Origin of the sequence: Plantactinospora sp. KLBMP9567 (assembly GCF_033446045.1) — a bacterium.
Lineage (GTDB): Bacteria > Actinomycetota > Actinomycetes > Mycobacteriales > Micromonosporaceae > Plantactinospora.
Window position 1 is genome coordinate 1 of the sequence record NZ_JAWQRR010000038.1, and the last position, 113,923, is coordinate 113,923.

Genomic DNA, 113,923 nt, shown 5'->3' on the forward strand with positions numbered 1-113,923 from the left:
TCCCCATCGGGACCACGGTCGTACTGGTCTGCCCGTCCAACTCGTCGTCCTCGTCAGCCTGTGCCTCGGATTCCTCGACGGGCGGGGGCCGGTGCGCGGCGGCGGCCACCCGGGTCCGCGCCGCGACCCGGGCACTCGCCTTGTCCAGCACCGGGCCGGCCTGCGCCCGGGTGAGCAGCTCGTCGAGGACCCGGGCCACCGCGGTCTCGTTGGTATCGTCCCGGCCGGCCTGCGCCGCCAGCCGGCGGGCATGGCGCCAGGTGACGTACGACAACGTCACCAACACGGCGCAGGAAAAGCTCTTCTCGATCCATCTCGTACTGGCCGCCTTGCTCGCGGCACCGAACCCCGAGGGTAGAGTCCTGATACTCGACGAGCTTGCCGACTCCCTGGGCGCCGAACATCGGCGTGAAGTGCTCGATGCCATCGCAGAGGTCGCCCGTGAGCATCGGATAACGATCCTCGCGACCTGCCAGGATGGCATCATGGCCGAGGCGAGCCCGCACTGCGGACAAGTCCTCTATTTCCACTACCCATCCAAATCCGCGGCACTGAACCGGCCCACGAGAATGTTCGGAGTGGATCGGCTGGGCAGCCGGGTTGAGTTGACCGCAGAAGCTCTGCTGGAAGGCAGAGAGCTGATGTAAGTTGTTCCCGGCGGCGGCGAAGGTCAGGGTGATCGTCCGCTCGTAGGTCAGCCCGATCGCCCGGCCGAGGCCGTAGGAGCCGGCCCAGGCCGGGTTGGACCGTCAGGTGCGCCGTCAGCAGCCAGGGCAGGGCCCGTCTCACCGGGGTGAGCGGATCGACGGTGTTGCGTTCGGGTAGGTCAGCGATCACCGCGGTGGCCCGCTACCAGCGTGACGCAGCCGCCAGCGAGCAACTCCACAGTGCTGAAAACGCAGCATAGGACTCCCACCGCTGGTTGAGAGTCTTCACTCGATGGTCAGCTGCGGTAGTGGGGCTTGAACGAGCCGATCGAGGCTCGATCTGGATGTCGCCGCTTACCACCAATCGCCGCCGGTGCAGGCAGGGTGCCGGCGTGCGGGAAGCCCTCCAGTGGCCTGCCGAGCAACCACCGTCCAGCGATGTCAAGCCACAGGACGGCGTCGAGAGTGAGGCGCTGTAGCTGCCACGGGCTACTTCGAGGGCAGTTCGTACCGGCACTCGATGTACGCCTTTGCCTGCTCTCCGCCTGTCGGGAAGGCTGCCATTGAGGGGCGTCGAAGCTGTACCAGTGGTAGTGCACAACTCGTTGTGACCAAAGGACGCCCGGCCGTAGAAAATGCTGCAGTGTGCTTGACACGTCGGGTTGCCAAGGTGCATCTTACAAAGCAAGGCGAAGCGAGACACCACCTCCAAAATGGAGGTTTGCGTCTACAGGAGGCTTCGCGATGCTCGACACTCCAACCCGCGCGCTGTGGCTGGCCATCACGGTGCTGGCCGCCGCGATGATTGGCGCCGCTGCGGGGTTGACTTCTTGGGCGGGTAGCAAGAGTACCGAAGAGGCGATCCTTGTCGGCGGTGCTGCGTTCGCGGGGGCGCTCCTGTTGATCCTCACGGCAATCCGCTTCATTACTGACAGGGCCAGTTGAGGTCGGTAAACGCGCGCCTGGCCCATCCGCCGTGCTGGAACCGTTCTCTGATACTGGAACCTGATCCAGGGGTACCTCACACTCCTGGAGCCGTCGGTGAGTTCATAGGCGCTCGCAGCGGGCACGTTACTGGCAGCGCCTTGCACATCACGCGCCTTCGTCGGCGAAGCATGTGCGCGAATCGGGGCATTGCGCACCTATGTGTAACTGCGAATCTTGGGAGATGGGCTCTCGCGACGATCTCCGCCGCCGAGATGGTGCAACAGGCATGACGGTTGTTTGGTCAGCGGGGGCCGCCTGCCCGGCGATATCGGTTGTCAACGAGCACCCCGGAGGCGATGAGGGCAACACCGAACAACCCAGTAAGGCCGCGATCCAGGCGGCTGGCAGCTTGGCGGATCGAGCGGAATCCGGGCCCTAGCGCGCCGCCAACGAGGATCACGATGAGGAACAGAGGCCCGGCGGCGGCCCGCCGCACGGAAGAGCCGCCGGGTGATGATGTAGTCTTTCACGACTCCGTCGCACGTGCGGAGCCGGATCCGTGGTAGCGGACCGCCGTCGATCAGTGTGCCGACGATGGTGGCGGTTCCGAGCCTTCTGCCGTCGGTACGGGCAGGACGGGTACTCGGTTCCGGCCTACATGTTGTCCACGTGGTGGGAGCTAGGCGCCTTCTGGGCGACAGACGGTTAGCCGATGACGGGCAGCCGATCAACCGGTACACGTCGATGGGCGATCCCGGAACACTGCAACGATGCTTGGAGCGTTATTCATAACGCTTATCCCCATGTTCTGTAGATTTCGAGTCCGGTGACGGTGCGTAGCACTTCGGGGAATTCGGTGAGGCGTCCCCGCCAGCCGGTGTCGAGGATTTTCCAGTTGACCAGGTGAGCGATCGCGCGTTCGACGGCGGCTCGGAGGCTGTTGATGGCGGTGTTGCAGGCGCGCTGGATGTCGGTCAGCTGCCGGCCGCGGGGTTTGCGGGTGCCGGTGATCGCGTCGGTGCCCAGGTAGCCGAGGTCGGCGATCATGCCGGGTCCGCCGGGTTGAAGGTGGGTGGCCCACCGGTCGGCGATGCCGGCCTCGTGTAGGGCCTTGCTGTCGTGGCGGGCGCCGGGGCAGGGCAGGCCAGTATCGACCAGCCGGCCGTCAAGGTCGGCCACGGCCTGCACGTTGAATCCGCTGGCGTGCCGTTTCCCCGAGTACATGCCCTCAACGCCGACGCGGTCACCGGTCGGGGCGAGGAACCCGTCGACGAGCACCGCCGAGCGCTTCGCTCGCGTCCGTATGTCACCGGCGAAGGCGGCGGTCGCCTCACACAGCAGCGGCCGCAACCGGCGCACGATCCGCGACACAGTGGACTGCGAGCAGCCGAACAGCTCGCCGGCTACCTTCTGAGACTCGTTGCGCCGCATCAGGAACAAGGTCAGCACCACCGCCCGGTACAGGCCCAGAATCCGATGCCGGCCCTTCACGGGCTGCCACACGCCGCCGAGCAGCGCGAACACTGCGTTCACCAGCTCGGCGACTTGATCGCCACGCAGTCCGGTCATAGCCTCGCACCGCGCCGGCCGTCCGGCGGTGATCTCGTTGTTCCACATAGTCCTCGCGATCTATCGCAAGTGCGGCTGTTGCGACGCATAGCGACACGTCACAGGTCGATCACTTTCGAAAGGTGGGAAGCCCTGCGGAGTAGCGGCGAACTTGCGACGAAATGTGTCGACGCCCCAACTCGGCCGAAGGAGTAAGATCCTTCACGGGTGATCCGCGCTCGTGCGCGTGGACCGTGCGAAGCTATGGAGCCAAAGAAATGGTGTCTTCCGTTCGTCAGGTGCGTGTCCGGGTCCGGCCATCGACCCGATCGACCGGCCGGCGATCCGGTGCCCAGCGGGCCTTCGCCGCCGGTCTGATCGCCGTCGTATTGCTGCTGACAGGTTGTCGACCCGATGGCCACGCCACGGCGCCGGAACCCACCGGTCCTGCACCGGAGCCGTCCGCGACCGGGGCGCTGTACGGGCGGGTGATCCGCCCTGACGGGCGGGCGGCGAGTCAGGCTACGGTCTCGCTGGCTCAGGTGACCAAAGGGGACCAATGGCGGACCGGCTTCGCGCTCGTCGCGAGCCTTGGCCTCTTGTGCCTGATCCCGTCATTCTGCGGCGGTCGAGAGGAAGCGGAGGTTTCCGTCGACGGCCAATACAGTTATCCGGCCAGCAAAATGAAGTCCAGCCCAGATTTGGTGATCAGTGCCGCTCAACCTGCCGCTCCCGGCCAGTCGATCGGACCCCGAACCGTGGTCACGGTGAAGCGGGGCGTTACGCCGCAGCGCCTTCCGGACCTCATACTCTGGGAGCCCGAGATCACGGTGACAGAGGCCGGTGTGGGCAGCGCCCGGGTGAGTTGGTCACCCCTGCCTGCCGCCGCGGCACATGGCGGGCGAGTGAGCTATGCGGTGGCCGTACGCGTGGTGGCGCAAGACTCCGGCAAACCGGAGTTGGTTTCGCGTCCGATTACAGGAACCAGTGCCCTCGTCGATACTCGGCCGTACGAGGATGCCTCGATCGAGGTCGTGGTGATGGCCGATGTGGCAACCTCGGTTGACACGCCGCAGGTGTCGTACGGATATCAGTCGGGTGGCCAGGGTCTGTTGTCGGCCGGACCGGCGCCGTCTCGCGGTCTGCCGTGTCTGGCTGACGACAAGCAGCGACGATTGAGGCCCGCCGTCACGCCCTGCCCGTTGACCGATGGCGACCTGGAACGACATGCCGCGGTTTGGCTGCCCGGCGGCTGCTCGGTGGAGGCTGACAACTGCACGGCCGAGTCACACCAGCGACTCTGCATCGATCTTGGTGCGCGCCGATCGATCAGCCTAGTGGTGTTCCGCACACCGTTCCTGCGCGACCGCGCGGTGGTGGAGTTCTCCCCGGACGGCAAGCGGTTTATCTCGGGCGGCCGGCCTGCTCACTCCGAACATGCCCGCACCGTTTATTCGCTGCCGTTGAAGTCGCCCGCCCAGGCGCGCATCGTCTGCGTGCGGGACCGGTTCAGCGGCAGCGTGCTCAGCGAGCTGTCCGCGTGGTGGTGAGCTGACGGAATGACCGACGTTATCGGTCGGCGGGCGGAGGGCGCCACGGTCGGCGGTCGACCCACCGAAGCGAGTGGAACGGCTGCCGGAGCGCCGCGGCGTACTGCAGCCGGCCTGCAGGGCGACCCGGTCGAAGTGATCTAACGCAGGGCGGCCGCCCTTACCTCGGCGACACACCAATCTGATCACACCAGCCCGGCACGGGTTTTGAATAGCGTTCCGGGTTTCTGCTGGTGGCCTGGGATCGGGTGCGGCATAACAAAGGGGCGCGTACTGCCGGGGTGGACGGGGAGACAGCCCGGCACATCGAGGCGGTGCGTGGAGTGGAAGGATTCCTCACCGAGCTACGCGAGGACCTGAAAGCTTGTGCCTTTCGACCACTGCCGGTGCGGCGGCGGGCGATACCCAAAGCGGGCGGCAAGGTCCGTTACCTGGGTATCGCAACGGTTCGTGACCGGGTTGTCCAGGCATCCCTGAAACTGGTGTTGGAGCCGGTGTTCGACGCGGACTTCCTCCCGTGTAGCTACGGGTTCCGCCCGAACCGCCGGGCACACGACGCGGTGGCAGAGGTGCATCACTTCACGTCCCGCTCGTATGAGTGGATCGTGGAGGGAGACATCAAAGCCTGCTTCGACGAGATCGCGCATCCAGCCCTGATGGAGCGGGTGCGTAAACGAGTCGGAGACAAGCGTGTCCTGGCTCTGGTGAAGGCGTTCCTGAAGGCGGGCATCCTCCTGGAGGACGGCACGTTGTCAGATACCAACGCCGGTACGCCACAAGGATCGATCCTGTCACCGTTGCTCAGCAACGTGGCCCTGTCAGTCCTGGACGAGCACATCGCCCAGGGCCCGGGAGGACCCGCAGCCACCCCATATCAACGGGCCAAGCGTCGCCGTCAAGGTCTACCCAACTACCGCCTTGTGCGGTACGCGGACGACTGGTGCCTGACCGTGTCCGGCACCAAGGAGGACGCTGAAGCGCTGCGGGAGGAGATCGCCGGGGTCTTGTCTACGATGGGCTTGCGCCTGTCACCGGAGAAGACCCTGGTCACTCACATCGACGAGGGCCTCGTTTTCCTCGGCTGGCGCATCCAGCGTCACCGTAAACGAGGCACCGGCAAGAGTTACGTCTACGTCTACCCCGCCAAGAAGTCGGTGGCCGCGGTGATGGCGAAGGTACAGACGATCTGCCGGGTGAACACGAACCTTGCGCTCGATGCCCTGCTGCACCCGCTCAACCGGATGTTGCGGGGCTGGGCCGGGTACTTCAAGTACGGATGCTCGAACGCGACCTTCAGCTATCTGCGTTCGTACCTGTGGAAACAGGTCGTCAGGTGACAGGAGCGCAAGCATCGGCGCACCCCCTGGAAGGAACTGCGTCGACGCTACGGCATCTGGCCCGCCGATGGTGACGTGGTGCTGTTCGACCCGGCCAGAGTGCGCGCGACGCGCTACTACTACCGGGGAGCCCGCATCCCAACACCATGGCCGAGCACGACATGAGGTAACCCACGATCCCTGCGGGGCTTGTGGAGAGCCCGGTGCGCTTAGCGGCGCACGCCGGGTTCGGGAGGCGGCATGAGGAAACGGACCAGCGGCAACGCCGGCGCCGCGCCTCATGCCGACCTCACTGGATGCGAGTGGAGGTGAGAGGACTCCACCGCCGGACTGTCGCAGCAGGACGGTGAGGCTGGGGGCAGCCGCTGCCGGGGAGCGCCGGTAGGGGTGGGAGCAGCCCTGACAACGCCGGGACGGGTCGGTACTGCCAGACGGTTCGGGTTCGGCAAGCGAGGCCGAAAGGTGCAACGCGAGTGAACCAGTGTCTGAAGCTCCGTAACGCTTGTGCCGGCTCGAATCTGGTGGATGTGGGCCGGGATGCTGTGCGCGGCCGTCGGGTAGCTGGATGGTCGACTCCGAAGCCGAGCGGACGTTGGGATCGTCGCTCAGGCGGTGTTCGCGACCGGCGAAGGGTTGAGCCTGGCAAAGCCTTCCTGCCGCTGATAGGGAAAGTACGGGTACGGCGCGGTGCGGGTGCTGGCAGTGTCGAGCCGGGCTGTCTGTTCGGGTGTGAGTGACCAGCCGACGGCGTCGATGTTCTGCCGCAGTTGTGTTTCGTTGCGGGCGCCGATGATGACGGTGGCTACCGTGGGTCGTCGTAGTAGCCAGTTGACCGCGATTTGTGGCACTGCTCGGCCGGTTTCGCGGGACAGGTCTTCGAGGACGTCTACGACGCGGAACAGGTGCTCGTCGTTGACCGGCGGGCCGTATGCGGCGGTGGCGTGCAGCCGGCTGGTAGAGGGTGGCGGTGTGTCGCGGCTGATCTTGCCGGTGAGTCGTCCCCAGCCGAGCGGGCTCCAGACCACGGCTCCAACGCCTTGGTCGAGGCCGAGGGGCAGCAGTTCCCACTCGTAGTCCCGGCCTACGAGGGAGTAGTAAACCTGGTGTGCCACGTACCGGCTGCGGTGGTCCCGGTCGGCTGCGGCGAGGGACTTCATGAGTTGCCAGCCGGCGAAGTTGGAGACGCCGAGATAGCGAATCTTCCCGTCCCGTACCAGGTCGTCCAGTGTCGCTACGACCTCTTCGACGGGTGTTGCGGCGTCGAAGGCATGTAGCTGAAACAGGTCGATGTAGTCGGTGCCGAGTCGACGCAGGGCCGCCTCGACCGATCGGATGAGCCGCGCGCGTGAGGTTCCCGCGTCGTTGGGTCCGTCGCCGGTCGGCAGGCCACTCTTGGTCGAGATCATGACCGCGTCGCGTCGGCCTTTGATCGCTTGTCCCAGCACCTCCTCGGACGCGCCGTCGGAGTACACGTCCGCTGTGTCGAACATGCTTATCCCGGCGTCCAGACAGATGTCCACGAGGCGTCTTGCCTCGCGGGCGTCCGTGTTGCCCCAGGCGCCAAAGAGCGGTCCGGAGCCGCCGAAGGTGCCGGCGCCGAAACTGAGGGCGGGCACAGTGAGTCCGGATGCCCCAAGTCGTCGATACTCCACGATGACAGCCTTCCATTAAGGGAACTACAGTTCCGTTAAGACGCCGGCTACGATAGCAGCCATCCGCAGTTAAGGGAACTGGAGACCCGTTATGGCCGTCGGTGCGATCCGACCCGGAGGGCGGACCGCCCGGGTCCGCGCCGCCGTGCTACGAGCTGCCGGTGACGCACTCGTCGAGCACGGCTTCGACCGTCTCGACCTCGCGGACGTGGCGCGCCGCGCCGAGGTGGGCAAGACAACGGTCTACCGCCGCTGGGGTACGGCCGCCGGCCTCGTCGCCGACCTGCTGACGGACATGGCGGAGCAGTCGCTGCCGCGAGCCGACACTGGATCGCTGACCGAGGACCTGCGTGCCAATGCCCGGCTCGTGCAGCGCACCCTGGTCGATCCGCGTCAGGGTGCACTGTTCCGGGCGGTCATCGTCGCCGCGACCTGCGACCCCCGTGCCGCCGAGGCTCTGCACCACTTCTACGCCGTCCGCATCGCCGAGTGGGCCCCCTGCGTGGAGCAGGCCGTGCGGCGGGCGGAGCTTCCCCCGGGCACGGACGCGGCCGAGGTCATCCGCGCCGTCTCGGCACCGCTCTACTACCGCCTGCTCGTCAGCGGAGACCCCATCGACGAGGCCACGGCAGACCGGGCTGCCGAAGCGGCAGCGGCAGCCGCCCACGCCGGCGTCTACACGCCCGCCAGCGGTCCCAACTGACGACACAGCCCAACCGCATCTGCCGCGACCCGCTGGGCGGATCGTGTCGGGCCGCTGGACACCGGGGTGGTGGTGCCGACGTGCGCACCTATGCTGGGTACGTGCGGCTGGCGCAGGTCAACATAGCCCGTATGCGGGCCGGACCGGATTCGCCGATCATGGCGGGGTTTATGGCGGTGGTCGATCCGGTGTACCGGATCGCTGAGGGTAGCCCCGGGTTCGTATGGCGACTGCGCGGCGCTGGCGGGCACATGCCAACTTGCCGCGAGGCGCACGAGTGGCTGATTGTCAACATCTCGGTCTGGGACTCCTACGAGGCTCTGCATCAGTTCGTCTACCGCAGCCGGCATGGCGGGCTGGGACGCCGGCGCGCCGAGTCGTTCTTGCCGACACCACAACCGAGCACCGCCCTGTGGTGGGTGGCGGATGACCATCGGCCGGGGCTGGACGAGTCCCGGGCGAAGCTGACAATCTTGCGCCGCGAAGGCCCGTCGCCGCGCGCGTTCTCGCGCCGCCGTCGATTCGAACTCGACGGCACACCGAGCCGCCGGCGTTGACGGCCGGGCACGCCGGCGACCGGCGCAGGTGTCGCAGGACAGCAAATCCATCCGCCGACCGTCGCGCCACGCCAGCTGGAGACGTCACGCTCCGTGGGTTGCCTCCGGCGGCGGCCGACGTCCGGAACTGCCGACGAGAGTGCACTCGGTCTTTCGTCTCTCCGCGGCATCGTGGCCCTGGGACGTTGCGCGGCTGCCGGGCCAGGAGCGGCGCGGGTGACACGGCAAGCAACCATGCAAGGGTGACCGACGCCGTATCGTCCTCCCTGGCTGACGCCGTATCGTCTTCCTCGACTGCTGTGATCGATCTCATCGATGGATACATGCATCGGGTGCTGAAGGGCAGAGAAGATCCGGTGGGGGTCGTCGAGGAGCTGAAGTGTGCGCTGGTCGACCTGCTCCTCACGGACGACGTGGTGAATGTTGCCGCGCTGTACAGCATCTACGCAGACTTGTCGGACATCGTCGACGGCTACCCGTTCCACTACGACGACGGCACCGAAATGATCGCCCAACGGGAGATTCGCGACGCCGCCTGGGAATGGTTGAGTATTGCGCGCAATGCCGACGGGATGAAGACCTACGTCGACCGCTGGGCTGCGAGAATCGCGGCCTTACCGACGACCGACGGGGGACGGCCGTTCCGCGGCGACTCCGGTCGCCTGGAAGGCGAATAGCACCTGGCAACTGCGACCCCGGTCCAGTCTCGCCGCGCGGCCGGAATCGCATCCGCATCTGCCGCCGAGCCGGCTCGCGAGGGTGTGTTTGTCTGCGCACGCTGTACCGTCACGCCGCGCAACCGGCTACCGATCGGATTCGTACGATGGCAGTGGCATGCCTCTTGCGGCGGTTGCCGCCGGCTACGGTGCCGGCAGCGGGTCGACACCGTGACCCCAATCCCTTCGACGGAGGGCTCTGCGAACATGTCGCAAACCGACGCCATCGGCAACGAGTTGCGGTCGATGCGGGCCGGCATCGAACGCGCCAGGTCGACCGCATCCGCTACCGGGCGGGAAGCCGAACAGGTGGCAACGAGGGCTGCCGCTGCGGGATTCAGTGGAATCGTCGCCGGCATGTCCCAGGTGCGGGAGGCGATCAGGAACATCCAGGCTGGCCTGGGCAGCGTCGACGGGGCCGTCAATGACGCTTCCAACTCTCTCGTGGTGGTACCCAAGGAGGCCTCGCCGGCGGAGGTGATCGAGGCACTGAACCGCGCGGCGGACAGGGTGGGTACCGCGCACGACGGAGTCGGTTCGTCACTCAGCAAGGTTGACGAGACCCGTGCTCTCGTCGCCAGGGTCCTGCAGGGTGGCGATCCCGGGCCGCTGCTCTCCATGCTTGGAACCATCAAGGAGATTCTCTTGCTGGTGGCGCAGCATGGCGGTGCGGTCAAACACTCGCTCGCCTCGGCCGTGACCGACGCTCGCCGGACGGGCAACTCGGGAAACTGACCAGGGCTGGCGGCGCCTTGCCGGCAACGGGGGTCCCTACTGGGCCAGCAGCCCGGGTAGCCGAGGGGCGGTCCTCGGTCCGTCAGAAATATGTATCCGGCAGGTGCCGGCGAGGCACCGGTCCGGAGGCACAGATGACGAGCATGCAGCGGGATGTTCAGCCGGCCGAGCCGGGTACGACGTCCTGCGCGCCGGCTGCGGGCCAACACCTCTGGACCTCGATTGGCCCGTCGGTACCGGCCCAGGTCGGCGAGGGTCGCCGGCGCCAACGGACTTGCCTAACCGGGGTCTCCACCAGGCAGAATGAGTTGTGATCATCCAGCCGGTCAGTTGGTAGTCGAGGTGAGCCTCCGACCCGAGCAGCGGGAACTTCTCCAGCAACTGTTGCAGGAGGAGCTTCGCGCCGCCTGGCGGGCGGCGGTGGCGGAGGGCGCGACGCCTGAGGCACTCGCCCAATTGGTCGACGAGCGTTGCCGGGCTGTCGGGTTGTCACCGAGCGTCGACGACGATCGCCCGGACCGAGGCGACGATCCGGGTGACGGCCCGGGGGTCGGCGAGCAGCGCTGAAACCCGCTCGTCGAGGGCAGGCCCGCTTCCTGGCATCCGATCCAGTTCGTCGCCGCCGGTACCCGAGCCGAACACGGTGCCGATGACCCGCACCACCGTCTCGGTCAGGTCGCCGCCGCCGGACAGTCCCAAGGCAAGGGCGTCCACTGCGGCGGACGCGAGGCGGGCCAACCGGGCTTCGTCGACCTCGTGCTCAGCGACGGAGAGCAACGGGCGAGAGACGCCCGCTCCATCGCCGGCCGAGGGTGCCACCGGCGCGGTCTTGCGCCCGAGGGGTCGCTCGACGTAATCCAGGTACCGCTTCGGGCGGCGTCGCATGGCAGCCAGTACGACCTCGACCTCTCGGGCCACCGCCTCCGGGTCACTCCCGGTCCAGTCCCCGGTGACCGCCGCCCGGCGTCGGGCCCAGCTCTCCAGCGGCCAGACACCGGCCCCGGCGGTGGCGGGCACGCCGACCCAATTGAGGATCTCGAGCGCGACCTGCGTCAGCCAGGCGTCGCGGCCGAGTTCTGCGGCGAGCCATTCAGGTACGCGCGGGCGCTGCAGCGCGCCCCGCTGTCCCCGCCTCCTCCGGTGGCCGTCGATGGTGACCGCGGTCACCCGCCCACTCATCCATCCCTCGATGTTGCGGATCGGCGTCTTTGCGTTGACCAGGAGGTCGCTGACGACCGCTTCGACGTCGTCGTGGAAGCCGTCGAGGCACTCGTCGGCGAGCCGGAGGACGTCGATCGAGCAGGTCCAGTGACCACGCCGCCGTTCCACGGGGCGGGTAACCCGGTTGAAAACCACGGGCCAGGCGAGGGCATACGCCGTACCGGCCAGTCGTGCGTACTCGTCCGGCGGGGCGCCAGCGGCCTCGGCGGCGAGGATCCCACGGCGAGCCAGGTCGCGCAGGACCGACTCGCCGACCGGACCGGGATCGGAGGCCCTCGCTGCCGCCCCGGGCCGATCGGCCCGCGCCCCGCCGCGGTCCGCAGCGGGGTCGAGCGGGCCCCGGAGGTTCGCGAAGGTCGACGGAAGCTGAGCTGCGCTGGTCACTGTTCCCCTTCCCACGGTTCCCGCGACAGTTCCTCGCCGCCGGTCGAAGCAGGCGGAGTTCGGGCCGTACGACATGTGGAGACGCCAACCCGGAAGGAGTATCGCGGCGCGGAATGACGGCTGGCGAGGGTCCGCAGCGGCTTTCTGGCCGAATTGTTGCTCACAGTGCCGGGCCGGTAACCCAACCAACCGGGTCAGCTCGGCCGCGGTTCCGGTTCGGCCGTACCCGGTCGCCGTTCCCACGACCCGCTCGCCCCGACCGGCGATCCGGGGCGCCCTTCCGGCTTAGGCCGTTCGGGGGTCATCCGCCTTTTGTCGGAACGGGTGAGCGGCGGCAACGTCGCCACCACCAGCCCAGCCGGTGGAGTTGGGGGACCACGCCGGTGCCTACCGGTCGGCATGAGGAAGCGGTGTCCGGCACGCCGGATCACCGCCCGGAATGGATGAAGGCTCCCCACTCGACGGTGCCTGCGGGGCCGACCTTGACCAGGGCGTCACGCAGCGCCGGCGGCATTTCCGCCGGCACCTCGCGGTGTTCCGACAGCATCCACAGCTGCGCCTCGCGCAGCGCGTCCGCCGGTCTCCGGCCCTGTACCCGGAGGAAGTGGTGGAACATGAACATCAAGACCGAGGTGGCCGCATCCGGCACGCTCCACTGGGCGGCGACAACCGTACGAACGTTGTTGGCCAGCAGCGTCGTGCTGATGCTGAACGCCTCGTCATCGCCTCGCCCACATACGCCACTACTGCACGCGGCCGGTACGGCCAGGGCGACCGGTCGCCCCGCCGACGAGCGTACGAGTTCTTCCGCCGCCAGCCGCTCACCGTTCGCCAGGAGCAGGTACGACGTAGCAGCCGTGCCAGTACCCGGCCCGACCATGCCATGGCACGCCAGGTGCATCATCGTTCCCGCGCCGGCATCACCCAACCAGTCGAGCAGGTCGGTACGGGTTCCAGGGCCGTCCGCACCGGACCGGCCGTCCGGCAAACGCCCGACATAACAGGCCAGCGGGGCGGGCGAGCCTGCACCGGTTCCTCGGCAGCCTTTCCGCCAGTGACTACGTGGCAATCTATACCTTCAACTCCACGGCGACGCCCCGATACCTCGGCCCCGCCGGATCGCCTGACCGGATGCTCGCCAAGGTGCCGCGCGCTCCCGAGGGCGGCAGCACCGACATCGGTGCGGCGATCGAGCGGGCGGTCGGCGAGTTGGAGCGCCCCGGCGCGGCCGACATCGCATCGATCGTGCTGCTCACCGATGCCGAGCACACTCCGGCGTCCGGATCGGACTACCCGAGGTCGACCGGGCCTCGTTGGCAGGTCCTCGCCGACCGGGCTCGCCGACTGCCGGCGAAGTCGGTCAGCGGCTACGCGCTACCGCTGCGGGACGGTGCGACCGGAGCCGGGCTGCTCAGGTCTGTCATCCGGCAGACCGAGACGCTGGACCCGTCGACGGTGGCTCAACTCGGCGCGTACCTCGGTCGTAGCAAGGCGGCCGCCCGGCTCGAGAAGGCCAGGATCGCCCTGGCCGGCGACATCGGCAAAGGCGTGACGGTGAACTGGGACATGCCGGCCCGGGGCGGATCTCAGCACGGCCGACGTACCCGTACGGCTCACCCTTCGCGCCGAGACAAGCCGGACGCCGCTGACGGTTACCGGACTGCGGGCGGCCGGATTCGACGGTGGGCCGACCCTCGTCGGAGACCTGCCCGACCGCGTCGAGCTCAAGCCCGGCGAGACCCTGTCGTTTTCACTCCGGCTGCCCTGGCACCGTGCGGCGTGGGTCATCCCGTTCCACGACTCCGTCACGGTGACCGACCGGCCCACGGTCACCGGGGTGGTGTCCTCGCCCTGGGCGTCGGCGCTCGCCCCGGACATCGCCCTCGCCACCCCCGGCGCTCTGCCGGCCGGTGGCCCCGCAGTCGTCACCACCTCGCGGGTCGGCACCTGGCGGGCCCAGGTTGGCGTCACGGTGGTCGCCCTCCTGCTGCTCGGTTTCGTCATCGTCATGACCTACCTGCGGCGCCGGGCCGTCCAGTCCGGAACGCTCGTGGCGGTGTCGCCGATCACCGGCGAGGAGTCGGCCGCGTTCCGGCTGCGCGGCCGTACGACGCGGGTGGCCGGCCAACACCTGCCGGGCGAGGGGCTGATCGTGGCCCGCCGGGTCCCACGAGGGTTCGACAACGCGGACGGGGTGGAGTACCGCATCAGGTACCGACAGCTGGACCGCACCCACACGAACAGCCTGCCCGCCCGTGGCACGGTGCTGATCGGCGGTGTCGCCTTCGAGCACCGGCCGGACTGACCGGGGACGCCGATCCTGCCGCTGTCCGGGACCGTCAACCGTCGATGGGGAGCTTCCCGGGACAGGACTCCCAGGAAGGTTCCCCATTGGAGTGGAGTAGGGACTAATCGGCGGCGGGGACGGACGATTCGACGGCCGGGCAACTGGCGCCGCGGGCCGGGTCGTCGCCGGTCGGGCCGGGCCTGGTCATAGCGAAACCGCGCACATGCCAATAGAAGCGAGCAGGGCGCTCACGACGAATCGCTGATAGACCGGCCGGCCGGGTGGAACGGCGGGCCGGGGCACCCGGGCGGCAGGGGTCCGGGTCAGGCGGGCCCGGCGAATGCGTCGACCCCGGTCAGCTCGGCCGACAGCGCCCACAGCCGCGCCGCCCCGTCCGGGTCCGTCGCCTGGTCGACGACGGCGCAGTCCTCGCAGTACCGGCCGCCCAGCCCGGCGAGCCGGGGCGAGGCGGCCGCCCAGACCTGGGTCGCCGCTCCCTGCTGCGGGGTCTTGAACTCGGCGTTCACCAGGTTGCCGTCCGCGTCCACCCACCCGGCGGCCACCATCTCGTCCCGGCTGAGGTGCCGCTGGAGCGGGGTGAGGATGTAACCGGGGTGCACCGAGAACGCCCGCACCCCCACCGCCCGGCCGAGTACGTCGAGCCGCTCGGCGAACAGCACGTTCGCCCGCTTCGCCTGGGCGTACGCCTGCCACTTGTCGTACCCCTGCGAGAAGTGCGGATCGGACCAGCGGATCGCCGCCGCGTGCTGGGCGCGGGAGGTGAGCACCACGACCCGGGCTCCCCCGCCCCGCCTGATCGCCGGCCACAGGAGGTTGACCAGCGCGTAGTGCCCGAGGTGGTTGACGCCGAACTGCGCCTCCCAGCCCGGGCCGACCCGGGTCTGCGGGCACGCCATGACGCCGGCGTTGTTCATCATGATGTCGATGCCCCTGCCCGAGGCCAGGAACCGGTCCGCGAAGGCCCGTACGCTGTCCAGGTCGGCCAGGTCGAGTTCGTCCACCTCGACCCCGTCGATCCCGGTCAGCGCGGTGCGGGCCACCGCCGGTCGCCGGGCGGGTACGACCACCCGGGCGCCGGCCCGGGCGAGCGCCACTGTCGCCTCCCGGCCGAGTCCGGAGTATCCGCCGGTGACGAGCGCGAGCCGGCCGGAGAGATCGATTCCCCGCAACACCTCGTCGGCGGTACTCCACGCGCCGAAAACGCCCGGCTCTCCGGTGCCGGAGCCGGCTGTCCGGGGCACGTCGGATCCGGTACCCGAATTATCTGCTGTCACTGCCATGCGGGCGAAGCTAGGTGCTAGACCGCGCTCTAGGTCAACGCGCGTATGCTCCGGCCATGCTCGACACCCCGGCGGAATTCAGCATCGGGCAGGTGGCCGAACGCACCGGCCTGAGCGTGCACACCCTGCGGCTGTACGAACGGGAAGGGCTGCTGACCGGCCGGCTGCGCCGCAGCAGCGGGGGCCGTCGCGTCTACGGCGAGTGGGACGTGCAGTGGCTCGGCAACTGCACGAAGTTCCGGGCCTCCGGGATGCCGCTGGCCACGATCCGCCGACTCGCCGAACTGGTCGGCGAGGGTCCGGGCAACGAGGCCGAACGTCTCGAACTGCTCCGGGCGCACCGGCAGCGGGTGCTGGACCGGATCGCCGAACTCCACGACTGCCTCGACCTGATCAGCAGCAAGGTCACCGCCTACGAGGAAGCCGTCCGGCAGGGCACCGCGGACCGGCTCTGGAGCACCCCGTCGACCGGGCCCGGCACCGACCCTAACCCGGAGGCCGAGGAAGGCCGGTGACCAGGCCGCCCGGGCGGCGCCCGGCCAACCCGGTGACGGCAGTCAGCAGGCGGACCCGCCGGGCGTGACCAACCCCGTCTCGTACGCCAGCATCACCAACTGGGCACGGTCCCGGACACCGAGTTTGGTGATGATCCGGCTGACGTGGGTCTTCGCGGTCAGCGGGCTCATCCGCAATGCCCGGCCGATCTCGGCGTTGCTCAGCCCGCCCGCCACCAGTGCCAGCACCTCGCGTTCCCGGGCGGTCAGCCCGGCGAGCCGCTCCACCGAGCCCTGCGCCGGCCCGGGACGCCGGCCGAACTCCTCGATCACCCGCCGGGTCACGCCCGGGCTGAGCAGCGCGTCGCCGGCCGCGACGACCCGGACCGCGTGACACAGCTCCTCCCGGCTGACGGTCTTGGCCAGGAAGCCGCTCGCCCCGGCCAACAACGCCGCGAAGATGTACTCGTCGATCTCGTACGTGGTCAGCACGATGATCCGTACCCCGGCGGTGGCCGGATCGGTGGTGATCCGTTCGGTGGCCGTCAGGCCGTCCAGCCCCGGCATGCGGATGTCCAGCAGTGCGACGTCGGTCCGGACCTGCCGAACCAGCCGTAGCGCCTCCGCGCCGTCGGCCGCCTCCGCCACTACCTCGATGTCGCCGTCCAGCCCCAGCAGGCCACGCAGCCCGGCCCGGACGAGCGGCTGGTCGTCGGCGAGCAGCACCCGGATGGTCATCGGCCTCCCCCGCCCGGCTCGGTGCTCGCCTCCGCGACCCGGTCGCCGTCGACCGTCCGCCTCCGGTCGATCCCATCGGCTGGCACGGTCCCGCCAGCCACGTCGACCGTCTCCACCGCATCGCCCGACACGGGCCCACCCGCGCCGTCGACCGTCTCCACCGCATCGCCCGACACGGGCCGACCTGCGCCGTCGACCGTGCGGGGCAGCCAGGCGCCGACGGCGTACCCGCCGCCGGACAGCGGGCCGGCGTGCAGCGTTCCGCCGAGTCCGGTGGCCCGTTCCCGCATCCCGGTCAGGCCGTGGCCGCCGGCCGCCGGCCCGGAACCGCCGCCCGTGCCGTCATCGCGGACGTCGAGGCCGACGCCGTCCGGGGCGTACCGAAGGGTCAACGTGATCGACCGGGCGTGCGCGTGCCGCAGCACGTTGGTGACGGACTCCTGCGCGATCCGGTACAGGGTCAGCCCGACGGTGGGCGGCAGCGGCCGGGGCTCGCCCTCGAGGTCGAACCTCGTCCTCAGGCCGGCCTCGGCCGCCCGGTCGAGCAGCGTGCCGAGGTGCGTCTCGTCCGGCAGGGAGCACAGCTCCGGCCCGGTCGCGGCGCCGGGCTCGCGCAGCAGGCGTACCGCTCGGCTCAGCTCGTCGATCGCGTCCACGTTGACCTGCCGGGCGCCGTCCAGCAGCTCCCGTGCGGCGTCCGGGTCCCGCCCGACGAGCTCCCGGGCCAGGTTGAGCTGGATCCCCACCACCGCGACGGTGTGCGCGGTGACGTCGTGCAGTTCGCGGGCGATCCGGATCCGTTCGGCGAGGACCAGCCGGGCGGACTCCCGGGCCTGCTCCGCCTGCTCGGCGGCAAACCGGGCCTCGGCTTCCCTGGCGTACAGCTCGGCGGTGCGGAAGGCGGTGCCTGCCACCAGGGCCAGGGCCAGCATCGCGGCCTCGCGGAGCGCCCCGTCGAGCATCCGGAGCGGTTCGACGCCGGCGTTGCGCACCCAGCCGGTGGAGACCAGCAGGGTCGAGGCACCGACCGCCGCCGCGATCAGCGGCTGACCCGCCCGGGCGACCGTGTAGAGCGGGACCAGCAGCGGCCAGATCGGCGAGACGCTGGGAAAGTCGGTCAGGTTGTAGCCCATGATGGCGACCAGCGACAGCACCAGTACCAGCACCGGGTGCCGGCGCCGGAACAGCAGCAGGGTGCCGGTCACCACGCCGAGGGCGGCCGCGGCGACGGTGGAGTCCCGGCTCGACGGCTCGCCGGCCACCTCGGTCGCCACCGTGATGGCGACCGCGCTGACCAGTGCGAGTAGCACGTCCAACCGGCGCATCGGACCTCACTTCCCGTGCCCCGGATGCGCGCCGGCGAGGTCGGCCGGCACCCGGGGTTCGTCCCGGGCCGAGACGGCAATGAATTGTCCCATCATGCCGGCGTCCTCGTGGGCGAGCAGGTGGCAGTGGAACATGTACGGTGCCCGCACGTCCGAGTGCGCCAGGAACCGTACGGCGAGCCGGACCCGGCCGCCCGGCGGCACGTACACGGTGTCCTTCTCGCCTGCCAGGTGCGGTGCCGGCGGCCGCCCGTCCACGTCGAGCAGGTGGAACGCCGCGCCGTGCAGGTGGAAGTTGTGCGGGATCCCTCCGGTGTTGCCGATCTCCCAGGTCTCCACCGAGCCGGCCCGGACCACCCGGTCGATCCGGATCGGATCGTGCGCCCGCTCGTCGAACCGGAAGTCCCCCATCGTCATCCGGTACGGCTCGCCCCCGGTCGGCCCGGGCACCGGTGGCGCGGCGGCCAGCCGGGACGGCAACGCGGGCGACGGCCGCAGCACCGGCGCCGCGACGATCTTCACCAGGTCGAAGGTGTCGGCGCCGCCGGCCAGTCGCCGGATCAGCACGTTGCCGCCCATCGGTGCCGGGAAGCCACGCAGCAGCACCTGCTCGCCGGGCCGGAACCGCACGACGATCTCGGCGCGTTCGCCCGGCGAGAGCATCAGCCGGCGCAGCGGCAGCGGCGCGTCCCGCAGCCCCAGGTCGGTGGCCACCAGCGAGAACTCCCGGTCGTCGGCGAACCCGATGGAGAAGACCCGGGCGTTCGCGCCGTTCAGCAGCCGGAACCGGACCAGTTCGTCGCCGACCTCCAGGTGCGGGTCGTAGCCGCCGTTGACCAGGATCCGGTCGCCGAGCAGGCCGGTGACGGAGAACCCGCCGAACTCCAGGCCGGACTCGTCGAGCACGCCGTCGTCGTCCAGCTTGCGGTCCTGGAGGATCAGCGGGATGTCGTCCACGCCGTACCGGCGGGGCAGTGGCAGCGCGTCGGCCTCGTCGTCGTCGACCAGGAACAGGCCGGCCACCCCGCGATAGACGTGCGCCGCGGTGCGCCGGTGCAGGTGCGGGTGGTACCAGAGGGTCGCCGCCCGCTGCTCGACCGTCCAGTACGGCTGCCAGGTCCGGCCCGGCGCGATCGGCTGGTGCGGGCCGCCGTCCATCACCGCCGGCAGGTGCATGCCGTGCCAGTGCAGCGAGGTGGTCTCGGGCAGGTTGTTGGTCACGTCGACCGCCACCCGGTCACCGGGCCGGGCCCGCAGCGTCGGCCCGAGGATCGGCCCGTTCGCGCCCCAGGTGGTGGTGCTGGTCCCGGGGAGCAGTTCGGTGCGGCCCTGCCCGAGGGTGAGGCGGAACCGCTTGCGCCGGTCGGCGTCGACACTGGGCGACAGCAGCGGCGGGATGGGCAGCCGGTTGCGGAACGACAGGGTGCCGACGTTGCTCCGCCCGGACTCCGCCCAGAGGTAGCCGGCGAATCCGGCGGCCGGGGCGACGAGCAGGCCGGTGCCGGCGCCGAGCCAGCCGAGCAGCCTGCGCCGGGTGATCACCGCCGGCTCCGGGGCCGCAGGCTCCAGAGCACGAGTACGACCCCGATGACCATCACCCACCAGCCGAGCAGCGCCTCGGGCATCGGTACCAGACCGGGGTCGTCGAACCAGACGTGCGGCGGGACGAAGAACCAGCCGAGATTGAAGGTGAGCCCGACCAGGGCCACCACCAAGCCGACCCAGAGCAGACGTCGTTCAGCCATGCCCCGACGCTAGGTAGCCGGGGTACCGGCGGGCGTCTGCCGAGCGGAGTCGAAATCCGTACTCCACCCGGTGTACGACCCCGACCCGGCGTCGGGGACCGGGGTGCCGGCAGGGGCCCCGGTGTGGGCACCCCTGCCGACCCGGTCAGCCGACGGGAAGCTGGGCGACCCAGTCCTGCCAGGCCCGCTCGGCCCGGGACTGGTCCACGTCGGCGCCGAAGAGGTGATGGCCGAGGACCAGCACGCTGCCCCGGTCGGTGCCGGAGTGCAGGAACCGGTAGAGGGCGTCGTCGGTGCGTACCCCGAAACAGGTGGGCAGGCCGGTGAGGTCGACGACGCCCTCGACCGGCGGCAGGCCGTCGAGGGTGAGCCGGACCGGCGCGCCCTCGGTGATCTGGCCGGAGATGCCGAACGCCCCCGCCACGGCCGCCCAGACCTGGTCCGGCTCGCCGGCACCGGGCCGGAACGCGGCGACCGTGCTGCCGTGCCGGCCCGGGAAGTGCCGCACGTACGCGGCCAGGGTGCCCAGGTACATGTCCCAGCCGGCCTGCATCGCCTCGTACTCGCTCTCCCAGTTGTCGCCGAGCACGCCGCTCTGCACCAGGTGCAGCACCGTGCTGCCCTGGTCGCGCCCCTCGATCAGGTATTCGATCGCCATGAAGGTGCCGTCCGGGCCGGGCTCGGTGCCGTACCCGAACCGCTTGCCGGGTTCCCAGGCCGTCACCGTCGACTCCTCGGTCTGTCCGGCCATGGTGAAGGTGTTCCGCCCGCCCTCGCGGGGGTCCACCTCGGTGTGGCCCATGAACCATGAGTCGATGCCGGGGCCGGTGGCGATCGCCGCCCAGACCTGCTCCGGCGTCGCGGCCAGTTCGATCTCCTTGCGCAGCTCGAATTCGTGTCCCACGGTAGAACTCTCCAATTCGCTGACGTGCGTCCTAGTCCGTCGTGCCGGTGCGCTCCTGGTCCGGCGGGACGTGCGGGTGCAGCGCGACCACCACGCGGTGGTCACGGCCGCCGGGCGCGGACTCGTCGTGGTACCTGCCGACCAGCCTGCTGACCGCACCGGCCAGCTCCTCGGCGAACGCGGCCCGGTCGGCCGCCGATGCGAACCGCACCTGGGCGTCGATCGCGAACGTCGCGACCCGCCTGTCGGCCCGGTCCGCGCCGGTGATCAGCGCACCCACGTCCTGGACGAGCCGGGCGGCAACCGCCAGCAGCCACCGCGCCGACAGCCGGTCCGGGGACTGGCGCGGGTTCGGCCGCACGGCGGAGAGCGCCAAGGGAGAGATCACGTAGGACGCCGCGGTCGCCCGCATCACCCGTTCGGTGACGTTGCCCTTGCGGCGTTCCTCGACCAGCTCGATCAGCCCGTGCTGCTCGAGCGCCCGGAGGTGGTAGTTGACCTTCTGCCGGGCCAGGCCGACCCGGGCCGCGAGCATCGTGGCGGACGCCGGCTCGGCCAGCTCGGCCAGCAGGCGCGCCCGGATCGGGTCGAGCGACGCCTCGGCCGCCGCCGGATCCTCGATCACTGCGATGTCGAACATGCGGCAAGCCTGCCACCGACAACTCTTCTTGTCAAGAAAAACCGAGCTGTCGGCAGATGCCTCGCCGGACCGCCCGGAGGTAGGTCCACGCGAGCGCTACTCGTCGTGGCGCCAGCCGAGCAGCCGCTCCGCCTTTGTGCAGTCGAAGAACCCCTGGTTGCCGCGCAGCTCGCCGCGGACCGGCACCTCCGGGTAGTACTCGCGGCGCAGCTCCTCGCTGGGGATGCCGGAGGTGGTCTTCGGGGCGACCACGTAGCAGACCTGGTGGCCCGCGAAGTCGGCGGTGAGAGCCAGCAGGCAGGCCCGGGCCGCCGGCCGGGCCAGGGTGTACCCCCACAGGTCCCGCACGGCGAGGTCCGAGTCCCGCCACTCGGCCCGGCCGGCCGGCCGGGCCGGCGTCACCGCGTGCAGCCGCAGGCTGGCGATGCTCAGCTTCCCGTACCGGCGGGCGAAGCTGTCCGCCTGGACCTCGCCGAGCCACTTCGACAGGCTGTACGGGTCCTCGTTGTAGCTCGGGTGCCGCTCGTCCAGTGGGAAGTAGTCGAAGCGCGGCTTCCGGCTGTAACCGCCGCCGATGGCGTTGACGCTGGAGGCGAGGCACACCCGGGCGATTTCGAGTTCGGCGGCGGCCCGCAGCGCGTTGTAGCTGGCGGTGACGTTGTGGTTGTGCACCACGTGGTCGGGCTCGTCCCACGGCTTCGGATACGCCGCCAGGTGCACCAGCGCCTCGCAGCCGTCCAGCGCCCGGAGCAGTGCCGGATAGTCGGTCACGTCGGCCGGTCGGCGTACCGGCCCGGCCGGGCGGTCGGTGCCGGCAGCCGGGGCCGACGGCCGGTCGATCTCCACCACCGTGTGGCCCTCGGCCAGCGCGTGGCCGACCACCGACCGCCCGACCGTACCGGCGCCGCCGGTCACCGCAATGCGCATCCCGCCATTCTCCGCCGGAGTACGCCCCGAAGCAGGTCGGAGAAAAGTTGGCGCCGGCTGTCGTTCCCGGCCGGGGCCGTTCGTCGTCATGCTGTGCGGCAGTGCGCCGCGCGACGATCCGGAGGAAGCCGGCGACACCCGCAGCCGGACGCCGGCAGAAAAGACGGAGGAGATCGGCGTGAAGTACCTGTTCCTGATCTACGGCGACCCGACCCGGGACCCGACCGAGCCGGAGGCGATCCAGGCGGAGATCGACGCGTACTGGGGGTACGACAAACTGCTCGCCGACGCGGGCGCCCTGCTCGACAGCCAGGCGTTGCAGGGCACCGAGACCGCCACGACGGTGCAGGTCGGCGGGGACGGCGGGCACACCGCCACGGACGGGCCGTTCGCGGAGACCCGGGAGATTCTCGGCGGCTACTACCTGGTCGACCTGCCGGACCTGGACGCCGCCATCGGCTGGGCCGCCCGCTGCCCCGGCGCGCTGCGCGGCAAGATCGAGATTCGGCCCATCATGGAGTTCGAGCAGCCGTGAACGGGGGGCGGCGACCAGCCGGGACCCTGGCGAAGGTGACCGGGGGCGAATAGCCGTGTCCGGTGGTGAGCAGCCGACCGTCGACACCGTGGAGCGGGTGTTCCGGGAGGAGCACGGCCGGCTGCTCGCCAGTCTGGTCCGACACTTCGGCGACCTGGACCTGGCCGAGGAGGTCGCCTCGGACGCGATCGAGGCGGCCCTGCTGCACTGGCCGGTGCAGGGTGTACCGACCCGTCCGGCGGCCTGGCTGCTCACCACCGCCCGGCACCGGGCCGTCGACCGGCTCCGCCGGGACCGCGCCTACGCGGCCCGGCTGGCCGTACTCCAGGCCGAGGCCGTCCGGGACGAGCCTGCCGCGCCCGCCCCGAACGGCGACGGTGACCTGCCGGACGATCGGCTGCGGCTCTTCTTCACCTGCTGCCATCCCGCGCTACCCGCCGAGGCGCAGATCGCGTTGACCCTGCGCTGCCTGGCCGGGCTCAGCACGGCCGAGGTGGCCCGGACGTTCCTGGTGCCGGTAACGACGATGGCCCAGCGGATCGGCCGGGCGAAGAAGAAGATCCGGGCCGCCCGGATCCCGTTCCGGGTACCGGATGTCGCCGAGCTGCCGGCCCGGCTCCCCGGGGTACTCCGGGTGGTCTACCTGATCTTCACCGAGGGGTACGCGGCGAGCAGCGGTCCCCAGCTCGTCCGGGCCGACCTGGCGGACGAGGCGATCCGGCTGGCTCGGATCCTGCACCGGCTGCTGCCCCGGGAACCGGAGGTCACCGGGCTGCTCGCCCTGCTGCTCCTGGTCGACGCGCGCCGGGCCGCCCGGTGCACCGCCGGGGGCGACCTGGTCCTCCTCGACGAGCAGGACCGCACGCTTTGGGACCACGACCGGATCGCGGAGGGTCGTCGACTCGTGCCCGGGGCGCTGACCCGCCGCCCCGGGCCGTACGCGGTGCAGGCCGCGATCGCCGCGCTGCACGGCGAGGCACCAGACGTGGCCGGTACGGACTGGCCGCAGGTGGTCGCGCTCTACGACGTACTGGCCCGGGTGGCGCCGTCGCCGCTGGTGGAACTGAACCGGGCGGTGGCGGTCGCGCTGCGGGACGGTCCGGCCGCCGGGTTGTCGCTGCTCGACGCGCTCGACGCGGACGGGCGGCTGGCCGGCTACCACCTGCTGCCCGCCGCCCGGGCGGACCTGCTGCGTCGACTGGGTCGCACCGGGGAGGCCGCGACGGCGTACCGTCGGGCGCTGGAGCTGGTCGGCAACGAGCCGGAGCGGGCGTTCCTGCGGCGGCGGCTCGCGGAGGTCGCCGGCGAGGGCCTCGGGGACTCCGACCCGGAAAACTCCGACGAGCCGGACCGGCGGTGACGTAGGGTCGGACCTCCGCCGTCCCGCCGTCCGGAGTACCCATGCCGCTCGAACCGCTGCCGCTGCGCACGGACCGCCTCGTACTGCGGTTGTTCACCCCGGACGACGTGGACGAGATGTACGCCTACCAGGGGCTGCCGAGCGTGGCGCGCTACCTCTACCGGCCGCCGCGCGACCGGAAGCAGTGCGCCCGGGTCATCGCCCAGGTCGCCGACGCCACCCGGTGGGAACGGAAAGGCGACCGGATCGTCCTGGCGGTGTGCCGGCGCGGGTCACCGGGCATCGTCGGCGAGGTGGTCCTCACCCTCGACAATCCGGGTGCGGCGCAGGCCGAGATCGGCTGGATCCTGCATCCGGCACACGAGGGGCGGGGCTACGCCACCGAGGCGGCCCGGTGCCTGGCGGCGGTGGCCTTCGCGCGGCTGGGCGTACACCGGCTCTTCGCCCGGCTCGACACCGAGAACACCGGATCGGTCCGGGTCTGCGAGCGCCTGGGGATGCGCCGCGAGGCGCACCTGGTGGAGAACGACTTCTACGCGGGACGCTGGGGCAGCGAGTACGTCTACGCGGCGCTCGCCAACGAACTCCGGCGCTGACCCGCCCCCCCGGCCGGCCGGTGGGCCGCTGTCGCCACGGCCGGTCGGTGGGCCGCTGTCGCCACGGCTCCGGCCGGTCCGCGAGTACCGCCGCCATCCAGGCCGGTGAGAACAACACGATCCGGCACCATCCATCGCTATCGGCGAATACCACTCACTGCGGACGATGCCGGCGATGCACCCGTCTCGAAAAGTTTCGGTCGTCCGGTCCTCGACCAAATCCCACAAGGCGTCGCCCGGCCAGTCACTCTTGACCAGGGATTAGACCTGGATCTGGCGACCTTCGAAAGACCAGTGGAAGCTATCCATATCCTTACCTGCGCCAATGCGATTAGAGTGGGGCCGATTGAAGTTTCGGAATCTTTCCGTTAACCTCCTGAAATCGAGTCCCGTCGATACAGCGTAAGGTTGACCGCCCCCTGAACGGAGTCCCATGCCCGTGAGACGGGCTAGTGCCCCGCTGGCGCCGAGTGCCGTGGTCATCGCTCGCCGACCACCGCACGAGTCAGCACGCCGATCTCTGCGCCGGGCTCGCCGAGGTCGTCCGGGCACGGGCGCCCGGGGTCGCTCATCCCCACGACACCGTCCGTCGAGCCGGCACCGCAGCGGACGGGTGCGTCGGCGACACACCCACACCATCCCCTTCCGGACCCGAGAGGCAACAAGCCATGAGCGACAAGACCGTCCCTGACCCCAGACGCCTGATGGCGAGACCCGGCCCGCGCGCCGCACTGGTCTCACTCGCCGTCGGCGTCCTCGCCGCCGGTGCGGCCCTCACCTTCGCCGGCTCCGCCAACGCCGCGACGACGCTCGGCGCGTCGGCGGCGGAGCGGGGCGGCCGCTACTTCGGCGCGGCCGTGGCAGCGAACAAACTCAGCGACAGCACCTACAGCACGGTGCTGAACCGCGAGTTCAACCAGGCCACGCCCGAGAACGAAATGAAGATCGACGCAACCGAGCCGCAGCAGAACCAGTTCACCTTCACCAACGCGGACCGGATCGTCAACCACGCGATCAGCCGGGGCTGGAAGGTCCGGGGCCACACCCTGGCCTGGCACCAGCAGCAGCCCGGCTGGATGCAGAACATGTCCGGCAGCGCGCTGCGGCAGGCGATGCTGAACCACGTCACCCAGGTCGCCAGCTACTACGCCGGCAAGATCGACTCCTGGGACGTGGTGAACGAGGCGTTCGCCGACGGCAACGGCGGCGCCCGCCGCGACTCCAACCTCCAGCGCACCGGCAACGACTGGATCGAGGCCGCCTTCCGAGCCGCCCGGGCCGCGGACCCGAACGCCAAGCTCTGCTACAACGACTACAACACCGACAACTGGACCTGGGACAAGACCCAGGCGGTGTACCGGATGGTGCAGGACTTCAAGCAGCGCGGCGTACCGATCGACTGCGTCGGCCTCCAGTCGCACTTCAACAGCGGTTCGCCGTACCCGAGCAACTACCGCACCACGCTCTCCAGCTTCGCGGCGCTCGGCGTCGACGTCCAGATCACCGAGCTGGACATCGAGGGTTCCGGCACCACCCAGGCGAACACCTACCGCAACGTGGTGAACGACTGCCTCGCCGTCGCCCGGTGCACGGGCATCACCGTCTGGGGCGTGCGGGACTGCGACTCGTGGCGTAGCGGTGGCACCCCGCTGCTGTTCGACTGCAACGGCAACAAGAAGCCGGCGTACGACGCGACGCTCAGCGCGCTGAACAACGGCGTCACCCCGACCAACCCGCCCACGACCCCGCCGACCGGCAACCCGACCAACCCGCCGACGACCCCGCCGACGCAGGGACCGGGCGGCTGTTCCGCGACGGTGTCGCTGAACTCCTGGACCGGTGGCTTCGTGGCAACGGTACGGGTCACCGCCGGATCGTCGGGCACCAACGGCTGGTCGGTAGGGGTGAACCTGCCGTCCGGCGCGAGTGTCACCAACGCCTGGAACGCGAACCGAAGTGGCAGCAGCGGCGCGGTCACGTTCACCAACGTGAGCTACAACGGCCGGATAGCCGCCGGACAGTCGACCGAGTTCGGCTTCCAGGGGTCAGGCAGCGGCTCAGGAATGTCACCCACCTGTAGCGCCAGCTAACCGGCCCGGTACGACACCGCCGGTACGGAGGACCTCCCGGTGCTCCGTACCGGCGCGTCCGGCCGTCTCTCGTTCGGCTCCGCCCACGCGAGAGTTTCGTCGTTGTAACGGCGGAGATGTTGCAGTCGCCCCGGCCCGGATTGCCGTCCGGACCGGGGGCGCCGCTGCAACGGCGGCACCCCACCCTCCCGGAAAGGCTAACCGGAAGGGTGTCTCGGGTGCCGGCGGCGGCCCGTCGGGCCAGCACACCAGGCAGGTACACGGCTTCACGGACGGCACGCCGCCGTAGGCGACAATCACAGAGCCGGGGCAGCCATGCGGGCCGACGGTCACCGGCGGCCGGGCCGCGAGCCAGCACGGCATACAGACCGCCGAGGGGTCCACCATCAGGTCGGCGGTCATCCGATGTGCTCCAAGGCGGCCCGGATGTCGTCGATCGTCGCGTCATCCGGCAGCAGACCGGAGAGCAGAATCCGGACCACTACCCCGCGTCGCAGCACCTCAGCCGCCCAGATGTCGACCGGGCAGCCCCGCCGGGTGCAGTTCAGGCAACGGCCGCCCCGACCGTGCACCTGACGCACGGTCCGCGGTGGCGTACGCCAAGGCCGGGCTCCAGTCCCCAGCGATCCCGCCGCTCACCGGTCCGGCCCGTCCACTCGGCGCCAGCGACCGTCCTCCCGCCGGTAGTCGCGCACCCGTGCAACTGCTCGACCAGCCACGCTAGGACGTCGAGGACGAGGTCGACAAGCCGGAAAACGACGTTCACGGCAACCGCCGGTACTGCCGTCGCTGACCCGTCGTGATGATGGGCTGTCCGTCCCAACGGGTCTCAGTAGCCCAGGCAGCTCGGGCCCGTTCACGGACAGCCTGGCCGCGCTCGTCGTAGTAGGCACTGACCAGCCTCAAAACCCGTTCTCGGGCCGCCCGCTGCTCGGCCGCGTCGTCAAGTCGGGCGGCGGCCAAGATCTGCGGGGCGGCGCGGCGTTCCGCCCGCCGGCCATGCCACCGCGTCCACCACCTGAACAATCTGGGCCTCCCTCGTGCCCTGAGGGGTGACGGCCGGGCCCTCCCCGGCACCGACCGCCACACCCGCCTGGTGGGCGCCGCCCGGGGCTACTGGGGGCGGGCGGACGCGGCGCGCAACCGGACCGGAGAGTGCTGACGGAGATCGGTGTCCGCCGCGTCCATGACGGACCGTAAGTGGGCAGAAACACGAACGGTGTGACCACATGGTCACACCGTTCTCAAGATCGCCGATCTTGCGGTCCTCTACATGGACCCGGCGTCGGCATCCGGGTCCAACGGGTCAACACCCACTCGAACCGCCAGCTCCCGCAACTCGACGCCGCCCTGCCGGCGGGCATCCCTGACAATTTGGCCGACGATCTCCCGCACGCTCGGCCGCGACCGCAGCTCGGCCGGGGACACCTCGTCAGCCGCGAGAAACTGAGCCACTGCCTTGTCCGGGTGGCCAGCCTGATACCAGCCTCGTCCGCAGGAGATATACAGGTGGGCGAGCCGTTGACGAGTCCGCAGCCCTGTCCGGTCGACCCGTCGGGCGTACTCCGGCGCACGACCGGGCTCGTCCTCCAGTGCCTCGGCTACGCGCCACACGCCGACGTTGGCCGGCGTCAGTTCCATCCGCCACGGGTCGGCACCGGCCCGGCCGGCAGCTTGCTCCGCCTCGCCGTGATGGGCGCTGGCCGCGTCGGTTTGGCCGAGCGTGGCGGCGGAGAGCGCCGCTTGGAGGTGCAGCATCCCGTACCAGGACACCGCCTCGTCACCGCCGACGTCACCAACCTGGTCAGCGGCTCGGGCGGCGATGGCGAGGGACCGGCGTCGGCCGCCGACAGTGCCACTCGTCAACGCGGTTTGCGACGAGGCGAAGGCCGCCGCTGCGGTAAGAGCCGGTTCGTCCAACTGGTCAGCGGCGGCCTGGGCGCGTTCGACGAGCCTCGCGGCGAGGTCGATGTGACCGAACGGTTTGACGGTCAGCGACGCGCAGACCGTAGCCCGCACCAGCAGATCGAGACCGGTCCGGCCGTCGTCGCCGCTGACGCTGGCCAGCCGCCGAGCGTCCATGACCAGGGGCGGCAGGAGTGCGGCGAGGGTCTGGTAGTCACATGCCATCCGGGCGGCCATGGCCCGATCGACCTCGGCGGCCAGGACCTTCGGCGTGATTGGTGAGGTGTCCTCGGGGTCGTCGTCGAGAGCACCGCGCAGCGCTGGGACGGCAGAATAGATGACAAGATCGTCTCGGGTCTGCGGCTGGGTGGGCTGGCCGGTGAGGTCCGTGACAGAGACGCCGAGCGCGGTCGCGAACGCGTAGAGCAGTCGCCGATCGGTGACCGGCTTGTGCCCGTTCTCCACGCGCGAAAGGTGCTCGCGGCTGATGCCCACAGTGTCGGCCAGTTCCTGCTGCGTCAGGGTGCGATGTCGCGCCAGCGTGCGATGCGTAGACCGATGTAGTCACGTCCCACGGTGCCCCTCCTACAAAGGGTGCGGCGGCGTTCCCGCACCGGATCGGACCGGTGAAATCGACGGTACGCCGTGTCGTCGGTCGCTGCTACCGCGAAGATTCCGCGAGGGTGTCGAGGGGGCAAGGGCCCGCACCACTCCTCGTCCGCCAACGTCAAGAACTATTGTTCGTACATTCGATTAACCGCACCAGCGGATGTTCGTTCCGTTGCTCGTAGCGTCCGGTCTGTGCTCGATCCCCACTCCGGCGTTCCGCGCCATCGCCAGCTCGCTGCCGAGCTGCGAGCACGGATCACGTCCGGCGAGTGGTTGCCCGGGACGCTGCTTCCGCCCGAGGCCAGGCTCAGCCACGAATACGGAGTCGAAAGAGGCACCGTCCGCCGCGCGGTGGCAGAACTCCGTCGGGAGGGCCTCATCGACGCCGCGCCGGGACACGGCACGCAGGTACGCGAGCAGGTCGAACGGGAGCCGGTCCGGGTGCAACGTGGATCGCAGGTCGTCGCCCGGATGCCGAGCCCGGAGGAGCGAGCCTCCCTCGACATTCCCGAGGGCGTACCCGTCCTGATCGTTACCATCGGTGGCCGGTCACGGGTCCTCAGCGCCGAACGGACTGTCTTGACCTTCGCCTAGTGATGCGCGGCCTCACACCCAGTGAATCGCGACGCGCCTCATGCCTGATCCAGTCCGGGCACGTCTCCGACGGGCTACGACACGCCGCCGAGCTGCTCGATGCCCTGCCCGCCGATCAACACAACGAACTGCTGCACGAGGTTGCCCACCAGGTGGTCGCCGTGGTGCCGCCGGGGACCGCCCGCTCGGATGTCGCCGAACTGGAAGCCCGCATCCCGACCATCCGGACGTAGCCTTCGACGGTGGTCACCTACCGCCGTCTCGACGGCCCGTCCGCTATGCCGTTGTTCCCGGACCTCGTCGAGCTGTACGGCGTCGTGTACGCGGAGCCGCCGTACGAGGAGGGACCGGACGAGGTGGCCGGATTCGCGGCAAAGCTTCCTGAGGAGTCCGCGCGGCCCGGCTTCGCCCTGGTTGCCGCCGAGGACGGTCCGGATCTGATCGTGCCGCCTATGGCTGACTATGCCGGCCGGCGTGTGGTGGTCGCGTGCCGACGCCGCAGCTCCGGAGGTGCTGGCGGCGGCCAAGCTTGCGGTCATGGAATGGATCGTCCACCCCGACCGCCGCCGGCAGGGCATCGGGGCCGAGCTGATGCGTCGACTCCTCGCTGACCGCCCCGAGACCTGGGCAACCCTCGCATCCGACCCACGCTCCGTTGCCCGACGCCTCTACGAACGGGCCGGCTGGCGGAAGGTCGACACCTCACATCTGCCCTGGGGCCCCGCCATGGATCTACTCGTGCTGCCGTTACCGATCCACTGATTGTTGAAGGGCGGGCGGGACGCGCGCCGGACGCAGGGCGCCGCGCCGTCGACTCCGGTGTTGTCGCCGGTCCGGAGGGCACAGCGGCGAAAACCCTGCGACGTCGCCGTGGCACGGCTGCGACGATCACCGGATGCCGATCGATCAACACCTGCTGCTGGCGTTCACCCTGACCACGATCGTCGCCATGGTCACGCCCGGGCCGGACATGCTCTTCGTGCTGGGCTGCGGAATGCGCGGCGGGTCCCGCGCCGGACTGCTCGCCACCGCCGGGGTGGCGACCAGCGAGGCGGTGCACGTGGCCGTGGCAGCGGCCGGGCTCGTCGCCCTCTTCGCGGCGGCGCCGACCGCGTTCGCGGTGGTCCGGATCATCGGCGCCGGCTACCTGATCTATCTCGGGGTGCAGTTGATCCGGCGGCGCCGGGACGCCCGGGCCGAGCTGCCGACCGGCGGCGGGCTGTCTGGCCGGAAGGCGTACCTGAGTGGGCTGCTGACGAACCTGCTCAACCCGAAGATGGTCACCTTCACGATCGCGTTCCTCCCCCAGTTCGTCAATCCGGAGCTGGGGCGGGTCTGGCTGCAGTTCGCGATCCTCGGCGCCATCCTGATCGGCCTGGAGTTCCTGGTCGACGGCGCCGTCGGGGTGTTCGCCGGACGGATCGGCGGCTGGCTGCGCCGGCGGGCCACCGTACGCCGCCGGATCGACGCCGCGACCGGCGGCATCTTCATCGGCCTCGGGGTACGGCTCGCCGTCGAGCGGTGAGCGGCCGTCCGTGAAGTTCCGACCGTGGTTTCGGGTTTCCCGGAGCCGCGCCCGGGTAGCAGCGAGGCAGTGTACGGCTCGCCCGGCACGGAGAGGAGCCCAGGTGACAGATCCACACCGGTCGCACGCGGCCCAGGCGGCGGCGATCCGGGGCGCCATCCGGGGAGCGTTCGCCGCGATGGCGATGTCCGGCGTCCGGCAGGTGACCACCGGCCTCGGGCTGGTCCGGCGTACCCCGCCCGAGGAGGTGCTGCGGCAGACCGAGCCCAGCCTGTTCCGGCGGATTCCGGTGGACCGCCGGCAGGCCCTGATCGAGTTGGTCCACTGGGCCTACGGTGCCGGCGGCGGGATGCTCTTCGGACTGCTGCCCCGATCGGTGCGACGGCAGGGCTGGGCCGGCCCGGCGTACGGCTTCGCCTTCTGGGCCGTCTTCGAGGCGGGCCTCGCTCCGCTGCTCGGCATCGACGAGCGCCGGCACGGTGGCCGGGAGCGGTGGGCGCTGCTCGCCGACCACCTGCTCTACGGCGCCGTGGTGGCCGCGTCGCCCTGGCCGCACGCCGACTGACCCGCCCGCCGGGGAGGTACCGGTCGGTGGAATCAATGGCCGGTGACCGGGTAGCCGACAACGGCAACCGAGGGAGGGAGACCGCAATGGGTAAGGTGCACGGTCACGCCGACAACATCGTCTACGACCTCGTGTCGATCCAGTACCACGCCCTCAAGGGCGGTCAGGTCTACGAGCAGTACAAGAGCGACGCCGAGGGACACGACGACATCCGGCAGTTCATCGACCGCATTCAGCGGGAGGACATGGACCGGGCCCGCCGGGCCCAGGAGTTGCTGGCCAGCATCATCGACGTACCCGTCGGGGCCCGCTGACCGCGGCGACGCCCGCCCGGTCACGGTCGGGCCCCGCGCCGCGCGCGGCGCCGTCGCCGGATCAGCCACCACGCCCCGAGGCAGAGCACCACCAGCGCGGCGAGGCCGGCACCGGCCTCGCCGAGGTGGTTCTCGATCCGCCGCCAGGAGGCGCCGGCCAGATAGCCGACCATCACCACGGCGGTCGCCCAGGCCGCGCCGCCGAGGGCGTTGAAGAGCAGGAATCGGCGGTACGGCATCCGGTTCATTCCGGCCAGCGCCGGCACCAGGGTCCGGAGCACGCCTACCCACCGTCCCAGCAGCACGGCCAGCGGTCCGTGCCGGGCCACGAACCGCTCGGCGCGGCTCCAGCGCTCCTCGCCGACCCAGCGCCCGGGACGGCTGCGCCGCAGCGGCGGGCCGGTCCAGCGACCGATCTCGTATCCGACGCTGTCTCCGGCGATGGCGGCGACGGTGGAGACCACGACCATCGCCGGCAGGCTCACCCGGCCGGTCGCGGCGAGCGCTCCCCCCAGCAGCAGCGCGGTCTCGCCGGGCAGGAACAGCCCGACGAAGGCGGCGGACTCGCCGAAGGCGAGCCCACCGACCACCAACAGCGCCGCCCAGCCGGAGAGTGCGCTGAGGGTGTCGATGACGCTGTCCACCCCGGGCCGCCCGTCAGCCGGTACCGGCAGCCGACCGGCCGGCGTCACGGCTTCGGTCGCCGCCGGGCAGGTGGCGGAGTACCCCGCACCCCACCGCACCGATGGGCCGGCGGCGGGCGGGCGTTTCGGCCGGGGCGAACTCCACCCGGCCATCGTGCCCGAGGAGATGACCCGAAACGCCGCAAATACCCCGACTAGCGAGGCCGACTCCCGACTGCCACGACCCGGGGCCCCTCGGGCAGCCGGCATCGCCGGGCTGCATTGAGCTGCAACGAAAGGGACTTTCCGGGGCTTGTCCGGCGATAGGCTCGGCGGCGTGCGCCCCACCATCCAGGAGAATCCCCGGCTGCGCCCGGTGGCCGCCACCGACCGGGTCTGGACCGGCGTGACCACCACCGGCGACGGCCGGGTCTTCGTGAGCTTCCCGTCCGCCGACGGACCCGGGATCCAGGTCGGCGAGGTGGTCTCGGACGGCCGGATCATCCCCTATCCCGACGCGACCTGGAACGAGGTACGCGACGACCTCGATCCCGAGGGCGCCTTCGTACACGTGAACGGGCTGCGGATCGGGCCGGACGGCAACCTCTGGATCGTCGACTCCGGCAGCCCCGGCCCCGGCCTGCCGGCCGTACCCGGAGGTCCACGGCTGATAGTCGTGGAGTTGGACTCCGCGACGGTGGTCCGGAGCTACGACCTCGGCCCGGCGCTGCGACCGAACAGCTACGTCGACGACGTCCGGTTCAACGGCCGGATGGGCTACCTGACCGACGCCGGCGCCCCCGGGCTGATCGTGCTGGACCTGGCGACCGGAGCGTGCCGCCGGGTACTCGACGGGCACGCCAGCACCGTCGCGCGCCGCCCGCTACGGGCCGACGGGGAGATGCTCCGCGACGCGCACGGCCGGGAACTGCGGATCCACGCCGACCAGTTGGAGGTCTCGCCGGACGGGCGCTACCTCTACTACCAGCCCGCCTCCGGGCCGCTGCACCGGATCGAGACGCGCTGCCTCGACGACCCGGGAATCCCGCCGGAGGTCGTCGCCCGTCAGGTCGAGCCGTGGGTGGACACCCCGACCACCGGCGGCACCGCGATCGACGCGGCCGGGGTGATCTATCTGAGCGACGTGGACCGGCGACGCATCCTGGCGATCGACCTCGATCGCCGGATCGAGACCCTGGTCGCCGATCCCCGGCTGATCTGGGGCGACGCGCTCTGGCTCGACGGCACCGGCCAGCTCTGGATCCCGGCGGCTCAGCTCAACCGCACTCCGGGACTTGCCGGTGGCACCTCCAGCGTCGACTACCCGGTGTGGATCTACCGGATGCCGGTCGACGCGGTACCACCCGCGAACGACCACGCCTGATCCCGCGACCCGTACGGCGGGCCCGGCCCCCGGTACGGGTCGCGCTGACCCCCGTACGGCTGTCACACTGACCCCCGTCCGGCCGTCACCGTGACCCCCGTTCGGTGGTCGGGTCGTGCCGGGCGGTCCGACGGCCCCTCGGGTGGAGGCGGCCGGTAACCCACCTGCGATCTGGGACAAACCAGCCGTTATGCCTCTGCTATTGTTCGCCTTCGATACGTAGGGGTGCGGTCCGGTTCGGACGCGCTGCCGCGGCGGCGGAGCGACGGGAGGTCGGGCACACATGTCTGTCTCCCCCGCCACCGCCGGCTCCTCCCCGGTCGGACCCACCGGTCCGGTCGACCCGGCGCCGACCGTCACCGAGATGCCGGCGGCCAGCGCGCTGAGCTGGGTCTACACGCTCTTTCCGGCCCTGCTCCGGCTCACCTGCGGGATCGCCTGTGCGGTGCCGGCACTCGCGGTGCGTACCCCGCCGGTCTCCACCCCGCTGCTCGTCGTGGTGGTGAGCCTGCTGACCGTCTGGTCGGTGCTCTTCGCGGCCCTGGTGGTCCGGTGGCACCGGTCGGCGCCCGCGATGGCCGGCGACATCCTGCTCACCGTCGGCACCTGCCTGCTGATCCGGGACCTGGTCGCCGCCGAGGTACTGCCCGGCGAGGTGAGCTGGGTGGCGATCCAGGCCAGCACCTCGGTGATCGTCGCCCAGTTCATCCTGCCGGCCACCCGCTCGGTCCCGGCCGGGCTGCTGGTGGCCGCCGCGTACGGGATCGGCGCGCACCTGGCCGGCGACGACACCGAGGCAATCGGGCACACCATCACCCTCGCCGTGCAGACCGGCTCCGCGGCCGCCCTCGCCGGGGTGGCCCGGCGCAGCAGCCGGCTCGCCGACGCCGCCTTCGCGGCCTACCAGGAGACCGCCCGGGCCGCCCTGACCGCCCGGGCCGCCCGGGCCGCGGAGCGGCAACAGAACCGCGACCTGCACGACACCGTGCTCTCCACCCTCACCGTGGTCGGCCTCGGCGCGGTCACCGAGCGGTCGCCGCTGCTGCGCGAGCGGGCCGCCGCCGACCTGCGTACCCTGGCCGGCCTGGCCGGCGGCCCTCCGGCGGCCGGCATGGAGCCGGCCGGCGAGGTCCGGCTGATCGCCCTCGACGAGCGGCTGCGCACGCTGCTCGGCCGGCTGCCGGAGTTGCGGGCCAGCGCGGCGCTGGAGCCGTGCGCGGTGCCGGCCCCGGTCGCCGAGGCGGTCACCCACAGCACCGGCGAGGCACTGTCCAATGTGCTCCGGCACGCTCCCGGGGCCAGCGCCTCGGTGCGGCTGTGCCGCAGCGGCGACACCGTCGCGGTCGAGGTGGTCGACGACGGCCCCGGCTTCGACCCGGACGCGGTCCCCCGGCACCGGTACGGCCTGCGGGAGTCCGTGCACGGCCGGATGGCGACGGTCGGTGGCCGGGCCGAGATCTCGTCCGCGCCCGGTCGGGGTACCCGGATCCGGCTGGAGTGGTCGGATGTCCACTGACCTGGCCGGCGGTGCGGCGGGCACCGTCACCGCCACCGTCGAGCGGGGTCCCCGGATCGCGGCGGTGGTGATCGCGTTCGGCTGGCACCTCGCCATCAACCTGCCGGCGGTGCTCGGCAGTTGGCAGCAATACCGGCTGCCCTGGGTCGTCGGCGCCGGCTGGCTGGTCTTCAGCACGGTGGGTGTGATCGCCGCGGTCAACCTGCTGCGCGGCGCGCCCTCGCCGACCCGGCCGCTGGTCGGGGTACTGCTCCTGGTCGACGTGGCTGTCTTCGCCTGCGTACCGGGGTCACTGGTCTTCGACTCCGCCAACTTCGGCTGGGCGACCCTGGGCTGGTTCGTCGTACTCCTGCTCTGGGGTCGGCGGATCCCGGCCCTGGTCGCGGTGCTGGCGGTCGGCGCGGCGATCGCCCTGGCCGGGGTACTCGCGCTGCGCGGCGGCGGCGCCGCGGACCTGAGCCGGTACGCGATGGCCGTCTACGGCAACGCGACGCTGCCGATCGCGATGATGATCGCGGTCAACCTGCTCGGCACCCTTGCCGGCAGCACCGCCCGGGCCGCGGCGGCCCGGACGGCGATCGAGACCGAGCGGGCCGTCGCCGGCCGGATGCACCAGACCCGCCGGGACCGGCTCGCCGCGCTGGACCGGACCGCCGGGGCCATCCTGACCGACCTCGCCCAGGGGCGGGCCGATCCGGCGGATCCGGCCGTGCAGCGCCGCTGCGCCCTTGAGGCGTCCCGGCTGCGCCGGCTGATCGCCGAGTCGGACGACGTGCCGGATCCGCTGCTGCACGAGTTGCGCGCCTGTGTCGACGTGGTGGAACGCAACGGCCTGCCGGTCGACTTCGTGGCCGTCGGCACGCTGCCACCGCTGCCGGTGGAGATCCGCCGGCAGCTCGCCGAACCGCTGACCACGACCCTGGCCGCCGCGACCCGGTGGGCCCGGCTGACCGTGGTCGGCCAGCCCGACGAGGTCGTGGTGAGCCTGACCACACCCGGCACGTCGATGATCACATCTGAGCCAGCCGGCCCCGGTGACACCATCGGGAGGGCCGGCGACGACCTCCCCGGCGGCGAGGTCGAGTACGTCTACGAGGAGAACGAGGAACTGGTATGGGTGCAGACCCGGTGGCGGGCGGCGTGACCCCGGAAGGATCGCGGATCACGGTCGCGATCGTCGACGACCACCCGGTGGTCATCGAGGGGATCCGCTCGTGGCTGGCCGCCGAGCCACGGTTGGCGGTGGTGGCGACCGGTGAGGACCCGGACCGGGTACTCGCCGCCGACCAGCCGCCGGCCGACGTGATCCTGCTCGACCTGCGGCTGCGCGGCCGGATGGCGATCGACAAGGTGGCCGAGTTGAGCGGCGCCGGCCGCCGGGTGGTGGTCTACTCCGAACACAGCGACTCCGACACCATCCTGGCCGTACTGGACGCCGGCGCGGTCGCCTTCCTGGCCAAGCAGGAGGGCCGGGAGCACTGTGTGGACACCGTGCTGGCGGCGGCGAGCGACCGGCCGTACGTGCCGCCGGCGCTGGCCGGTGCGATCGTCGGTGACCGGCGTACCGGCCGGCCCGTGCTGTCCGACAAGGAACGCGAGGCGCTGCTGCTCTGGTTCCAGTCGATGTCGAAGGCGTCGGTGGCGCGCCGGATGAACATCAGCGAGCACACCGTCAAGCAGTACGTGGACCGGGCTCGGATCAAGTACGCCCGGGCGGGCCGGCCGGCCGCGACCAAGGCCGCACTGCTGGCCCGGGCCATCGAGGACGGCCTCGTCCGGGCCGACGAGATCGGCAACTGACCGGCCGGGTCCGCTCGCCGCACCCTGGCCGCCCCGACCGCTCGCCGCACCCTGGCCGCCCCGACCGCTCGCCGCACTGGAGCGGCAGTTTCCGGCTCCCCGCCCTGATTCTCCGGCCGCCGCAGGGGCCGTAGATCCAATGTCCGCCGCCCAACGGCCGTGCACGGGTCAGCCGAGCGTCCGACCCCCCAACAACCGTCGTGACAGCGGATCGGAAGTCCGCCAGCCTAGGAGGTACGACGTCCCGTACCCGGGAGGCCCTCCCCCATGACCGAGAACGCGTCCCCGTTCTTCATCCGGCCGCACCGCTTCGACGATCCGGACCAGGACGACACCTACTTCCCCCGGCTCGACTGGCACCGCCGGCTGGTGCTGGACACCGACGAGCGGGTGTTGTGGCGCGACCGGGTCGAGGTCGCCGGATACCTGCTCGCCCCCGGCACCGGGCCGGACGAGCTGGCCTGGTCGCTGCCCCGGCCGGCCGAGGTGACCGTCACCGACCGGCGGCTGACGTACGTCTGCGTGGACTGCCATATTGGACCGGCGCCCGGGTTCCAGGCCGATCCGCGGCACCGGCGCCGGACCGGACCGCTCAGCAGTCGGGTGGTGACCGGGCAGATCCGCTGGCAGTGGCCTGCCGGGCTCCGTATCCTCTCCTCCGGCACCGGTCTGGACGCCGATCCGGACGCCATCACCGAGCGCCTGCTCGTGGTCTGCGACGCGGTACGTGCGAGCGGCCGGCCGGCGCTCGCCCTCTCCGGCGGCCCGCTCGACTCGCCGCAGAGCGTACGGCGGTTGGCCACCGTGATCCGGCGGGCGGTGGCCAGGTTCCGGCTCGCCAACCCGGCCATGGTGGAACTGGCTCCGCCGGAGTGGGACGCGCTGCTCGCCCGCGCCGGGCTGGCGCTGCACGCCGACGCCCTCGCCGATCCCCGGCGCGGCGTCGACCTGCCCGGCTCGCTGCCGGTCGAGTTCGCGCACCGGGACGACTACTACCGTCGCTCGCTGCGCCGCCGGAACGCGCCGGCGCCGAGCCGGAGTTCCGCCCCGCCGACCGGAAACTCGTCGACACCGGGCGCGGGTTCGCCGGCGCCCGGTCGGAACCTGCCGCTGTCGGGCCGGAACTCGGGGGCACCGGGCCGGTTGCCCGGGGTCCCGCCGGCCCGCTGGTCGGAACGGCAGCCGGGCTCCGCCTCCTGACCGGACCGGTCGGGCGGCCCAACGCCCCCGCAACCGAACAGATCGACCCACAGCGGCAGGTGTCGCCCGGGCATCGGGCGGGTACCCGTGACGCCGAGGTCGACAGGAGGCGGACATGGGCAACGCGGCCGACCGGTCGAACGGGTACGGTGGGCGCCCCAGCCAGCTACTGGACCGTCTCCCCTGGTTGGTGCGCTGGGCGGTGCTGGCCAGCGCCTGCCTGCTCGTCATCACCGCCGGGGCGTACGTCCTGGCGCAGATCGCCACCCGACTCGCACCGCTGAGCATCGCACTCGCGGCCACCCTGTTCCTGGCCGCGTTGCTCGATCCGGTGGCGAGCCGGCTGCGGCGGCACCGCTTCCCGCCCGCGCTGGCCGCGCTGACCGCCGTACTGCTGCTGCTGGGGCTGCTCGGCGGCGCCGTACTGCTGATCTGGCGGCTGACCGCCGACCAGTTCTCCGACCTGGCCAAGCAGCTCGACCAGGGGCTGGAGCGTACCCGGAACTTCCTCACCGGCGCGTTGCCGATCAGCGAGCAGCAGCTCGACAAGTGGACCCGGCAGGCCATGACCGGGATCCAGAAGTCGGCGCCCGACCCGGTCAGCGGTGCGGCCACCGTGGCCGAGGCGGTCGGCGGCCTGCTGTTGGTCCTGGTGCTGCTGTTCTTCCTGTTGAAGGATGGCCGCGCGATGTGGCGGTGGATGCTGGACCGGGTAGCCGAGCGGTCCCGGGCCCGGACGGCCGCGGCCGGTCGGGCCGGCTGGCACACGTTGGGCGCGTACACCCGGGGCACGATGATGATCGCCGCGATCGACGCGATCGGCATCGGGACCGCCCTGGTGATCCTCCGCGTTCCGCTGGCGCTGCCGCTGGCGGTGATCACGTTCCTCGGCGGCTTCGTACCGATCATCGGCGCCACCGTCGCCGGGAGCGTCGCGGTACTCGTCGCGCTGGCCGCGAAGGGGCCGACCACCGCGCTACTGGTGCTGGCGGCGGTGATCGCCGTACAGCAGACGGAGGGGAACCTGCTCGAACCGCTGATCATGAAGCGGCAGGTACGACTGCATCCGGTGGTGGTGCTGCTGGTGGTCACCGCCGGCACACTGCTCGGCGGCATCGTCGGCGCCTTCGTCGCGGTGCCGATCGCCGCCGTGCTCTACAACGTGGTCAACACCGTGGCGACGGACCGGCGGGCCCGGGCCGGCAACAACGACCGAAGTGAGGGCGACGACCCGGACGCGTCGGGTGACGAGGAGGACGCGGCAGGCTCGACGGGCTCGACGCCCGGTGACGCTGGCCGGGACCGGTCGGAGAGCTGATCCGATTCCTTCGCCGCAGATGGTCCTGGCTGGGGCGGGGCGGCCGGGCGGTCCCGGTCGGGAGATCCCGGTGCGGAGACTGTCGAGCTGGGTGCACAGCCGGGACACGGTCCCGGCTCGCCGACCGGCGGGCGGCGCAGCTCGACGGCCGGGAACGACAACCCGACGGGGCACCGATCGGCGGGCGGGGCAGCTCGACGAGGGGCACCGATCGGCAAGCGGGGCAGCTCGACGAGGGGCACCGATCGGCGGGCGGGGCAGCTCGACGGCGAGTGGGCGCACAGGCGGGGCAGCTCGACAGTGTGCGCAGCCGGTTGTCCTTGCCCGGACAGTCGGACAGACCCGACGTCGTGCCGCGCGGTTACGGCGCGCCGAGCCGGCTGTGCAGTTCGGCGCCGTCCAGGTCGGCGAGATAGACCGGGGTACCGGGCTGGTGCCGGCGCCCCTCGGCCAGCCGGCCGGCGTCCACCGGCTCGTACCCGACCTGCTCGATCAAGTCGGAGACCTGCCGTTTCGCGCCGACGTCGTCGCCGGAGACCGGAATGCCGTAACGGCGCTGCGCCGACGACTGCCGCCCGTACTCGCGCAGGTGGTCCCAGCGCATCGTGTTGAACGCCTTCACCACGTGCGCGTCCGACAGGTGCCGCTGGAGCAGCTCGCTGGAGGTGGTCCGGTCCTGGTCGAGCTCGGGCAGGTGGCCGTCCCGCTCCGGGTAGTAGTTTCCGGTGTCGATCACCGTCTTGCCGCTCATCGGCTCGGCGGGCAGTTCGGCGTACCGGCCGACGGGTACCGAGACCACCACCAGGTCGCCGAACCGGGCCGCCTCTGCCACGGTCGCCGGATGCACCCGCTCGCCCAGCTCGTCGGCGAGCCCACGGAGCGTGTCGGGCCCGCGTGAGTTGGCCACCGCCAGCTCGTGGCCCGCCTTGGTGAACAACCGGGCCAGGGTGCCACCGACGTGCCCGGTGCCCACGATGCCGATCCGCACGGTCCTCCCCCTTCCACCGCCTGGGCGGGGCTACCCGACCGGCCACCCGGCAAACGCCCGTTCCCGCGCCCGGACCGGCGGGCATGGGCCGGCCAGGCCGCCCGAGGGAGGGGGCAGATGACGATCAAGCCGAGGTCGGAGTTGGGGGAGGGCCGGCGGCGGGCCAGGGATAAACCGTCCCGCCCCGCCACCGGGCCGTTACTACGCGGCGCTGTAGGTCAGGCAGCGGTCCAACTGGACGCTGTCGTCGTGGCTCCAGTACTCGACGATCCGGTCGCCGTCGACCCGCAGGATGTCGACGCCGGAGCAGGCCACGATGATCCGGTGCGGACAGAGGCCGCCCGGGTCGTCGCCGGCCCGGGTGAGCTGCCAGCGACCGGCGATCAGGTCAGGCCCGATGATCGGGCCGACCTCGACGGTGAGCCGCGCGTCCGGGCAGCCGGCGTGCCGGCCGGAGACCCAGGCCAGCAGCGCCTGGCGGCCCCGGACCTGCTCCGGCGACCCGCCGGGCACCGGCAGGTGGGCGAGAACCGTGGGCGCGAGGATCTCCTCGACGAGCGACCGGTCGCCGTTGCGCAGCGCCATCCAGTTCTGCCAGAGCATCGGCCGGGAGTCGACGGGGACCGCGGCCGAGCTGTGGTTGGTGTTGATGGTCATCGCGAGAGTCCTCCCGTGGGCGGTGATCCGGCCCGGTCCGCCGATCGCGTCGGCGGCACCGCGCCGGCCTCGTCACCCACCATTCTCGGCGCTGGTCAGGACAGCATCCTGTCCGCTTTTCTCGACGAATCCGCTCGTCCGGGCAGTTGCAGCCGGGTCGCCGGCACGTCCAGCCCACCCTGCCAGGCGGGCTCGATCGACCGGGGCGGCGCGGTCTCGTTGGTCGGCGCCGCGCGGCGCATCCGGTCCAGCCGGAACCCGCGCACCTCCTGCCGCAGCCGGCACCAACCGACCAGATACCACTGCCGGCCGGCGCCGAGCAGCTCCACCGGCTCGATCAGCCGGTGCGAGGTGGCACCGTTGCGGTCCACGTATTCGATCGCCAGCACGGTGCGGCTGAGCAACGCGTCACCGGCGGTCCGGAGCACCTGGCGGGCGGGCACCCCCGCCGGCTCCAGCTCCGCCAGCCTGATCCGGCCGGCCAGCTCGGCCACCGCCTCCACACCGGAGGGTGGCATCACCGCAAGGATCTTGTGCAGCACCGAGCGCGCCGCGTCGAGGAACGGGGTGTCGGCCATCGTCTCCAGCGCGACGGCGGCGGCGATCGCCTCGCGCGGGGTGATGTTCACCGGCGGCAGGGTGTAGGCCCGGTCCAGCACGTAGCCGCCGCCCCGGCCCAACTCGGGGTAGATGGGCACGCCGGACTCCTGTAGGGCGCCGATGTCCCGCCTGATCGTGCGCGCGTCGACCTCGAATCGGTCGGCGAGCCAGCGTGCGCTGCGCGGTCGGGGTGCGACCGCGCGCAACTCCTCCACCAGGGCATAAAGCCGATCGGTACGGTTCACCTGCCAAAACTACCGGTCCGGTACGACGTTTCCGGCGGCTCGCGCACCGGCCGGGCCGGTCAGGAGCCGCCGCTCACCGACCTGGGCGGCGGGTCAGGGGCCGCTGGTCACCAGCCCGGGCGCGTCGGCCAACCGCAGTACGATGCCGGCCAGCGCCGGAGTGCGGGTGTCCCGGGGATCGCTGAGGATGCCGGCCCAGAACCGCGCGTCCCGGGCCGCGTCCCGGTCGCCGGTCTCGTCGTACGCCCGGGCCAGCATGTTCAGCGTGGCCGCCTGGGCCGAGGGCATGCTCATCTCCTCGAACGTCCGGGCGCAGCGGCGCAGTACCCCGACCGCCGCGCCGGCCCGCCCCTCGCCGATCCAGCTCACCGCCAGGTCCCGGGCCAGGCCAGTGGCCCAGGGCCGGTCACCCAACTGCACCGCCAGGTCGTGGCTCTGCTGGAGCCGGTGCACCGCCTCGTCCCGGCGGCCGAGGCAGACCGCCGCCGAGGCGAGGTGCCGCAGGGCGGCCAGCAGCACGTACCGGTCGTTGACCGTACGCAGCAGCGCCACGGCCCGCTGGGCGGCGGCGTACGCCAGCGCCGGCTCGTCGCGGAGCAACCGGGTCACCGCGAGCGCGTTCAGGCACCGGGCGGTGACGATCTCGGCGGCACCCAGCTCGTCGGCCTCGGCCACCGCCGCCTCGTCCACCGCCAGCGCCTCGTCCAGCCGCCCCAGCCCCCGGTACGCGGCGGAGAGCACCGGCGCGGCCAGCAGGGCTCCCAGCGGGTCCTCCTCGGCCCGGAACAGCGCCACCGCCCGCTCGGCGGTCGACGCGGCGTCCTCGGCGCGGTTCTGGTAGTCGTAGAGCACCGCCTCGTCGCTGAGCAGGCAGGCCAGGCCGTGCCGGTCGGCGAGCCGCTCGTACCGGTCCCGACCGTCGCGCAGCCGCTCGGCCGCGCCCGCCAGGTCACCCCGGGCCAGTTGGAGCAGGCCGATGACGAAGTCGGTGCGGGCGATCGTCCGGTCGTCGCCGATCCGCTCGGCGGCCTGCCCGGCCAGCCGTTGCACCGCCTGGAGTTCCGTCCAGTGCCCGTGCACCCAGCAGAACGGGGCGAGCCGCTCGGCGAGGTCGATCGCGGCCCGCTCGGCGCCGCACTCCATGGCGAGTCCGAGCAGGCCGGTGAGGAAGTCGAGTTCGGCGCTGAACCAGCCCAGCGGATCGGCGGCGATCCGCTCGGTGGCGCGCGGCGGGCGTACCCGATCGGCCGGTTCCGCCAGGCGGGCCCAGGTCAGGGTCCGGGGCAGCCGGCGAGCGGCGCTGCCGGCGAGCGCGGCGGCGGCCGCCACCAGCCGGCGCTGCGCCTCCGCCCGCCGCCCCGGCTGCCCAGCCGGGGCGGCGGGGGAACTCGTCGGGGCGCCCACCCCGCCGGCGCTCCCCGCTGTCGGAAGTGGACGGCTGGTGGCGGCCGCGAGTTCCTCGGCGTAGACCCGGAGCAGGTCGTGCAGGCGGTAGCGCGGTTCGCCGCCGTCGGCCGGCCGGGTCACCTCCAGCAGGCTCGCCTCGACCAGCTCGTCGAGTACCCGGTCGGCGTCGGCGCTGTCCAGCAGCTCGGCCACCGCCCACGCCGCGAAGCTGACCGGGCCGAGCGAGCCGAGCAGGCCGAACGCCTCCCGGGTCGGCGGGGAGAGCGCCTGCACGCTCAGCGCCAGGCTGGCCCGGACCTGGAGATCTCCGGCGGCCAGTTCGTCGAGGCGCTGCCGCTCGTCGTCGAGCCGGTCGGCGAGGATCGCCAGTGGCCACGACCGGGTGGCGAGCCGGGTACCCGCGATCCTGACCGCCAGCGGCAGGTTGCCGCAGGCGGCGGCGATCCGGGCCGCCTGGCCGGGCTCCTCCGCCACCCGCTCCGGGCCCACCACGTCGGCCAGCAGCGCCCGGGCCTCGTCGTCGGTGAGCGGACCGACCGGCAGATGCCGGGCGTCGATCAGCCCGCTGAGCCGGCGCCGGCTGGTGGTCAGCACGGCGCTGCCGGGGGTACCCGGAAGCAGCGGCCGGACCTGGGCGGCGGTGGCGGCGTCGTCGAGCACGACCAGCACCCGCCGGTCCGCGAGCCGGGCCCGGTAGGCGGCGGCCAGCGCGGAGAGGTTCTGCGGCAACGCCGAGCCGGGCACGCCCAGCACCCGGAGCAGGTCGGCCAGGACCGCGGCCGGATCGCGGGGTGCGGCCGAGGCACCGGCCAGGTGTACGAAGAGCTGCCCGTCCGGAAACCGGTCGCGGATCCGATGTGCCACCGTCACCGCCAGCGCGCTCTTGCCCACGCCCGGCTGGCCGGAGACCGCCACCACCGGCACCCCGCCGGCCGCCGAGTCCAGCATCCGCTCGATCCGGTCGATGCTGCCGGCCCGGCCGACGAATCCCGGCAGGGCCGGCGGAAGCTGGCAGACCGGGAACGGCGACCGGGGCGCAACCTCCGGCCGGTTGCCGAACCGGCCCACCGACGGCTCCTCGCCGCGCAGGATCGCCTGGTGCAGCCGGCGCAGTTCGGGACCGGGCTCGACGCCCAGCTCGGTGACGAAGGTCTCCCGGGCCCGCTGGTACGCGGCCAGCGCGTCAGCCCGGCGCCCAGCGCGGTAGAGCGCCACCATCAACTGGCCGTACGGCCGCTCCCGCATCGGATGCTCGGTCACCAGCCGGTGCAGTTCGGCGAGGACGGTGGCGAGGTCGCCGTCGGCGCCGAGGTCGGCGTCGACGCAGTCCTCCTGCGCGCCGACCCGTTCGAGTTCCCACTGTGCGAGTTCGGGCTCCAGCGTCGGCACCGTCAGGTCGGCCAGGGGGCGCCCCCGCCACTGCCGCAGCCCGCGCCGGAACCGGTCGGCCGCCAGCACCGGATCGCCCGCGGCCAGTGCCGCCCGGCCGGTGGCGACCTCCCGCCGGAACACCAGTACGTCGACGTCGTCGGTCTCCACCCGCAGCAGGTAGCCGTCGCTGCGGTGCTCGATGCTCAGGCCGGGCAGCCGCTCCCGCAGGCGCGAGACGTAGGTTTGCAGGTTGGAGGCGTACGAGGCCGGTGGGCGGTCACCCCAGAGCGTCTCCACCAGCCGGTCGACGGTGACGAGTTGGCCGGCGCCGACCAGCAGCGCGCCCAGCACGGTGCGCTGGTGCCGGCTACGCAGCACCACCTCGGCGCCGGAGTCCGTGCAGACTCGCAGCGGCCCGAGCACCCCGAACTTCACTCGCCGTCTCCTGAGAACCGCAGGCAAATCACGGACATGAAACCGTACTACGGTGTCTGCCCAGGATGTGGCGGTGTACCGGGGCGGTGCCCGCGTGGCGTGTGGCAATCGTGTGGCAGTTGTGTGGCGAGCATCCCCAAGCTGCTAGAGGCCCGCGGGGGGCGGGCCGGTCACGGGGGTCGGCGTTCGGGGGGACTCGGGTGCGGGGAAATGTCCCTGACACCGGATCGAGCGCCGGGCACCCGACCATCCGATGTGTCCCGTGCCCACCCGGCGCCGGTTCGGCCCGTGACGGTCGGGCCGTCCCCGCCGCTGGTCCTACGGAGCGCCTTCGGTGCCCGGCCACCGGCCTCGGCCGGCCGCGACCACGCAGTCTTCTTCGAGAGGCAACCATGTCCACATATCCACCACCGGGCTACGGTCCTGGTGAGCCGTCCCACGACCCGCGATACTCCGGCCAGCCCGGCGGGTACGGCGGTCCGGCGGGCGGCGGTTCCGGCTACCCACCGCCCTCCTCGGGTTCCTACCCACCGCCCTCCTCGGGTTCCTACCCGCCGCCCGCGTCGTCCGGCCCGTACCCGCAGGCGCCGGAGTCGTACCCGCAGGCGTCCGGGTACCCGTCGTCGGGCGCGGACCCGTCGGCACCCTCCTCGCCGGCCGGACCGGCTCCGCAGTTCGGTACGCCGGTCCCGCCGAAGAAGAGCAAGGCGCCGCTGGTCGTCGGCATCGTCCTCGGCGTCGTGCTGCTCTGCTGCGGCGGCAGTACCGCGGCGTACCTCTGGGCCGGCGACGACGGGGCCGACCCGTCGAACGTCGCCGCCAGCGACGAGACCCCGAGCCCGAAGCCGAGCACGAAGACGACGCCGCCGAGGGGCAAGGCCTCGCCGACTCCTGAGGAGGAGTCGATCGAGGGCAACCTCGACCAGTTCAAGAAGGGCGACTGCCTCACCATCGACGAGGCGACCGACGAGGTCGAGGAGGCGAGTTGCGGCGCCAGGGGCGCGCTCAAGGTGCTGCTGCGCAAGGACGGCACCATCAGCGAGTCCGCCTGCGAGTCCACCGACTACACGCAGTACCTCTACCAGGACGGCACGATCGGCACGCTCCAGGACTTCATCCTGTGCGTCGGTCCGGCCCGCTGACGGCGACGCCACGCGTGAGCCGCCCCCTCGCGGCCCGTGAGGGGGCGGGCCGGCAGGGGTGAGCGGCTGCGGTCGGCCGCCCGGGGCGGTGGATCGACGAAAGTCGACCAACGGGGGGTGGGGGGGGGGGGGGGGGGGGGCCCGCCCCCGGGGGGGGGGGGGGGGGGGGGGGGGGGGCGCCGCCCCGCCCCCCCCCACGGTCGCTTCCTTAGCCCCCAACCAAGCGATTCTTAAGACTGAACTAAGCGGGCCGTCCGGACTGGTTTCCGACACCGCCAACCGGTACATATTCTTCGTGACTCGTCGTCGGGATGTCGAAACGGCCGAGCCGCTCACCGAATGGGTGACCGGCCTGCTACCCCGGGTGCCGTCCGAGGACCCCTACGACCGGCCACCCCGGGGGCGGGAGCGCGAACCGTACGACGAGTTCGAGCGCTACGCCCCGGCCGAGCCGACGCGTGCGGAGGGTGGCTGGTCGAACCCGTCACGTGGCCGCGAGCCGGCTCCGGCGCGTGGCCGCGAGCCCTGGTCGTACGCCGAGGAGGCACCCGCGCACCGGCCCAACCCGATCAGCGGAGCGGCGGAGGCGGCCCGGCACCGGGAGACCGCCGAGGTCGAGCCCTACGACCGCAGTGGCCGGCTTTTCTTCCACATCGTCTTCTGGTCGGCGCTGGCCACCAGCGTCGAGCTGTGGTGGCTGAACACCCCGGCCGGGTCGATCCGGACCACCGCCGACATCCTGATCGCCGGTGGCCGGCTCACCGGCATGGTCGGCGGGTTCCTGCTGCTCGCCCAGGTGCTGCTGATGAGCCGGGTGCGCTGGCTGGAACGCTGGATCGGCGCGCACTCGCTGCTGATCTGGCACCGGGAGCTGGGCGCCTTCCTGCTGCTCGCCATCCTGGCGCACGCCGGACTGATCGCGGTCGGCTACAGCAAGCTCACCAACACCCCGATCGTCGAGGGCACCTGGACACTGCTGAGCACGTACGAGGACATGATCAGCGCGACGGTGGCCACCGGCATCCTGGTCGGCATCGCGCTGCTCGCCATCCGGGCGATCCGCCGGATGATGAACTACGAACTCTGGTACTACCTGCACCTGAGCACCTACCTGGTGCTGCTGTTCAGCTACGGCCACCAGTTCGCCACCGGCCAGGAGCTGTCCAAGCCCGGCTTCGGGCAGTACTTCTGGGCCGGGCTCTACGTCTTCGTCGTCGCCTGTGTCCTCTGGGGACGGATCATCTCCCCGATCGCGTTCAACCTGCGGCACCGGCTGCGGGTCGAGGACGTGGTGCCGGAGGCGTTCGAGATGGTGTCGATCTACATTTCCGGCAACCGCCTCGACGAGCTGGACGCCCGGGCCGGGCAGTACTTCCGGTGGCGGTTCCTCACCAAGGGCTGCTGGTGGCAGGCGCACCCGTTCTCGCTCTCGGCCGCGCCGAACGAGCAGTGGCTGCGGCTGACCGTCAAGGTGGTCGGTGACCACACCGAGTCACTGCAATACCTGGAGCCGGGTACCCGGATCTTCGCCGAGGGACCGTCCGGGGTCTTCACCGCCGACCGGGCGATCCGGCCCCGGGCCCTGCTGATCGCCGGTGGCAGCGGCATCGCGCCGATCCGGGCGCTGCTGGAGGACCTGCCCGAGCAGACGGTGGTGATCTACCGCTCCCGCAGCGAGGAGGAGCTGCTCTTCCGCGACGAGCTGGACTTCCTGGCCCGGTCCCGCAACGCCCAGGTCTGGTACGTCATCGGTTCCCGCGAGGACCCGGCACCCCGACACCTGTTCACCGCCAAGGGCATGCGCGAGCTGGTGCCGGACGTACGGCGCCGGGACGTCTACCTCTGCGGGCCGCCCGGGCTGGTCGACGTCTCGATGCGGACGATGCGCAAGCTCCGGGTGCCGCGCCGGCAGATCCACCTCGACCCGTTCGAATTCTGATCCCCCGCACACCACCCCCTACGGAGGTACATCCCGTGCGTCGCGCCGCCTTCGCCGTCCTCGGTACCGCCATCGGCGCCAGCCTGCTGATCGGTGCCAAGCTCGGCACCTCGACCGACGACCCCGGCACCCAGGTGGCGCTGGAGGAGGAGACCGGCGACGCGGCCGCGAGCCCGACGCCGTCCGGCAAGGCTCCGGCCGGGAAGAAGACCACCGCGCCGCCGGCCAGGAAGCCCCCGGCCAAGGCCCCGGCGGGCGGGCTGAAGGACGGTACCTTCGTCGGTGCGACCGCCAACTACGACTACGGCGCCATCAAGGTGACCATCACGGTCGCCGGCGGCAAGGTCACCGACGCCGACGCGACCTATCCCGACGAGGACCCGACCAGCGCCGGGATCAACGAGAACGCGATCCCGAAGCTGCGCCAGCAGACGCTCGCCGCCACCAGCGCCAGCAAGGTGAACACGGTCTCCGGGGCGAGCCTCACCAGCGCGGCGTACAAGGCGTCGCTCCAGTCCGCGCTCGACAAGGCGAAGGCCTGAGTCCGATGGGTACCGCGGGGCTGCGCCGGGTCGAGCAGATCATGGGTACGCCGATCAGTGTGCAGCTCACCGACCCGCTGCCGCCCCAGCGCCTGGCGGCGCTGGCCGAGCAGACGTTCGACTGGTTCCGCGAGGTGGACGAGCGGTTCAGCACCTACAAGGAGCAGAGCGAGGTCAACCGGTTCGACCGGGGCGAACTGTCTGTCCAGGACTGTTCTGCTGACCTGCGGCTGGTGGTCGAGGCCTGCGCCGACCTGTGGCGGGAGACCGACGGCTACTTCGACGCGTACGCGACCGGCCGGTTCGACCCGTCCGGCTACGTCAAGGGCTGGTCGGTGCAGGTGGCCTCGGACCGGCTGCTGGCGGCCGGCTGCCGTTCACACTGGATCAACGCGGGCGGGGACATCCGAGCCCGGGGCGGGCCGCGACCCGGCGAGCAGTGGCGGATCGGCATCCGGCACCCGTGGCAGCAGGACAAGATCTGCTGGGTGCTCGGCGGCGACGACTTCGCGATCGCCACCTCCGGCACGTACGAGCGCGGTTTCCACGTGATCGACCCGTACCGGGGTGCCCCGGCCACCGACCTGACCTCGGTCACCGTGGTCGGCACCGACCTCGGCCGCACCGACGCCTACGCGACCGCCGGGGTGGCGATGGGGCAGGCCGGGCTGCGCTGGCTGGCCGACCTGCCGGACCACGAGGTCGGCATCGTCACCTCCGACGAGCTGTGCTACCGCACCGACGGGTTCCCGGTGCTGCCCACCGAGCCGGCCCAGCGGCCCGCCACGACCCGCTCCGAGCTGCCCGGCCAGCCCGCACCCCGGCTGGGCTGACCGGCCGCGGCTCAGACGTGCCCGGTGGCCCCGCCCGCCGGCATCGAGGAACTGTCCAGCGGGGAGTTGCCGAGGAAACGGGACCAGGTGCCGCCGTCGAGCAGTCCGCCGTCCCGGACGAACCGGCGCACCGCCGGCAGCAGCCCTGCGGTGCCGTACAGCGCCATCGCCAGCCCCGGTTCGAGTCCGGCGGGGTGCGCGGCCGGAACGCCGTCCGGGCCGACCGGAAGGGGATGCCGGCGCCGGGCGTCGCGCAGCGTACGTCCGCCGGAGAGGGTACGGCGGGGCAGGAACCAGCCGGCCGTCCCGACGAACGCCAACACCACCAGCAGGCCGGCTCCGACGCCGAGCAGGTCGACCGCGACCAGCCGGGCGACCACCATCGGCAGCACGAGCACCAGCATGGCCGGCAACAGCAACCGGCGCCAGGCCGGGCGGAGCAGTCCCAGCCCGATCAGGCCCTCCCGCTGCTCGGCCAGGGCCTGCCGGACAAGCCGCTGGTTGGCCACCTCACGGGGTGACATCGAGCCGTACAGCGCACCGAACAGGGCACGTTCCAGCGGTTCCGCGTACGCCGGCATGCTGCCGGTCCGGCTGAGTCCGCCGGGTCGGGCGGCCGTCACACCGCCCCGGCCGTGCAGCATCACCAGTGCGGTCTGGACGGCACCCCAGGCGCCACCGGTGAGATAGCCGAGGTCCGTCGTGCTCAAGTCGCGGGACAACGCCGTCATCCTTAGAGTATGGAGAACCCGCGCACGTCCGTCCCGGGCTGTCCGGTCGAGCCACGGCCGGGCGGGGCGGTCAGCCGGGCAGGTGGCCGGTGAACCACTCCGCCGCCTCCCGGGCCACCTGGTCCAGGGCGCCGGGCTCCTCGAACAGGTGGGTGGCGCCGGGCACCACCCGCAGCTCCGCCCCGGCGTCGAGGTCGGCCAGCGCCTGGTCGTTGAGCCGCAGCACCTCGTCGTCGAGCCCACCGACCAGCAGAAGCGTCTCGGCGCGTACCCGGGGCAGGTCGGCGCCGGCCAGGTCCGGGCGACCGCCGCGGGAGACGACCGCGTACACCCGGTCGGGGCGCTGCGCGGCGGCCGAGAGCGCGGCGGCGGCGCCGGTGCTGGCCCCGAAGAGTCCGATCGGGAGCCGCCCGGCCGGTTCGCCGGTCGCCAGCCAGTCGACGATGCCGATGAGCCGGCCGGTGAGCAGGCCGATGTCGAAACGCAACTCCCCGGTCCGGTCGTCGAGCGCCTCCTCGTCCCGGGTCAGCAGGTCGACCAGCACGGTGGCCAGGGCGCGACGGTTCAGCGCCTCGGCCACCATCCGGTTGCGCGGGCTGTGCCGGGAACTGCCGCTGCCGTGTGCGAACAGGACGATCCCGCGTGCGTCGGCGGGGACGACCAGGTCGCCGGTCAGTCGTACGTCTCCGGCCGGAATCGTGGTCTCGGTGGTCCGGGTGTCCATTCGACTGCCTCCCATGCCTCTTCCCGGCGGAGAGTCGCGGGTGTGGCGCCGACCGCCGTCCTGTCGGTCTTACCCGGCGGCGCCGGGCTCAACCACACGCCGCCAGCCGCCCGGGGCCCGGGTTTGCCGGTACGCAGTCGGGGAAGGCCGGAACGTCCGACCAGGCACCGGGACGGCCGACGTGCCGACCGGCAGACGAACGTGAGGGACGCTATGGCCCGCCAGAAATCCGGCAAGGCGAAGTCCGGCTCGGCCCGCACCGACGAGCCGGGGCAGCAGAATCCCGACCGGAGCGAATGGGCAGACGAGGCTGCCAAGGCGAGGTCGCTCGACGATCCGCGCCGCACGCCGCCGCGTGACGCGGTGGGCATGCCGTCCAGCGGTGAGCGGTACTCGGAGGATCCACGCGACCGCTAGGAGGTCGTACCGGCGCGACTCATGATCGGTGGCCGGGGTGAATTTTCCACGGCGGATCATCCCGGAATTCCCGAGGTCGGCCCGGTTGGTCCGGTAGGCTGACCCCGGTTTCGCCCGGTGGCGCACCCCTCCGCGCCGGCGTGACCGCCGCCGAATCACCAACGAGGTGAGCCGGGGACCCAGGTAGGTGGGGTGAGTCCGCAACCGCGGTAGGGACTTGTTCCGTCCCGAACCCGTCAGCTAACTCGGTAGGCGGGCGACGGAGGGACATGCATGACGGGATCCACACGTCGGCGGTTACCGCTGGCCCTGGCCCTGCTCGCCACGTTCGGCGCGCTCGCCGGAGCAGCACTCCGGCCCGGCGTTGCGGAGGCGAACAGCCCCGCCGTTCTCGGCGACGAAGGCGACACGCCGCTCCTGCGCGACGTGCTCGAATCGACCGGCCGAGGTTACCTACAGGCCAAGAACGCGCTGGCCAACACCCAGGCTCGGCAGGCGAAGATCGCCGCCGAGCTAGGCCGGGTGGAGGGACGGATCGCCGAGCTGCGCCCCCGGGTGGAGCAGGTGGCCCGGACGGCGTACCAGACCGGCCGGATCGGCCCGGTGCTGGTGCTGCTGCACAGCGGCTCGGCGGAGGAACTCCTGGAGCGCGCCCGCGGCCTGGAGGTGGTGGCCCTGCGGGACAACGACGCGCTGCGTGCGCTGGGTCAGGCCCGGGAGCGGGCCACCCGGGCGAAACAGGCACTGGACGCCGAGGTGGTCGAGGAGCGCCGGCAGCTCGCCATCATGCTGCGGCAGAAGCAGGCCGCCGAGCGGGCGCTGGCCCAGGTCGGCGGCGCCTCCACCGGAGGCTTCGTCAATGCCCGCTCACCGGTGGCCCGGTCCGCGCCACGTGCTGCCGACGGCTCCTGGCCGCCGCAGTCGTGCAGCCGGCCCGACCCGACCACCACGGGCTGCGTCACCCCGCGCACCCTGCACGCCTTCAACGAGGCGCGCCGGGCCGGCTTCACCCGGTTCACCGGGTGCTACCGCTCCGGCGGCCCCTACGAGCACCCGAAGGGCCGGGCCTGCGACTTCTCCGCCGAGGCGGGCGGCTTCCGGGGTGCCGCCACGGGCGCCAACCGGACCTACGGCAACAACCTCGCCGCGTTCTTCGTCCGCAACGCCGACCGGATCGGTGTGCTGTACGTGATCTGGTACCGGCAGATCTGGTTGCCGACGACCGGTTGGAAGTCGTACAGCGGTGCGCACGGCGACCCGTCCAGCGACCACACCAACCACGTACACCTGTCGCTGGTCTAGGGGTGCCGATCAGATCTTGACGACTTCTTGCGGTGGGGGCGGCAAGAAGTCGTCAAGATCTCCGGCTTGCCGGCCGGTGGTCAGGTCGGCTCGCCTTCGGGGGCACGACGGGCGGGGGCCCGACCGGCCGGCTGGGCCGGTTGCGGGCCCACCGGGCGGGCCGGCGGGATCGGCCGGGTCACCGACTCCAGGCAGGTGATCCGGACCTTCTCGCCATGGTGCAGCAGCTCCAGTGCGTCGTCCGGCTCGCCGTCACGCAGCGCGTACGTCGCCTCGCGCGGCCGGACGTCGACCCGCAGATGCACGCCCCGATAGCGGAGCGAGAACTCCAACCGGTCGATCCGGCTCGGCAGCCGGGGTGTGAAGGAGAGCGTCGCGGTGTGGTCGCGCATCCCCCCGAACCCGGCCACCAGGGCGATCCAGGCCCCGGCCAGCGAGGCGACGTGCACGCCGTCCCGGGTGTTCTGGTTGAGGTCGTGCAGGTCCATCAGGGCCGCCTCGCCCAGATAGTCGTGCGCGAGTTCGAGGTGCCCGGTCTCGGCGGCCAGCACCGCCTGGGTGCAGGCCGACAGCGACGAGTCGCGGACCGTACGCCGCTCGTAGTAGGCGAAGTTGGCCGCCTTCTCCTCGTCGCTGAACGCGTCGCCGCGCCAGTGCATCGCCAGCACCAGGTCGGCCTGCTTGATCACCTGCTTCCGGTACAGGTCGAAGTAGGGATAGTTGAGCAGCAGCGGGTACTGCTCCGGCGGCGTGTTCGCGAAGTCCCACTCCTGGTGGCGGGTGAAGCCCTCCACCTGCGGATGCACGCCCAGCTCCGGGTCGTACGGGATGTGCATGTCGTGCGCGGCGTCCCGCCAGGCCGCCGTCTCCTCGTCGTCGACGCCCAGCTTCCAGGCCTCCTCGCCGTGCCGGGCGGCAGCGTCGGCGGCGGCCAGCAGGTTCCGCTGGGCCATCAGGTTGGTGTAGACGTTGTCGTTCTTCACCGCCGTGTACTCGTCCGGCCCGGTCACCCCGTCCAGGTGGAACCGGCCGTCCCGGTCGTGGTGCCCGAGCGAGCGCCAGAGCCGGGCGGTCTCCACCAGCAGTTCCAGCCCGATCTCGCGCTCGAACTGCTCGTCGTCGGTCGCCTGCACGTACCGGCGTACCGCGTCCGCGATGTCGGCCGCGATGTGGAACCCGGCGGTGCCGGCCGGCCAGTACGCCGAGGTCTCCTGGCCCCGGATGGTCCGCCACGGGAACGCGGCGCCATGCAGCCCCAGCGTCCGGGCCCGCTCCTGGGCCAGGTGCAGGGTGGAGTGCCGCCAGCGCAGCGCGGAGGCGACCGCCGACGGCAGGGTGTAGGTCAGCACCGGCAGCACGAAGGTCTCGGTGTCCCAGAACGCGTGCCCGTCGTAGCCCGGCCCGGTCAGCCCCTTGGCGGCGATCGGCCGCAGTTCGGCCCGGGCGCCGGCCTGGAGCACGTGGAAGAGTCCGAACCGGACCGCCTGCTGTACCTCCGGGTCGCCCTCGACCCGCACGTCGGAGTCGTCCCAGAAGGTGTCGAGATAGCCGCGCTGCTCGGTGCAGAGCCCGTCCCAGCCGGAGAACTTCGCGCCGGCCAGCGCCGCCGCCACCTGGTCGCGCAGTGCCGGGCGGGACCGGCGGCTCGACCAGCCGTACGCGACGAACTTGACCAGCCGGAGCTGCTCACCCGGCTTGATCACCGAGGTGACGGTGGTCCGGGCCCAGTCCTCGTACGCCTCGGTGCCGACCAGCTTGCGTTCCGGTCCGTGCACCTCGTGGCTCATCGAGACGGCCACCCGCAGCCCGCTCGCCTTGGTGCGGTGGATCAGCAGCGCCCCGTCGCCGTGCACCAACTGCTCCTCGGACTGCAGCGGCGACTCCAGCACCGCCGCCACCCGGGGATCCCGGCTCTGCGCCGGCAACTGCTCGTTGGCGACCAGTTCGGACTGGATGATCAGCCGCATCGGGCCGTCGACCGGCTCCACCCGGTATTCGATCGCCGCCACCGAGCGCTGGGTGAACGAGACCAGCCGGGTCGAGCAGATCCGCACCGTACGCCCGGCCGGGGAGCGCCACTCGACCGACCGTTGCAGGGTGCCGCCGCGCAGGTCGAGCACCCGCTCGTGGCTGAGCAGTTCGCCGTACCGGACGTCGAAGGGCTCGTCGTCGACGAGCAGCCGGATCGGCTTGCCGTTGGTGACGTTGACGATCGTCTGGCCGGACTCGGGGAAGCCGTAGCCCGCCTCCGCGTACGGCAGCGGCCGCAGCTCGTAGAAGGAGTTCAGGTACGTCCCCGGCAGGCCGTGCGGCTCGCCCTCGTCCAGGTTGCCGCGCAGCCCGATGTGCCCGTTCGAGAGCGCGAACACCGACTCGGACTGGGCCAGCACGTCCAGGTCGAGCCGGGTCTCCCGGACGTGCCACGGCTCGACGGGATAGGCCCGTTCCCGGATCATCGGCGCCTCCTCGCAGTCACCGGACCACCTCTGGCCCGGCGTCCGCCGTTCCGGCACCGCCGAGGCCGGCGTCCGTCGGATCGGCCCGTCCCGGCCGGGTCTGTCCGCCGGGAAGTAGTTCGGAGAGGTCGCGCACCACGATGTCGGCGCCGTGTTCGCGTAACGCGTCGGCCTGGCCGACCCGGTCGACCCCGACCACCAGGCCGAAGTTGCCGGCCCGGCCCGCCGCCACCCCGGCCAGCGCGTCCTCGAAGACCGCAGCCTCGTCGGGGCGGACCCCGAGCAGTTCGGCGCCGGCCAGGAAGGTGTCCGGATGGGGCTTGCCGCGCAGCCCGTGCTGCCGGGCGACGACGCCGTCCACCCGGGCCTCGATCAGCGGTTCGAGGCCGGCCGCCGCGACCACGTCCCCGGCGTTGGCACTGGCCGAGACGACGGCGCGGCGCAGCCCGGCGGCCCGCGCGGCGTGCAGGTAGTCCACGGATCCCTGGTACGCCAGCACACCGTCCTCGTGGATCCGCTGGAGCAGGACGACATTCTTGCGGTTGCCGACCCCGTTGACAGTGTCGACGGTCGGTGGGTCGCCCGGCTCGCCCTCCGGCAGGGTGATCTGCCGGGAGGCGAGGAACGTCCGTACCCCGTCGGCCCGGGGACGGCCGTCGACGTACCGGTTGTAGTCGTCGCCGGGGTCGTACGGCCGGAACGGCTCGCCGGTGGCCTCGGACCACCGCCGGAGGAACTCGTCGAAGGTCTCCGCCCAGGCCGCGTTGTGCACCCGGGCGGTCTGGGTCAGCACCCCGTCGAGGTCGAAGAGACAGGCGGTCACGTGCGCGGGTAGGCCCAACACGCCTAACAACCTAACCGGGAAGGCATCGCGCGGCACGGTTTCCGGTTCGGCCACGCCGATGCGCCGAGGGGCTCCGCCCGGCGAGGATGCCGGGCCGAAGGGCTCCGCCCGGCGACTCGCGCCATCCGGGGGAGCCCGATCGCTCAGCGGTGCTGGGCGTGCCCGTGCCCACCCGGTGGTCGCCCCGGTCGCTGGCCCGGCTCGACCACCACGAACTGCCCCATCATGCCCTGGTCCTCGTGATAGAGCAGGTGGCAGTGGAACATGTACGGCATGTCCGGGTCGGCGTAGTCGGCGAACCGGGCGATGATCCGTAGCGAGTCGACGGTGCTGACCAGCACGGTGTCCTTCCAGCCGGCCAGCTCCGGCGGTGGTTCCCGACCGTCCACCGAGAGCACCTGGAACTGCACGTCGTGCACGTGGAAGCTGTGCGGCGTGGCGTCCTGCTTCTCGATGTCCCAGATCTCGGTGCTGCCCCGGGTGACCGCGAAGTCGATCCGGTCCAGGTCCATGTCCCGACCGTTGATCTCGCGTCCGTTCAACCGGAACCGGCGGGTCTGCGCGGCCGAGGCCGGGTCGAGCCGCTCGACCGGTACCAGCCGGTCCGGCACCTCAGGTGTCGCCGCGAGGCTGCCGGCGGCCCGCAGTTCGAGTACGTCGAAGGTGTCGTCACCACCGGTGAAGCGGCCGCCGAAGAACTCGACGCCGTGGTTCGGCGGGTAGCTGCGCAGCACCACCCGCTCCGCCGGCCGCATCGACACCGCCACCTCGGCCCGCTCGCCGGGCGAGAGCCGGATCCGGCCGGTCCGGTGGGGGCGTTCCAGCAGGCCGCCGTCGGTGCCGATCAGGTCGAAGGCGCGGTTGTCGGCGAACCCGAAGTCGTACGTCCGGGCGTTGGAGCCGTTGAGCAGCCGCAGCCGGACGCGTTCGGTGCTGACGTCCAGGTACGGCCCGACCGTCCCGTTGACCAGCAGGGTGTCGCCGAGGATGCCGATCCCGCCGAGGCTGGAGTTCCCCTCGTCGAGCCGCCCGTCGGAGGTGAACCTGCGGTCCTGCACGATCACCGGGATGTCGTCGACGCCGTACCGGCGGGGCAGCCCCAGCGCGGCCGACGGCTCGTCGTCCAGGATGAACATCCCGGACAGTCCCCGGTAGACCTGCTCGGCGGTCTCGCCGTGCGGGTGCGGGTGGTACCAGAGCGTGGCGGCGGGCTGGTCGACCTTCCACTGCGGCGACCAGGTCGCGCCGGGCCGGACCATCTGGTGCGGGCCGCCGTCCATCACCGCCGGCAGGTGCATGCCGTGCCAGTGCACGCTGGTCGGCCGGCCGATCCCGTTGACCACGTTGACCACCACCTGCTCGCCGCGCTTGGCTCGCAGGGTCGGGCCGAGGTAGTCGCCGTTGAAGCCCCAGGTGGCGGTCGGACCGCCCTGGCCGAAGTCGCGCTGGCCGGGTTGGGCCCGCAGGTCGAAGACCCGGCGCCCCTGGCCGTCGATCCGCGACTGCGCCAGCGGCGGTACGGCGAGCCGGTTGACGAAGTCCACCTCTCCCCGGGTGTCGACGACGCCCCGGGTCCAGACCCAGGTGCCGACCGCCGTGCCGATTCCGCAGAGCAGCAGTACGACCGAGAAGACTCCGAGCAGTACCCGGCGCCACCGCCGCGATCCCCTGCCGGCCATTGCGACACCTCCCAATATCTCAGTTGACTACATGTAGCCTTCCTTCATATCGGGGCGTCGTCCATGCCGGGCACCAGAAGTCAGGGACGGTTCAGGGAGACCCGGACGGATCCCTCGGGGAGCCGGGACCTGGCCGGACGGAGCGACAGATCGGCTGTCGGGACCAGGTCAACCTGCCTCGACGGGAGGCGCGCGGTCAGCGCGGCTTGAGCGTCCAGTGCACGGTCATCTCGGTGGTCGGCACGCCGTCCTCGGTGCTTACCACGACCGACACCGGAAACTCCGGCCGGGTGCCGACCTCGAACTCGGCCACCACCTCGGCGACCGGGCGGCCCAGCCGCGCGGTCGCCCGGACCGCGCCCATCGCCAGCCGCCGGTAGCGGATCTCCGCCTGGGTGGCCAGCGGCACCGCCCGCTCGAAGAGCTGGCCGAAGGCGGCGAGCACCACCGCACCGGAGGCGGTCTCGCCGAGCGTGAACAGCGCACCGGCGTGCGGGCCGCCGACGTGGTTGTGCGTCGGCGGCGAGTCGGGCAGCCGGACGACGGCACGGATCCCGCCATCCCCGTCCGGCGTCACCTCGACCAGCTCGAAGCCGAGAGTCCGGGCGAACGGTACGGCCTCGAGCAGGCCGGCGGCGATCTGCCGTACGTCGGGAGACATGGCCGTACGCTACTCGTTGGTAACTTGTGCCGGCAAGGCCCCGGGCGGCCTCAGAAGAGGCTGCCCAGGCTACGCAGGATCTCCGCGTAGAAGTTGCCGTCGATGCTGCGGAAGAACGCGAACGGCTGCTCCGGGTCGCCGAAGAACGGCCGCAGCGTCCACGCCAACTGGGTGCCGACGAACCCGAAGAGCAGGATCCAGATGTAGAGCAGGGTCATGCTCGCCGGGCGAGGGCCGCCGGACGGGGGCTGCGGCGCACCCGGCCCGCCGATCGGATACGGGTTCGCCGCGCGGTAGCCGTACTGCGCCGGAAACTGTCCCGGGACCGGCTGGGCCGGAGCGGGCACCATCTGCACCGGAGCCGTCGTGGCGACCGCCGGCTGGGCGGGCGTGGCCGGGGCCGGCTGGGCGGGCGTGGCCGGGGCCGGCTGGGCGGGCGTGGCCGGGGCCGGCTGGGCGGGCGTGGCCGGCCCGTCCCCGTTGGCCGTGGTCGCCGGGGCCGGCGTCTCGCCGTTCACGGCGCCGACCGCGACCGTCACCTGCTGGGGCGCCGCCCAGACGCTGCCCTGGGCGGGAACGGCCACCGCCGGCTGGCCGGCGCTCATGGCGGCGGCCGGCTGGCCGACCGCGGTCGCGGCGGCAGTAGGGGTGAGCAGGCCGTGTGCGTTGAGCACCTGCATGCCACCGGTCAGGAAGCGCAGCCCGACCAGGGCAGACAGGGTCAGGATCGCCACGTTGAGCAGCTTGAAGAAGGCGTAGTCCGGTGCGGTGATCAGGAAGAAGAGGCTGATCGGCGCGAACGCCACCGCCAGCATCGAGATGACCGTGATCGCCACCATCACCATCGAGATGGCCTGCCGCACCGACAGCCGGGCCCCGAAGACCAGGTTGAACAGGTACAGCGTCGGCAGGCAGATGGCCAGCGTGACCAGGAACAGCAGCGGCAGCTTCACCGCCGAGGTCAGCGCCATCAGCACGCTGTGGAAGGCACCGAGCACGGCGCCGTAGCAGGCCAGCGCGATCGCCGAACTGGCCAGCATCTGGCCGGTGAGCGCGCCCAGGTCGCGCTCTTCGACGATCTGCTGCCAGACGCTGTGCCGGTCACGGAGGATCCGCTCGATCACGAGCAGGTTGGGTCGTTCCTGTGACACGAGCGGCTCTCCTAACGGGACCACCACGGATGGAGGAATCGACAGACGCTAAGGGACGGGGAGTGGTCAGCGCCACCCCACGTCGATCCGGTCGCCGCGCTCGTCGAAGAAGTGCACCGCGTCCATGCGTACCGAGACGGCCATCGGGTGACCCGAGGTGACCGCCGGGTACGGCGCCAGCCGTACCGCCAGCTCGGCGGGGCGGCGGTGGTGCCGACCCGGGTCCAGCACGCTGTCCCGGGTGCCCCGGGCCTCCGGGGCCGGCTGACCCGACCCGACGGCGCGCCCGGTCAGCCGCTGCATCACCTGGCCGAGCCGCCGGAGCCCCCGGCCCCCTCCGGCCGGACGCTCGTCGGTCACCGGGCCGCCCAGGTCGTCGACGACGATCGCGGTCGCCCCGATGTCGAGAAACGCCAGCGACTCGTGCCCGTGGTGCTCCAGGTATCGGATCCGCCCCTGCAACACGTCGCCGGGAGAATCCGGAGCCACCGGGGTCAGCGCCTCGGCCCGCATCCCGACCACGATCCGCTCGCCGTGGTAGTGCGCCACCGCCCGGGCCCGGATGTCGTCCCAGGGCAGATAGAGCGCCTGCTCGCCGAGGTTGAGCGTGACGTACCGGTCGAGGTGCACGTAGACGGTCGCCTCCAGCAGGTTCATCCGGGGGCTGCCCAGGAACGCGGCGACGTAGAGGGTGGCCGGCCGGCCGTAGACCTGGGTCGGGGTCCCGACGTCCTGGAGGACCCCCTTGCGCATGATCGCCACCCGGTCGGCCATGGTCAGCGCCTCGGCCTGGTCGTGGGTGACGTAGATGGTGCTCACCCCGAGTTCGCGAACCAGTCCGGAGATCTCGGCCCGCAGCTCGGCCCGCAGGCCGCTGTCCAGGTTGGAGAGCGGCTCGTCCATCAGGAACAGCCCGGGACGCCGGACGATGGCCCGGCCCATCGCCACCCGCTGCCGCTGCCCGCCGGAGAGTTGGCTGGGCTTGCGGCCGAGTACGTCGGCGATGCCGAGCGCACTCGCCACGTCGGCCACCCGCTCACCGCGCGGTCCTTCCTCCACGCCGGAGAGCCGGAGCGGGAAGGCAATGTTCGCTCCTACCGACATATGCGGATACAGCGCGAAATCCTGGAAGACCATGGCAATTCCGCGTTCCCGCGGCGGCAGGTCGTTCGCCAGCTCGCCGTCGAGCAACACGGCGCCGGTGCTCGGGTCCTCCAAACCGGCAACCATCCTGAGCACGGTGGACTTTCCGCAGCCTGAAGGCCCGAGCAACACCATGAACTCGCCGTCGTTGACGTCGAGACTGACGTTGTCGACCGCCACTGTCCCGTCCGGGAATACCTTCGTGACGTCTTTGAGCGCGACGGTAGTCACCGTCACCTCCCCGCAGCGTTATGGCCGGCCCCGGAATGACTGTGACGAGGATCATCACAGAAGCCCATCGGGTAAACGTGCCATGTTCACGTTGTGACATGACGGTTACCAGACTCGATTTGACCTCTGTTGATGCAACTTCCACCGGCCGTTCGGCGGCACCGGCTCGGTGCCGGAGGTGCCGAATTCACCGTGCCGGGGCAGCCCGGTCCACTGCACGCCGCTGTCCCGCAGGAAGTACTCCAGTCCGGGGTCCCAGGTGTGTCCGGCTGGCCGGCGCCGATAGACGTAGCCGAGCGGATGTGTCCGGTAGACCAGCCCGCCGGCCCGGCGGACCCGGTCGAGCAGCCCCCGGTCGACCGAACTCGGCACCGGGCGCCAACCACCGACCTCGGCCAGGTCGCCTCGGCCGATCAGAATCGTGCCGCCGGCGACGACCGGGGCGAAGCTCTCCGGCGCCCCCGCGTCCCGCCGTACGGTGGTGTCCAGCGCACCGAGATAGACGAACTCGGCCGCCTTGCCGACCATCGTCGCACCGGAGTGGTGCCGGGCGAGGACGAGATCCCAGACGTGCTCGGGCCCGTACGTGTCGTCGTCGTCGAACTTCGTCACCAGGGTGCCCCGGGCCCGGGCGGTGGCCGCGACCAGCGCCTCGCCGAAGCTCTGCCCGGCCGGCACCTCGACGACCTCGACCGGCCGCCCGCAGTCGGCCAGCCGCTGGCGCAGCCCGACCGGCAGCCCCACGCCGTGCAGGCAGAGCACGATCTCCAGGTCCGGATAGCTCTGCGCCGCGACCGTCGCGACCGCGTCGAGGACGTGCTCCAGCCGACGGGTCACCAGCAGCACCGAGACCGGCGGCAACGCGCCGAGGCCGGGAAAGGTGGCCGCCGCCAGCCGGGGCAGCGCGAAGCCCCGGGCGTGCCGGCGCAGCACCGCCCGGCGCTGGCGTACCGCCCGGGCCTCCCACTCCAGCTTGGTCTCCGGGTCGGGCCGACCGGTCGGTCGGGCGGGCAGCGGGGCACGGAACAGTTCGACCACCTCGTCGGCCAACTGCGCCCGGCAGGAGACCGGCAGGCCGGGTGCCCGCACCAGTACGCCGGTCAGCGCGAGGTGCAGCAGCAGTGCGGCCTCGGCCCGGGGCCGCAGCCCGGGCACCGCGCAGTCGAGCAGCCCGATCCCGGCCAGCGCCGCCCAGGTCCGCTCGGTCAGCCACGGCCGGTCGAGCCGACCCTGACAGTCCAGCCCGTCCGGTCCCCGGATCCGCCAGCTCCCGCCGTCCGGGCCAGGGGAGAAGCTCAGCTCGGCCCGGGGCGCGTCCGGCCCGAACGGCCCGTACCGGCCGACCGGGACGGCGTGTTCGGCGTCGAGCAGTACCGGCCCGGTCCGGCCGCCGTCCTCGGTGTCCGGCACGCCCAACCGGTCGACGGTCAGCCGGGACCGGTACGCCGTACCGGCCGCGTCCCCGGCCACCGACGGGCTGGCGCCGTCCGGTCGGAGCACCAGGTCGTACGGCCGGACGGCCGGGTTGCCGGGCAGTTCCCCCGCGGCGACGGCGAGGTTGGGTCCGGCGCCCAACCAGCCGGGGAAGACATCCTGGGCGGTCACCTCCGGGCTGCCCGGAGTCGGCAGTGGACGGATCGGGGTGAGCAGCGGCAGCACGGCGGCCAGCACCGAACGGAACGGTACGGACCAGCGCAGCTCGATCTCGGCCGCCGCCCGGCCCCGGTCGTGCCGGGGCAGCGTGATCCGCTGGGCGAGCAGGTGCGGCACCGGCCCCAGCCGGCCGGACCAGCCGCGCTGCGGGATTTCCCACTCCTGCACGACGACGCTGACCCGGCGTACCCGGGTCAACCCGACCGGGTGGTCGAGCAGGTACCGCAGCCAGTTCACGGACCGGGCGGCGACGGCCATCCGGCCGACGAACATCCGGTGCCAGGCCGGTCCGGCACCGACCGCCCGGTCCGCCGCCGGGCCCTGCCGGGGCACCCGGTTCGGCCCGGGCGGGCCGGGTATCTCGGTCAGTCGGGAGCCGAGCGTGACCAGCGGCCACCGTCGCCGGCCGTCGGGTTCGCCGACGGCAACCCGCCAGCGGAGGTACTTCTCCGGGTCGTCCCTGCCTGGCACGCCGATCCCTTCGTCGGCCGACCACCGACGCCAACCTACGTGGCGCTATCGCGAAGGCACTTACAGTAGTCGACCGACCGGCTGATTTCGACCGACACCCGCCACGCGGCGCGCGAATATCAGCTCTCGGCAACCGGGTAGTTACACTGTGCCGCGTGTCCAGCCCTTCCCGGGCCACCACGGCCCACTCCCCGGTCCGGTTGTTCCGGAACGACTGGAGTCGACTCACCCCACCCGAGCTGGGCGGCTGGCAGCCGACCCGGTCGGTTTCGCTGATCATCCCGGCCCACGACTGCCAACCCTCCCTCGACCTCACCCTCGCCGCGTTGCACGCCCAGACGTACCCGTCGGGGTTGCTGGAGGCGGTGGTGGTCGACGACGGCAGCGACCCGCCGCTGGTCCTGCCCCGGATCCGCCCCGACAACTGCCGGCTGCTCCGGGTCGCCGACCACGCGGGCGGCTGGGGCCGGTCGACCGCGCTGCACGTCGGCGCGGAGCAGAGCGAGGGCGAGATCCTGCACTGGCTCGACGCCGACATGGTCGTCTTTCCCGAGCATGTGGCGGCGCAGGCCCGCTGGCAGCACGTCAGCGACGAGGTGGTCACCCTCGGCTACAAACGTTTCGTCGACGCCGACTGGCCCACCCCGGAACAGGTCGCCGAGAGCTGCTCGGCCGGCACCACCGACCGGCTCTTCCGGCTCGACGACTCCGAGCCGCACGAGTACGTCGAACGCCTCATCGACGACACCGACCAGCTCCGCGGCGGCGACCACCTGAACTTCCGGGCGCACGTCGGCGCCACCGCCGCACTGGCCCGCAGCCTCTACGCCGAGACCGGCGGGCTCAACCCCGAACTGCGGCTCGGCGAGGACACCGAGTTCGGCTACCGGCTGGCCCAGGCGGGTGCGGTGTTCGTGCCCGAGCCGCGGGCCCGGAGCTGGCACCTCGGGCGGTCACACATGATGGCCCGGGGCGAGGCGCTGCGCCGGTACAACCGGCCGTTCCTGGCCGACCTGATGCCGCAGCCCCGCTACCTGCGCTCCGCCGCGCACCGGAGCTGGGCCGTACCGCTGGTGGTGGCGGCGGTCCGGGCCGACGGGCCGTACGAGATGGTCCGCACCTGCGTCGACCGGCTGCTCGCCGGCGACCAGACCGACCTGCGGGTGGTGCTGGTGGCGGACTGGGCCGAACTGACCGACGACCGGCGCTCGGTACTGGCCGATCCACTGCTGGACCTGCGGCTGCTCGCCGCGACGTACCGCTCGGAGCCCCGGGTGGAGTTGGCCGGGCAACCGCCGACGACCGCGTACCCGGCGCCGTACCTGCTGGAACTCGGGTCACACCTGGGGGTGGACGCCGACACCGTACGCCGGCTGGTGGCGGTCGCCGACCAGTGGCAGGTCGGTCTGGTCCGGCTGCTGCCGATCGGGGCGACGGCACCGGACGACGGGGTGTCGCTCTGGCGTACCTCCGCGCTCAGCCGCGCCTTCCGGGTACGCCGGCCCGACGAGGCCCTCGACGAGGCGGTCGCCGAGGTGGCCGGGCGGCGCTGGGTCAGCGGCGACGACTTCGGGGTGATCGACCTGCGGCTGCTGCCGGAGAACAAGTGGTCCTCGCCCCGGCCCCGACTGGTGGTCCGGCCGGACAAGCGGGCCCGGCAGGCGGCCCTGGCCGGGGTGGAGACGATCCCGGTCGGCGGCATCCGGTCACTCGCCTCCGCCACCCGGTTCGTCGCCGGCCGGTACGCCGGACTCGCCGCCGACCGGGTCCGGCAGCGGGTACGCCGCCCGTCCGCTCCGGTCGACCGATGATCCTCCGTCGTACACATGTTCTATCCACAGGTCGTGGACAGAACATGTGTACGACTGCCGGCGGTCCGCTCAGCCCTGTGCGGGAGCGGCGTCGAAGAGCGCCGAGTACATCTCGACCAGCATGCTCCGGCCCTTGATCCCGGCGGCCGCCTCCGGGCCCTTGACGCCGTCGGGCATCTGCCCGGCGCCACCCTCGGGGCCGAGCGGCACCACGATCACCGGCGGCATCGGCTGGTAGTCGGCGGGCTCGCCCTCCCCGGTGATCATGGCGCGGATGTTCGCCCCGATCAGCTTGCCCTGCATGCCCGCCCGACCGGCCATGTTGAGGTCGGCGTCGGCCATGTCGCCGATCGCGAAGACCCGGTCCTGGCCGTCGACCCGCAACTGGCCGTCGACCCGGAGGTAGCCCCGCTCGTCGCGAGCCTGGGCGAGCGCCCCGCGCAGGTAGCCGGTGGCCGGGCTGACCCCGAAGCAGCGGTACCAGACGTCGGCGGTCAGCTCGTCGCCGTCCCCGGTGCGGACCGAGATCGCGGCCCGGGTGGCCGGTTCGGCGGTCGGCAGGTCCAGCGGGCTGCCGAGCCGCAGCTCGACGCCGAGTTTGTCGAGCTGCCGGTGCAGCTCCTCGCGGAGTTCCGGCTCGTACGGGCCGGGCAGGATGTCGGGGGCGACGTCCGCGACAATCACGTGCTTCTCCGGGAAGTACGCCTTGATCTCGCCGGCCAGCTCCAGCCCGGACGGGCCGGCACCGACCAGCAGCACCCGCTCGGCGTCGCGCAGCACGGCGTGCGCGTTCCGGATCCGGTCCCGCGTGGTGGCCAGGTCGGGCTCGTCCACCTTCGCCGGGAACGGGTACGACGATCCGGTCGCCAGCACCAGGTAGTCCGGGGTGAGGCGCTCGCCGGAGCCGAGGGTGACCTCCCGGCCGTCGGCCGTCACCACCCGGTCCCGGACGAAGCGCCCGCGCTTGAGCAGGTGCTCGTAGGGAAAGAAGATCCGGTCCAGCCATTCCGGCTCGACCAGCGCCCGCCAGGCCGCCACGTTGTGCGTGAACGCCTCGGTCGGGTCGACCAGGGTCACCTCGGCGACGTCGTCCAGCGCCTTCGCCGCGTTGATCCCGCCATATCCGCCACCCACCACCAGCACGCTCGGCCGCGGGTCGGTCTGCTCGCTCATTGTGCTCCCAGCAAGAGTTAGAAGTTGCACGGCTTATGCTAGCTGCTTCTGAAATGCTAGCGGCATCGGAAGCGATAGTATTCCGGTATGCCGCTGACCAGGCCGACCCCCGAGGTCCCCGGCCCGGATGGCTGCGCCCGGGCGGACGCGTCGCTGGCCAGGGCCTTCGCGGTGCTCGGCAAGCGGTGGACCGCCCCGGTGCTCGGCAGCCTGCGCGCCGGCCCGGCCGGCTTCCGCGAGGTCTCCCGGGCCGTCGGCAAGGTCAGCGACTCGGTGCTCTCCGACCGGCTGGCCGAACTGACCGAACACGGCCTGATCGTCCGGACCGTCCAGGAGGGGCCGCCGATCGCGGTCTCCTACCAGTTGACCGAGCGGGGTCAGGCGCTGATGCCCGCCCTGGAGCAGATCTCCCGCTGGGCCACCGAGCACCTGCCCGGCGACGAGAAGTCCTAGCCTCGCCTCGGCCAGCTCAGTCGGGCTCGCCGAGGAAGACCCGCCGGACCACCCGCTCGGCCGCCCGGCCGTCGTCCAGCGCGCAGAAGCGGCGCCGGAAACGTTCCCGGGCCAGGGTGGCCGGCACGCCGTCCACCGCACCCGCCCGGAACGCCGTCAGCAGCTCCGGAAACCCCGTCACCGCCACCCCCGGCGCCTCGGCGAGCACGTCGAGATAGACCCCGCGCTCGCCCCGGTACTCGGCCCAGTCCGGTGCGTAGACCACGATCGGCCGGTCCAGCGCGGCGTAGTCGAACATCGCGGACGAGTAGTCGGTGACCAGTACGTCGGCGGCGAGGTAGAGGTCCTCCACCGAGGGATGGCCCGTGACGTCCCGTACCCGGTCCGGACCGGCTGGCGTCGCGGGGCCGCCGGTCGGGAATGCCGCCGCACCGGTCAGGGCGCCGACGGATGCTGGTCTACAAGCTTCGCCGACGGCGGCCGGAGACTCCGGGGCGGGGCGGGCGTCCGGGTCGAGATAGTGGCCCCGGACCAGCAGCCGGCCCGCCGGACCGAGTACCTCAAGCAGCGCACCGGGGTCGAACGGTGGCGAGTACCCGGGCCGGTGCTCCCGGTGGGTCGGCGCGTACAGCACCACCCGCTCGCCGGGGTCGATGCCGAGCAGGCGCCGGACGGCCTCGACCTCGGCGGGCCCGGCGTTCACCAGCCGGTCGTTGCGCGGATAGCCGACCTCCAGCGTCCGGTACTCCGCCGGATAGGCCCGTTCCCACATCTGCGTGGAGAAGGTGTTGGCGCTGAGGCTGTAGTCCCAGCGGTCGATCCGGCGCAGCAGTCCGGGGAAGTCCAGCCCGGCCGCGCCGCGCGGATAGCGCTGCTGGTCCAGCCCCATCACCTTCACCGGGGTGCCGTGATGGGTCTGCAGGTGCACGGAGCCGGGCCGCTTGACCACGTAGTCCGGAAAGTTCACGTTGTTGACCAGCCACCTCGCCCGGGCCAGCGCCCGGAAGTACGGCCGGGTGCCGGCCACCACGTACGGCACCCCGGGCGGCAGGCGGGAGACCAGGTCCCGGCGTACCACCCAGACGCCCCGGATCCACGGGGTCAGCTCGCGGGCCTTCTCGTAGACCGCCGCCGGATTGCAGGCGTAGCCGCGGTACCAGTACGCGGCGTAGAGCGCCAGCGCCGGATCGAGTGGACGGCGCAACTGCGCGTGGTAGTACGCCCGGAGCAGCCCGTCCCGGGGCAGCCGGGCGACCCCGGACAGCACGGCCGGCAGCCGGGCCAACGCGGCCGGGGACGCCGGGCGGCGCGAGCGCGACGACGGCAGCGCCGGCAGCGACCGGTGGGCCAGTCGCCGGACCCCGCCCCGCCGGGAGTGGTGCAGCGCGCGCAGCACGGCGTACGTCCGCCAGTGGCCGCCGGCCACCAGCCGGTGCTTCAGCCCGTCGACCCCACCCGGCACCCGGTAGCCGCCCGGCGGCAGCCAGCGCCGGTAGTCCGCCACCACCTGGTCGAAGAAGCTGCGGCGCAGTTCCGGGGAGAGCCGCCGTCCGTTGCCCAGCACGATCAGGTAGTGCCAGACCATCCGCTCGAAGATCAGCGGTCGGAGGTCGTCGTACTCCGGGCCCCAACGCGCCATCAGCTCGAAGACCCGGTGCCAGTGCGGGAACACCTCGAAGTGCCGGTCGTCCCGGGTTCGGGTGATGGCGCCGGAACGCCGCTGCCGGTAGTTGACGCAGACCGCGTCCAGCACGCTGATCCGGCCGGCGGCGAGCAGCACCGGATAGCTGAACGACACGTCCTCGTACCAGCCCGGGCCGAACCGCAGGTCGGAGTCGACCAGGAAGCGGCGGCGTACCACCTTGTTCCAGGCGGTGTGCAGCAGGCCGAGCACCTCCGGCCGGTCCCGGACGGCGAAGACCTCGGCGCCGGAGTCCGGCACCGTCCGGTCCAGGCCGCTGCCGAGCGTCCGGTGGTCCCAGTACGCCCGGACGTGGTCGACGAGCAGCACCTCCGGCCCGATTCGGCGCAGCCGTTCCGCCACCGCCGGCAGGCAGCCGTCGACCAGCCAGTCGTCGCTGTCCAGGAACCAGACGTACTCGCCGGTGGCCAGGTCGAGGCCGATGTTGCGGGCCTCGCCCAGCCCGACGTTCCGGTCCAGGGTCACCACCCGGATCCGGTCGTCCCGGGCGGCGTACTCGGCGATGATCTCGCCGCAACTGTCCGGCGAGCAGTCGTCGACCACCACCACCTCGACGTCGGCCACCGGCTGGCCCAGGATCGAGTCGAGGCACTCCCGCAGGTAGCCCTGCACCCGGTAGACCGGTACGACAAAACTGATCAGCGCCATCGGCGCCGTACCCCCGCTGGCAGCGTCATCCGTCCCTTTCCGCCGCGCCGCCCGTGCAGGTGCCCGGTCATCCCGCCGGCGGCGTCACCCGTCCCACTCCCGCCGCTCGGGCGTCCCGGTCCGGTCCGGTCGCCCCGGGGTCGCGGCGTGGCCCTCCCCCGCCCCGGCGGTCGCGAACGCGTCGGAGGCGGCGGGATGGCCACCGGACCCGACGGCGGCGTCGGCCGGCTGTCGTGGCGCGGGAATGTCCCTGGATACCCAGCCACGGAGCGCGTTCACTACGAAAATCGCCGATAGATAGCCGGTGAGCACCAGCAGCGCCACCCGGCCGGCGACCGGGCCGGCGAGTACGGCGACGGCGAGCAGGAGCAGCCGGCCGTCCCAGCCCAGGCCGAGCGCGTGCATCAGCGGCGCCCGCTCCCGCTTCTCCAGCCGGGCGGTGAGGTCGTAGTGCCGCAGGGCCAGCACGAAGAGCAGCGCGAAGATCACCGCACCGTCCGCGTCGACCAGCAGTCCGGTCCCGATCACCAGCAGGTATTCGGCGGCCCGCAGCGCGGCCGGCACCAGCCAGTCCAGCGCGCCGCCGTGCGGTGTCGCCGCCGGCAGCCCGGCGATCAGCACCACCAGCACCGCGAGCGGCACCAGCCAGCGCGCCGGCCCGGTGCCGAGCCCGGCCAGACCGGCACCGAGCAGGGCCAGCCCGGCCAGCACCCCGAGCAGGGCCAGCGGCAGCGGCCCGGGCAGCCCGGCACCACGACCGAGCGCGGCGAGCCAGCGGACCGCCGGGCCGTCGTCGCGGTGCAGCGTGGTGTCGACCCCGGTCAGCACCGCCACCCGCATCGACCGGGCCCGCAGGGTACGCAGCACCAGCGTGTACGCCGCCGCCAGCCCGCCCCAGACCAGTACCGCGACCAGGCTGACCAGCGGATTGAAGATCGCCACGGTCAGCGCGATCAGAGCCCACCGCTCGCCGATCGGAAAGACCACGGTGCGCTTCGCCCAGTACGTCAGCGAGCCGGTGTCGGCCTGCACCCGGTTCGACGCCTGGCTGAGCCGGTCGCCGAGCCCGCCGGCAGCCGGCTGCCCGGCCGGCTTGGGGCGCTTGGCCGCCTCGTCGTGCAGCGCGCCGTACCAGGTGTCGGTCATGTGCCGGACGGTCTGCAGGGTGATCGCGGCGATCGCCAGCGCCCAGCCGGGGCCGCCGGCCCGTTCGACCCCGATGCCGAGGCCGGCGTAGACCAGGTATTCCTTGGCCCGGTCGGCGATGGTGTCCAGCCAGCCGCCCCACGGGCTGAAGTGCCGGGTGTACCGGGCCAACTGCCCGTCCACGCAGTCGAGCACGAAGCCGAGGTAGAGCAGGATCGCCCCGCCGACCAGGGCCGGCCGGCCACCGACGGCGAAGAGCACCGCCGCCGCCAGCGCGAAGGCGACCGAAATCGCGGTGACCCCGGTCGGGGTGAGCCGGAGCCGGGCGCAGAGCTTGGTCACCCACGGCGACCAGGTGCTGACGAAGTACGTGGTGAAGAAGTCGTCCTTCTCCTTGACCGAGAGCCGCAACTCGGCCCGGTCGGAGTCGACCGCCGCCACCGCCGCCTCGGCCTCGGCCAGCGCCGCCGGATCGGCGACCCGGCGGGCGACGAGCAGGCGTACCCGGTGGGCGAAGATCGTGATGCCGGTGCCGGATGCCGGTCCGGGGCGGGTCAGCGCGGCGAGTAGCCGGTCCAGCAGCGGTACCGGATCGGCGGGTGCGGCGGGTGCCTCGGCGACGGCCCGGGCCGCGGCGACCAGGGCGGGCAGGTCGGACACGCCGACGCGTACCGCTCCGCCGGAGGCACCGGTCGGCGCGGCGGTCAGCGTCCCGGCGGTGCCGGCCTCGCCGGCCGGGCCGGCGGCGACCACCTGGTTACGGTCCTCGACCACGCCGACCGGGCCGGCGCCCGGCTCGGGCAGCACCAGGGCGGCCGTGCCGGGCATCGGACTGCTGGCCAGGTGCCGGAGTACGGCGGTGTGCGCGACCAGGTCGCCGGAGCAGAGCAGTACCGGCTCCCGGGCGGTGCCGGCCAGCACGGCGACCTCGCCCGGATCGTCGGTGCTGACAACGTCCCGGGCGCCGGCCGCGCGCAACTGCTCCCGGAGTGCGGCGGCCAGCGGCATCCCGTCGGGGCGGGTCAGCGGCGCGCCCGGCCGGGTGGGGGTGAGCAGGATCGCCAGCATCACGGCCTGACCACGTCGTGGTATGCGTCAAGAGCCTCGCGTATGGTGCCGTCCACCCGCAATCGTCCTCCGTCGAAGTAGAGTCCCCGGCTACAGAACCGGGTGAGATCGTTTTCGTTGTGCGAGACCAGCATCACGGTACGGCCCTCGGCGATCAGCCGGTCGATGGTGTCGTAGCACTTCTTCCGGAAGTCGGCGTCGCCGACCGCCGTCACCTCGTCCATCAGCAGCACCGGGTGCTGGAGCTGGGCGATCACCGAGAAGCCGAGCCGCACCTTCATCCCGGACGAGTAGTGCCGGACCGGGGTGTCGATGGCCTTGGCGATCTGCTCGCCGGAGAATTCGATGATCTCGTCGAAGTGCCGGCGCAGGAAGCGCGGGCTGAGTCCGTGCAGCGAGCCGACCAGGTGCACGTTCTCCCGCCCGGTCAGGTCGTTGGAGAAGCCGGCGGAGAGTTCCAGCAGCGGTGCGACCGCCCCGCCCACCCGGATCCGGCCCTCGTCCGGGATCAGCACCCCGGCGATCAGCCGGAGCAGGGTGCTCTTGCCGGTGCCGTTGCGGCCGATGATCCCGACGGTATCGCCGGCGGCGACCGAGAACGAGACGTTGCGCAGCGGCCAGAAGACCCCGGAGGCGGGCTGCCGGCCGCCCCGGTGGATGAACATCTCCCGCAGCCGCAGGTTGCGCCGCCGGTTGCGGACGAACCGGATCCCCAGCTCCTCCGCCTGCACCATCGCCCCGGCCACTACAGCTCCTTCAGGACGGCGGGTTCGAGCCGGCGGAACACCCACCAGCCGGCGAGCAGCACGAGCAGGCTGCCGCCGACCGCCACGCCGAGCAGCCGGGCGTCGGGGAACTCGTCCGGGTACCAGACCGCGTGGTGGAGCTGGAAGATCCCGACCAGCGGGTTCAGCTCGTACACGATCTTGACCCAGTCCGGCAGCGAGGAGTCCCGGACCAGGGTCAGCGGATAGATGATCGGGGTGGCGTAGAAGAGCACCCGGGTGACCAGCCGCATCAGCCGCTCGATGTCCCGCATCAGCACGTTGAGCGAGGAGAGCAGCAGCGCGATCCCGACCAGCAGGGTCGCCTGGATCAGCACCGCCAGCGGCAGCGCCAGCAGCGACCAGCCGAACTCGATCCTGTCGAGCGAGGCGTAGACGATCGCGACGCCGACCAGGATCGGCAGTCCGGCGAGGTATTCGGCGAACCGACCGGCGACCCGGCCGATCGGGAAGACCTCCCGGGGCAGGTTCATCGTGGTGATCAACCGGGCCTGCCCGGTGAGCGCGGCGGTCGCCTCGCTGATCGCCGAACTGGTCCACATCCAGGCGAAGATTCCGGTGATCAGGAAGAGCGGGTACGAGTCGGCGGCGTCGCCGAGGTGCCGGTCGGTGGCCGACCGGTAGAGCACGCCGAAGACGAAGAAGTAGATGACGCCCATGCCGAGCGGCTCGATCAGCGACCAGAGGTAGCCCAGCACCGACTGCTGGTATTTCACCGCCAGGTCCCGCCGGACGAGCAGCCGCAGCGTGTTGCGGTGCGACCACACCGCCACCACGCCAGACGTCACAGCCGCCTCCCGCGTCACGGTCCGACCAGTCGAGCCCGACATAGGGTAGCAGTCGGGAAAATCACCCAAATAAGGATCGACCGGGCCACGGCATCGCCCCGGACAACGTGCCAACGCTACCCGACGGCCGTCCGCACGCCACCTCGGAGACGCCCGCCGTACACCGGACGGCCGGCTACCAGCCCGACGGCCGATCAGTCACCCGAAAGCCGGTCAGCCGGTGGCTCAGCACTCGATGACGTTGACCGCGAGCCCGCCCCGGGCGGTCTCCTTGTACTTGACCTTCATGTCGGCGCCGGTCTCCCGCATCGTCTTGATCACCTTGTCCAGCGAGACGGCGTGCTTCCCGTCGCCGCGCAGCGCCAGCCGAGCCGCCGTGATCGCCTTGATGCTGGCCACCGCGTTCCGCTCGATGCAGGGGATCTGCACCAGGCCACCGACCGGATCGCAGGTCAGCCCCAGGTTGTGCTCCATGCCGATCTCGGCGGCGTTCTCCACCTGGGCCGGCGTACCGCCCAGCGCCTCGGCCAGCCCGGCGGCCGCCATCGAGCAGGCGGACCCGACCTCGCCCTGGCAGCCGACCTCGGCACCGGAGATCGAGGCGTTCTCCTTGAACAGCACGCCGATCGCGGCGGCGGCGAGCAGGAAACGCAGTACGCCCTCCTCGGACGCCCCCGGCACGAACCGGGTGTAGTAGTGCAGCACCGCCGGGATGATCCCGGCCGCGCCGTTCGTCGGGGCGGTCACCACCCGGCCGCCGGCCGCGTTCTCCTCGTTGACCGCGAGCGCGAACAGCGTCACCCAGTCCATCACCCGCAGCGGGTCGGCCGACCCGGGGTCCGCCTCCAGACTCCGCCGCAGCTCGGCGGCGCGGCGCCGGACCCGCAGCCCGCCTGGCAGCGTCCCGTCCCGCCGGCTGCCCCGGTCGACGCACTCCCGCATCACCCGCCAGATCTCCAGCAGGCCGGCGCGGATCTCCGACTCGCTCCGCCACGACCGCTCGTTGGCGAGCATGATCCCGCTGATCGGCAGCCCGGTCTCGGCGGTCAGGGCCAGCAGCTCGGCCCCGGTACCGAAGGGGTGCCGGACCCGGGTGCTGTCCGGCTTGATCCGGTCCGCGCCGGTCGCGGTCTCGTCCACCACGAACCCGCCGCCCACCGAGTAGTAGGTCCGGGCCCGCAGCGGTCCACCCGCCGGGTCGTACGCGGTGAAGGTCATCCCGTTCGGATGGAACGGCAACGACCGGCGGCGGTGCAGCACCAGGTCCCGGTCGGCGTCGAAGTCCACCTCGTGCGCGCCGAGTACGCCCAGCCGGCCGCTGGCTCGGATCCCGGCAACGGTCTCGGCGACCCGGTCCGGGTCGACCGTCTCCGGCGCCTCCCCGAGCAGCCCCAGCAGTACGGCCGGCCCACTGCCGTGCCCGTGCCCGGTGGCGCCGAGCGAGCCGAAGAGTTCGGCGCGTACCCGGGCGGTCTCCGCGAGCAGCCCGTCGGCCTTGAGCCCGGCCGCGAAGGTCCGGGCGGCCCGCATCGGACCGACGGTGTGCGAACTGGACGGCCCGATCCCGACCGTGAACAGGTCGAAAGCGCTGATCATCGAAACTCCTCCCGGGCCGGCCCCGTTGCCGGCCCCCGGCCGCCGGGCGGTCGCCGCTGTTCCCCCAAGCATGCCCCTGAGCTGCCGGTCCGCGAGCCTACCCGGCGCCGGCCCGGGCCGCGTGGGTCACCCGGGGCCGGCGGGCGGGACGGCCGGCGGAACACTCCCGCCCCGGCCGCCGGCACCGGACCCGGGTGTCCGCCCGGCCCCGCCCGGGTAAGTACCTACGGGTACGTGGTGTCCGGATCCGTCTGGAGGCCGAGGGCGGCGCAGCCACCCGTTCCTACCGTGGAATCAGCCGCCCGTTCCACTGTTATCAGAGGAGACGTCGATGAGCCGCAAGCTCACCCGCCCCCGGGACAACCGCATGATCGCCGGTGTCTGCGCCGGCCTGGCCCGCCGCTTCGGCATGTCCGCCGGAATGATGCGGCTGCTCTTCATCCTCTCGCTGCTGCTGCCCGGCACGCAGGTGGTGGTCTACCTGGCGCTCTGGATCATCATGCCGAACGAGGACCGCCACTACGTCGCGGCGCACTGACCCGACCACAACGGCCCGGCTCGGCGGCGCCGATGCTGCCGGCCGGGCGGTCAGCCCCGTCGACGCTGCCCGGGCAAGTCGGCCGGACCGCTGCCCAGGCCGAGGCGCTGTTCCGTGATGCGTCGCCGGATGCCACCGGCGGTCGCCTCGACCTCGTCGGCGAGCAGGGCGGACCGGTATCGGCTCCGCCGGCGTAGCACGGCCAACAGCCCGGCCTGGATGCCGACGACCACGACCGCGAACCCGGCGACGACCGCGGCGATCCGCCCCGGTCCGTCGTGGTCGGATGCCAGGGCGACCGCGACGGCGACGACGGTGAGCACGCTCCACACGCCGAGTCCGACAGAGATCACCAGATGGTCGCGCAGCCATCGCCGCAGCCCGCGGTCGCGTCGGGCGTGCAGCGCCGGCACCGTCTCGTCGGTGAGTTTCGTCAACAGCGCGCCGAGCCGGTCCCGTTCCCCGGCCGGCATCCCGGCGAGCCTTTCCGCCTCGGCGCGCACCCGCCGGAGCACGTGGCGGACCTTCACCCGGTCGTCGACCGGTATCGACTCCGGCGGCCACACCTGCGCGAAATCGGCCTGGCGTACCGCCCGGACACCGGCCCAGATGACCATGGCCAGCGGCAGCGGCAGCGCCATCAGCAGGCCCAGGTACGCCAGCAGGGAGTCACCGTCCCCGGTGACGATGTTGATGCCGTACCCGCTGGTGGCCGCGACGATCACGGCGGCGGCCGGGCCCCGGACGTGGGTGAGGTAGACGTCCTGCCGGGCCCCCTCGACCAGCCGGTCGAGCGGACCGAACCAGCTCCGCAGCAGGTGTACGACCAGGTTGGCGACGAGGACCACCACCATGACCAGGATGGACCAGATCGCGGCCCCGAACAGCAGTGGTGGCTCGTCCGCCGACGGTGCCGCCAGCACGCTCAGGGCCGCGCCGGTCACGGCTGGACGTAGGTGATGGTGACCTGCTCGTAGCCGAGCGACCGGAGCATCTGGTCCAGCATCTTCCGGGTGTTCTCCTGGGCACGCTCGTCGAGCCCGCTGCTCCGGGCCGAGTCGGCGATCTTCTGCTCGGCCCTGAGGTAGACCTCGCGCTGCCGGTTCGGGTCGCTGCCGAAGACCTCGCCGAGCTGGTTGAGGATGCCGCGCTTCTCGGCGAAGACGTAGCTGCGCTCCAGGTCGAGGTTGACCTGGCCGAGCTGCGGTGCCGGCAGCTTGATCTCCACCGACTTCCGGTCGGCGGAGACCACCACCGCGTCGTCGCGGAGCGCTCCGAAGTCGACGTACGCGTCGACGGTGCCGGCCCCGACGAAGAGGGTGCGCTCGCCGAGCAGGAACTCCGGGACGTATTTGCGGTTCTGCTCCAGGTCGACGACGACCTCGAAGTTGCCCTCGGCCGCGACGTATCGGCTGAGGTCCTGGATCGACTTCAGCAACGGCGGTTGGCTGCGGTCGGTCTCCTCCTTGGCGAACGGATTGCGCCAGTCCGGCAGGATCCCGCTGACCTGCACGCCGAGCACCAGCACGGCGACCACGCCGATGATGCCGACCAGGACGAACAGGCCACGACCCCACCGGCCCCCGCCGGTCGGCTCCAGTTCGGACCGGTCCGGCCGGGCCTCGTCGGCGTCGAACGGCCGGCTGCCGTCCGCCGTGCCGTCGGACCAGGGGTCGGCCGGGCCGGGCGGGGTGGCCTGCCCTTTCGCATAGCCGGGGAACTCACGCGTGGGCTGGTTGACATCGCCTTCTGGGGACATCCGCCCTCACCGTCCTTGTCCAAAGAGCACCTAGGGAAACGGTACGGCCCGGGTACGACACCCGCGAGTCGAGCCCGACCGGCCCGGGTCAGTCTCGCGTTTGCCCAGCTCAGGACGGCATCACCGGCAGTGGTGGGACAGCCGGAGGTAGGCTCGCCGTGGCGGTCGTGACTGGCGTCGGGTGGAGCACCACCGGGAAGCGGGCGCCGGGCTCGACTCCGTCGCCGTACGCCTGGGCGCCGGGGCTTTCCACGTCGAGAGGAAAAGCCCCGTGCCCGTGTCCGAGACCCGCACCTCCGAGGTCCACACCGCCCGACTGCTGCCCGGTGGTCCCGTCGCCGAGGCGGTCTTAGCCGAGGTCACCGCCCGGGTCACCGCGCTGCGCCGGGCCGGTGTCGTGCCGAGCCTGGCGACGATCCTGGTCGGCGACGACTCTGCCAGCGCCGGCTACATCCGGATGAAGCAGCGGCGCGCCACCGACCTCGGCTTCGCGTCGCCGCACACCCACCTGCCCGGCACCGCCGGCCAGGCCGACCTGGTCCGGGCGATCCGTGAGTTCAACGAGGACCCACAGGTGCACGCCATCCTGGTGCAGCACCCCATTGCCCACCTGGACTACCCGGCGGCGATCCTCGCGATCGACCCGGCCAAGGACGTCGACGGGCTGCACCCGGAGAGCCTGGGCCGGCTCGCCGCCGGGCTGCCCGGCCCGGTGCCGTGCACCCCGGCCGGGATCGAGGCGCTGCTCGCCTTCCACCAGATTCCGGTCGCCGGCCGTGACGTGGTGATCCTCGGCCGCGGTACGACCCTGGGCCGCCCGCTGTCGCTGCTGCTCGGCCAGAAGCGACCCACCGCCGACGCGGCGGTGACCGTGCTGCACTCCGGGGTACCCGACTGGGCGCGGCACACCCGGCGGGCCGACATCGTGGTCGCCGCGGTGGGCGTACCCGGAATCGTGCGGCCGGAGCACCTGCGGCCCGGCGCGGTCGCGATCGGCGGCGGGGTCCGCTACCAGGGACGGCGGCTGCTGCCCGACCTCGACGAGTCGTGCGCGTCGGTCGCCGGGGCGATCACGCCCCGGGTCGGCGGGGTCGGCCCGACCACCGTGGCGATGCTGTTCCGCAACGCCGTCGAACTGGCCGAGCGGCAGTCCACCGCTGCGACGGGTGACCCGGAACACCTCGACCGATAGGTTCGCGGTGCAGCGAATCGACGGCGGCCGGCGTTTAGGAGCCCGGAGGAGGACCCTGTGGCCCACGGTGCGTTCAGCGACGCCGAGGAGTTCGCTCGAGCGCGGCTGGACGCTTTGCGGCGGTTCGCGTACCTGATCAGCGGCAGCGCGGCCGAGGCGGACGACCTGGCCCAGATCGCGGTGGTCGAGGTCTGGCAGCGGTGGCCGAAGGCCGGCCAGAACCCCGAGGCGTACGCCCGGCAGGTGATCGTGACCCGCAACGTGAGCCGGTGGCGGCGGCGGCGCCGGGAGGTGCTGACCGACGACGTCGAGCACCGGCCGGACGATCCGGCCGCGACCGCGGTGGGCAACGGCGCGCTGTGGCAGGCGTTGCAGCAGCTCGGCAAGGCGGAACGGACGGTCGTGGTGCTGCACGTGCTGTACCGGTACACGTTCAGCGAAATCGCCGGGATCTGCGACGAGCCTCCGGGCACGGTTTCCAGCCGGTACGCGAGAGCCAAGCGTGCGCTGCGGGCACACCTGGCCCCCGCACAGTCGACGATTCGGAGCGGACGTGGTTGACGAGGAAGGTCCGGTGGACGACCGGCTCGCCCAGGAGCTGGCCGCCACCCTGACCCAGGCACGGGACGCCCTGCCTGCGGCCGCTCCCGGGGCGGTCGCCGCGATCCGCCGGCGCTACCGGCGGAAACGGCGGCAGCGGGCCGGGCTGGCCAGCCTGGCGGTGGCGGTCCTGGTGCTGGCGGTGACCCTGACCGGGGCGGAACTGACCCGGGGAGTCCCGTCGGTGCCACCGGTCGGCGAGGGGGCGCGGGGGACGATCCGGGTCTGGGCGATCACCCAGCCGGGCGCCGAGCCCGCGCTGCGGAAGCTGGTGAACCGGTACAACCGGAGCGCCGAGGTCGACGTGGATCTCAGCACCTTCGGCAACGAGGAGTACAAGGAGAAGCTGCGGGAGGTCGGCTCGCCGGAGGGCCCGGACGTCTTCGCCAGTTGGGGTGGCGCGCACCTGACCGGGCTGGCCCGGGACGGGCTGCTCGCCGACCTGACCCCGCTGCGGGACGAGCCCCGGATCGCCGGCCGGTTCCTGCCCAGCGCGCTCGCCGGCGGCGTGGTGGACGGCCGGCAGTACGGCATCCCGATGAGCGGCACCCACCCGGTGGTGCTCTTCTACCACAAGGGCGTCTTCGCCGACGCCGGCGTGCGGCCGCCGCGCAGCTACGCCGAGCTGCTCTCCCTGGTGGAGACGTTCAAGGCCCGGAGGATCACCCCGATCGCCCTGGGCGGCGCCCACGGGTGGACCGAGCTGATGTGGGTGATGTATCTGGCCGAGCGGATCGGCGGCCCGGGCACCACCGCCGACATCGTCGCCGGCCGCCCCGGTGCCTGGTCGAAGCCGGCGGTGGTGCAGGCGCTGCGGGAGGCGCAGGCACTCGCCGCGCGGGGCGCCTTCGGTACCGACTTCGCCTCGACCGGCTACGACGACGGCGCCGCCTCCGGAGAGCTGGCCAGTGGCCGGGCCGCCATGCAGTTGATGGGGACCTGGGAATATCCGACCCAGCTCGCCCGGAACCCGGACTTCGTGGCCGATGGCGACCTCGGCTTCGTGCCGTTTCCGGCGGTCTCCGGCGGGGCCGGGGACCCGGCCGACCTGGTCGGGGTGCCGACCCACTACTTCTCGATGGTGGCCGGCGGCCGGTATCGGGAGGCGGCGCTGGAGTTCGTCCGGGCGGTCGCGTCGGACGACTACCTGGACGACCTGGTCGCCGACGGCGAGGTGCCGCCGGTGAGCGACGCGGCCGACCGGCTGCGTGGTACGCAGCACGGCGGGTTCGGCACCTCGGTGCACGAACTGGTCACCCGTGCCCCGTCGTACGCGTTGGCCTGGGACCAGGCGTTGGCGCCGGCGGCTGCCACGGCACTCCTCGACAACCTGCGCCGGCTGTTCGAGGCGGAACTCACTCCGGAGCAGTTCGCGGCGGCGATGTCGGAGGCCGGCTGAGCACGGCCTCCGATCTACATAGCATCTCCGGCGACTCCCGGGAAGAACGATCCGGCCACCGCAAAGTGTCGGATCTCTGACAGTTGATCCGGCAGCAAACCCGGGTCCGGCTCGCGTTCCGGTAGGGATCGACGCGCATCCGTCCCCCGCGCGCCGGCCCCGCCGGTTCCGGCCGGCGGCTGATGTCGAACCACACCCTGGAGGCCTTGTCTCGATGAGAAAACTTCGGATAGCCCTGGTCGGCGTCCTCGCGGCCGGCGCGCTCTACACGGTCGGGCCGTCGACCGCCACCGCGGCCCCGACCCAGGCGCCGCTCGGTGTCGCGCAGGCCAAGGGCGGCTCCGCCGCACACGTACCCGGCGGGACGGCCACGGACCTTCCGCTACGGGCACTGGCCAGGAAGCACGGCCTCGGCATCGGTACCGCGATCGACATGAACGCGCTGGAGACCGATGCCCCGTACCGGGAGCGGGCGGCCCGGGAGTTCTCCGCGGTGACCGCCGAGAACGTGATGAAGTGGGCGGAGCTGGAGCCGACCCGGGGCCAGTACAACTGGGGCCCGGCCGACAAGCTGGTCGAGTTCGCCCGGCGCAACGGGCAGAAGGTGCACGGCCACACCCTGCTCTGGCACAGCCAGGCCCCGGCCTGGCTGACCGAGGGCGTCGCCGACGGCTCGATCGACTCCGCCGAGCTGCGCGACATCGTGCGCAACCACGTCACCACGGTGGTGAAGCACTTCCGGGGCAAGGTACGGGCCTGGGACGTGGTCAACGAGGCGTTCACCGACGGCGACGCCCCGGTGCTCCGGGACACCATCTTCCGCCAGCACCTCGGCCCGGACTACATCGCCGACGCGCTGCGCTGGGCGCACGCGGCCGACCCGCGGGCCAAGCTCTTCCTCAACGACTACGCGATCGACAACGTCAACCCGAAGAGCACCGCCTACTACGAGCTGGCCAAGCAGCTCCGCAAGCAGCGGGTACCGCTGCACGGCATGGGCTTCCAGGGTCACCTCGACCTCCAGTACCCGCTGCCGATCGACGCCCCGCAGAACCTGGCACGCTTCGACAAGCTCGGCCTGGAGACCGCGTTCACCGAGGTCGACGTGCGGTTCTTCCTGCCGGTCGACACCTACAAGGAGGCCGGGCAGGTGGGTAGCTTCAACACCCTGCTGACCGCCTGCCTGCTCACCCCGCGCTGTGTGATGTTCACCGTGTGGGGCTTCACCGACAAGTACTCCTGGGTGCCCGGCTTCTTCGACGGCCAGGGCTCGGCCACCCCTCTTGACGAGAACCTCCAGCCGAAGGCCGCCTACCGGGGCCTCCAGCAGGTACTCGCCGTCGCCTCCGATCCGAACAGCAGGCGCGGCTTCTAGGAGGTCGGTCGGGAACGGGTCCGGCCCGTGCCCGTTCCCGGCCACCTCGCCACCAGCCACCCCACCACCACCCGGTCTCCGGCCGGTCCGGCCCCACAGCCGGACCGGCCGGAGCCGAGCAGGGCCGTGGAGACGAGCTGGCGGAGCGCGACGACGATCGCGGCGCCGGCGAGATCGGTCCAGTTTTCCAGGGTGGCCAGCCGGACCAGACTGGCCGCCACCAGCAGGTCGAGCAGCACCCGCAGCGCCGTACGCCACGAGCCGGTGGTCAGCAGGGTCACCGCCGCCACCGCCAGGGCGAGCGCGGTGAGCAGGGTGCCGAGTCCCCTCACCGCCGCCCCGTCCCGGCCGCCCCGGCCCGGTCCGGCGGGGCACCGCCGTCCGGGGTGCCGAGCTGGCGCTGCTCCTGCCGGATCTCCCGGCCGAGGAAGTAGTTCAGCGCCGTCCGGATGGTGGCGATCGCGGCCAGCCGGCCGAGCTGGCCGAAGGTCGGCGAGACCGCGGTACGCAGGATGTCGGCGGCGAGCTGGAACTCCAGCCCCAGGGTGAGGAACCGGCCCAGCGACAGCCGGATCGGGGTGAACACGGCGGCCGAGCGGTGCCGGATCCCCGCTACCATGAACCGGCCGGCGCTCCAGACCGCGCCGACGAAGATCACTGCCGCCCCGACCGCCTCCACGATGGTGACCAGCACCTGGACGACGCGGGCCAGCAGTTCCTCGGGCACTCCGGGGCACCCCTACTGGTGGGACCAGCGGGTGTCCGGCCGGGGCACCTGCTCACCGTCGACGAACAGGTCGACCTTCTCGTTGAAGAACGCCACCATCCCGGCGATCGGCTGTATCAGGTGGGTGGGGAAGTCGTACGCCCAGGCCACGTCGTTGTGGGTGGTGTCGCCGACCCGGACCGACCAGTAGTTGCTGGTCCGGCCCTTGTACGGGCAGGCGGTCTCCGTCCCGGTGGGAATCAGCCGGCCGAGGTCCACCTCGGCCCGGTTCAGGTAGTACCGGGTGGGCACGCCGGTCTCGAAGACCAGCACCGGCGAGCCCGTCTCGGCCAGCACCTCGCCGTCGATCTCGACCCGGACCCGCCGGGTCGACCGCAGCGCGTCCACCCGGGCGTACGGGTCACGCGGGTGCACGAAGACCTCCTCGTCCTCTTCGAACCAGGTGTCCAGGGTGTCCCACTCGAAGCGCACCATGTCGGCCAGCCCTTCGACCGACTTCTCGGTGTGTACCCGGACGCAGCCCGAGTGGTAGGTGTCGCCCACCCGGATGCCGTACTGCCGGGCCGTACCGACGCTGTACTGCTGCACGTCGTGCTCGTCGACCAGCAGGTCCTGGCGGACGTCCCGGATCGGGATGTAGTAGTGCGGGTAGTGCTGCGCCTCCCAGACGTACCGGGCGTCGTTGGTGTCGAAGACCCACTCGCCGTTGAGCAGGCCACGGATCCGCCGGGCGCAGGGCTCGACGTGGTCGACCGGTACGATCGCGCGTGGATAGAGGGACACGGGTTTCTCCTCCGCGATTCGAGGTCTGGTCAGGCCCCCTGACCCTGGTTCTGCATCAGGCCACCGTCCACGAAGTACGTCGAGCCGGTGACGTAGTCGGCGTCGGAGCTGGCCAGGAAGACCGCCACCCGACCGATCTCGACCGGCTCCGCGGCCCGCTTGAACGGGATGCTCTGCACCTGCTCCTCCAGGTACTTCGGGTCGTCGATGGCCCGCTGGTTGAACGGGGTGAGCACCATGCCCGGCCCGATGTTGTTGACGTTGATCCCCATCGGCGCCAGTTCCAGCGCCATGCTCTTGGCGAGGTTGAGCAGCGCGCCCTTGCTGGTGTCGTAGTCCGAGCCGCCGGCCCGGGCCACCTCCTGGTGGATCGAGGTGATGTTGATGATCTTGCCCTTGCCGCCCTGGTCCCGGCGGTGCCGGGCGAACCGCCGCGAGCAGAAGAAGGCGCCGTAGACGTTGATCCGGATGGCCCGGTCCCAGGTCTCGGTGTCCAGGTCGATCACCGGGATGCCCGAGGCGTCCACCCCGGCGTCGTTGATCAGCACGTTCAGCTCGCCGAACTCGGCCAGCGCGGTGTCGAACATCGCCTCCACCTGGTCCTCTTCGCTGATGTCGCCGCGCACCACCACGGCCCGCCGGCCGGCCTGCTCCACCTGCTGCCGGGTGTGCTGTGCGCCGTCGTGGTCGTGCAGGTAGTGCACCACCACGTCGGCGCCCTCCTTGGCGAACTCGATCGCGCTGGCCTGACCGATCCCGGAATCCGAACCGGTGATCAGCGCCGTCGTTCCTTCGAGCCGTCCAGTCATCAACTTCCTCCCCCTGTCGGCACCGCCTCGTCCGAGGCGGTGGTGAGTTCCCAGGCCGCGCCGATCAGTCCGATGTGCGAGAACGCCTGCGGAAAGTTCCCGAGCTGCTCCCCGGTGTGCGGGTCGACCTGCTCGGCGAGCAGCCCGAGGTCGTTGGCGACGCCCGCCACGTTCTCGAACATCGCCGCCGCCCGGTCCCGTTCGCCGGCCAGCACCAGACACTGCACCAGCCAGAAGGAGCAGAGCGTGAACGCCGCCGGGTCGCCCGCCCAGCGCCGGACCAGGCCACCCCGGGAGAGCCGCTCCTCGATCAGCCGGATGGTGGCCCGCATCCGCTCGTCGGTGGCGGGCAGGAAACCGGCGACCGGCATGAGCAGCACGCTGGCGTCGAGCTGGTCCGAGCCGAAGGCACCGGTGTAGGCACCGACCTCCGCATTCCAGCCCTCCCTAAGTACCGTCTCCCGGATCTCGTCCCGGGCCGCCGCCCAGCGGGCCAGGTCGTCGGGGTCGCCCAACCGGTCGCCGAACCGCACCGCCCGGTCCAGCGCCACCCAGCAGCCCACCTTGGACGACACGTAGTGCCGGGCGGCATCCCGGGCCTCCCACATCCCGGCGTCCGGCTCCCGCCACCTGGTCACCGTCTGGTCGGCGAGGCTGCGCAGCAGGTCGCGGACCTCCGCACGCATCGGGTCGAGGTAGTCCCGCAGCCGCCAGGCCGCGTCCAGCACCTCGCCCGGCACGTCGAGCTGGTGCTGCCGCCACGCCTCGTTGCCGACCCAGACCGGTGAGCTGTCGGCGTAGCCGCGCAGCGTCTCGATCCGGCGCTCGGTCAGGTCCCGCTCCCCCTCCACGCCGAACATGATCGGCGCCGGCTCCCCGCCGATCCGGCCGACCGCCGAGGCGACCCAGCCGAAGAGCCGGTTCGCCTCCGTCGGGCAGGCCGCGACCCAGAGCGCCCGCAGCGTCAGGCTGAAGTCGCGCAGCCAGGCGTACCGGTAGTCGTAGTTGCGGTCACCGCCGAGTTCCTCCGGCAGCGAGGTGGTGGCGGCGGCCACCACCGCGCCGCTCGGCACGTAGGTGAGCCCCTGCAACACCAGGGCGTTGCGCCGGACCAGGTCCGGATAGCGGCCCTGGTAGTCGTGGTGTGCCGCCCAGGACCGCCAGCCCTCGACCGTGTCGCCGAACGCGTCCGTCTCGTCCACCGGGTGCGGCGCCATCTCGTGGAAGGTCGGCCGGTAGGCGAGGACGAAGGTGTCCCGCTGCCCGGCACCGACGGTGAACCGGGCCGTCGCCTCGGCTCCCTGCACGGTCAGCGGCATCGGGGCGGTCAGCGCCAACGTCGTCGGTCCGGAGGTCGCGGTCAGCTCGCCGTCCCGCCACACCAGGTACGCGGTCCGCCGGCCGTACTCGAACCGGGGGCAGTAGGACAGCTCCATCGGGACGGTCCCGGAGAGGCCCTCCACCACGCGGACCAGTACGCCTGGGGACCGACGGCCGATATCGTGCCCCCGGGCACCGGATTCCAGCAGCAGACCGTCGGTCAGCGACACCTCGCCGTGCTCGGTCCGGAACACCGTACGCAGCACCAGCGTGTCGGGCAGGTAGTTCCGGCGGACCTCGAAGCGCTCGGCCGGCCGGATCCACCAGTGCCCACCGGTGACGTCCAGCAGCCGGCAGAAGACCGAGGGCGCGTCGAACCGCTCCGGGCACCACCAGTTGACCGAGCCGGAGCGGTCGACCAGCGCGGCGCTACGCCCGTCGGCCAGCAGCCCGTACTCGGCGATTCCTCCGGCCCCCACGCAGCGGGCTACCCCCGGGCGGCGGCTCTAATCCCGCAGGTCAGCCGGGGCGGGCGGGGTACCCACGGCTTGACAACAGGAACTTAGGTCAGGCTAACCTACTACACCGGGCGCACCGATCGCCCGCACCGACCGACAGACCCGCTCTGCGCAGCGGTCACCAAGGAGCACCACGACATGCCGCACCCCCGTCAGTTCACCCGCCGCAACCTGCTCGGCGCAGCCGGCGCGCTCGGCCTCACCGCCCTGCTCGGCGCCTGCGGCCAGGACGACGCCCCCGGTACGGACACCGGCACCGGGGGCGGGTGGAGCTTCACCGACGACCGGGGCCAGACCGCGTCCGCCGCGAGCCGGCCGAACCGGGTCGTCGCGTTCGTCGGCACCGCCGCCGCGCTGTACGACTTCGGCGTCACCGAAGCGCTCGTCGGGGTGTTCGGCCCGACGAAGCGCGGCGACGGCAGCCCGGACGTGCAGGCCGGCGAACTGCCGGTGGCCGGGCTGACCGTCATCGGCAACACCTGGGGCGAGTTCAACATCGAGGCGTACGCCTCGGTCAAGCCCGAACTGCTGGTCACGCACGAGTACGAGAAGAACTCGCTCTGGTACGTACCGGACGAGAGCAAGGACAAGATCGTCCCGTTGGCTCCCACCGTGGCCCTGGTCGCCTCGCGGGCCCCGCTGGACAGGGTGATCAGCCGGCACGCCGACCTCGCCGCCGCGCTCGGCGCCGACCTGAACGCGTCGAAGGTCACCGAGGCCAAGGCCCGGTTCGAGGCCGCCGCCGCCAGCATCCGGGCGGCGGTCGCGGCCAACCCGGGAATCCGGGTGCTCGCCTGCTCCGCCGCCGAGGAGCTCTTCTACGCCTCCAACCCGGGCGTCAACTCCGACATCCTCTACTACAAGTCCCTCGGCGTGGACGTCGTGGTGCCGGGCAAGCTCGACGACGGCGGCTACTTCGAAAGCCTGAGCTGGGAGAACGCCGACAGGTACCCGGCCGACCTGCTGCTGCTGGACAACCGCAGCTCCACCCTCCAGCCCAAGGACCTGACCGGCAAGCCCACCTGGCAGCAGCTCCCGGCGGTGAAGGCCAACCAGATCGTCGGCTGGAACAGCGAGCCCCGGTTCTCGTACGCCGGCAGTGCCGCCGCCCTGGAGACGCTGGCCACCGCGCTCCGCTCCGCCCGCAAGGTGGCCTGACGAGCGGATTCGGCGGGCCGGGTCAGCCGCCGAACGCCGACAACCCGGTAAGCCGGGCTGGGTCAGCCAGCGAATGCGGACAGCCCGGTGAGCCGCTGCCCGATCACCAACTGATGGATCTCCGAGGTGCCCTCGTAGGTCAGCACGCTCTCCAGGTTGTTGGCGTGCCGGAGCACCGGATATTCCCCGCTGATGCCGTTCGCGCCAAGGATGGTCCGGCACTGCCGGGCGATGGCGATCGCCTCCCGGACGTTGTTCAGCTTGCCGACGCTGACCTGCTCCGGCCGGAGCCGGCCGGCGTCGGCCAGCCGGCCCAGGTGCAGCGCCAGCAGATAGCCCTTCTGCAACTCGACCGCCATGTCGGCCAGCTTGGCCTGGGTGAGCTGGAAGCCGGCGATCGGCCGGCCGAACTGCTCCCGGCTGGTGGCGTAGTCGATCGCGGCGTGCAGGCAGTCCCGGGCGGCGCCGAGCGCACCCCAGACGATGCCGTACCGCGCCTCGGTCAGGCAGCTCAGCGGGGCCCGCAGCCCGGCCGCGGCCGGCAGTTGGGCGTCGGCCGGCAACCGTACCTCGTCGAGCACGATCTCCCCGGTCGAGGAGGCGCGCAGCGACATCTTGTGCCGGATCTCCCGCGCCGTCACCCCGGGCGTCTGCATGGGTACGACGAAGCCCCGCACCCCCTCGTCGGTACGCGCCCAGACGACGGCGAGATCGGCGACCGGCGCATTGGTGATCCACATCTTGCCGCCGGTCAGCACCCAGTCGGAGCCGTCCCGGCGGGCCCGGGTCGTCATCGAGGCGGGGTCGGAGCCGTGGTCCGGCTCGGTCAGCCCGAAGCAGCCGATCAGCTCGCCGGCCGCCATCCGCGGCAGCCAGTGCTGCTTCTGCTCCTCGGATCCGTACCGCCAGATGGCGTACATGGCCAGCGATCCCTGCACGGACACCAGGGACCGTACTCCGGAGTCGCCGGCCTCCAGTTCCAGGCAGGCCAGCCCGTACGCGACGGCCGAGGCGCCGGCGCAGCCGTACCCGGTCAGGTGCATGCCGAGCAGGCCGACCTTGCCGCACTCGACGGCCAGGTCCCGCACCGGGGCCTGGCCGGTCTCGTACCAGCCGGCGACGTGCGGGCGTACCCGGGTCGCCACGAGCTGGCCCACCACGGACCGGATCTGCCGGTCCTCCTCGGTCAGCGAACCGTCCAGGTCGAGCAGGTCGAGCGGGGGTGTCCCGCCCCGGCTGGGAGCCTCGGTCATGACCGCCACCCTAACGGCCGGCCAGCGGGCGTCCTCGGGGTCAGGAGGCCGGCAGCACCAGGACCCGGGCGTGGATCTGGTTGCGCTGCTGGAGCGCGGCGCGCAGTGCGCGGTGCAGTCCGTCCTCCAGATAGAGACCGCCGCCCCACTGCACGACGTGCGGGAAGAGGTCGCCGTAGAAGGTGGAGTCCTCGGCGAGCAGCTTGTCCAGCGCGAGTTCCCGCTTGGTCGTGATGAGCTGGTCGAGGCGCAGCGGGCGTGGCGGGATCTCTGCCCACTGCTTCAACGTGAGCCCGTGGTCCGGGTAGGGACGCCCGTCCCGAACCGCTTTGAAGATCACGACGGCACGCTCCTCCCCATGGCCGTGCTGGCCCGACCCCTTGCTGCTACTCCGGCGGCCCGCCACCTGCGCGAGCCGCACCGTACCGATGACGCCCGTCAGCCTAGCGACCTCCGACGAGCTCTTGGTTTGTCCACGGATGTCAGTTTCGTTACTACCTCCGGTGCCATCCTGACCCGCGTGGTCAGCATGTCAGCCCCACCGTCCTCGGTGCACCACCTGCTCCACCGGCCGGCGACCACGTCGCAACGACGGCGATCGATAATCCGGCGCCGGATAGCCGATGCTGAGCGCGCCGATCGGGGTGAGGCGCTCCGGCACGCCGAACGCCGCCCGGAACGGGCCGATCCGCTCCGGCGGAATGCCGAAGAAGCAGGCGCCGAGCCCGGAGTCCACCGCGGTCAGCAGCATCAGCAGCGCGGCGAAGCCGGTGTCGACGTACCAGTACGGCACCGGCCAGCGGGCCTCGTCGCGGTCCGTCCACCCCTTGTCCGGCTCGGCGTACCGGTCGAGGTAGGCGGAGCGGTCCGCCAGCGGTACGACGATCAGCGGTGCCCGCCGCATCCCGGTCAGCCACCGGCTCTGCCCCTCGGCGGCCGGGTCGCGCCGGGCGCCCTCCGGGGTGGTCGCCGTCCAGAACAGCTCGCGGTCCGCCGGCTCGGTCAGCACCAGGAACGCCCAGCCCTGGGAGAACCCGGCCGACGGGGCCCGGACGGCGTGCTCCAGCAGCCGGTCCACCAACTCCGGCGGTACCGGCCGATCCGGGTCGTAGTTGCGCACCATCCGCCGCCGCCGGACGACCGTCGAGAACTCCATCGCGCGCCCCTCCACGCTCTCGCCCAGGCGTCAGGCGCCGGGCCGGATGCCCCAGCTACCCTGCCAGGTCTGTCCCGGTTCGAGGACGATCACGTCCCGGCCGGAGCGGAACGCGTCCGGCGGGCAGGTCATCGGCTCGACCGCCACCGACCGCCGGTAGCGGTCGCCGAGCAGGGTGTCCCCGGTGAAGACCTGCCACCAGCCGAACGACGGGTCGGCCCAGATGCTCACCGCCGCCTCCGGATCCGGGCCGGAGAGCGTGACGCTGGAACCCCAGTCGTGGGTCAGCGCCGGGTCGAGGTCGCCGAAGGCCAGGTCGAGGACGGCCGGGCCGATCCGGCGCGGCTCGGTGAAGTCGTACTCCCCGCCGGTCACCTTGGCCGCGCCGATCGGCAGCAGCCGGCCGTCCAGCAGCAGTCGGCTGCGCCCCGGTACCCGCAGCCGCAGGTCGTCCACGGCGACCCCGGGCAGCCGCAGGTAGGGGTGCACGGAGAAGCCGAACGGGCAGGGCGCCCCGCCGACGTTGGTCGCCTCGTGGCGTACTCGCAGCCCGTCGGCGCCGACCTGCCACTGTGCGCGCAGCGACAGCGGCCACGGGTAGCCGACCTGGGCCGGCATCTCGCAGGCCACCACCACCGCGTCCGGGCGCTGCTCGACCAGCCGCCACGGCAGCCAGTTGACCAGGCCGTGGATCGCGGTGTGCCGCTGCGGCTCGGTCAGCGGAAGCTGCAACTCCTGCCCGGCGAAGGTGTACTGGCCGTCGCGGATCCGGTTCGGCCACGGGGCGAGCACCTGACCCGCGCTGCCGGCCGGCAGTTCGTCCTCCGGGTATCCGTCGAGGTAGTCGACGCCGTTCGCCCGGTACGCCCGCAGCCCACCACCGACCTCGACCACCACGGCCTCCTGGCCGGCGGCCGAAATGGTCCACTGTGCACCGGAGAGCGGCCGGGCCGCCTTGACGTTGTCCATGCCGGGACGATAGCCGTTACCCGGCGGCGGCGCCCGGCTGGCCGGACACCGCGCCGCTGCCCGAGCCGGAGCCGGCGGCCGCACCGGCCGGCCCGGAAGCGGCGGACCCGGGACCGGCGGGTGAGCCCGGCTCGGCATCGTCGTCGCCCGGCTGCGGCGCCCGGTACCGCACCAGCGCCGGGAAGAAGATCCCCAGCAGCAGCGCGAGGATGGCCGCGGCCACCCCGCCGCCGACCCAGGCGAAGCCGACCCCGAAGGCGGCGGCGGTGGTTCCGGCGCGCAGGTCACCCAGCCGGGGGCCACCCGCGACCACCGTGATGTTCACGCCCTGCAACCGGCCGCGCAGCCGGTCCGGGGCATAGACCTGCAACATCGACTGCCGGAAGACCGCGCTGACCAGGTCGGCCGCTCCGGCCACCGCGAGCAGCAGGACGGCCAGCCAGAGCTGCCGGGCCAGCCCGGCGACGGCGATCGCCAGCCCCCAGCCGACCACCGCACAGACCAGGGCCAGCCCCTGCCGGCGTACCCGGCTGATCCAGCCCGAGGTGAGCCCGCCGAGCACCGACCCGATCGCGATCGCGCTGAACAGCCAGCCGACCGCCGAACCGCCGCCGAACCGCTCCTGCGCCACCTCGGGGAAGAGCGCCCGGGGCATCGCCAGCACCATCGCGATGATGTCGACGGCGAAGGAGAGCAGCAGCACCGGGGTGGTGGCCAGGTAACGGAACCCGTCCACCACGCTGGCCAGGCCGGCCCGCCGGGGCGGTCCGCCGTCGTCCAGCGGCGGTATCGGGGGGAGCCGGTAGGTGGCCCAGAGCGAGACGGTGAAGAGCACCGCGTCCACCCCGTACGCCACCGGCAGCACCGCCTCGACCGGTCCGGCCGAGAAGACCAGGCCGGCGGCGAGCGGACCGAGTACCCCACCGGCGGTGGAGGTGGTGTAGCCGAGCGTGTTCGCGGCCGGCACCAGCGAGGTGGGTACCAGCCGGGCGATGATCGCCTGTCGGGCCGGCGAGCTGATCGCGAACGCGGTCGTCTGCACCGCGACCAGCACCAGCAGCAGAACCGGGCTGCCGACCCGGAACAGCGCCTGGAGCAGCAGCCCTCCGGTGGAGATCCACATCAGTACCGAGCTGGCCAGCAGCAGTTTGCGCCGGTCCACCGCGTCGGCGACGGCACCGCCCCAGAGGCCGAAGACCAGCAACGGGACGAATCCGGCGATGCCCAGCAGGCCGACCCAGAACGACTTCTCGGTCAGCGCGAACATCTCCACCGGTACCGCGACCGCGGTGAGCTGGAAGCCGAACATCGAGACGCCGTTGCCGATCCAGAGCCGCCGGTACGCCGGCACCCGCAGCGGACGTACGTCCATCGCCCAGCGGGCGAACCGGCCCCCGGACTGCGCCTTCCCGACGGCGGCCGGCTCGGCGGTCTCGCCCGGCCCCGGTGCGGGGGAGTCGACGGCCGTCCCGCCGTCCGGCGCCGGGTCGCCGCCGACCCGGTCGGCGTCGGGGTCAACGCCGGTCAAGGCGCCAGCCGCTCGATGATCCAATCATCCGCACCGGTCAGACGGTAGCGCAGTCGATCGTGCAGCCTGCTGGCCCGTCCCTGCCAGAACTCCACCGTCGCCGGCACCACCCGCAGGCCGCCCCAGTGTGGCGGTGCCGGCACCGGTACGCCGTCGGGAAACCGCTGTGCGGCGGCCCGGAACCGGTCATCCAGCGCGGCCCGGTCGGACAGCACCTCCGACTGCGGGCTCGCCCAGGCCCCGAGCTGCGACCCGCGCGGCCGGGCGGCGAAGTACGCCTCCGTCTCGGCCCGGTCGACCGGCCCGATCGTGCCGCAGATCACCACCTGGCGCTGGATCGGATACCACGGCAGCAGCAGGCTGGCGTACGGGTTGACCCGCGCCTCGGTGCCCTTGCGCGACCCGTAGTTGGTGTAGAACACCAGCCCGCGCTCGTCGTACCCCTTCAGCAGGACGGTCCGGGTGCTGGGCCGGCCCTGCGCGTCGGCGGTGGCCACCACCATCGCGTTCGGCTCGGGGAGCCCGGCCGCGACCGCGTCGAGGAACCAGCGGTGGAACTGTGTCCACCAGTCGGGCGCCAGGTCCGCCTCGGCGAGCCCGTCGGCCGACCTGTATTCCCGGCGCAGCTCGGCCGGCGGTGTGTCCCGCATCACGTCACATCCCTGTTCGTCGATCGAAAGCGGAGGACCGGCGCCGACCCGGCCGAGCCGGCGGGCGATCCCGGGGCCGGCCCGTCCTTGCCGCGTCGTGTCGCGCGTAGCACAACCGTGACCTCTCGCAAAGTTAGTTACCCAGCAGGCAAGATGGCACGAATACATCGCTGAGTTCGCCAAGGGTTCGCGCCGGGTACCGCCGGGTGGGCCCTGAATGCACGGACGACCCATCCAGGAGCGCGCATGTCCGACTTCAAACCGGGGCTGGAAGGCGTGATCGCCTTCGAGACCGCCATCGCCGAGCCTGACAAGGAAGGAGGGGCGCTGCGCTATCGCGGGGTCGACATCGAGGACCTGATCGGTCAGGTCTCCTTCGGCAACGTCTGGGCCCTGCTCGTGGACGGCCGGTTCGGTCCCGGCCTGCCCCCGGCCGAACCGTTCCCGGTGCCGGTGCACTCCGGCGACATCCGGGTCGACGTGCAGTCCGCGGTGGCGATGCTGGCGCCGTACTGGGGACTTTCGCAGTTCCTCGACATCTCCGACGAGCAGGCCCGGGAGGACCTGGCCCGGGTCTCGGTGACCGCGCTCTCCTTCGTCGCCCAGTCGGCGCGCGGGCTCGGCCTGCCGGCCGTACCGCAGAAGGAGATCGACAAGGCGGAGACCATCGTCGAGCGGTTCATGAAGCGCTGGCGGGGCGAACCCGACCCACGGCACGTCAAGGCCGTCGACGCCTACTTCATCTCCGCCGCCGAGCACGGTCTGAACGCCTCCACCTTCACCGCCCGGATCGTCGCCTCGACCGGTGCGGACGCCGCCGCCTGCATCTCGTCGGGCATCGGCGCCCTCTCCGGCCCGCTGCACGGCGGCGCACCGTCCCGGGTACTGCACATGATCGAGGCGGTGGAGCGCAGTGGCGACGCCGAGGGGTACGTCAAGGGCGTACTCGACCGGGGCGAGCGGCTGATGGGCTTCGGCCACCGGATCTACCGGGCCGAGGACCCGCGCGCCCGGGTGCTGCGGCGTACTGCCAAGGAGCTGGGCGCGCCCCGCTTCGAGATCGCCGAGGCGCTGGAGAAGGCCGCCCTGGAGGAGCTGCACAACCGCAAGCCGGACCGGGTACTCGCCACCAACGTCGAGTTCTGGTCGGCCGTGGTGCTCGACTTCGCCGAGGTACCGGCGCACATGTTCACCTCGATGTTCACCTGTGCCCGGATGGGCGGCTGGAGCGCGCACATCCTGGAGCAGAAGAAGCTGAAGCGGCTGGTCCGGCCGGCCGCCCGGTACACCGGCCCCGGGCAGCGCCTGCCCACCGAGGTGGAGGGCTGGGACGCCGTCCCGCACGACGCCTGAGCTGCGCGAAGGGCCCCACTCCGACCGCTGCCGCGGACCGGGGAGGGGTCCTTCGGCGCAGTCCGGGTCCGGCGCCGTGGCGGATGTGGGGCAGACCTCAGTCGCCGCGGTGGGATCGTCCCCCGGGCCGCGCGGCCGAGGTGCGAGGATGGGATGGCGGCAGCGTCGCCGGATCAACCGCTCGGCTCACGGGCCTCTCGGCCCACCGGAAGGACCTTCGTAACCGTGGCTGACGTATCGACCATTCGGATTCCCGACGAGATCAAACCCGCTGACGGCCGGTTCGGCTGCGGCCCCTCCAAGGTGCGTCCGGCGGCGGTCTCCGCGCTGGCCGACGTCGCCACGACGTACCTCGGCACCTCGCACCGGCAGAAGACCGTGCGCGACCAGGTCGCCCGGCTGCGCCGGGGCATCGCCGAGTTCTTCTCCCTGCCCGAGGGCTACGAGGTGGTGCTCGGCAACGGCGGCACCACCGCCTTCTGGGAGGTGGCCACCTTCGGGCTGGTGCGGGACCGGGCCCAGTTCGCCAGCTTCGGTGAGTTCGGCGCCAAGTTCGCCAAGTCGGTCAAGGATGCGCCGTTCCTCGGCGAGCCCACCGTGCGCAAGTCCGACCCGGGCACCGCGCCGTCGCTGGTCGCCGAGGCCGGCGTCGACGTCTACGCCACCCCGCACAACGAGACCTCGACCGGGGTCGCGGTGCCGATCCGCCGGGTGGCCGGTGCCGACGACGACGCGCTGCTGCTGGTCGACGCGACCTCCGGGGCGGGCGGCCTGGAGGTGAACGTCCGGGAGACCGACGTCTACTACTTCGCCCCGCAGAAGTGCTTCGGCTCCGACGGCGGGATCTTCCTCGCCCTGATGTCGCCGGCCGCGCTGGCCCGGGCGACCGAGATCAAGTCCTCGGGGCGCTACATTCCGGCCTTCCTCGACCTGGTCACGGCGATCGACAACTCGCGGCTGGAGCAGACGTACAACACCCCGGCGCTGGCGACGATCTTCCTGGCCGCCGAGCAGACCGACTGGATGAACGCGCAGGGCGGGCTGGCCTGGGCGGCCAAGCGCACCGCCGAGAGTGCCGCCATCGTGTACGGCTGGGCCGAGCGCTCCGCCGTGACGACGCCCTTCGTGACCGATCCGGCACTGCGCTCCAATGTGGTGGCCACGGTCGACTTCGCCGAGGGTGTCGACGCGACCGCGATCGCCAAGGCGCTGCGGGCGAACGGGATCGTCGACACCGAGCCGTACCGCAAGCTCGGCCGCAACCAGCTCCGGATCGCGCTCTTCCCGGCCGTCGAGCCCGCCGACGTGGAGGCGCTGACCACCTGCGTCGACTACGTGGTCGACCGGCTCTGAGTCGAACCGTCCCTCGGGTCGGGCCGGTCGGCCGGACCGCCCGACCCGAGTGATCAATTCGTGCAGCTCACCCGCGACATGCGGGCGCGCCTCTCCCCAACGGGTGACGGAGCAGCGTACCGTGTGACGAGGACGCCCGGGTGTCTGACCTGTGGCGTGGGGCCAGCGAGGCGGGACGGAGGCAACGCGATGCGGCCAGTACGCTTCGTCGCCCTCTCCGAGGACGGCCAGGCCATGGTGCTCACCGACGAGGTGGGCCGTCTTCTCGCGCTGCCGATCGACGAACGGGTCGCGACCGTCCTGCACAACGAGCCCGGCAGCGCACCACTGGCTGCGGTCGGTCCCGGCACCGAGCCGGCGCCCTCGCTGTCACCACGGGACATCCAGGCCCGGATCCGTTCCGGCGAGTCCGCCGAGGACGTGGCCCGGATCGCCGGGGTTCCGGTCGACCGGGTGCTGCGCTACGCCGGCCCGGTGCTCCAGGAGCGGGCGATGCTCGCCCAGCACGCCCGGCGGACCCGGCTGAGGAACGCGGAAAACCAGGCGCCGCTCGCCGAGATCGTCGACGGCCGGCTCTCCCAGCACGGCATCGACACCGAGAAGATCTCCTGGGACGCCTACCGGCGCGACGACGGCACCTGGCGGATCGTCGCGACCTGGCCTTCCGGCAAGGCCACCGCCCAGGCGATCTGGGATCTCGACAAGGCGCGCCAGGCGGTGACGCCGCACGACGACATGGCGCAATACCTCTGCGCCGAGCGCCCCGCGCCGCTGCTCGGCCAGGAGCCCGCGCCGGAACGCGGCGGGCACGCCCTGCCCGGTCCGTCCCGGGTGGAGCCGAGTCGTGGCGGGCACGGCCTGCCGGCGGCGGCCGGCGACCACGCCCGGCCCGGCCGGGATCCGATCCGCGCCGGCCGGGACGCGCTACTCGCCGGGCTCGACCGGCCGCTCGGCTCGACCGCCGGGCGCGGCCTCGACCCGGCCGCGTCGATGGCGTCGCCGGACGCGCCCCGGCAGCGTCCGGTCTCCGGTGGTGCGGCCGCACTGCTCGGCGGCGGCGCCGGCTCCGCGTTCGACGACGACGCCGACGCGCCGAAGGAGGTCCCGGCGGTGCCGTCGCTGGCGGTGCTCCGGCCGCGCCGCGCCGCCACCGGGCCGGGTTCCGGTGAGTCCGGTGACACCTCCGGCAAGCCGCGCAAGCGCCTGCCGAGCTGGGACGACGTCCTCTTCGGCAGCGGCCCCGCCGCCCGCGAAACCTCCTGACGCCCTCGCACGTCCACCGCTCCACGCCCCGGCGGCCAGGCGCCCACGGGGGCCGGAGCCGCTACAGTGGCCAGGTCGCCAACCGGTCGTACGTCGGCCGGGGGCCGAGATGGCTGCGTACCAGCACCAGCTCGGTCGCCGGCCAGGACGGCCCGAGATAGCCGTCGAGGGTACGCAGGTCCTCGTCGAGGCTCTCCCGGTCCAGCCGGTCACCGGGACGGGCCAGGGTGAGGTGCGGTCGCAACGGCCGGAAGTCGAACGGAAGCCTGGACCGGCGCAACTCCCGCCGGACCGTCGCGGCCAGCCGGCGCAGCCCGTCGACCTCGCCGAGCAGCCCGACCCAGAGCACCGTGAACCGCCCCCGCCCGAACCGCCCACCGCCGCCGAGCTGCAGCCGGGGCGCCGTCCGCCCGGCCCCCGGTTCGACGCGCCCGGCGGCCGCGCGCCGGCGCCGGACCGGCGGGTGCCGCCACAGCTCGACGGCCCGGGAGAGCGCCTCTTCCACTGTGTGCAGCCGGTCGTCCGGCACCTCGCCGAGGAACGCGACGGTCACGTGCAGGCTCGACCGAGCGGTCAGCCGTACGTTGATCCCCGCGTCGGCCGCCGCGCCGACCCGGAGCCGGTGCGTCTGCGCGACGATGTCGTCCAGCGCCTCCGGCGGCGGATAGACGGCCACGAAGAGTCGCATCTCAGCGCCGCTTTCGGCAGCGGGTCGCCGACCGGCGGATCAACCGCTGCCCTGGCGCGGCCCGGCGTGCGGGGACGGCAGGATCAGGCCGGCGGCCTGTAACTCGCCCTCGACGCGTACCCGCTCGATCTCCAGGTCGACGCCGTCGAGATCGCCGAGGTGCTCGGCCACGCCCAGGCAGCGGCTGGCCAGGCGCAGCCGGTCGTCGTACGCCTCCAGCACCGCGTCCTGCCAGAGCCGGGAGCGTCCGGCGATGCTCAGCCGCTGGTCGCCCAGCCGGCGCAGGTCGGCGGCGATCCGCTCGATCGCCGGGTGGTCCACCCGGTCGAACTCGGTAGGGTCGACCTCGCGGGCGAGCGCGTCCACTTCGAACGACCGGTCGAGTCGGTCTATCACTCGACGCGACCGGCGGCTGTCCCGACGGCCGGCGAACCAGCAGGCGAGCCGGTCGATCAGCTCGTCGGCGCAGATCAGCGCGGCCACGGCGACCGGCAGGCCGGCTACGGCAAGAAGGGCCAGCGGCAGCGCGAAAGCATGCACGATGGCCACGTCCTCCGACGCTAACCGGCGGCAACCCGGCCCGCCACCGGTTTTGCAATCAACGAATATTGAACCTTCGTCAACCTCCCGTGCGGTCCGCCGTTTCCGAAGCGGAGAGTCAAGGCGCGCCGCGCTGTTCAGGAAAAGGTTCATTCATCGGGTCGCTGGGGAGAGCGCCAGGCGCAGCCGCTCGACCGCCGCCCGGTCGCCGGCCCAACTGACGGCGTCGTCGGCCGAGCGCCGCCAGAGCCAGAGCAGCAACCGCTCCGGACTCGCGCTGATGGTCGCCGCCGGCCCGACCTCGGCCGGCGGGCCGTCTCCCGCTCCGGAGGCCCTGCCGCCGGCCACGCCGGCTGCCTCCCGGACCGGTGCCGCGTCCGGCCGGCCGTTCTGCACCGGCACCGCCGCTCCGGCCCGGGCGACCGATGCCCGGTCGGACGCGACCGTCGCACCGTCCGGGCCGAGCCGGACCAGCCAGCTCGCCGGCCCGGCGGTGGCCAGGACCTGGATCGCGGGATCGGGGAGTACGTCGGTGAAGTCCTCGGGCCACCGCCGGGTGCCGTATCCCAGGAGGATCCGCAACAGCTCGTCGATGCCGTCGGCGGCGAGGTCGGCGGGGATCTCCGCGACGGGCTGGGCGGTCGCCAGCTCCGCGTCCACCCGGTGGATGACCGTCTCCTGCGCCATCCGCCGCAGCCAGAAGCCGACGGTCTGGTCCGGGTCGTACCAGGTGGGTGCGAGCGCGGCCGGATCCCGGCTGTCGAACTCGGCACGCAGCGCAAGGCAGGCCCGGTCGAGCAGCGCCAACGGCTCCTCTGCGGACAGCTCCGGCGGCCACGACGACGGGATCCGCCCGGTCCGCATGCACTCCACCTTGTGCAGATAGACGACTGCGACGTGCCGGACCAGGTCGGCGACGGTCCAGTCCGGACAGCTCGGCACGGCCGCGCCCAGATCGGCGGACGCGACCTGCCGCAGCCGGGCCTGGTCGGCGGCCAGGCACTCCAGTAGTCGCACACGCAGCATGAGGTCAGCTAACCAGAGGGGTCCGACGCCCGCAGGGTGCCGCGCCACCGACGCCCGACAGTCGACGGCGTGGCCCCGGGGTGCCGGACACCTCCGCCGGGTGCCTCACATGTCGGCCGGATGCACCACGTAGAAGCGGGGCAACGGGAGGATGCGCAGCCGGAGCCGGGTACCGGTGCGGTGCAACTGCCAGATCAGTGCCGTACCGGCGGTGGCCAGCGAGATCAGGCCGCCGATCCAGATGCTCGCGCCGGCGCCGAAGCGCTCGGCGATCCAGCCGATGATCGGCGCGCCGACCGGGTTGCTGCCGAGGAACACCAGTACCCAGAGCGACATCACCCGGCCCCGGAACGCCGCGTCGACACCGAGCTGCACCCGCTGGTTGGACGCCTGGGCGAAGAAGACCATGAAGAACCCGGTCAGCGGCAGCAACGCCACCACCAGCCAGTACGTCGGGGCGAGCCCGACCAGGGTGCCGCAGGCGCCGGTCGCCACGGCGGCGCCCAGCACCACCCAGACCGACGGCCGGCTGCGCCGGCCGCTGCCGGCCAGCGCCCCGGCCAGGGCGCCCACCGCGAGCGCGGTGGTGAACAGGCCGAACGAGGCGGCCCCGGTGTTGAAGGTGGTCTTGGCCAGCGCCGAGAGGGTGAGCTGGAAGTTGAACAGGGCCAGCCCCATCACCGACATCAGCACCATCGGCAGCACCAGGTCGGACCGGCGGGCGACGTACCGGAGTCCGTCGATCACCCGGGCGGAGCCGCGCTCGGCGAGCGGCGGCAGCTCGTCGCGGTGCAGCTCGGCCGAGCGCATCAGCACCACGAAGACCACCGGGGCGATCGAACTCAACGCGCTGACCAGGAAGACCGGGCCGACGTCGAAGAGCGCGATCGCCACCCCGGCCACTGCCGGGCCGATGATCCGGGCCGAGTTGAAGGTGGCGGCGGAGAGCGCCAGCGCGTTGGGCAGCAGCGGGGTGCCGACGAGTTCGGAGACGAAGGACTGGCGTACCGGGGTCTCGACCGCGTTCGCCACCCCGAGCAGGCCGGCGAAGACGAAGACGTGCCAGAGCTGCACGACACCGGTGATCACCAGCACGCTCATGCCGAGCGCCAGGAGGCTCCAGGTGCAGTTCGCGACGAACAGGAGTACGCGCTTGTCGTACCGGTCGGCGAGGCGACCGGAGAGCAGGGTCAGCAGGAGTACCGGGGTGAACTGAAGGGCGATGACCACGCCGAGCGCGGAGGCCGAGTTGTCCGAGAGGTCCAGGACGAGCCAGTCCTGTGTGGTGAACATCATCCACACGCCGATCAGCTTGATGAACTGGCCGGTGGCGAAGAGCCGGTAGTTGCGAACCGTCAGGGACTGGAAGGTGGTGCTCAGCTTTGCCCGCACTCGGGGTGCGCCTCCTCGGGTCGTACGCGTCATCCCGACCTCCGGCCTCGACGTTGCGGCCGGAAGGTCCTAACGGACGAAGCGGACCCGGTCCTCTGCGGCGGTCAGTCGCGCGCCACCTTCTGCAGGATCTCCGCGGCGCGCTGGAGCGCGTCGCGGTCCTCCGGGGTCAGCTCGGCGAGCCGGCCGGCCAGCCACTCGTTGCGGGCCCGGTCGAACTGGGCGAGCATCGCGCGGCCGGTGTCGGTGGCCGAGAGGATGACCTGTCGGCCGTCGGTCGGATGGGGGGTGCGCTGCACGAGGCCGCGCTCCTCCAGCTTCGCGACGATCTTGGTCATCGTCGGCGGCTGCACCCGTTCGGTGTCGGCCAGCTCGCGGGGCGTCAGCGCACCGGCCAGCTCCAGGCTGGTCAGGGCGGAGAGCTGGGTCCCCGTGAGGTCGCCGACCGGCCGGGTCTGCCGTACCCGTCGGTTGAGTCGGGTGATCGCGTCGCGCAGCAACGTCGCAAGCTGCGCCGGTGGCATGCGCTTCGCCATCACCGTCCACTCCGTCACGGTCGTTAACCTAACTAATAAGCTAGGCTAACGACCACCGATTATGACCACTGTCACCGAGACCCGGCGCCGTGCTGTTCCAGAGGCTAGAACAGCACGGTCTCGATCGGGCCGCGCAGGAAGTAGACCACGAAGAGCGCGGCCACCCCGTAGAGCAGCGGGTGCACCTCCCGGGCCTTGCCCCGAGCCACCTTGACCAGTACGAAGCTGATCACCCCGGCCCCGATGCCGTTCGAGATCGAGTAGGTGAACGGCATCAGCACGATGGTGAGGAACGCCGGGACGGCGATCTCGTAGTCGTTCCAGTCGATGGTCGGCACCGCGGTCATCATCAGGAACCCGACGATCACCAGCGCCACGGAGGCCGCCTCGAAGGGCACCACCACGACCAGCGGGGCCAGGAACATCGCCAGCAGGAACAACCCGCCGGTGACCAGGTTGGCCGCCCCGGTCCGGGCGCCCTCCGCGACCCCGGCGGCACTCTCGATGTACGACGTGTTGCTCGACGTACTCGCCGCACCGCCGGCCGCCGCGGCCACCGAGTCCACCAGCAGGATCTCCCGGGTACGCGGCGGCATCTTCTGCTCGTCGAGCAGCCCGCCCTCCTGACCGACCGCCACCATCGTGCCCATGGTGTCGAAGAAGTCCGTGATCAGCAGCGTGAAGACGAACATCAGCGCGACCAGTACGCCGGCCCGCTGCCAGGAGCCGAGCAGGTCGAAGTGACCCAGTAGGGAAAGGTCCGGGGTGTCCACCACCCGCTCCGGCAGCGCCGGCACGTTCAGCGACCAGCCGGCCGGGTTGGGCTTCCCGTCCACCACCGACGGGCCGACCTTGGCGATCGCCTCCACCACGATCGCCAGCACGGTCGAGGCGAGGATGCCGATCAGGATCGCGCCCTTGACCCGGCGTACCACCAGCACCAGCGTGACCAGCAGCCCGAGTACGAAGACCAGCGCCGGCCAGCTGACCAGCTTGCCGCCGATGCCGAGCCCGACCGGCACGGTGGTGTTGGCGGCGTCCGGGATCCGCCGGACGAACCCGGCGTCGACCAGCCCGATGATCGTCAGGAACAGCCCGATGCCCACCCCGATCGCGGTCTTGAGCTGGGTCGGCACCGCCCGGAACACGGCGGTGCGCAGCCCGGTCAGCACCAGGACGGCGATGATCAGACCCTCGATCACCACCAGGCCCATCGCGTCGGCCCAGGTCATCTGCGGGGCAATCTCGAACGCCACCAGCGCGTTGACGCCGAGCCCGGCGGCCAGGGCCAGCGGGAACCGGCCGACCACACCCATCAGGATCGTCATCACCCCGGCCACCAGGGCGGTCGCGGCGGCCAGCGCCGGGATGGCCAGCCTGGCACCGTCCCCGTCGACCGCGTTGCCCAGGATCAGCGGGTTGAGCACCACGATGTAGGCCATCGTGAAGAACGTGGCGAGCCCACCGCGCACCTCCCGGCTCACCGTCGAGCCGCGCGCCGTGATCTCGAAGTACCGGTCGAAGGCGTTACCGGCGCCGGACCGGCCGGCCGGCTTCGTCGGGGCGTTGTCCATCGGATCCTCGCAGGGGGTGTACGAGAGTGATCGGGGCATCGTTGATCGGGGCATCGTCCCAGATCACCGGTTGCCGGCAAAGTCCTTCCCGGTTACCAACCCCCACCAGCACGGCCGTACGCTGGAGCGGTGCCCGAGGAGGAGCCGCGGATCGAGCCGCTCGACCCGCCGATGGTCCCGTTCGCCGTCGCCGGGATCGTGCTCTGGGCGGCCGTCGGGCTGGTGCTACTGGTCTTCTTCCGGGACTGGCTCGCCGACACCGGCCGCGAGCACTGGCTGTGGACCTGCCTGGCCGGTTTCCTCGCGGGCTTCCCCGGGCTGGCCGTGATGCTCCGGCACGACGCCAACCGCCGTCGGGCCGGCGGTTGACGGAGCCCGGTCGCGGGAGTCCTCGGTCAGCCGTGCCCGTACGGCTCCGGGGGCTCGGCGGCCTCGACCGAGCCGGGTGCCCGGCTGACCGCGACCGCCTCGACCTCACTGTCGTCGTAGATGGTCGGCAACTCGTCGACCGGCGTCTCGGCCGACTCGACCAGCGTCTCGGAGTGGGCCCCGCAGCCGTGGTCGGCGCTGACCGCCCGGCCGTCGTCCGGCGCGAAGAAGTTTCCGCAGACGCCGAAGGACTGGCGCAGTGCGCCGGCCAGCGGAAGGTAGAAGCCACAGGTACCGCAGCGGGCGGCACGCGGGGCGGCGACCGCGATCGGCGCACTCGGCCCGTGATCGCCGTCGTACCACCGCTGGGCGGTCTCGATCCGGCCCTCCCGGGACATCACCCGGGGCCGCCCGAGGCCCAGTTCCCAGGCCGTCTCCTCCACCGCCGGATCGTCCGAGAGCAGGTAGCCGGGGGCGAGCCGCTCGTCGTCCGGCGGGGTGGGCAGCAGGTCACCGACCCCGAGGTCGCCCGGCTGGAGCCGCTCCTGCCAGGGCAGCCAACTCGGCGCGAGCAACGCGTCCGGGCCGGGCAGCAGGAACGTCTCGCAGATCGTGACGTGCCGGCTGCGCGGCACCCGGGTCACCGTCACCGCCCACCGCCAGCCCTGGTAGCCGGCCATCTTGCACTCGAAGAGATGCGTCACGAGGCGGTCGCCCTCGGCGATCGCCCCCTGGTGGTCGCCGACGTCGGCCGGGTCGACCTCGGTTATGCCCTCCCGCGCCACGTCGACGGCACTGGCGCAGACCTGGTCGAGACGGACGGCTCTGGCCGTGGTGCTCCTGGTCACTCACCCATTCTTGCCTATCCTTGACGGCGGGTCGGCGGCACTCCCCGGCACTTTTCAACGCAGAGATATCTCGGCACAGATCCGACGGTCGTCGACCGGATGGGCGAGGATGATGCTCATGCCGCTGTTCACCCACTCTGGGCGATCGGTTCCCGGGCGTGTCGTCGGTACGGCGATCCGGGCCGTGAGGCTGCTCTTCCGGGGTTCGCTCGGCAGCGCCCGCTGGACGACCCGCCGGGTCGCCCGGGTACGCGCCAAGGGTGCCGGCGGCGAGACCGGGATGGTCCGGCTCTTCGACCTGCACGCCGCCTCGTGTGCCGGCGACACGCTGATCACGATCGGCCTGGCCGGGACGATCTTCTTCAACGCCCCGCTGGGCGAGGCACGGAGCAAGGTCGCGCTCTACCTGCTGATCACCATGGTGCCGTTCGCGCTGCTCGCTCCGGTGGTGGGGCCGCTGCTCGACCACTTCCGGCACGGGCGCCGCTACGCCCTGGCCGCCACCATGCTCGGGCGGGCCTTCCTGGCCTGGCTGATCTCGGACTACATCCACGGCTTCGGCCTCTATCCGGCCGCCTTCGGCGTACTGGCGCTGTCCCGGGCGTACGGGGTGGCCAGGTCGGCGGCGGTACCCCGGCTGCTGCCGGAGGGGATCGGACTCTCCCAGGCCGGCGCCCGGGCCAGCGTGTACGGCTCGATCGCCGGCGGCGTGGTCGTGCCGATCGGCCTGGCCGCGTTCTGGTTCGGTCCACAGTGGCCGCTCCGGGTCGCCTCGGTGATCTTCCTGGTCGGCATGGTGATCGCGTTGCGCCTGCCGCCCCGGGCCGATTCCGATCCGCCGGAGACGGTGCCGAGGGCCTTCCAGGCGCTTCGCCCCGGCCGGAACGGGCGGGAACGGGCACTCAGCCGCAGCGGCCCCGGCGGCCGGCTGGTGATCAGTGCCCTGGTCGGCAGCGCCGTCCTGCGCGGCGTCTACGGCTTCCTGCTGCTCTTCCTCGCCTTCGCGATCAAGGCCGGCGACCTGGACACCGAACTCTTCGGCCGCCAGCACGGCGCCGAGATCGCGCTCGGGGCGGTCGGCGGCGCCCTCGGCATCGGCACGTTCCTGGCCACCGCCCTCGGTACCCGGCTGCGCATCCACCGCCCGGTCGTGCTCCAGGCCGCCGGCCTGGTGCTGGTGACCGGGGTCGGGGTACTGGCCACACTCCGGTTCTCGCTGCTGCTGGTCGCCCTGCTCTGCCTGGTCACCGCCGTGACCAGCGGCATCGCGAAGCTGGCCGTAGACGCCTCGATCCAGGAACGGGTCCCGGAGCGGCTCCGGGCCACCGGGTTCGCGCACTCCGAGACGGTGCTGATGCTGGCCTTCGTGGCCGGCGGCGGGCTCGGTCTGGTACCGCTGGACGGCCGGCTCGGGGTCGGCCTGCTCACCGGCCTCGCCGCCGTCGGTACTGTCTGGGCGTTCGTCGTCGCCACCCGGCTGCGCGGCGAGCGGCTGTCCGGGCGGGCGATGGCCGAGGGCGAAGGGCCCGACGACCGGCGATCCGGTGAGGACCGGGTGCCCACCGGCGACGACCCGGCGCCCACCTCCCCGGCCCCCGTGTCCCACCGCCCGGAAGGCGACGAGCCGGCCGTCGACGCAACGGCGGAGAGCGACGAGGACTCGCAGCTCGCGCCCCCCGGCTACCACATCTACCGGCCATCGTCCGCGGTACCCGGCTCCGGGCCGGGCGAGGAGGGCTCGCGCCGGGAAACCCGGGGGAAGTAGTGGGCGACGCGATACTCGTGGTCACGGCCGTCGCGGTCGAGGCCGAGGCGGTACGTGCCGGCCTGGTCGCCGACGCGGTCACCGTCGAGCCGGTGGGGGTTGGCCCGGCCGCAGCCGCCGCCGGCACCGCCCGGCTGATCGCGCTGGCCGAGGCGGCCGGGAGACCGTACCGGGGAGTACTCAGTGCCGGTATCGGCGGCGGCTTTCCCGGCCGGGCTCCGGTCGGCGGGATCGTGGTCGCGACCCGCAGCGTCGCGGCCGACCTCGGCGCCGAATCGCCGGACGGTTTCCTCACCCTCGACGAGCTGGGTTTCGGCACCACCACCCTGCCTGCCGACCCGGCCCTGCTGGAGGTGCTCCGGTCCGGGCTGCCGCAGGCGGTCACCGGCGCGGTCCTCACCCTGAACACCGTGACCGGCACCACCGCGACCACCGCCGCCCTGCTGGCCCGGCACCCGGACGCGGTCGCCGAGGCGATGGAGGGGTACGGGGTGGCGACCGCCGCCGTCACCGCCGGACTCCCCTTCGCCGAGCTGCGTACGATCTCCAACCCGATCGGGCCCCGGGACCGCTCCGCGTGGCGGATCGGCGACGCCTTCGCCGCCCTGACCGCCGCCTTCGCCAGCGTCGGCCCGAAGCTCTGAGCCGACCGTCGCGCCGGGCCGGGCCGGTTGCGCCGACGCTCCTCGTCAGTCGGAGCGGTGCAGGGTCAGCCGCACCGGCCGGCTCGGCTCAGGCCGGAATCCGCAGCGGACCAGAAACTCCACGCCGTCGAACTCGGTGATGGCCTGGGCCACCCGGATCCCGGTACGTTCCATCTCGGCCAGCAGTTCGCTGACGAGTCGGCGCCCGATGCCCAACCCCCGGCACTCCGCGACGACCACTATCCCGTCCGGCACCACTTCCCGGTCGGGTTCGGCCAGGGAGCAGAGTTCGACCGGGTGCCGCCCGCGCAGGTGGCCCGCAGCCCGCCGACCAGCCCGCCGTCGGGCAACTCGGCCACCCACTGCCAGCCACCGGGTGGGAGCCCTTCGGTCACCACACGCAGCCGCACCCGACGGCGCACCTCCGCGCGCCAACGCCGCCGGTCCCGCCGGTCCCGGCACAGGTCGAAGGTCGCCTCCGGCACCCTGAGCGGCCACCGCTCGGGCGGCAGCGTGTACCAGTGCGCCCACCAGGCTCCCGGCCAGTCCTTCGGCCCGTACACGTCCCGCACGTCGAGATGGGCGGGATAGCGCCGGCCACCCTCGTCGCGGCGGTGCTCGTGCGGATGCGGAGGCAGGCCGTCCAGCCCGAACGTGCCACCGGCGGCCAGCACCAGCCGCTCGACGGTGCGGAACTTCGGGTCACGGGCCCGCCCCGCCTCGATCCGCGAGATGGTGCTCTTCGGCACACCTGCCAGGACCGCAAGCTCACGTTGGCTGAGATCGGCCTGCCGGCGGAGCTTCCGGAGCAGCCCGCCCAGGTCCAGCGGCTCGCCCTGCCCTGTCATGAGCACGGATCATTCCGGGCCCCGCCAAGACCCCCAAGCCCGCGTCGTCAGCCTGTGGATAACAGTGCAGCCTGTGGATAACCTGTCGGACCGGGGCTGACGTCGACGCAGGGTCCTTCGCAACCTGGACAGCGCGGCGACCAGGCAGATGTCGATCCGCAGACTGTCGAGCTGCCCCGTCTGTGCTCCCCGGTCCACCGCCGCGCCGGCCACCACCGGTTCCGCCGAGACCACCTGCCAGAGCCCACCCGCCAGAGCCCACCGCCCAAAGCCCACCGCCCAGAGCCCACCGCCCCGCTTCTGCACCCAGCTCGACAGTCTCCACACCGACCCCTCCACACCGACCACCCGCCAGAGCCCAGAACCCACCCAGAGCCCACCGCCCCGCCTCTGCACCCAGCTCGACAGTCTCGGAACGAGGGTGCTCAGAAGCAGCGGCGGACGTGAGCTAGCCAACCCGTCGCGGACGGCGGGATGGCGCTGGAAGCGGCCGGGGTTAGCGTGGACCCGTGGCGCTCTCCCTGGCGATCTCGCCCTGCCCCAACGACACCTTCGTGTTCCACGCCCTGGTGCACGGGCTGGTGCCCGGTGCCCCGGCGGTCGACGTGACCTACGCCGACGTGGACGTCACCAACACCGCCGCCGAACGCGGGGCGTACGACCTGGTCAAGGTGAGTTACGCGGCGTTGCCCTGGCTGCTCGACGACTACCACCTGCTGCCCTGCGGCGGGGCGTTGGGCCGGGGCTGCGGACCGCTGGTGTTGACCCGGGACGCCCGGGCCGGCGACGCCGACCTGACCGGGGCGACCGTGGCGGTGCCCGGCGACCGGACCACCGCGTACCTGCTGTTCCGGCTCTGGTCGGCGCAGCGGCCCCCGGCGCGGATCGAGGTGGTCCCGTTCCACGAGATCATGCCGGGCGTGGCGGCCGGCCGGTACGACGCCGGGCTGGTCATCCACGAGGCGCGGTTCACGTACCCCCGGCACGGGTTGACCGCCCTGGTCGACCTCGGCGAGTGGTGGGAGGCCGACACCGGCCTGCCGATCCCGCTCGGCGCGATCCTGGCCCGCAAGGGCGCCGTCGACCCGGCCGAGGCGACCGGCTGGATCCGCGACTCGGTACGCCGGGCCTGGGCCGACCCGGCCGGCACCGACGAGTACGTGCTCGCGCACGCCCAGGAGATGGAGCGCGACGTGGTCGACCGGCACATCGCGCTCTACGTCAACGAGTTCACCGCCGAGCTGGGCGCCGAGGGCCAGGCCGCGGTCGACGCCCTGCTCGGCCGCGCGTCGGCCGCCGGGCTGACTCCTCAGATCTCCAGTTCGCGGGCGACCGCGTGGACGAGCTGAGCCACCGTCTGCGCGGTCTTCCGGTCGGGGAACCGGCCCCGGCGCAGGTCCGGCTGGACCTTCGCCTCCAGTACCTTGATCATGTCTTCGACCAGGCCGTGCAGCTCCTCCGCCGGCCGGCGGCGAAGCTCCGCCATGGACGGTGGCGCGTCCAGCAGCTTCACCCCGAGCGCCTGTGCGCCCCGGCGGCTGTCCACGACGCCGAACTCGACCCGCTGGCCGCCCTTCAGGTCGGTGACACCAGCCGGCAGCGCGCCCTTCGGCAGGAACACGTCGCCACCCTCGTCACTGGTGACGAACCCGTATCCCTTGGCCGCGTCGTACCACTTCACTCGACCCGTCGGCACCTGAAGACCTCGACTCCCCTGATGAGATTGCTGTCCTCACAAGGCTAGCCGCATCAACCGCCGAAGCGCCTGCGGGAATCCGGTAAGGTCCGTGAGCACCAGGTCGGCGCCGGCCGCCCGCAGCTCGTCGCCGCCGTGCGAGCCGGTGGTGACACCGAGTCCGGGGATGCCGGCGGTCCGCGCGGCCAGCATGTCCGCGACGTGGTCACCGACGTAGAGTTCCGCGCCGTGCGTGGTCAGCGCGGTCGCCTTCTCCGCCGCGAAGAGATCACCGACCAGCTCGTCGACCTGCATGCCGAGGTGTTCCAGGTGCAGCCGGGCCAGCGGGCCGTACTTGCCGGTGACCACCACCACCCGCAGGCCCACCGCCCGTACCTCGGCCAGCGCCTCGGCGGCGCCGGGCAGCGGCCGGGACATCGTGATCGCGTACTCGGGATAGAGCGACCGGTAGAGCTCCACGGCCTCCTCCAGCCGCTCCGCCGGGAACCAGTTCCGCAGTTCGGTGCGGAGCGGCGGCCCGAGCCGGCCTGCCGCGAGGTCCGCGTCGACGTACACGCCGGTGGCGGCGGTGAGCGCCCGGTAGGCGGCGGCGACTCCGGGCCGGGTGTCGATCAGGGTCATGTCGAGGTCGAACCCGACCGCTGGGGCAGTCACGCCGCCATGATCGCACGGGCGGCGGAAACCACCACTGGTTCCGCTGGGCGACCGACGCGCATGACCGGCGCCTCGCCGGATAGCGTGGAAAGACGATGACCACACTCGCCGACCACCTGCGGGCGCTGCCCGACGAGGCGCTGGCCGCCCTGTTCCGGCTGCGTCCGGACCTCGTCGTGCCGGTACCGACCGATCTGTCCGCCCTGGCGGTCCGCGCCCAGTCCCGGGTGTCGGTGGCCCGGGCCCTGGACGGGCTCGACGAGTTCACCCTGCGGATCCTGGACGCGGCCCGGCTCAGCCGTGACACAGATCATGGCGAGATCTCCACGGAGACGATCCTCACCCTGGCCGCCGGGACCGGCCGCCGGGTCGACCGGGCCGGGGTCCGGTCGGCCGTCGACCGGCTCCGGGCGCTCTTCCTGCTGTTCGGGCCGGAGGAGTCCCTGCGGATCGTGCCGGGCGTGGACGAGGTCTGCTCGCCGTACCCGGCGGGGCTGGGCCGGCCAGCGGCGGAGCTGGACCCGGAGACGGCGGCGCTGGTCGCGGACCCGGCCCGGCTGCGCCGGACCCTGCTGGCCGCGCCGCCGCCGGCCCGGGCGATCCTGGACCGGCTCGCCGCCGGGCCCCCGGTGGGCACGCTGCCGGCCGCCGCACCGCCCGGCGGGGGCGCCGCCGCACCGGTCTCCTGGTTGGTCGACAACCGCCTGCTGGTGCCGGTCACCGAGCCCAGCGGCCTGGCCGGCAAGCCGACCGCCGTCGAACTGCCCCGGGAGATCGGCCTGCTGCTGCGCCGCGAGTCCGGCCCGCTCGGCCCGCTCCGTCCCACCCCGCCGACGGTGGCCGGGGCGGCCCGGGAACCGAAGGCCGCCGACTCCGCCGGGGCCGGCCAGGCGATGGAGGCGGTACGGCACACCGAGGCACTGCTCGAACAGCTCGCCGCCGAGCCCGCCCCGGTGCTCCGCTCCGGTGGGCTCGGGGTACGCGACCTGCGCCGGCTGGCCCGGGCCACCGGGCTGGACGAGTCGACGGCCGCGCTGCTGCTGGAAGTGGCGTACGCCGCGGGGCTGCTCGGCGAACTGGACCTGCCCGGTGCCGTCACCGCCCGGAACGGGGCGGACCAGCAGATGCTGCCGGCCGCCGGTTACGAGGGCTGGCGGGACGGCTCGCTGGCACACCGCTGGGAGCACCTGGCCCGGGCCTGGCTCACCATGACCCGCCAGGTGGGGCTGGTCGGCCAGCGCGACGACCGGGACCGGCCGATCACCGTACTCTCCGCCGAGGCGGAGCGGGCCGGGGTGCCGGCGGTGCGCCGGGCCATCCTGGGCGTACTCGGTGACCTCGAACCCGGGGCGGCGCCGAGCGTCGACGAGGTGGTCGACCTGCTCGCCTGGCGCTCACCCCGGCGCAGCCTGGGCCGGGAGGCCGGGCAGCGGGAGGTACTGGCCGAGGCGGCGCTGCTCGGCGTCACCGGGCTCGGCGCGCTCACCACGTACGGCCGGCTGCTGCTGGCGCAGTGGACCGCCGGGGAGACCCGGCCCGGCGAGCCCGACGACGATCCGCTCGGCGTGCGGCCGGACGCGGACGGTGCGGCCGGGGGCGGTTCCGCCGCGGTACGGGCCCTGGACGCGCTGCTGCCGGCGCCGGTCGACCACTTCCTGGTGCAGGCCGACCTGACCGTGGTGGTGCCGGGGCCGCCGGAGCCGACGGTCGCCGCCGAACTGGCGACGGTGGCCGAGCACGAGTCGGCCGGCGGGGCCAGCGTCTACCGGGTCACCGGGGCGAGCGTGCGCCGGGCGCTGGACGCCGGGTACGCGGCCGATGACCTGCACACGCTCTTCACGCGCCGGTCCCGGACGCCGGTACCGCAGGGGCTGACGTACCTGATCGACGACGTGGCCCGCAAGCACGGCGGGCTCCGGGTCGGCTCGGCCGGGGCGTACCTGCGCAGTGACGACGAGGCGCTGCTGACCGAGGTACTCGCCGACCGCCGGCTCGCCCCGATGTCGCTGCGCCGGCTGGCGCCGACCGTACTCACCACCCCGCACCTGGTGGGGCGGCTGCTCGCCGCGCTGCGCGAAGCCGGGTACGCGCCGGTCTCCGAGGACGCCACCGGCGCGACGGTGCTGACCCGGCCGAAGGTACGCCGGGCGCCGGCCCGGGGCTCGGTCGCCAGCCGGGTCGCCGATCCACTGGTCACGCCGAGGCTGAGCGCACCCCGGCTGCTCGGCATCGTGGAGCAGATCCGCCGGGGTGACGCCGCGGCCCGGGCGGCGCGACGGGCGCCGAGCACGGTCCGGAGCGCCGGGCAGCCGGGCGGGGCCGGCCCGGGGATGCCTACCGCGCACGCGCACACCCAGGCGCTGGCCGTACTCCAGCAGGCGGTCCGGGACAAGGCACTGGTCTGGGTGGGGTACGTGGACGCGCACGGCGCCACCGCGTCCCGGCTGGTCCGGCCGGTCTCGATCGGCGCCGGCTACCTGCGCGCCGAGGACGAGCGCACCGAGATGCTGCACACGTTCGCGCTGCACCGGATCACGGCGGCGGTGCTGGACGAGTGACCCGTCCGGGGTGACTCAGTCGCGGCGGTGCTGCCGGACCGAGCCGACCACGGAGACGATCAGCAGCAGGGTGAAGGCGGCGCCGAGCCCCTCGCCGAGCGAGTCGACGAGGCCCTGCTGCTGCACCAGCCAGCCGAAGAGCACCCAGCTGGCCAGCAGCACCGCCACGGTGGCGTACGCCAGCACGGTGGCCCGGGAGACGGGCGCCGGGACGGGTGGAGGGGCGGTCGGGGGGTCTGTTTCGGACCTCACCTCGCCGTCGACCGTCATCTGTGAACCTCCCACCACCGCGGTCTGCCCGAGAGTCCAGACTCGCATCTGGCCGGCCGTTATGACAGGTTCACCGACGCCAAGTCGCGTCAGGTGCCCGGGCGGCGGCCCATCACGTGCACCCGGGCCCCCACCTTGCCGAGTTGCCACATCCGGCGGGCGTCACTCGGCAGCAGGTTGACGCAGCCGTGCGAGCCGATCGCCTTGTTGTGCAGATAGGTGGTCGTCTCGTGGAAGCCGATCCCGCCGACGAAGCGCTGCCAGTACGGCAGCCACACCTCGTACGGGTTCGACCACTCCTTCTTGTTCCGGAAGTTGATGTTGTAGGTGCCGGCTGGCGTGGCGTACCCGGACATGCCGGTGCGGGTGACGGTGGGCGGCATCACCACCTTGCCGCCGCGCATCGCCCAGACGGTCTGCAGGGTCAGATCGACGCAGAAGGTCGTACCGCTGCCGGTCCGGCACTTGCCGGTGTCGGTGCGGGCCAGCCGCCGGGCCACGTCGGCGGTGGTCGGGCCGGCCCGACCCTCGGCCGGCCGGATGTCGTAGCGGCGCTGGAACTTCTTGATCGCGGCGCAGTCGGCGGCCGACTGCCGGCCGTCGACGGTGACCGTGCCGAACCCGCCCAGCCGGGCCAGATGGCCCTCGACCTCGCGCTGCCGCTCCCCCTGCGGGCAGCCGGCCGGCGGCTTCGGCAAGCCGCTGCGGGCCGGCTTCTTCGTGCTCGGCGACTTCGTCGGCGTGGGCTTGCCCGGGCTGGTTCGCGGGCTGGGGGTGACTTCTCCCTGATCCGGCGCGGGCGGCGCGCTCGCCCCCGTTGCGTTCTCCGCCCCGACCGGCGTGAGCCCCCCGGCGGCTCCCGACTGGTCCGACTGCGGATCAAACGCGCACGCACCGGCGCCGAACAGGGCGACTGCCACTAGAGTGATCAGACCAGTGCCGAGACGCGTCAGTACCATCTGCCCTCCCCAGAAGCCGTCGACAGCTAGACGCACGGGAGTACCGCTTCGGTTGCGCGAGGTGAAGAATTTTTCCGGTTCGTTATCCATCGTGCAAGACTGGAGGGTCGGCGCGTGGGACGCCCGACCTGGAACGGAAGGGCGTGCAGCGTGAGCGGCGGACCACTGATCGTGCAGTCGGACAAGACCCTGCTGCTGGAGGTCGACCATCCGGACGCGCTGGCCTGCCGGATGGCGATCGCGCCCTTCGCCGAGCTGGAGCGCTCGCCGGAGCACGTGCACACCTACCGGCTGACCCCGCTGGGCCTGTGGAACGCCCGGGCGGCCGGGCACGACGCCGAGGGCGTGGTCGACGCGCTGCTGCGGTTCTCCCGCTATCCGGTGCCGCACGCGCTGCTGGTCGACGTCGCCGAGACGATGGACCGGTACGGCCGGCTGCAACTTGTCGCGCACCCCACGCACGGCCTGGTGCTGCGGGCGGTGGACCGGATGGTGCTGATCGAGGTCGCCAAGAGCAAGAAGCTCGCCGGCATGCTCGGCGCCAAGGTGGACGACGACACCATGATCGTGCACCCGTCCGAGCGGGGCCGGCTCAAGCAGGCACTGCTCAAGCTCGGCTGGCCGGCCGAGGACCTGGCCGGCTACGTGGACGGCGAGGCACACCCGATCGAGCTGGCCACCGAGGGCACCGACGGCAAGCCGGCGTGGGAGCTGCGGTCGTACCAGCGGGAGGCGGTGCAGACCTTCTGGGCCGGCGGGTCGGGCGTCGTGGTGCTGCCCTGCGGCGCC

108 protein-coding genes, 3 pseudogenes and 1 riboswitch (1 of these 112 cut by a window edge) are annotated in these 113,923 nt (G+C 72.2%); of the genes and pseudogenes, 49 read left to right on the top strand and 62 right to left on the bottom strand.

Going from position 1 to position 113,923, the window contains the following annotated elements; translation table 11 throughout:
- Positions 1-280: pseudogene (locus R6Y94_RS27305) on the bottom strand (integrase); the annotation flags it as partial.
- On the opposite strand from R6Y94_RS27305, the gene R6Y94_RS27310 reads away from it, so the two are divergent.
- Both R6Y94_RS27310 and R6Y94_RS27315 read left to right on the top strand, forming a co-directional pair.
- Complete coding sequence (locus R6Y94_RS27310) at positions 261-647, top strand: hypothetical protein (protein ID WP_318398717.1); 387 nt, start codon at positions 261-263, stop codon at positions 645-647. The pseudogene R6Y94_RS27305 and the gene R6Y94_RS27310 sit on opposite strands and share 20 nt — an antisense overlap.
- Before the next feature lie 744 nt (positions 648-1,391).
- Positions 1,392-1,592, top strand: a complete 201-nt coding sequence (locus R6Y94_RS27315; RefSeq protein WP_318398718.1) for a hypothetical protein — start codon at positions 1,392-1,394, stop codon at positions 1,590-1,592.
- 777 nt (positions 1,593-2,369) lie between these two features.
- Here the strand turns inward: R6Y94_RS27315 and R6Y94_RS27320 are convergent.
- On the bottom strand, positions 2,370-3,143 hold the full coding sequence (locus R6Y94_RS27320; RefSeq protein ID WP_318398719.1) for a transposase family protein: 774 nt from the start codon (positions 3,141-3,143) through the stop codon (positions 2,370-2,372).
- A 278-nt stretch (positions 3,144-3,421) separates the two neighbouring features.
- Here R6Y94_RS27320 and R6Y94_RS27325 point away from each other — a divergent pair, with 278 nt between their 5' ends.
- The gene (locus R6Y94_RS27325; protein ID WP_318398720.1) at positions 3,422-4,672 is read left to right on the top strand and encodes a hypothetical protein; all 1,251 of its coding nucleotides are present in this window, start codon (positions 3,422-3,424) and stop codon (positions 4,670-4,672) included.
- Between the two features lie 233 nt (positions 4,673-4,905).
- Positions 4,906-6,009 carry a group II intron reverse transcriptase/maturase gene (gene ltrA / locus R6Y94_RS27330; protein ID WP_318398721.1) on the top strand — a complete coding sequence of 368 codons (1,104 nt, stop codon included), beginning with the start codon at positions 4,906-4,908 and terminating at the stop codon, positions 6,007-6,009.
- Positions 6,010-6,614: 605 nt separating this feature from the next.
- Here ltrA and R6Y94_RS27335 read toward each other — a convergent pair.
- Positions 6,615-7,661, bottom strand: coding sequence for an aldo/keto reductase (locus R6Y94_RS27335; protein WP_318398722.1), 1,047 nt, complete (start codon positions 7,659-7,661; stop codon positions 6,615-6,617).
- A gap of 91 nt (positions 7,662-7,752) precedes the next feature.
- On the opposite strand from R6Y94_RS27335, the gene R6Y94_RS27340 reads away from it, so the two are divergent.
- From R6Y94_RS27340 to R6Y94_RS27355, 4 genes are all read left to right on the top strand, one after another.
- Positions 7,753-8,364, top strand: a complete 612-nt coding sequence (locus R6Y94_RS27340) for a TetR/AcrR family transcriptional regulator (protein WP_318398723.1) — start codon at positions 7,753-7,755, stop codon at positions 8,362-8,364.
- 101 nt (positions 8,365-8,465) lie between these two features.
- Positions 8,466-8,921, top strand: a complete 456-nt coding sequence (locus R6Y94_RS27345; protein WP_318398724.1) for a DUF3291 domain-containing protein — start codon at positions 8,466-8,468, stop codon at positions 8,919-8,921.
- A 242-nt stretch (positions 8,922-9,163) separates the two neighbouring features.
- On the top strand, positions 9,164-9,598 hold the full coding sequence (locus tag R6Y94_RS27350) for a hypothetical protein (RefSeq protein ID WP_318398725.1): 435 nt from the start codon (positions 9,164-9,166) through the stop codon (positions 9,596-9,598).
- Between the two features lie 246 nt (positions 9,599-9,844).
- On the top strand, positions 9,845-10,372 hold the full coding sequence (locus tag R6Y94_RS27355) for a DUF6244 family protein (protein WP_318398726.1): 528 nt from the start codon (positions 9,845-9,847) through the stop codon (positions 10,370-10,372).
- Between the two features lie 489 nt (positions 10,373-10,861).
- Here R6Y94_RS27355 and R6Y94_RS27360 read toward each other — a convergent pair whose 3' ends face one another.
- From R6Y94_RS27360 to R6Y94_RS27370, 3 genes are all read right to left on the bottom strand, one after another.
- Positions 10,862-11,977, bottom strand: coding sequence for a hypothetical protein (locus R6Y94_RS27360; protein WP_318398727.1), 1,116 nt, complete (start codon positions 11,975-11,977; stop codon positions 10,862-10,864).
- Positions 11,978-12,404: 427 nt separating this feature from the next.
- Entirely contained in the window at positions 12,405-13,046 is a 642-nt protein-coding gene (locus R6Y94_RS27365; protein ID WP_318398728.1) for a CHAT domain-containing protein, read from the bottom strand.
- A gap of 1 nt (position 13,047) precedes the next feature.
- Complete coding sequence (locus tag R6Y94_RS27370) at positions 13,048-13,233, bottom strand: hypothetical protein (protein WP_318398729.1); 186 nt, start codon at positions 13,231-13,233, stop codon at positions 13,048-13,050.
- Positions 13,234-13,787: 554 nt separating this feature from the next.
- On the opposite strand from R6Y94_RS27370, the gene R6Y94_RS27375 reads away from it, so the two are divergent.
- Positions 13,788-14,282 carry a hypothetical protein gene (locus R6Y94_RS27375; protein WP_318398730.1) on the top strand — a complete coding sequence of 165 codons (495 nt, stop codon included), beginning with the start codon at positions 13,788-13,790 and terminating at the stop codon, positions 14,280-14,282.
- 305 nt (positions 14,283-14,587) lie between these two features.
- Here R6Y94_RS27375 and R6Y94_RS27380 read toward each other — a convergent pair whose 3' ends face one another.
- Complete coding sequence (locus R6Y94_RS27380) at positions 14,588-15,526, bottom strand: oxidoreductase (protein ID WP_318398731.1); 939 nt, start codon at positions 15,524-15,526, stop codon at positions 14,588-14,590.
- A 95-nt stretch (positions 15,527-15,621) separates the two neighbouring features.
- Here R6Y94_RS27380 and R6Y94_RS27385 point away from each other — a divergent pair, with 95 nt between their 5' ends.
- On the top strand, positions 15,622-16,080 hold the full coding sequence (locus R6Y94_RS27385; protein ID WP_318398732.1) for a MerR family transcriptional regulator: 459 nt from the start codon (positions 15,622-15,624) through the stop codon (positions 16,078-16,080).
- Between the two features lie 42 nt (positions 16,081-16,122).
- Here the strand turns inward: R6Y94_RS27385 and R6Y94_RS27390 are convergent, their stop codons facing one another.
- The 7 genes from R6Y94_RS27390 to R6Y94_RS27420 all read right to left on the bottom strand — a co-directional run bounded on the left by R6Y94_RS27390 (position 16,123) and on the right by R6Y94_RS27420 (position 22,338).
- Positions 16,123-16,797, bottom strand: a complete 675-nt coding sequence (locus R6Y94_RS27390) for a response regulator transcription factor (protein WP_318398733.1) — start codon at positions 16,795-16,797, stop codon at positions 16,123-16,125.
- Positions 16,794-18,122: a sensor histidine kinase gene (locus tag R6Y94_RS27395; RefSeq protein WP_318398734.1), complete on the bottom strand. Its 1,329-nt coding sequence runs from the start codon at positions 18,120-18,122 to the stop codon at positions 16,794-16,796. The genes R6Y94_RS27390 and R6Y94_RS27395 overlap by 4 nt, the downstream gene beginning before the upstream one ends.
- 6 nt (positions 18,123-18,128) lie before the next feature.
- The gene (locus tag R6Y94_RS27400) at positions 18,129-19,664 is read right to left on the bottom strand and encodes a multicopper oxidase family protein (protein ID WP_318398735.1); all 1,536 of its coding nucleotides are present in this window, start codon (positions 19,662-19,664) and stop codon (positions 18,129-18,131) included.
- Complete coding sequence (locus R6Y94_RS27405; RefSeq protein ID WP_318398736.1) at positions 19,661-19,867, bottom strand: hypothetical protein; 207 nt, start codon at positions 19,865-19,867, stop codon at positions 19,661-19,663. The genes R6Y94_RS27400 and R6Y94_RS27405 overlap by 4 nt, the downstream gene beginning before the upstream one ends.
- 145 nt (positions 19,868-20,012) lie before the next feature.
- Complete coding sequence (locus R6Y94_RS27410) at positions 20,013-20,771, bottom strand: SRPBCC domain-containing protein (protein ID WP_318398737.1); 759 nt, start codon at positions 20,769-20,771, stop codon at positions 20,013-20,015.
- 31 nt (positions 20,772-20,802) lie between these two features.
- Positions 20,803-21,411: a helix-turn-helix domain-containing protein gene (locus R6Y94_RS27415; RefSeq protein WP_318398738.1), complete on the bottom strand. Its 609-nt coding sequence runs from the start codon at positions 21,409-21,411 to the stop codon at positions 20,803-20,805.
- A 96-nt stretch (positions 21,412-21,507) separates the two neighbouring features.
- Positions 21,508-22,338 carry an NAD(P)-dependent oxidoreductase gene (locus R6Y94_RS27420; RefSeq protein WP_318398739.1) on the bottom strand — a complete coding sequence of 277 codons (831 nt, stop codon included), beginning with the start codon at positions 22,336-22,338 and terminating at the stop codon, positions 21,508-21,510.
- A gap of 178 nt (positions 22,339-22,516) precedes the next feature.
- Here R6Y94_RS27420 and R6Y94_RS27425 point away from each other — a divergent pair, with 178 nt between their 5' ends.
- From R6Y94_RS27425 to R6Y94_RS27440, 4 genes are all read left to right on the top strand, one after another.
- On the top strand, positions 22,517-22,873 hold the full coding sequence (locus R6Y94_RS27425; RefSeq protein ID WP_318398740.1) for a YciI family protein: 357 nt from the start codon (positions 22,517-22,519) through the stop codon (positions 22,871-22,873).
- A 55-nt stretch (positions 22,874-22,928) separates the two neighbouring features.
- Entirely contained in the window at positions 22,929-24,233 is a 1,305-nt protein-coding gene (locus R6Y94_RS27430) for an RNA polymerase sigma factor (RefSeq protein WP_318398741.1), read from the top strand.
- A gap of 41 nt (positions 24,234-24,274) precedes the next feature.
- Positions 24,275-24,829 carry a GNAT family N-acetyltransferase gene (locus R6Y94_RS27435; RefSeq protein ID WP_318398742.1) on the top strand — a complete coding sequence of 185 codons (555 nt, stop codon included), beginning with the start codon at positions 24,275-24,277 and terminating at the stop codon, positions 24,827-24,829.
- A gap of 668 nt (positions 24,830-25,497) precedes the next feature.
- Positions 25,498-26,919 carry an endo-1,4-beta-xylanase gene (locus R6Y94_RS27440; RefSeq protein WP_412102898.1) on the top strand — a complete coding sequence of 474 codons (1,422 nt, stop codon included), beginning with the start codon at positions 25,498-25,500 and terminating at the stop codon, positions 26,917-26,919.
- A gap of 398 nt (positions 26,920-27,317) precedes the next feature.
- Here the strand turns inward: R6Y94_RS27440 and R6Y94_RS27445 are convergent, their stop codons facing one another.
- Together R6Y94_RS27445 and R6Y94_RS27450 are read right to left on the bottom strand one after the other, a co-directional pair.
- The gene (locus R6Y94_RS27445; RefSeq protein ID WP_318398743.1) at positions 27,318-27,491 is read right to left on the bottom strand and encodes a hypothetical protein; all 174 of its coding nucleotides are present in this window, start codon (positions 27,489-27,491) and stop codon (positions 27,318-27,320) included.
- A gap of 697 nt (positions 27,492-28,188) precedes the next feature.
- The gene (locus tag R6Y94_RS27450; protein WP_318398744.1) at positions 28,189-29,319 is read right to left on the bottom strand and encodes a helix-turn-helix transcriptional regulator; all 1,131 of its coding nucleotides are present in this window, start codon (positions 29,317-29,319) and stop codon (positions 28,189-28,191) included.
- Between the two features lie 306 nt (positions 29,320-29,625).
- Between R6Y94_RS27450 and R6Y94_RS27455 the strand changes: the two genes are divergently transcribed.
- From R6Y94_RS27455 to R6Y94_RS27480, 6 genes are all read left to right on the top strand, one after another.
- Complete coding sequence (locus tag R6Y94_RS27455; RefSeq protein ID WP_318398745.1) at positions 29,626-30,027, top strand: GntR family transcriptional regulator; 402 nt, start codon at positions 29,626-29,628, stop codon at positions 30,025-30,027.
- A 2-nt stretch (positions 30,028-30,029) separates the two neighbouring features.
- Positions 30,030-30,260 (top strand): hypothetical protein, encoded by a 231-nt coding sequence (locus tag R6Y94_RS27460; protein WP_318398746.1) that lies wholly within the window; start codon positions 30,030-30,032, stop codon positions 30,258-30,260.
- Between the two features lie 304 nt (positions 30,261-30,564).
- On the top strand, positions 30,565-30,789 hold the full coding sequence (locus tag R6Y94_RS27465; protein ID WP_318398747.1) for a GNAT family N-acetyltransferase: 225 nt from the start codon (positions 30,565-30,567) through the stop codon (positions 30,787-30,789).
- A 133-nt stretch (positions 30,790-30,922) separates the two neighbouring features.
- Positions 30,923-31,552: a LysE family translocator gene (locus tag R6Y94_RS27470; protein ID WP_318398748.1), complete on the top strand. Its 630-nt coding sequence runs from the start codon at positions 30,923-30,925 to the stop codon at positions 31,550-31,552.
- Between the two features lie 103 nt (positions 31,553-31,655).
- Positions 31,656-32,117 (top strand): hypothetical protein, encoded by a 462-nt coding sequence (locus R6Y94_RS27475; protein ID WP_318398749.1) that lies wholly within the window; start codon positions 31,656-31,658, stop codon positions 32,115-32,117.
- Between the two features lie 86 nt (positions 32,118-32,203).
- Complete coding sequence (locus tag R6Y94_RS27480) at positions 32,204-32,431, top strand: hypothetical protein (protein WP_318398750.1); 228 nt, start codon at positions 32,204-32,206, stop codon at positions 32,429-32,431.
- 20 nt (positions 32,432-32,451) lie between these two features.
- On the opposite strand, the gene R6Y94_RS27485 is transcribed toward R6Y94_RS27480, so the two are convergent.
- Complete coding sequence (locus R6Y94_RS27485; RefSeq protein ID WP_318398751.1) at positions 32,452-33,075, bottom strand: DedA family protein; 624 nt, start codon at positions 33,073-33,075, stop codon at positions 32,452-32,454.
- Positions 33,076-33,391: 316 nt separating this feature from the next.
- Here R6Y94_RS27485 and R6Y94_RS27490 point away from each other — a divergent pair, with 316 nt between their 5' ends.
- From R6Y94_RS27490 to R6Y94_RS27515, 6 genes are all read left to right on the top strand, one after another.
- Positions 33,392-34,438, top strand: a complete 1,047-nt coding sequence (locus R6Y94_RS27490) for an SMP-30/gluconolactonase/LRE family protein (protein WP_318398752.1) — start codon at positions 33,392-33,394, stop codon at positions 34,436-34,438.
- Positions 34,439-34,721: 283 nt separating this feature from the next.
- Entirely contained in the window at positions 34,722-35,954 is a 1,233-nt protein-coding gene (locus tag R6Y94_RS27495; RefSeq protein WP_318398753.1) for a sensor histidine kinase, read from the top strand.
- The gene (locus tag R6Y94_RS27500; RefSeq protein ID WP_318398754.1) at positions 35,944-37,098 is read left to right on the top strand and encodes a hypothetical protein; all 1,155 of its coding nucleotides are present in this window, start codon (positions 35,944-35,946) and stop codon (positions 37,096-37,098) included. Before R6Y94_RS27495 ends, R6Y94_RS27500 begins: the two co-directional genes overlap by 11 nt.
- Positions 37,068-37,754, top strand: a complete 687-nt coding sequence (locus tag R6Y94_RS27505; protein ID WP_318398755.1) for a response regulator transcription factor — start codon at positions 37,068-37,070, stop codon at positions 37,752-37,754. The genes R6Y94_RS27500 and R6Y94_RS27505 overlap by 31 nt, the downstream gene beginning before the upstream one ends.
- Positions 37,755-38,021: 267 nt before the next feature.
- Positions 38,022-38,954: a hypothetical protein gene (locus R6Y94_RS27510; protein ID WP_318398756.1), complete on the top strand. Its 933-nt coding sequence runs from the start codon at positions 38,022-38,024 to the stop codon at positions 38,952-38,954.
- Positions 38,955-39,069: 115 nt separating this feature from the next.
- Positions 39,070-40,272 (top strand): AI-2E family transporter, encoded by a 1,203-nt coding sequence (locus tag R6Y94_RS27515; protein ID WP_318398757.1) that lies wholly within the window; start codon positions 39,070-39,072, stop codon positions 40,270-40,272.
- A gap of 361 nt (positions 40,273-40,633) precedes the next feature.
- Here R6Y94_RS27515 and R6Y94_RS27520 read toward each other — a convergent pair whose 3' ends face one another.
- The 4 genes from R6Y94_RS27520 to R6Y94_RS27535 all read right to left on the bottom strand — a co-directional run bounded on the left by R6Y94_RS27520 (position 40,634) and on the right by R6Y94_RS27535 (position 45,975).
- Positions 40,634-41,260, bottom strand: a complete 627-nt coding sequence (locus tag R6Y94_RS27520) for an NADPH-dependent F420 reductase (protein ID WP_318398758.1) — start codon at positions 41,258-41,260, stop codon at positions 40,634-40,636.
- A 201-nt stretch (positions 41,261-41,461) separates the two neighbouring features.
- Positions 41,462-41,917, bottom strand: a complete 456-nt coding sequence (locus R6Y94_RS27525; RefSeq protein ID WP_318398759.1) for an ester cyclase — start codon at positions 41,915-41,917, stop codon at positions 41,462-41,464.
- Between the two features lie 95 nt (positions 41,918-42,012).
- A complete protein-coding gene (locus R6Y94_RS27530) occupies positions 42,013-42,762 on the bottom strand; it encodes a YafY family protein (RefSeq protein ID WP_318398760.1) in 750 nt (249 codons plus the stop codon).
- A gap of 93 nt (positions 42,763-42,855) precedes the next feature.
- A complete protein-coding gene (locus tag R6Y94_RS27535; protein ID WP_318398761.1) occupies positions 42,856-45,975 on the bottom strand; it encodes an AfsR/SARP family transcriptional regulator in 3,120 nt (1,039 codons plus the stop codon).
- 392 nt (positions 45,976-46,367) lie between these two features.
- On the opposite strand from R6Y94_RS27535, the gene R6Y94_RS27540 reads away from it, so the two are divergent.
- The 4 genes from R6Y94_RS27540 to R6Y94_RS27555 all read left to right on the top strand — a co-directional run bounded on the left by R6Y94_RS27540 (position 46,368) and on the right by R6Y94_RS27555 (position 50,431).
- Positions 46,368-47,117: a hypothetical protein gene (locus tag R6Y94_RS27540; RefSeq protein WP_318398762.1), complete on the top strand. Its 750-nt coding sequence runs from the start codon at positions 46,368-46,370 to the stop codon at positions 47,115-47,117.
- A gap of 295 nt (positions 47,118-47,412) precedes the next feature.
- The gene (locus R6Y94_RS27545) at positions 47,413-49,056 is read left to right on the top strand and encodes a ferredoxin reductase family protein (protein WP_318398763.1); all 1,644 of its coding nucleotides are present in this window, start codon (positions 47,413-47,415) and stop codon (positions 49,054-49,056) included.
- A gap of 35 nt (positions 49,057-49,091) precedes the next feature.
- Positions 49,092-49,598 carry an FMN-binding protein gene (locus R6Y94_RS27550; protein WP_318398764.1) on the top strand — a complete coding sequence of 169 codons (507 nt, stop codon included), beginning with the start codon at positions 49,092-49,094 and terminating at the stop codon, positions 49,596-49,598.
- Positions 49,599-49,639: 41 nt separating this feature from the next.
- Entirely contained in the window at positions 49,640-50,431 is a 792-nt protein-coding gene (locus R6Y94_RS27555; RefSeq protein ID WP_318398892.1) for an FAD:protein FMN transferase, read from the top strand.
- Between the two features lie 11 nt (positions 50,432-50,442).
- Here R6Y94_RS27555 and R6Y94_RS27560 read toward each other — a convergent pair.
- Together R6Y94_RS27560 and R6Y94_RS27565 are read right to left on the bottom strand one after the other, a co-directional pair.
- Positions 50,443-51,192 (bottom strand): annotated as a pseudogene (locus R6Y94_RS27560) (TIGR04222 domain-containing membrane protein); the annotation flags it as partial.
- 40 nt (positions 51,193-51,232) lie between these two features.
- On the bottom strand, positions 51,233-51,886 hold the full coding sequence (locus R6Y94_RS27565; protein WP_318398765.1) for a hydrolase: 654 nt from the start codon (positions 51,884-51,886) through the stop codon (positions 51,233-51,235).
- A gap of 213 nt (positions 51,887-52,099) precedes the next feature.
- On the opposite strand from R6Y94_RS27565, the gene R6Y94_RS27570 reads away from it, so the two are divergent.
- Together R6Y94_RS27570 and R6Y94_RS27575 are read left to right on the top strand one after the other, a co-directional pair.
- Positions 52,100-52,303 carry a hypothetical protein gene (locus tag R6Y94_RS27570; RefSeq protein ID WP_318398766.1) on the top strand — a complete coding sequence of 68 codons (204 nt, stop codon included), beginning with the start codon at positions 52,100-52,102 and terminating at the stop codon, positions 52,301-52,303.
- A gap of 138 nt (positions 52,304-52,441) precedes the next feature.
- Positions 52,442-52,574, top strand: a riboswitch (cyclic di-AMP (ydaO/yuaA leader).
- Positions 52,575-52,576: 2 nt separating this feature from the next.
- The gene (locus tag R6Y94_RS27575; RefSeq protein WP_318398767.1) at positions 52,577-53,605 is read left to right on the top strand and encodes a hypothetical protein; all 1,029 of its coding nucleotides are present in this window, start codon (positions 52,577-52,579) and stop codon (positions 53,603-53,605) included.
- An 80-nt stretch (positions 53,606-53,685) separates the two neighbouring features.
- Here the strand turns inward: R6Y94_RS27575 and R6Y94_RS27580 are convergent, their stop codons facing one another.
- The 7 genes from R6Y94_RS27580 to R6Y94_RS27610 form a co-directional block, all read right to left on the bottom strand.
- Positions 53,686-56,061: a glycoside hydrolase family 65 protein gene (locus tag R6Y94_RS27580; RefSeq protein WP_318398768.1), complete on the bottom strand. Its 2,376-nt coding sequence runs from the start codon at positions 56,059-56,061 to the stop codon at positions 53,686-53,688.
- Positions 56,062-56,077: 16 nt separating this feature from the next.
- Entirely contained in the window at positions 56,078-56,905 is an 828-nt protein-coding gene (locus R6Y94_RS27585; RefSeq protein WP_318398769.1) for a beta-phosphoglucomutase family hydrolase, read from the bottom strand.
- A gap of 143 nt (positions 56,906-57,048) precedes the next feature.
- The gene (locus R6Y94_RS27590) at positions 57,049-58,584 is read right to left on the bottom strand and encodes a multicopper oxidase family protein (RefSeq protein WP_318398770.1); all 1,536 of its coding nucleotides are present in this window, start codon (positions 58,582-58,584) and stop codon (positions 57,049-57,051) included.
- 196 nt (positions 58,585-58,780) lie between these two features.
- A complete protein-coding gene (locus R6Y94_RS27595) occupies positions 58,781-59,245 on the bottom strand; it encodes a DUF4442 domain-containing protein (protein WP_318398771.1) in 465 nt (154 codons plus the stop codon).
- Between the two features lie 50 nt (positions 59,246-59,295).
- The gene (locus R6Y94_RS27600; protein ID WP_318398772.1) at positions 59,296-60,396 is read right to left on the bottom strand and encodes a hypothetical protein; all 1,101 of its coding nucleotides are present in this window, start codon (positions 60,394-60,396) and stop codon (positions 59,296-59,298) included.
- Between the two features lie 66 nt (positions 60,397-60,462).
- Positions 60,463-61,770, bottom strand: coding sequence for an ABC transporter ATP-binding protein (locus R6Y94_RS27605; RefSeq protein ID WP_318398773.1), 1,308 nt, complete (start codon positions 61,768-61,770; stop codon positions 60,463-60,465).
- Between the two features lie 105 nt (positions 61,771-61,875).
- The gene (locus R6Y94_RS27610; protein WP_318398774.1) at positions 61,876-63,894 is read right to left on the bottom strand and encodes a glycosyltransferase; all 2,019 of its coding nucleotides are present in this window, start codon (positions 63,892-63,894) and stop codon (positions 61,876-61,878) included.
- Between the two features lie 155 nt (positions 63,895-64,049).
- On the opposite strand from R6Y94_RS27610, the gene R6Y94_RS27615 reads away from it, so the two are divergent.
- Positions 64,050-65,705 carry a glycosyltransferase gene (locus R6Y94_RS27615; protein ID WP_318398775.1) on the top strand — a complete coding sequence of 552 codons (1,656 nt, stop codon included), beginning with the start codon at positions 64,050-64,052 and terminating at the stop codon, positions 65,703-65,705.
- Positions 65,706-65,774: 69 nt separating this feature from the next.
- Here R6Y94_RS27615 and R6Y94_RS27620 read toward each other — a convergent pair whose 3' ends face one another.
- The gene (locus R6Y94_RS27620; RefSeq protein WP_318398776.1) at positions 65,775-66,878 is read right to left on the bottom strand and encodes an NAD(P)/FAD-dependent oxidoreductase; all 1,104 of its coding nucleotides are present in this window, start codon (positions 66,876-66,878) and stop codon (positions 65,775-65,777) included.
- An 87-nt stretch (positions 66,879-66,965) separates the two neighbouring features.
- On the opposite strand from R6Y94_RS27620, the gene R6Y94_RS27625 reads away from it, so the two are divergent.
- Positions 66,966-67,331 (top strand): helix-turn-helix domain-containing protein, encoded by a 366-nt coding sequence (locus R6Y94_RS27625; RefSeq protein ID WP_318398777.1) that lies wholly within the window; start codon positions 66,966-66,968, stop codon positions 67,329-67,331.
- Positions 67,332-67,347: 16 nt separating this feature from the next.
- Here the strand turns inward: R6Y94_RS27625 and R6Y94_RS27630 are convergent, their stop codons facing one another.
- From R6Y94_RS27630 to R6Y94_RS27650, 5 genes are all read right to left on the bottom strand, one after another.
- The gene (locus tag R6Y94_RS27630; RefSeq protein WP_318398778.1) at positions 67,348-69,681 is read right to left on the bottom strand and encodes a CDP-glycerol:glycerophosphate glycerophosphotransferase; all 2,334 of its coding nucleotides are present in this window, start codon (positions 69,679-69,681) and stop codon (positions 67,348-67,350) included.
- An 84-nt stretch (positions 69,682-69,765) separates the two neighbouring features.
- Positions 69,766-71,895, bottom strand: a complete 2,130-nt coding sequence (locus tag R6Y94_RS27635) for a DUF5941 domain-containing protein (RefSeq protein ID WP_412102904.1) — start codon at positions 71,893-71,895, stop codon at positions 69,766-69,768.
- Positions 71,895-72,629 carry an ABC transporter ATP-binding protein gene (locus R6Y94_RS27640; protein WP_412102905.1) on the bottom strand — a complete coding sequence of 245 codons (735 nt, stop codon included), beginning with the start codon at positions 72,627-72,629 and terminating at the stop codon, positions 71,895-71,897. Before R6Y94_RS27640 ends, R6Y94_RS27635 begins: the two co-directional genes overlap by 1 nt.
- 11 nt (positions 72,630-72,640) lie before the next feature.
- On the bottom strand, positions 72,641-73,468 hold the full coding sequence (locus R6Y94_RS27645) for an ABC transporter permease (protein WP_318398780.1): 828 nt from the start codon (positions 73,466-73,468) through the stop codon (positions 72,641-72,643).
- A 225-nt stretch (positions 73,469-73,693) separates the two neighbouring features.
- Positions 73,694-75,064, bottom strand: coding sequence for an L-serine ammonia-lyase (locus tag R6Y94_RS27650; RefSeq protein WP_318398781.1), 1,371 nt, complete (start codon positions 75,062-75,064; stop codon positions 73,694-73,696).
- Positions 75,065-75,395: 331 nt separating this feature from the next.
- Between R6Y94_RS27650 and R6Y94_RS27655 the strand changes: the two genes are divergently transcribed.
- A complete protein-coding gene (locus R6Y94_RS27655; protein WP_318398782.1) occupies positions 75,396-75,602 on the top strand; it encodes a PspC domain-containing protein in 207 nt (68 codons plus the stop codon).
- A gap of 50 nt (positions 75,603-75,652) precedes the next feature.
- On the opposite strand, the gene R6Y94_RS27660 is transcribed toward R6Y94_RS27655, so the two are convergent.
- Positions 75,653-76,546 carry a hypothetical protein gene (locus R6Y94_RS27660; RefSeq protein ID WP_318398783.1) on the bottom strand — a complete coding sequence of 298 codons (894 nt, stop codon included), beginning with the start codon at positions 76,544-76,546 and terminating at the stop codon, positions 75,653-75,655.
- Complete coding sequence (locus R6Y94_RS27665) at positions 76,543-77,361, bottom strand: DUF4230 domain-containing protein (protein WP_318398784.1); 819 nt, start codon at positions 77,359-77,361, stop codon at positions 76,543-76,545. Before R6Y94_RS27665 ends, R6Y94_RS27660 begins: the two co-directional genes overlap by 4 nt.
- Before the next feature lie 277 nt (positions 77,362-77,638).
- Here R6Y94_RS27665 and R6Y94_RS27670 point away from each other — a divergent pair, with 277 nt between their 5' ends.
- The 4 genes from R6Y94_RS27670 (at position 77,639) to R6Y94_RS27685 (ending at position 81,927) form a co-directional block, all read left to right on the top strand.
- On the top strand, positions 77,639-78,553 hold the full coding sequence (locus tag R6Y94_RS27670) for a bifunctional 5,10-methylenetetrahydrofolate dehydrogenase/5,10-methenyltetrahydrofolate cyclohydrolase (protein ID WP_318398893.1): 915 nt from the start codon (positions 77,639-77,641) through the stop codon (positions 78,551-78,553).
- Positions 78,554-78,610: 57 nt separating this feature from the next.
- Positions 78,611-79,114 (top strand): sigma-70 family RNA polymerase sigma factor, encoded by a 504-nt coding sequence (locus R6Y94_RS27675; RefSeq protein WP_318398785.1) that lies wholly within the window; start codon positions 78,611-78,613, stop codon positions 79,112-79,114.
- Complete coding sequence (locus tag R6Y94_RS27680; RefSeq protein ID WP_318398786.1) at positions 79,107-80,552, top strand: ABC transporter substrate-binding protein; 1,446 nt, start codon at positions 79,107-79,109, stop codon at positions 80,550-80,552. The genes R6Y94_RS27675 and R6Y94_RS27680 overlap by 8 nt, the downstream gene beginning before the upstream one ends.
- A 214-nt stretch (positions 80,553-80,766) precedes the next feature.
- Positions 80,767-81,927: an endo-1,4-beta-xylanase gene (locus tag R6Y94_RS27685; protein ID WP_318398787.1), complete on the top strand. Its 1,161-nt coding sequence runs from the start codon at positions 80,767-80,769 to the stop codon at positions 81,925-81,927.
- On the opposite strand, the gene R6Y94_RS27690 is transcribed toward R6Y94_RS27685, so the two are convergent.
- The 5 genes from R6Y94_RS27690 to R6Y94_RS27710 are packed head-to-tail and all read right to left on the bottom strand — an operon-like array spanning position 81,924 to position 86,045.
- A complete protein-coding gene (locus tag R6Y94_RS27690; RefSeq protein WP_318398788.1) occupies positions 81,924-82,259 on the bottom strand; it encodes a hypothetical protein in 336 nt (111 codons plus the stop codon). The genes R6Y94_RS27685 and R6Y94_RS27690 overlap by 4 nt on opposite strands.
- Complete coding sequence (locus R6Y94_RS27695; protein WP_318398789.1) at positions 82,256-82,654, bottom strand: DUF1622 domain-containing protein; 399 nt, start codon at positions 82,652-82,654, stop codon at positions 82,256-82,258. The genes R6Y94_RS27690 and R6Y94_RS27695 overlap by 4 nt, the downstream gene beginning before the upstream one ends.
- 12 nt (positions 82,655-82,666) lie before the next feature.
- A complete protein-coding gene (locus tag R6Y94_RS27700) occupies positions 82,667-83,437 on the bottom strand; it encodes a DUF427 domain-containing protein (protein ID WP_318398790.1) in 771 nt (256 codons plus the stop codon).
- Between the two features lie 29 nt (positions 83,438-83,466).
- Complete coding sequence (locus R6Y94_RS27705) at positions 83,467-84,246, bottom strand: glucose 1-dehydrogenase (protein WP_318398791.1); 780 nt, start codon at positions 84,244-84,246, stop codon at positions 83,467-83,469.
- Positions 84,246-86,045 carry a glycoside hydrolase family 15 protein gene (locus R6Y94_RS27710; protein ID WP_318398792.1) on the bottom strand — a complete coding sequence of 600 codons (1,800 nt, stop codon included), beginning with the start codon at positions 86,043-86,045 and terminating at the stop codon, positions 84,246-84,248. Before R6Y94_RS27710 ends, R6Y94_RS27705 begins: the two co-directional genes overlap by 1 nt.
- A 177-nt stretch (positions 86,046-86,222) precedes the next feature.
- Between R6Y94_RS27710 and R6Y94_RS27715 the strand changes: the two genes are divergently transcribed.
- Positions 86,223-87,242, top strand: a complete 1,020-nt coding sequence (locus tag R6Y94_RS27715; protein WP_318398793.1) for an ABC transporter substrate-binding protein — start codon at positions 86,223-86,225, stop codon at positions 87,240-87,242.
- A 62-nt stretch (positions 87,243-87,304) separates the two neighbouring features.
- On the opposite strand, the gene R6Y94_RS27720 is transcribed toward R6Y94_RS27715, so the two are convergent.
- The 6 genes and pseudogenes from R6Y94_RS27720 to pdxH all read right to left on the bottom strand — a co-directional run bounded on the left by R6Y94_RS27720 (position 87,305) and on the right by pdxH (position 92,798).
- Positions 87,305-88,495 carry an acyl-CoA dehydrogenase family protein gene (locus tag R6Y94_RS27720; RefSeq protein WP_318398794.1) on the bottom strand — a complete coding sequence of 397 codons (1,191 nt, stop codon included), beginning with the start codon at positions 88,493-88,495 and terminating at the stop codon, positions 87,305-87,307.
- A gap of 40 nt (positions 88,496-88,535) precedes the next feature.
- Positions 88,536-88,835 carry a type II toxin-antitoxin system VapB family antitoxin gene (locus R6Y94_RS27725; protein ID WP_130461735.1) on the bottom strand — a complete coding sequence of 100 codons (300 nt, stop codon included), beginning with the start codon at positions 88,833-88,835 and terminating at the stop codon, positions 88,536-88,538.
- 192 nt (positions 88,836-89,027) lie between these two features.
- Positions 89,028-89,651: a nitroreductase family protein gene (locus tag R6Y94_RS27730; RefSeq protein ID WP_318398795.1), complete on the bottom strand. Its 624-nt coding sequence runs from the start codon at positions 89,649-89,651 to the stop codon at positions 89,028-89,030.
- 30 nt (positions 89,652-89,681) lie between these two features.
- On the bottom strand, positions 89,682-90,620 hold the full coding sequence (locus R6Y94_RS27735; protein ID WP_318398796.1) for an aldose 1-epimerase family protein: 939 nt from the start codon (positions 90,618-90,620) through the stop codon (positions 89,682-89,684).
- Positions 90,621-90,756: 136 nt separating this feature from the next.
- Positions 90,757-91,992 (bottom strand): annotated as a pseudogene (locus R6Y94_RS27740) (MFS transporter); the annotation flags it as partial.
- A 152-nt stretch (positions 91,993-92,144) separates the two neighbouring features.
- Positions 92,145-92,798: a pyridoxamine 5'-phosphate oxidase gene (gene pdxH, locus R6Y94_RS27745; protein WP_318398797.1), complete on the bottom strand. Its 654-nt coding sequence runs from the start codon at positions 92,796-92,798 to the stop codon at positions 92,145-92,147.
- 246 nt (positions 92,799-93,044) lie between these two features.
- On the opposite strand from pdxH, the gene R6Y94_RS27750 reads away from it, so the two are divergent.
- The 3 genes from R6Y94_RS27750 (at position 93,045) to sepH (ending at position 96,767) form a co-directional block, all read left to right on the top strand.
- Positions 93,045-94,151 (top strand): citrate synthase 2, encoded by a 1,107-nt coding sequence (locus R6Y94_RS27750; RefSeq protein ID WP_318398798.1) that lies wholly within the window; start codon positions 93,045-93,047, stop codon positions 94,149-94,151.
- A 225-nt stretch (positions 94,152-94,376) separates the two neighbouring features.
- Positions 94,377-95,504, top strand: coding sequence for a phosphoserine transaminase (gene serC, locus R6Y94_RS27755; RefSeq protein WP_318398799.1), 1,128 nt, complete (start codon positions 94,377-94,379; stop codon positions 95,502-95,504).
- Positions 95,505-95,693: 189 nt separating this feature from the next.
- Positions 95,694-96,767, top strand: a complete 1,074-nt coding sequence (sepH, locus tag R6Y94_RS27760; protein ID WP_318398800.1) for a septation protein SepH — start codon at positions 95,694-95,696, stop codon at positions 96,765-96,767.
- 61 nt (positions 96,768-96,828) lie between these two features.
- Here the strand turns inward: sepH and R6Y94_RS27765 are convergent, their stop codons facing one another.
- The 6 genes from R6Y94_RS27765 to R6Y94_RS27790 form a co-directional block, all read right to left on the bottom strand.
- Complete coding sequence (locus R6Y94_RS27765) at positions 96,829-97,455, bottom strand: 2'-5' RNA ligase family protein (protein ID WP_318398801.1); 627 nt, start codon at positions 97,453-97,455, stop codon at positions 96,829-96,831.
- A gap of 39 nt (positions 97,456-97,494) precedes the next feature.
- Positions 97,495-98,004 carry a hypothetical protein gene (locus R6Y94_RS27770; RefSeq protein WP_318398802.1) on the bottom strand — a complete coding sequence of 170 codons (510 nt, stop codon included), beginning with the start codon at positions 98,002-98,004 and terminating at the stop codon, positions 97,495-97,497.
- 144 nt (positions 98,005-98,148) lie between these two features.
- The gene (locus R6Y94_RS27775) at positions 98,149-99,021 is read right to left on the bottom strand and encodes a maleylpyruvate isomerase N-terminal domain-containing protein (RefSeq protein ID WP_318398803.1); all 873 of its coding nucleotides are present in this window, start codon (positions 99,019-99,021) and stop codon (positions 98,149-98,151) included.
- A 105-nt stretch (positions 99,022-99,126) separates the two neighbouring features.
- Complete coding sequence (locus R6Y94_RS27780) at positions 99,127-100,413, bottom strand: MFS transporter (protein WP_318398804.1); 1,287 nt, start codon at positions 100,411-100,413, stop codon at positions 99,127-99,129.
- A 104-nt stretch (positions 100,414-100,517) separates the two neighbouring features.
- Positions 100,518-100,967, bottom strand: a complete 450-nt coding sequence (locus R6Y94_RS27785; RefSeq protein WP_318398805.1) for a MarR family transcriptional regulator — start codon at positions 100,965-100,967, stop codon at positions 100,518-100,520.
- An 86-nt stretch (positions 100,968-101,053) separates the two neighbouring features.
- Positions 101,054-102,523, bottom strand: a complete 1,470-nt coding sequence (locus R6Y94_RS27790; protein ID WP_318398894.1) for an NCS2 family permease — start codon at positions 102,521-102,523, stop codon at positions 101,054-101,056.
- Between the two features lie 171 nt (positions 102,524-102,694).
- Between R6Y94_RS27790 and R6Y94_RS27795 the strand changes: the two genes are divergently transcribed.
- A complete protein-coding gene (locus R6Y94_RS27795; RefSeq protein ID WP_318398895.1) occupies positions 102,695-102,892 on the top strand; it encodes a DUF2530 domain-containing protein in 198 nt (65 codons plus the stop codon).
- A 26-nt stretch (positions 102,893-102,918) separates the two neighbouring features.
- Here the strand turns inward: R6Y94_RS27795 and R6Y94_RS27800 are convergent, their stop codons facing one another.
- The gene (locus R6Y94_RS27800; RefSeq protein WP_318398806.1) at positions 102,919-103,740 is read right to left on the bottom strand and encodes a DUF3027 domain-containing protein; all 822 of its coding nucleotides are present in this window, start codon (positions 103,738-103,740) and stop codon (positions 102,919-102,921) included.
- Positions 103,741-103,858: 118 nt separating this feature from the next.
- Between R6Y94_RS27800 and R6Y94_RS27805 the strand changes: the two genes are divergently transcribed.
- Both R6Y94_RS27805 and R6Y94_RS27810 read left to right on the top strand, forming a co-directional pair.
- Positions 103,859-105,505, top strand: coding sequence for an MFS transporter (locus R6Y94_RS27805; RefSeq protein ID WP_318398807.1), 1,647 nt, complete (start codon positions 103,859-103,861; stop codon positions 105,503-105,505).
- A complete protein-coding gene (locus tag R6Y94_RS27810; RefSeq protein ID WP_318398808.1) occupies positions 105,505-106,149 on the top strand; it encodes a futalosine hydrolase in 645 nt (214 codons plus the stop codon). The genes R6Y94_RS27805 and R6Y94_RS27810 overlap by 1 nt, the downstream gene beginning before the upstream one ends.
- A gap of 45 nt (positions 106,150-106,194) precedes the next feature.
- On the opposite strand, the gene R6Y94_RS27815 is transcribed toward R6Y94_RS27810, so the two are convergent.
- Positions 106,195-106,404 carry a GNAT family N-acetyltransferase gene (locus R6Y94_RS27815; RefSeq protein ID WP_412102899.1) on the bottom strand — a complete coding sequence of 70 codons (210 nt, stop codon included), beginning with the start codon at positions 106,402-106,404 and terminating at the stop codon, positions 106,195-106,197.
- The gene (locus R6Y94_RS27820; RefSeq protein WP_318398809.1) at positions 106,389-106,997 is read right to left on the bottom strand and encodes a helix-turn-helix transcriptional regulator; all 609 of its coding nucleotides are present in this window, start codon (positions 106,995-106,997) and stop codon (positions 106,389-106,391) included. Before R6Y94_RS27820 ends, R6Y94_RS27815 begins: the two co-directional genes overlap by 16 nt.
- Before the next feature lie 509 nt (positions 106,998-107,506).
- Between R6Y94_RS27820 and R6Y94_RS27825 the strand changes: the two genes are divergently transcribed.
- Positions 107,507-108,346 carry a 1,4-dihydroxy-6-naphthoate synthase gene (locus R6Y94_RS27825; RefSeq protein ID WP_318398810.1) on the top strand — a complete coding sequence of 280 codons (840 nt, stop codon included), beginning with the start codon at positions 107,507-107,509 and terminating at the stop codon, positions 108,344-108,346.
- Here R6Y94_RS27825 and R6Y94_RS27830 read toward each other — a convergent pair.
- Positions 108,307-108,693, bottom strand: a complete 387-nt coding sequence (locus R6Y94_RS27830) for a cold-shock protein (RefSeq protein ID WP_101368382.1) — start codon at positions 108,691-108,693, stop codon at positions 108,307-108,309. The genes R6Y94_RS27825 and R6Y94_RS27830 overlap by 40 nt on opposite strands.
- Before the next feature lie 36 nt (positions 108,694-108,729).
- The gene (locus R6Y94_RS27835; protein WP_412102906.1) at positions 108,730-109,314 is read right to left on the bottom strand and encodes an HAD family hydrolase; all 585 of its coding nucleotides are present in this window, start codon (positions 109,312-109,314) and stop codon (positions 108,730-108,732) included.
- Between the two features lie 128 nt (positions 109,315-109,442).
- Between R6Y94_RS27835 and R6Y94_RS27840 the strand changes: the two genes are divergently transcribed.
- Entirely contained in the window at positions 109,443-111,905 is a 2,463-nt protein-coding gene (locus tag R6Y94_RS27840) for a helicase-associated domain-containing protein (RefSeq protein WP_318398812.1), read from the top strand.
- A 15-nt stretch (positions 111,906-111,920) separates the two neighbouring features.
- Here the strand turns inward: R6Y94_RS27840 and R6Y94_RS27845 are convergent, their stop codons facing one another.
- Positions 111,921-112,175, bottom strand: coding sequence for a hypothetical protein (locus R6Y94_RS27845; protein ID WP_318398813.1), 255 nt, complete (start codon positions 112,173-112,175; stop codon positions 111,921-111,923).
- A gap of 89 nt (positions 112,176-112,264) precedes the next feature.
- Positions 112,265-112,873: a L,D-transpeptidase family protein gene (locus R6Y94_RS27850; RefSeq protein WP_412102900.1), complete on the bottom strand. Its 609-nt coding sequence runs from the start codon at positions 112,871-112,873 to the stop codon at positions 112,265-112,267.
- Positions 112,874-113,284: 411 nt separating this feature from the next.
- Between R6Y94_RS27850 and R6Y94_RS27855 the strand changes: the two genes are divergently transcribed.
- Positions 113,285-113,923, top strand: the start of a protein-coding gene (locus R6Y94_RS27855) for a DNA repair helicase XPB (protein ID WP_318398815.1). 1,041 nt of this gene lie beyond the right edge of the window; 639 of the gene's 1,680 nt are visible here — the first part of the coding sequence; the start codon lies at positions 113,285-113,287; the stop codon falls past the right edge of the window.

Bases quoted from the DNA above. Each gene is read 5' to 3' on its own strand.
- R6Y94_RS27390 (WP_318398733.1), bottom strand. From the start codon at position 16,797: ATGACCATCCGGGTGCTGCTCGCCGACGACCAGCCGCTCGTCCGGGCC.
- sepH (WP_318398800.1), top strand. From the start codon at position 95,694: ATGCGGCCAGTACGCTTCGTCGCCCTCTCCGAGGACGGCCAGGCCATG.
- R6Y94_RS27510 (WP_318398756.1), top strand. From the start codon at position 38,022: ATGACCGAGAACGCGTCCCCGTTCTTCATCCGGCCGCACCGCTTCGAC.
- R6Y94_RS27840 (WP_318398812.1), top strand. From the start codon at position 109,443: ATGACCACACTCGCCGACCACCTGCGGGCGCTGCCCGACGAGGCGCTG.
- R6Y94_RS27465 (WP_318398747.1), top strand. From the start codon at position 30,565: ATGGAATGGATCGTCCACCCCGACCGCCGCCGGCAGGGCATCGGGGCC.
- R6Y94_RS27735 (WP_318398796.1), bottom strand. From the start codon at position 90,620: ATGGACAACGTCAAGGCGGCCCGGCCGCTCTCCGGTGCACAGTGGACC.
- R6Y94_RS27540 (WP_318398762.1), top strand. From the start codon at position 46,368: ATGTCCACATATCCACCACCGGGCTACGGTCCTGGTGAGCCGTCCCAC.
- R6Y94_RS27355 (WP_318398726.1), top strand. From the start codon at position 9,845: ATGTCGCAAACCGACGCCATCGGCAACGAGTTGCGGTCGATGCGGGCC.
- R6Y94_RS27820 (WP_318398809.1), bottom strand. From the start codon at position 106,997: ATGACAGGGCAGGGCGAGCCGCTGGACCTGGGCGGGCTGCTCCGGAAG.
- R6Y94_RS27805 (WP_318398807.1), top strand. From the start codon at position 103,859: ATGCCGCTGTTCACCCACTCTGGGCGATCGGTTCCCGGGCGTGTCGTC.
- R6Y94_RS27635 (WP_412102904.1), bottom strand. From the start codon at position 71,895: ATGCTGGCGATCCTGCTCACCCCCACCCGGCCGGGCGCGCCGCTGACC.
- R6Y94_RS27655 (WP_318398782.1), top strand. From the start codon at position 75,396: ATGAGCCGCAAGCTCACCCGCCCCCGGGACAACCGCATGATCGCCGGT.
- R6Y94_RS27340 (WP_318398723.1), top strand. From the start codon at position 7,753: ATGGCCGTCGGTGCGATCCGACCCGGAGGGCGGACCGCCCGGGTCCGC.
- R6Y94_RS27835 (WP_412102906.1), bottom strand. From the start codon at position 109,314: ATGACCCTGATCGACACCCGGCCCGGAGTCGCCGCCGCCTACCGGGCG.
- R6Y94_RS27415 (WP_318398738.1), bottom strand. From the start codon at position 21,411: ATGTTCGACATCGCAGTGATCGAGGATCCGGCGGCGGCCGAGGCGTCG.
- R6Y94_RS27625 (WP_318398777.1), top strand. From the start codon at position 66,966: ATGCCGCTGACCAGGCCGACCCCCGAGGTCCCCGGCCCGGATGGCTGC.
- R6Y94_RS27555 (WP_318398892.1), top strand. From the start codon at position 49,640: ATGGGTACGCCGATCAGTGTGCAGCTCACCGACCCGCTGCCGCCCCAG.
- R6Y94_RS27590 (WP_318398770.1), bottom strand. From the start codon at position 58,584: ATGGCCGGCAGGGGATCGCGGCGGTGGCGCCGGGTACTGCTCGGAGTC.
- R6Y94_RS27765 (WP_318398801.1), bottom strand. From the start codon at position 97,455: ATGCGACTCTTCGTGGCCGTCTATCCGCCGCCGGAGGCGCTGGACGAC.
- R6Y94_RS27720 (WP_318398794.1), bottom strand. From the start codon at position 88,495: ATGACCGAGGCTCCCAGCCGGGGCGGGACACCCCCGCTCGACCTGCTC.
- R6Y94_RS27580 (WP_318398768.1), bottom strand. From the start codon at position 56,061: ATGATCCGGGAACGGGCCTATCCCGTCGAGCCGTGGCACGTCCGGGAG.
- R6Y94_RS27505 (WP_318398755.1), top strand. From the start codon at position 37,068: ATGGGTGCAGACCCGGTGGCGGGCGGCGTGACCCCGGAAGGATCGCGG.
- R6Y94_RS27515 (WP_318398757.1), top strand. From the start codon at position 39,070: ATGGGCAACGCGGCCGACCGGTCGAACGGGTACGGTGGGCGCCCCAGC.
- R6Y94_RS27575 (WP_318398767.1), top strand. From the start codon at position 52,577: ATGACGGGATCCACACGTCGGCGGTTACCGCTGGCCCTGGCCCTGCTC.
- R6Y94_RS27470 (WP_318398748.1), top strand. From the start codon at position 30,923: ATGCCGATCGATCAACACCTGCTGCTGGCGTTCACCCTGACCACGATC.
- R6Y94_RS27525 (WP_318398759.1), bottom strand. From the start codon at position 41,917: ATGACCATCAACACCAACCACAGCTCGGCCGCGGTCCCCGTCGACTCC.
- pdxH (WP_318398797.1), bottom strand. From the start codon at position 92,798: ATGCGGGACACACCGCCGGCCGAGCTGCGCCGGGAATACAGGTCGGCC.
- R6Y94_RS27630 (WP_318398778.1), bottom strand. From the start codon at position 69,681: ATGGCGCTGATCAGTTTTGTCGTACCGGTCTACCGGGTGCAGGGCTAC.
- R6Y94_RS27570 (WP_318398766.1), top strand. From the start codon at position 52,100: ATGGCCCGCCAGAAATCCGGCAAGGCGAAGTCCGGCTCGGCCCGCACC.
- R6Y94_RS27685 (WP_318398787.1), top strand. From the start codon at position 80,767: ATGAGAAAACTTCGGATAGCCCTGGTCGGCGTCCTCGCGGCCGGCGCG.
- R6Y94_RS27795 (WP_318398895.1), top strand. From the start codon at position 102,695: ATGGTCCCGTTCGCCGTCGCCGGGATCGTGCTCTGGGCGGCCGTCGGG.
- R6Y94_RS27320 (WP_318398719.1), bottom strand. From the start codon at position 3,143: ATGACCGGACTGCGTGGCGATCAAGTCGCCGAGCTGGTGAACGCAGTG.
- R6Y94_RS27440 (WP_412102898.1), top strand. From the start codon at position 25,498: ATGAGCGACAAGACCGTCCCTGACCCCAGACGCCTGATGGCGAGACCC.
- R6Y94_RS27665 (WP_318398784.1), bottom strand. From the start codon at position 77,361: ATGTCCCCAGAAGGCGATGTCAACCAGCCCACGCGTGAGTTCCCCGGC.
- R6Y94_RS27650 (WP_318398781.1), bottom strand. From the start codon at position 75,064: ATGATCAGCGCTTTCGACCTGTTCACGGTCGGGATCGGGCCGTCCAGT.
- R6Y94_RS27730 (WP_318398795.1), bottom strand. From the start codon at position 89,651: ATGGAGTTCTCGACGGTCGTCCGGCGGCGGCGGATGGTGCGCAACTAC.
- R6Y94_RS27715 (WP_318398793.1), top strand. From the start codon at position 86,223: ATGCCGCACCCCCGTCAGTTCACCCGCCGCAACCTGCTCGGCGCAGCC.
- R6Y94_RS27790 (WP_318398894.1), bottom strand. From the start codon at position 102,523: ATGGACAACGCCCCGACGAAGCCGGCCGGCCGGTCCGGCGCCGGTAAC.
- R6Y94_RS27385 (WP_318398732.1), top strand. From the start codon at position 15,622: ATGCTCGACACCCCGGCGGAATTCAGCATCGGGCAGGTGGCCGAACGC.
- R6Y94_RS27480 (WP_318398750.1), top strand. From the start codon at position 32,204: ATGGGTAAGGTGCACGGTCACGCCGACAACATCGTCTACGACCTCGTG.
- R6Y94_RS27420 (WP_318398739.1), bottom strand. From the start codon at position 22,338: ATGCGCATTGCGGTGACCGGCGGCGCCGGTACGGTCGGGCGGTCGGTG.
- R6Y94_RS27460 (WP_318398746.1), top strand. From the start codon at position 30,030: ATGCGCGGCCTCACACCCAGTGAATCGCGACGCGCCTCATGCCTGATC.
- R6Y94_RS27620 (WP_318398776.1), bottom strand. From the start codon at position 66,878: ATGAGCGAGCAGACCGACCCGCGGCCGAGCGTGCTGGTGGTGGGTGGC.
- R6Y94_RS27750 (WP_318398798.1), top strand. From the start codon at position 93,045: ATGTCCGACTTCAAACCGGGGCTGGAAGGCGTGATCGCCTTCGAGACC.
- R6Y94_RS27845 (WP_318398813.1), bottom strand. From the start codon at position 112,175: ATGACGGTCGACGGCGAGGTGAGGTCCGAAACAGACCCCCCGACCGCC.
- R6Y94_RS27640 (WP_412102905.1), bottom strand. From the start codon at position 72,629: ATGGTGCAGGCGGAGGAGCTGGGGATCCGGTTCGTCCGCAACCGGCGG.
- R6Y94_RS27595 (WP_318398771.1), bottom strand. From the start codon at position 59,245: ATGTCTCCCGACGTACGGCAGATCGCCGCCGGCCTGCTCGAGGCCGTA.
- R6Y94_RS27315 (WP_318398718.1), top strand. From the start codon at position 1,392: ATGCTCGACACTCCAACCCGCGCGCTGTGGCTGGCCATCACGGTGCTG.
- R6Y94_RS27495 (WP_318398753.1), top strand. From the start codon at position 34,722: ATGTCTGTCTCCCCCGCCACCGCCGGCTCCTCCCCGGTCGGACCCACC.
- R6Y94_RS27500 (WP_318398754.1), top strand. From the start codon at position 35,944: ATGTCCACTGACCTGGCCGGCGGTGCGGCGGGCACCGTCACCGCCACC.
- R6Y94_RS27565 (WP_318398765.1), bottom strand. From the start codon at position 51,886: ATGGACACCCGGACCACCGAGACCACGATTCCGGCCGGAGACGTACGA.
- R6Y94_RS27405 (WP_318398736.1), bottom strand. From the start codon at position 19,867: ATGGCTGAACGACGTCTGCTCTGGGTCGGCTTGGTGGTGGCCCTGGTC.
- R6Y94_RS27435 (WP_318398742.1), top strand. From the start codon at position 24,275: ATGCCGCTCGAACCGCTGCCGCTGCGCACGGACCGCCTCGTACTGCGG.
- R6Y94_RS27395 (WP_318398734.1), bottom strand. From the start codon at position 18,122: ATGCGCCGGTTGGACGTGCTACTCGCACTGGTCAGCGCGGTCGCCATC.
- R6Y94_RS27775 (WP_318398803.1), bottom strand. From the start codon at position 99,021: ATGCTGCGTGTGCGACTACTGGAGTGCCTGGCCGCCGACCAGGCCCGG.
- R6Y94_RS27705 (WP_318398791.1), bottom strand. From the start codon at position 84,246: ATGACTGGACGGCTCGAAGGAACGACGGCGCTGATCACCGGTTCGGAT.